The sequence below is a fragment of the Kribbella sp. NPDC004138 genome (assembly GCF_053603655.1).
Genome location: NZ_JBSGFZ010000001.1, coordinates 1 through 112,119 on the forward strand (window position 1 = coordinate 1; position 112,119 = coordinate 112,119).

At 69.2% G+C, this 112,119-nt stretch carries 112 protein-coding genes (1 of these 112 only partly in view); 51 read left to right on the forward strand and 61 right to left on the reverse strand.

What is annotated here, in order from left to right; all coding sequences use genetic code 11:
* Positions 1-177: 177 nt before the first annotated feature.
* A complete protein-coding gene (locus tag ACWEOO_RS00005) occupies positions 178-3,192 on the reverse strand; it encodes an alpha-mannosidase (protein WP_452141034.1) in 3,015 nt (1,004 codons plus the stop codon).
* Between the two features lie 190 nt (positions 3,193-3,382).
* Between ACWEOO_RS00005 and ACWEOO_RS00010 the strand changes: the two genes are divergently transcribed.
* Positions 3,383-4,498, forward strand: a complete 1,116-nt coding sequence (locus ACWEOO_RS00010; protein WP_359940382.1) for a TAXI family TRAP transporter solute-binding subunit — start codon at positions 3,383-3,385, stop codon at positions 4,496-4,498.
* A gap of 39 nt (positions 4,499-4,537) precedes the next feature.
* Here the strand turns inward: ACWEOO_RS00010 and ACWEOO_RS00015 are convergent, their stop codons facing one another.
* Together ACWEOO_RS00015 and ACWEOO_RS00020 are read right to left on the reverse strand one after the other, a co-directional pair.
* Complete coding sequence (locus ACWEOO_RS00015; protein WP_359940379.1) at positions 4,538-5,878, reverse strand: sensor histidine kinase; 1,341 nt, start codon at positions 5,876-5,878, stop codon at positions 4,538-4,540.
* A 36-nt stretch (positions 5,879-5,914) separates the two neighbouring features.
* Complete coding sequence (locus tag ACWEOO_RS00020; RefSeq protein WP_012918592.1) at positions 5,915-6,580, reverse strand: response regulator transcription factor; 666 nt, start codon at positions 6,578-6,580, stop codon at positions 5,915-5,917.
* A 118-nt stretch (positions 6,581-6,698) separates the two neighbouring features.
* Between ACWEOO_RS00020 and ACWEOO_RS00025 the strand changes: the two genes are divergently transcribed.
* Together ACWEOO_RS00025 and ACWEOO_RS00030 are read left to right on the forward strand one after the other, a co-directional pair.
* Entirely contained in the window at positions 6,699-8,720 is a 2,022-nt protein-coding gene (locus ACWEOO_RS00025) for a TRAP transporter permease (RefSeq protein WP_452141035.1), read from the forward strand.
* The gene (locus ACWEOO_RS00030; RefSeq protein WP_452141036.1) at positions 8,720-9,688 is read left to right on the forward strand and encodes a TAXI family TRAP transporter solute-binding subunit; all 969 of its coding nucleotides are present in this window, start codon (positions 8,720-8,722) and stop codon (positions 9,686-9,688) included. Before ACWEOO_RS00025 ends, ACWEOO_RS00030 begins: the two co-directional genes overlap by 1 nt.
* Before the next feature lie 205 nt (positions 9,689-9,893).
* Here the strand turns inward: ACWEOO_RS00030 and ACWEOO_RS00035 are convergent, their stop codons facing one another.
* From ACWEOO_RS00035 to ACWEOO_RS00060, 6 genes are all read right to left on the reverse strand, one after another.
* Positions 9,894-10,547 (reverse strand): hypothetical protein, encoded by a 654-nt coding sequence (locus tag ACWEOO_RS00035; RefSeq protein WP_452141037.1) that lies wholly within the window; start codon positions 10,545-10,547, stop codon positions 9,894-9,896.
* 162 nt (positions 10,548-10,709) lie between these two features.
* Positions 10,710-11,744 carry an L-glyceraldehyde 3-phosphate reductase gene (gene mgrA, locus ACWEOO_RS00040; RefSeq protein WP_452141038.1) on the reverse strand — a complete coding sequence of 345 codons (1,035 nt, stop codon included), beginning with the start codon at positions 11,742-11,744 and terminating at the stop codon, positions 10,710-10,712.
* Between the two features lie 147 nt (positions 11,745-11,891).
* Positions 11,892-12,518 (reverse strand): RNA polymerase sigma factor, encoded by a 627-nt coding sequence (locus ACWEOO_RS00045; protein WP_452141039.1) that lies wholly within the window; start codon positions 12,516-12,518, stop codon positions 11,892-11,894.
* A gap of 240 nt (positions 12,519-12,758) precedes the next feature.
* Positions 12,759-14,192 (reverse strand): cation:proton antiporter, encoded by a 1,434-nt coding sequence (locus ACWEOO_RS00050; protein WP_452141040.1) that lies wholly within the window; start codon positions 14,190-14,192, stop codon positions 12,759-12,761.
* A 46-nt stretch (positions 14,193-14,238) separates the two neighbouring features.
* Positions 14,239-15,582: a lysine N(6)-hydroxylase/L-ornithine N(5)-oxygenase family protein gene (locus ACWEOO_RS00055; RefSeq protein WP_363709991.1), complete on the reverse strand. Its 1,344-nt coding sequence runs from the start codon at positions 15,580-15,582 to the stop codon at positions 14,239-14,241.
* A 24-nt stretch (positions 15,583-15,606) separates the two neighbouring features.
* Entirely contained in the window at positions 15,607-16,890 is a 1,284-nt protein-coding gene (locus ACWEOO_RS00060; protein ID WP_452141041.1) for an ATP-grasp domain-containing protein, read from the reverse strand.
* Between the two features lie 349 nt (positions 16,891-17,239).
* Here ACWEOO_RS00060 and ACWEOO_RS00065 point away from each other — a divergent pair, with 349 nt between their 5' ends.
* Positions 17,240-18,010, forward strand: coding sequence for an AfsR/SARP family transcriptional regulator (locus tag ACWEOO_RS00065; RefSeq protein WP_355695614.1), 771 nt, complete (start codon positions 17,240-17,242; stop codon positions 18,008-18,010).
* 36 nt (positions 18,011-18,046) lie between these two features.
* Here the strand turns inward: ACWEOO_RS00065 and ACWEOO_RS00070 are convergent, their stop codons facing one another.
* Entirely contained in the window at positions 18,047-19,393 is a 1,347-nt protein-coding gene (locus ACWEOO_RS00070; protein WP_452141042.1) for a glutamate synthase-related protein, read from the reverse strand.
* A 36-nt stretch (positions 19,394-19,429) separates the two neighbouring features.
* Between ACWEOO_RS00070 and ACWEOO_RS00075 the strand changes: the two genes are divergently transcribed.
* Complete coding sequence (locus ACWEOO_RS00075; protein ID WP_452141043.1) at positions 19,430-20,446, forward strand: matrixin family metalloprotease; 1,017 nt, start codon at positions 19,430-19,432, stop codon at positions 20,444-20,446.
* Here ACWEOO_RS00075 and ACWEOO_RS00080 read toward each other — a convergent pair.
* From ACWEOO_RS00080 to ddaH, 6 genes are read right to left on the reverse strand one after another with little or no spacing between them, the layout of a single operon-like run.
* On the reverse strand, positions 20,414-21,697 hold the full coding sequence (locus tag ACWEOO_RS00080; RefSeq protein ID WP_452141044.1) for an APC family permease: 1,284 nt from the start codon (positions 21,695-21,697) through the stop codon (positions 20,414-20,416). The genes ACWEOO_RS00075 and ACWEOO_RS00080 overlap by 33 nt on opposite strands.
* Before the next feature lie 28 nt (positions 21,698-21,725).
* Complete coding sequence (locus ACWEOO_RS00085; protein ID WP_359940343.1) at positions 21,726-22,733, reverse strand: asparagine synthetase A; 1,008 nt, start codon at positions 22,731-22,733, stop codon at positions 21,726-21,728.
* Positions 22,678-24,078: a methylaspartate mutase gene (locus ACWEOO_RS00090; RefSeq protein WP_359940340.1), complete on the reverse strand. Its 1,401-nt coding sequence runs from the start codon at positions 24,076-24,078 to the stop codon at positions 22,678-22,680. The genes ACWEOO_RS00085 and ACWEOO_RS00090 overlap by 56 nt, the downstream gene beginning before the upstream one ends.
* Positions 24,075-24,527, reverse strand: coding sequence for a cobalamin B12-binding domain-containing protein (locus tag ACWEOO_RS00095; RefSeq protein WP_359940337.1), 453 nt, complete (start codon positions 24,525-24,527; stop codon positions 24,075-24,077). Before ACWEOO_RS00095 ends, ACWEOO_RS00090 begins: the two co-directional genes overlap by 4 nt.
* A gap of 45 nt (positions 24,528-24,572) precedes the next feature.
* The gene (locus tag ACWEOO_RS00100; protein WP_359940334.1) at positions 24,573-24,914 is read right to left on the reverse strand and encodes a hypothetical protein; all 342 of its coding nucleotides are present in this window, start codon (positions 24,912-24,914) and stop codon (positions 24,573-24,575) included.
* A complete protein-coding gene (gene ddaH, locus ACWEOO_RS00105; RefSeq protein ID WP_452141045.1) occupies positions 24,914-25,792 on the reverse strand; it encodes a dimethylargininase in 879 nt (292 codons plus the stop codon). The genes ACWEOO_RS00100 and ddaH overlap by 1 nt, the downstream gene beginning before the upstream one ends.
* 127 nt (positions 25,793-25,919) lie before the next feature.
* Here ddaH and ACWEOO_RS00110 point away from each other — a divergent pair, with 127 nt between their 5' ends.
* Both ACWEOO_RS00110 and ACWEOO_RS00115 read left to right on the forward strand, forming a co-directional pair.
* Positions 25,920-27,335: a hypothetical protein gene (locus ACWEOO_RS00110; protein ID WP_452141046.1), complete on the forward strand. Its 1,416-nt coding sequence runs from the start codon at positions 25,920-25,922 to the stop codon at positions 27,333-27,335.
* Positions 27,336-27,813: 478 nt separating this feature from the next.
* Positions 27,814-29,487, forward strand: a complete 1,674-nt coding sequence (locus tag ACWEOO_RS00115; RefSeq protein WP_452141047.1) for a DUF222 domain-containing protein — start codon at positions 27,814-27,816, stop codon at positions 29,485-29,487.
* 866 nt (positions 29,488-30,353) lie between these two features.
* Here the strand turns inward: ACWEOO_RS00115 and ACWEOO_RS00120 are convergent.
* Complete coding sequence (locus tag ACWEOO_RS00120; RefSeq protein ID WP_359934399.1) at positions 30,354-31,664, reverse strand: MFS transporter; 1,311 nt, start codon at positions 31,662-31,664, stop codon at positions 30,354-30,356.
* A gap of 232 nt (positions 31,665-31,896) precedes the next feature.
* Here ACWEOO_RS00120 and ACWEOO_RS00125 point away from each other — a divergent pair, with 232 nt between their 5' ends.
* The gene (locus ACWEOO_RS00125; RefSeq protein WP_359934397.1) at positions 31,897-33,141 is read left to right on the forward strand and encodes a cytochrome P450 family protein; all 1,245 of its coding nucleotides are present in this window, start codon (positions 31,897-31,899) and stop codon (positions 33,139-33,141) included.
* A gap of 63 nt (positions 33,142-33,204) precedes the next feature.
* On the opposite strand, the gene ACWEOO_RS00130 is transcribed toward ACWEOO_RS00125, so the two are convergent.
* The 8 genes from ACWEOO_RS00130 to ACWEOO_RS00165 all read right to left on the reverse strand — a co-directional run bounded on the left by ACWEOO_RS00130 (position 33,205) and on the right by ACWEOO_RS00165 (position 43,541).
* Positions 33,205-34,992, reverse strand: coding sequence for an ABC transporter substrate-binding protein (locus tag ACWEOO_RS00130; protein ID WP_452141048.1), 1,788 nt, complete (start codon positions 34,990-34,992; stop codon positions 33,205-33,207).
* 24 nt (positions 34,993-35,016) lie between these two features.
* Positions 35,017-36,282, reverse strand: a complete 1,266-nt coding sequence (locus tag ACWEOO_RS00135; protein WP_452141049.1) for an ATP-grasp domain-containing protein — start codon at positions 36,280-36,282, stop codon at positions 35,017-35,019.
* A gap of 5 nt (positions 36,283-36,287) precedes the next feature.
* Positions 36,288-37,424 carry an NAD(P)/FAD-dependent oxidoreductase gene (locus ACWEOO_RS00140; RefSeq protein WP_452141050.1) on the reverse strand — a complete coding sequence of 379 codons (1,137 nt, stop codon included), beginning with the start codon at positions 37,422-37,424 and terminating at the stop codon, positions 36,288-36,290.
* 5 nt (positions 37,425-37,429) lie between these two features.
* Positions 37,430-39,100 carry a class I tRNA ligase family protein gene (locus ACWEOO_RS00145; RefSeq protein ID WP_452141051.1) on the reverse strand — a complete coding sequence of 557 codons (1,671 nt, stop codon included), beginning with the start codon at positions 39,098-39,100 and terminating at the stop codon, positions 37,430-37,432.
* Entirely contained in the window at positions 39,097-39,564 is a 468-nt protein-coding gene (locus ACWEOO_RS00150; RefSeq protein ID WP_359934387.1) for a cupin domain-containing protein, read from the reverse strand. Before ACWEOO_RS00150 ends, ACWEOO_RS00145 begins: the two co-directional genes overlap by 4 nt.
* A gap of 2 nt (positions 39,565-39,566) precedes the next feature.
* Positions 39,567-41,084, reverse strand: a complete 1,518-nt coding sequence (locus ACWEOO_RS00155; RefSeq protein WP_452141052.1) for a PqqD family protein — start codon at positions 41,082-41,084, stop codon at positions 39,567-39,569.
* A gap of 36 nt (positions 41,085-41,120) precedes the next feature.
* Positions 41,121-42,425, reverse strand: coding sequence for a SidA/IucD/PvdA family monooxygenase (locus tag ACWEOO_RS00160; RefSeq protein WP_452141053.1), 1,305 nt, complete (start codon positions 42,423-42,425; stop codon positions 41,121-41,123).
* 219 nt (positions 42,426-42,644) lie between these two features.
* Positions 42,645-43,541, reverse strand: a complete 897-nt coding sequence (locus ACWEOO_RS00165) for an aminoglycoside phosphotransferase family protein (protein ID WP_452141054.1) — start codon at positions 43,539-43,541, stop codon at positions 42,645-42,647.
* A gap of 85 nt (positions 43,542-43,626) precedes the next feature.
* On the opposite strand from ACWEOO_RS00165, the gene ACWEOO_RS00170 reads away from it, so the two are divergent.
* On the forward strand, positions 43,627-44,265 hold the full coding sequence (locus ACWEOO_RS00170) for a flavin reductase family protein (RefSeq protein ID WP_359934379.1): 639 nt from the start codon (positions 43,627-43,629) through the stop codon (positions 44,263-44,265).
* Between the two features lie 36 nt (positions 44,266-44,301).
* On the opposite strand, the gene ACWEOO_RS00175 is transcribed toward ACWEOO_RS00170, so the two are convergent.
* Positions 44,302-45,267, reverse strand: a complete 966-nt coding sequence (locus ACWEOO_RS00175; protein WP_452141055.1) for a hypothetical protein — start codon at positions 45,265-45,267, stop codon at positions 44,302-44,304.
* A 170-nt stretch (positions 45,268-45,437) separates the two neighbouring features.
* On the opposite strand from ACWEOO_RS00175, the gene ACWEOO_RS00180 reads away from it, so the two are divergent.
* Both ACWEOO_RS00180 and ACWEOO_RS00185 read left to right on the forward strand, forming a co-directional pair.
* Complete coding sequence (locus ACWEOO_RS00180; protein ID WP_363710012.1) at positions 45,438-45,947, forward strand: acyl-CoA thioesterase; 510 nt, start codon at positions 45,438-45,440, stop codon at positions 45,945-45,947.
* Positions 45,944-46,606 (forward strand): ion channel, encoded by a 663-nt coding sequence (locus ACWEOO_RS00185; RefSeq protein ID WP_452141056.1) that lies wholly within the window; start codon positions 45,944-45,946, stop codon positions 46,604-46,606. Before ACWEOO_RS00180 ends, ACWEOO_RS00185 begins: the two co-directional genes overlap by 4 nt.
* Here the strand turns inward: ACWEOO_RS00185 and ACWEOO_RS00190 are convergent.
* Positions 46,603-47,223 (reverse strand): TetR/AcrR family transcriptional regulator, encoded by a 621-nt coding sequence (locus ACWEOO_RS00190; RefSeq protein ID WP_452141057.1) that lies wholly within the window; start codon positions 47,221-47,223, stop codon positions 46,603-46,605. The two genes, ACWEOO_RS00185 and ACWEOO_RS00190, sit on opposite strands and share 4 nt — an antisense overlap.
* A 38-nt stretch (positions 47,224-47,261) precedes the next feature.
* Between ACWEOO_RS00190 and ACWEOO_RS00195 the strand changes: the two genes are divergently transcribed.
* From ACWEOO_RS00195 to ACWEOO_RS00225, 7 genes are all read left to right on the forward strand, one after another.
* Positions 47,262-48,326, forward strand: a complete 1,065-nt coding sequence (locus ACWEOO_RS00195) for a DMT family transporter (RefSeq protein ID WP_452141058.1) — start codon at positions 47,262-47,264, stop codon at positions 48,324-48,326.
* Entirely contained in the window at positions 48,214-48,627 is a 414-nt protein-coding gene (locus ACWEOO_RS00200; protein WP_363710016.1) for a MarR family winged helix-turn-helix transcriptional regulator, read from the forward strand. Before ACWEOO_RS00195 ends, ACWEOO_RS00200 begins: the two co-directional genes overlap by 113 nt.
* A 1-nt stretch (position 48,628) precedes the next feature.
* On the forward strand, positions 48,629-49,873 hold the full coding sequence (locus ACWEOO_RS00205; protein WP_452141059.1) for a glycoside hydrolase family 3 N-terminal domain-containing protein: 1,245 nt from the start codon (positions 48,629-48,631) through the stop codon (positions 49,871-49,873).
* The gene (locus tag ACWEOO_RS00210) at positions 49,870-50,202 is read left to right on the forward strand and encodes a YidH family protein (protein ID WP_355695668.1); all 333 of its coding nucleotides are present in this window, start codon (positions 49,870-49,872) and stop codon (positions 50,200-50,202) included. Before ACWEOO_RS00205 ends, ACWEOO_RS00210 begins: the two co-directional genes overlap by 4 nt.
* Complete coding sequence (locus ACWEOO_RS00215) at positions 50,199-50,507, forward strand: DUF202 domain-containing protein (RefSeq protein ID WP_359934360.1); 309 nt, start codon at positions 50,199-50,201, stop codon at positions 50,505-50,507. The genes ACWEOO_RS00210 and ACWEOO_RS00215 overlap by 4 nt, the downstream gene beginning before the upstream one ends.
* Before the next feature lie 138 nt (positions 50,508-50,645).
* The gene (locus ACWEOO_RS00220; protein WP_131460665.1) at positions 50,646-51,278 is read left to right on the forward strand and encodes a DUF47 domain-containing protein; all 633 of its coding nucleotides are present in this window, start codon (positions 50,646-50,648) and stop codon (positions 51,276-51,278) included.
* 2 nt (positions 51,279-51,280) lie between these two features.
* The gene (locus tag ACWEOO_RS00225) at positions 51,281-52,279 is read left to right on the forward strand and encodes an anion permease (RefSeq protein WP_452141060.1); all 999 of its coding nucleotides are present in this window, start codon (positions 51,281-51,283) and stop codon (positions 52,277-52,279) included.
* 20 nt (positions 52,280-52,299) lie between these two features.
* Here ACWEOO_RS00225 and ACWEOO_RS00230 read toward each other — a convergent pair whose 3' ends face one another.
* Positions 52,300-52,824: a hypothetical protein gene (locus tag ACWEOO_RS00230; protein WP_363710018.1), complete on the reverse strand. Its 525-nt coding sequence runs from the start codon at positions 52,822-52,824 to the stop codon at positions 52,300-52,302.
* A gap of 240 nt (positions 52,825-53,064) precedes the next feature.
* Here ACWEOO_RS00230 and ACWEOO_RS00235 point away from each other — a divergent pair, with 240 nt between their 5' ends.
* Both ACWEOO_RS00235 and ACWEOO_RS00240 read left to right on the forward strand, forming a co-directional pair.
* Positions 53,065-53,253, forward strand: coding sequence for a hypothetical protein (locus ACWEOO_RS00235; RefSeq protein ID WP_452141061.1), 189 nt, complete (start codon positions 53,065-53,067; stop codon positions 53,251-53,253).
* A 48-nt stretch (positions 53,254-53,301) separates the two neighbouring features.
* Complete coding sequence (locus tag ACWEOO_RS00240) at positions 53,302-54,621, forward strand: hypothetical protein (protein WP_452141062.1); 1,320 nt, start codon at positions 53,302-53,304, stop codon at positions 54,619-54,621.
* Between the two features lie 582 nt (positions 54,622-55,203).
* Here the strand turns inward: ACWEOO_RS00240 and ACWEOO_RS00245 are convergent.
* The gene (locus ACWEOO_RS00245; RefSeq protein WP_452141063.1) at positions 55,204-55,950 is read right to left on the reverse strand and encodes a lysophospholipid acyltransferase family protein; all 747 of its coding nucleotides are present in this window, start codon (positions 55,948-55,950) and stop codon (positions 55,204-55,206) included.
* A 153-nt stretch (positions 55,951-56,103) separates the two neighbouring features.
* Between ACWEOO_RS00245 and thiC the strand changes: the two genes are divergently transcribed.
* From thiC to ACWEOO_RS00260, 3 genes are all read left to right on the forward strand, one after another.
* Positions 56,104-57,726, forward strand: coding sequence for a phosphomethylpyrimidine synthase ThiC (thiC, locus tag ACWEOO_RS00250; RefSeq protein ID WP_452141064.1), 1,623 nt, complete (start codon positions 56,104-56,106; stop codon positions 57,724-57,726).
* Positions 57,727-57,867: 141 nt separating this feature from the next.
* Positions 57,868-58,467, forward strand: coding sequence for a transposase (locus tag ACWEOO_RS00255; RefSeq protein ID WP_452141065.1), 600 nt, complete (start codon positions 57,868-57,870; stop codon positions 58,465-58,467).
* Positions 58,464-59,018, forward strand: a complete 555-nt coding sequence (locus tag ACWEOO_RS00260) for a hypothetical protein (RefSeq protein WP_359934345.1) — start codon at positions 58,464-58,466, stop codon at positions 59,016-59,018. Before ACWEOO_RS00255 ends, ACWEOO_RS00260 begins: the two co-directional genes overlap by 4 nt.
* On the opposite strand, the gene ACWEOO_RS00265 is transcribed toward ACWEOO_RS00260, so the two are convergent.
* A complete protein-coding gene (locus tag ACWEOO_RS00265) occupies positions 59,010-59,660 on the reverse strand; it encodes an RDD family protein (RefSeq protein ID WP_452141066.1) in 651 nt (216 codons plus the stop codon). The two genes, ACWEOO_RS00260 and ACWEOO_RS00265, sit on opposite strands and share 9 nt — an antisense overlap.
* An 86-nt stretch (positions 59,661-59,746) precedes the next feature.
* Between ACWEOO_RS00265 and ACWEOO_RS00270 the strand changes: the two genes are divergently transcribed.
* Positions 59,747-60,172, forward strand: coding sequence for a DUF2752 domain-containing protein (locus ACWEOO_RS00270; RefSeq protein ID WP_452141067.1), 426 nt, complete (start codon positions 59,747-59,749; stop codon positions 60,170-60,172).
* 15 nt (positions 60,173-60,187) lie between these two features.
* On the opposite strand, the gene ACWEOO_RS00275 is transcribed toward ACWEOO_RS00270, so the two are convergent.
* From ACWEOO_RS00275 to ACWEOO_RS00315, 9 genes are all read right to left on the reverse strand, one after another.
* Positions 60,188-60,532, reverse strand: coding sequence for a hypothetical protein (locus ACWEOO_RS00275; RefSeq protein WP_359934339.1), 345 nt, complete (start codon positions 60,530-60,532; stop codon positions 60,188-60,190).
* A gap of 166 nt (positions 60,533-60,698) precedes the next feature.
* A complete protein-coding gene (locus tag ACWEOO_RS00280) occupies positions 60,699-61,589 on the reverse strand; it encodes an RDD family protein (RefSeq protein WP_359934337.1) in 891 nt (296 codons plus the stop codon).
* A 183-nt stretch (positions 61,590-61,772) separates the two neighbouring features.
* Positions 61,773-62,549 carry a phosphate ABC transporter ATP-binding protein PstB gene (pstB, locus tag ACWEOO_RS00285; protein WP_452141068.1) on the reverse strand — a complete coding sequence of 259 codons (777 nt, stop codon included), beginning with the start codon at positions 62,547-62,549 and terminating at the stop codon, positions 61,773-61,775.
* Positions 62,550-62,571: 22 nt separating this feature from the next.
* Positions 62,572-63,492, reverse strand: coding sequence for a phosphate ABC transporter permease PstA (gene pstA / locus ACWEOO_RS00290; RefSeq protein ID WP_452141069.1), 921 nt, complete (start codon positions 63,490-63,492; stop codon positions 62,572-62,574).
* Positions 63,489-64,709 carry a phosphate ABC transporter permease subunit PstC gene (gene pstC, locus ACWEOO_RS00295; RefSeq protein WP_359934332.1) on the reverse strand — a complete coding sequence of 407 codons (1,221 nt, stop codon included), beginning with the start codon at positions 64,707-64,709 and terminating at the stop codon, positions 63,489-63,491. The genes pstA and pstC overlap by 4 nt, the downstream gene beginning before the upstream one ends.
* 130 nt (positions 64,710-64,839) lie before the next feature.
* The gene (gene pstS, locus ACWEOO_RS00300) at positions 64,840-65,973 is read right to left on the reverse strand and encodes a phosphate ABC transporter substrate-binding protein PstS (protein ID WP_452141070.1); all 1,134 of its coding nucleotides are present in this window, start codon (positions 65,971-65,973) and stop codon (positions 64,840-64,842) included.
* A gap of 265 nt (positions 65,974-66,238) precedes the next feature.
* Entirely contained in the window at positions 66,239-66,712 is a 474-nt protein-coding gene (locus ACWEOO_RS00305; protein ID WP_452141071.1) for a bifunctional nuclease family protein, read from the reverse strand.
* 142 nt (positions 66,713-66,854) lie between these two features.
* Positions 66,855-67,733 carry an NUDIX hydrolase gene (locus ACWEOO_RS00310; protein WP_452141072.1) on the reverse strand — a complete coding sequence of 293 codons (879 nt, stop codon included), beginning with the start codon at positions 67,731-67,733 and terminating at the stop codon, positions 66,855-66,857.
* 20 nt (positions 67,734-67,753) lie between these two features.
* Positions 67,754-69,841: an RNA degradosome polyphosphate kinase gene (locus ACWEOO_RS00315; RefSeq protein WP_359934411.1), complete on the reverse strand. Its 2,088-nt coding sequence runs from the start codon at positions 69,839-69,841 to the stop codon at positions 67,754-67,756.
* A 167-nt stretch (positions 69,842-70,008) separates the two neighbouring features.
* On the opposite strand from ACWEOO_RS00315, the gene ACWEOO_RS00320 reads away from it, so the two are divergent.
* The 5 genes from ACWEOO_RS00320 to ACWEOO_RS00340 all read left to right on the forward strand — a co-directional run bounded on the left by ACWEOO_RS00320 (position 70,009) and on the right by ACWEOO_RS00340 (position 74,062).
* A complete protein-coding gene (locus ACWEOO_RS00320) occupies positions 70,009-71,034 on the forward strand; it encodes an alpha/beta hydrolase (protein WP_452141073.1) in 1,026 nt (341 codons plus the stop codon).
* Positions 71,035-71,101: 67 nt separating this feature from the next.
* Positions 71,102-71,521 carry a hypothetical protein gene (locus tag ACWEOO_RS00325; protein WP_452141074.1) on the forward strand — a complete coding sequence of 140 codons (420 nt, stop codon included), beginning with the start codon at positions 71,102-71,104 and terminating at the stop codon, positions 71,519-71,521.
* A 2-nt stretch (positions 71,522-71,523) separates the two neighbouring features.
* A complete protein-coding gene (locus tag ACWEOO_RS00330) occupies positions 71,524-72,525 on the forward strand; it encodes a hypothetical protein (RefSeq protein ID WP_452141075.1) in 1,002 nt (333 codons plus the stop codon).
* Between the two features lie 131 nt (positions 72,526-72,656).
* A complete protein-coding gene (locus ACWEOO_RS00335; RefSeq protein WP_452141076.1) occupies positions 72,657-73,073 on the forward strand; it encodes a hypothetical protein in 417 nt (138 codons plus the stop codon).
* A gap of 2 nt (positions 73,074-73,075) precedes the next feature.
* Positions 73,076-74,062 (forward strand): hypothetical protein, encoded by a 987-nt coding sequence (locus ACWEOO_RS00340; protein WP_452141077.1) that lies wholly within the window; start codon positions 73,076-73,078, stop codon positions 74,060-74,062.
* Positions 74,063-74,095: 33 nt separating this feature from the next.
* Here ACWEOO_RS00340 and ACWEOO_RS00345 read toward each other — a convergent pair whose 3' ends face one another.
* From ACWEOO_RS00345 to mshD, 3 genes are all read right to left on the reverse strand, one after another.
* Positions 74,096-75,007: a PKD domain-containing protein gene (locus tag ACWEOO_RS00345; protein WP_452141078.1), complete on the reverse strand. Its 912-nt coding sequence runs from the start codon at positions 75,005-75,007 to the stop codon at positions 74,096-74,098.
* Positions 75,004-75,618, reverse strand: coding sequence for a DUF6318 family protein (locus ACWEOO_RS00350; RefSeq protein ID WP_452141079.1), 615 nt, complete (start codon positions 75,616-75,618; stop codon positions 75,004-75,006). The genes ACWEOO_RS00345 and ACWEOO_RS00350 overlap by 4 nt, the downstream gene beginning before the upstream one ends.
* Before the next feature lie 199 nt (positions 75,619-75,817).
* Positions 75,818-76,729 (reverse strand): mycothiol synthase, encoded by a 912-nt coding sequence (gene mshD, locus ACWEOO_RS00355; protein WP_452141080.1) that lies wholly within the window; start codon positions 76,727-76,729, stop codon positions 75,818-75,820.
* A 137-nt stretch (positions 76,730-76,866) separates the two neighbouring features.
* Between mshD and ACWEOO_RS00360 the strand changes: the two genes are divergently transcribed.
* Both ACWEOO_RS00360 and ACWEOO_RS00365 read left to right on the forward strand, forming a co-directional pair.
* Complete coding sequence (locus ACWEOO_RS00360; protein WP_452141081.1) at positions 76,867-78,681, forward strand: bifunctional metallophosphatase/5'-nucleotidase; 1,815 nt, start codon at positions 76,867-76,869, stop codon at positions 78,679-78,681.
* A 118-nt stretch (positions 78,682-78,799) separates the two neighbouring features.
* Complete coding sequence (locus ACWEOO_RS00365) at positions 78,800-79,108, forward strand: hypothetical protein (RefSeq protein WP_452141082.1); 309 nt, start codon at positions 78,800-78,802, stop codon at positions 79,106-79,108.
* A 7-nt stretch (positions 79,109-79,115) separates the two neighbouring features.
* On the opposite strand, the gene ACWEOO_RS00370 is transcribed toward ACWEOO_RS00365, so the two are convergent.
* On the reverse strand, positions 79,116-79,829 hold the full coding sequence (locus ACWEOO_RS00370; RefSeq protein WP_355695720.1) for a response regulator transcription factor: 714 nt from the start codon (positions 79,827-79,829) through the stop codon (positions 79,116-79,118).
* A gap of 160 nt (positions 79,830-79,989) precedes the next feature.
* On the opposite strand from ACWEOO_RS00370, the gene ACWEOO_RS00375 reads away from it, so the two are divergent.
* Both ACWEOO_RS00375 and ACWEOO_RS00380 read left to right on the forward strand, forming a co-directional pair.
* A complete protein-coding gene (locus ACWEOO_RS00375) occupies positions 79,990-80,229 on the forward strand; it encodes a MoaD/ThiS family protein (RefSeq protein ID WP_355695721.1) in 240 nt (79 codons plus the stop codon).
* A gap of 63 nt (positions 80,230-80,292) precedes the next feature.
* Positions 80,293-81,657 (forward strand): hypothetical protein, encoded by a 1,365-nt coding sequence (locus ACWEOO_RS00380; protein ID WP_452141348.1) that lies wholly within the window; start codon positions 80,293-80,295, stop codon positions 81,655-81,657.
* Here ACWEOO_RS00380 and ACWEOO_RS00385 read toward each other — a convergent pair.
* The 4 genes from ACWEOO_RS00385 to arfB are packed head-to-tail and all read right to left on the reverse strand — an operon-like array spanning position 81,620 to position 83,879.
* On the reverse strand, positions 81,620-82,228 hold the full coding sequence (locus tag ACWEOO_RS00385; RefSeq protein ID WP_452141083.1) for a hypothetical protein: 609 nt from the start codon (positions 82,226-82,228) through the stop codon (positions 81,620-81,622). The two genes, ACWEOO_RS00380 and ACWEOO_RS00385, sit on opposite strands and share 38 nt — an antisense overlap.
* A complete protein-coding gene (locus ACWEOO_RS00390; protein WP_452141084.1) occupies positions 82,225-82,791 on the reverse strand; it encodes a hypothetical protein in 567 nt (188 codons plus the stop codon). The genes ACWEOO_RS00385 and ACWEOO_RS00390 overlap by 4 nt, the downstream gene beginning before the upstream one ends.
* Positions 82,788-83,423: a hypothetical protein gene (locus tag ACWEOO_RS00395; RefSeq protein WP_452141085.1), complete on the reverse strand. Its 636-nt coding sequence runs from the start codon at positions 83,421-83,423 to the stop codon at positions 82,788-82,790. Before ACWEOO_RS00395 ends, ACWEOO_RS00390 begins: the two co-directional genes overlap by 4 nt.
* A 30-nt stretch (positions 83,424-83,453) precedes the next feature.
* Positions 83,454-83,879 carry an alternative ribosome rescue aminoacyl-tRNA hydrolase ArfB gene (gene arfB / locus ACWEOO_RS00400; RefSeq protein WP_452141086.1) on the reverse strand — a complete coding sequence of 142 codons (426 nt, stop codon included), beginning with the start codon at positions 83,877-83,879 and terminating at the stop codon, positions 83,454-83,456.
* Between the two features lie 31 nt (positions 83,880-83,910).
* On the opposite strand from arfB, the gene ACWEOO_RS00405 reads away from it, so the two are divergent.
* The 7 genes from ACWEOO_RS00405 to ACWEOO_RS00435 all read left to right on the forward strand — a co-directional run bounded on the left by ACWEOO_RS00405 (position 83,911) and on the right by ACWEOO_RS00435 (position 89,116).
* Positions 83,911-84,324 (forward strand): HIT family protein, encoded by a 414-nt coding sequence (locus tag ACWEOO_RS00405; RefSeq protein WP_452141087.1) that lies wholly within the window; start codon positions 83,911-83,913, stop codon positions 84,322-84,324.
* A gap of 45 nt (positions 84,325-84,369) precedes the next feature.
* A complete protein-coding gene (locus ACWEOO_RS00410; protein WP_452141088.1) occupies positions 84,370-84,801 on the forward strand; it encodes a thioredoxin family protein in 432 nt (143 codons plus the stop codon).
* Between the two features lie 60 nt (positions 84,802-84,861).
* Complete coding sequence (locus ACWEOO_RS00415) at positions 84,862-85,701, forward strand: RDD family protein (RefSeq protein WP_452141089.1); 840 nt, start codon at positions 84,862-84,864, stop codon at positions 85,699-85,701.
* A gap of 281 nt (positions 85,702-85,982) precedes the next feature.
* On the forward strand, positions 85,983-86,423 hold the full coding sequence (locus tag ACWEOO_RS00420; protein WP_452141090.1) for a DUF4395 domain-containing protein: 441 nt from the start codon (positions 85,983-85,985) through the stop codon (positions 86,421-86,423).
* Positions 86,424-86,438: 15 nt separating this feature from the next.
* Entirely contained in the window at positions 86,439-87,287 is an 849-nt protein-coding gene (locus tag ACWEOO_RS00425; RefSeq protein WP_452141091.1) for a sulfurtransferase, read from the forward strand.
* 3 nt (positions 87,288-87,290) lie between these two features.
* Complete coding sequence (locus tag ACWEOO_RS00430; RefSeq protein WP_363710051.1) at positions 87,291-87,587, forward strand: DUF1416 domain-containing protein; 297 nt, start codon at positions 87,291-87,293, stop codon at positions 87,585-87,587.
* A gap of 302 nt (positions 87,588-87,889) precedes the next feature.
* Entirely contained in the window at positions 87,890-89,116 is a 1,227-nt protein-coding gene (locus ACWEOO_RS00435; protein ID WP_452141092.1) for a choice-of-anchor P family protein, read from the forward strand.
* An 84-nt stretch (positions 89,117-89,200) separates the two neighbouring features.
* Here ACWEOO_RS00435 and dtd read toward each other — a convergent pair whose 3' ends face one another.
* On the reverse strand, positions 89,201-89,626 hold the full coding sequence (gene dtd / locus ACWEOO_RS00440; RefSeq protein WP_452141093.1) for a D-aminoacyl-tRNA deacylase: 426 nt from the start codon (positions 89,624-89,626) through the stop codon (positions 89,201-89,203).
* A gap of 92 nt (positions 89,627-89,718) precedes the next feature.
* On the opposite strand from dtd, the gene ACWEOO_RS00445 reads away from it, so the two are divergent.
* Positions 89,719-90,546, forward strand: a complete 828-nt coding sequence (locus ACWEOO_RS00445; RefSeq protein WP_452141094.1) for a 3-keto-5-aminohexanoate cleavage protein — start codon at positions 89,719-89,721, stop codon at positions 90,544-90,546.
* On the opposite strand, the gene ACWEOO_RS00450 is transcribed toward ACWEOO_RS00445, so the two are convergent.
* Together ACWEOO_RS00450 and ACWEOO_RS00455 are read right to left on the reverse strand one after the other, a co-directional pair.
* Positions 90,486-90,920 carry a hypothetical protein gene (locus ACWEOO_RS00450; protein WP_452141095.1) on the reverse strand — a complete coding sequence of 145 codons (435 nt, stop codon included), beginning with the start codon at positions 90,918-90,920 and terminating at the stop codon, positions 90,486-90,488. The two genes, ACWEOO_RS00445 and ACWEOO_RS00450, sit on opposite strands and share 61 nt — an antisense overlap.
* The gene (locus ACWEOO_RS00455) at positions 90,917-92,056 is read right to left on the reverse strand and encodes a molybdopterin-dependent oxidoreductase (RefSeq protein ID WP_452141096.1); all 1,140 of its coding nucleotides are present in this window, start codon (positions 92,054-92,056) and stop codon (positions 90,917-90,919) included. The genes ACWEOO_RS00450 and ACWEOO_RS00455 overlap by 4 nt, the downstream gene beginning before the upstream one ends.
* A gap of 164 nt (positions 92,057-92,220) precedes the next feature.
* Between ACWEOO_RS00455 and ACWEOO_RS00460 the strand changes: the two genes are divergently transcribed.
* Together ACWEOO_RS00460 and ACWEOO_RS00465 are read left to right on the forward strand one after the other, a co-directional pair.
* Entirely contained in the window at positions 92,221-92,778 is a 558-nt protein-coding gene (locus ACWEOO_RS00460; RefSeq protein ID WP_452141097.1) for a hypothetical protein, read from the forward strand.
* The gene (locus ACWEOO_RS00465) at positions 92,778-94,598 is read left to right on the forward strand and encodes a hypothetical protein (RefSeq protein ID WP_452141098.1); all 1,821 of its coding nucleotides are present in this window, start codon (positions 92,778-92,780) and stop codon (positions 94,596-94,598) included. The genes ACWEOO_RS00460 and ACWEOO_RS00465 overlap by 1 nt, the downstream gene beginning before the upstream one ends.
* 786 nt (positions 94,599-95,384) lie before the next feature.
* Here ACWEOO_RS00465 and ACWEOO_RS00470 read toward each other — a convergent pair.
* A complete protein-coding gene (locus ACWEOO_RS00470; protein WP_452141099.1) occupies positions 95,385-95,747 on the reverse strand; it encodes a DsrE family protein in 363 nt (120 codons plus the stop codon).
* Between the two features lie 202 nt (positions 95,748-95,949).
* Between ACWEOO_RS00470 and ACWEOO_RS00475 the strand changes: the two genes are divergently transcribed.
* Positions 95,950-96,444, forward strand: coding sequence for an FABP family protein (locus tag ACWEOO_RS00475; protein ID WP_359934272.1), 495 nt, complete (start codon positions 95,950-95,952; stop codon positions 96,442-96,444).
* Here the strand turns inward: ACWEOO_RS00475 and ACWEOO_RS00480 are convergent.
* Entirely contained in the window at positions 96,441-97,118 is a 678-nt protein-coding gene (locus ACWEOO_RS00480; RefSeq protein ID WP_452141100.1) for a response regulator, read from the reverse strand. The two genes, ACWEOO_RS00475 and ACWEOO_RS00480, sit on opposite strands and share 4 nt — an antisense overlap.
* Positions 97,111-98,367, reverse strand: a complete 1,257-nt coding sequence (locus tag ACWEOO_RS00485) for a sensor histidine kinase (RefSeq protein ID WP_452141101.1) — start codon at positions 98,365-98,367, stop codon at positions 97,111-97,113. The genes ACWEOO_RS00480 and ACWEOO_RS00485 overlap by 8 nt, the downstream gene beginning before the upstream one ends.
* A gap of 147 nt (positions 98,368-98,514) precedes the next feature.
* On the opposite strand from ACWEOO_RS00485, the gene ACWEOO_RS00490 reads away from it, so the two are divergent.
* The gene (locus ACWEOO_RS00490; protein WP_359934266.1) at positions 98,515-99,888 is read left to right on the forward strand and encodes a cation:dicarboxylate symporter family transporter; all 1,374 of its coding nucleotides are present in this window, start codon (positions 98,515-98,517) and stop codon (positions 99,886-99,888) included.
* Between the two features lie 164 nt (positions 99,889-100,052).
* Here the strand turns inward: ACWEOO_RS00490 and ACWEOO_RS00495 are convergent, their stop codons facing one another.
* Positions 100,053-100,874, reverse strand: a complete 822-nt coding sequence (locus ACWEOO_RS00495; protein ID WP_452141102.1) for an LLM class flavin-dependent oxidoreductase — start codon at positions 100,872-100,874, stop codon at positions 100,053-100,055.
* Positions 100,875-100,983: 109 nt separating this feature from the next.
* On the opposite strand from ACWEOO_RS00495, the gene ygfZ reads away from it, so the two are divergent.
* Together ygfZ and ACWEOO_RS00505 are read left to right on the forward strand one after the other, a co-directional pair.
* Entirely contained in the window at positions 100,984-101,976 is a 993-nt protein-coding gene (gene ygfZ / locus ACWEOO_RS00500; RefSeq protein WP_452141103.1) for a CAF17-like 4Fe-4S cluster assembly/insertion protein YgfZ, read from the forward strand.
* Positions 101,977-102,022: 46 nt separating this feature from the next.
* Positions 102,023-102,979, forward strand: coding sequence for an asparaginase (locus ACWEOO_RS00505; protein ID WP_452141104.1), 957 nt, complete (start codon positions 102,023-102,025; stop codon positions 102,977-102,979).
* A gap of 10 nt (positions 102,980-102,989) precedes the next feature.
* On the opposite strand, the gene ACWEOO_RS00510 is transcribed toward ACWEOO_RS00505, so the two are convergent.
* Positions 102,990-103,625, reverse strand: coding sequence for a TetR/AcrR family transcriptional regulator (locus ACWEOO_RS00510; protein WP_452141105.1), 636 nt, complete (start codon positions 103,623-103,625; stop codon positions 102,990-102,992).
* Between the two features lie 270 nt (positions 103,626-103,895).
* Between ACWEOO_RS00510 and typA the strand changes: the two genes are divergently transcribed.
* The 3 genes from typA (at position 103,896) to ACWEOO_RS00525 (ending at position 108,167) form a co-directional block, all read left to right on the forward strand.
* Positions 103,896-105,758: a translational GTPase TypA gene (gene typA / locus ACWEOO_RS00515; RefSeq protein ID WP_452141106.1), complete on the forward strand. Its 1,863-nt coding sequence runs from the start codon at positions 103,896-103,898 to the stop codon at positions 105,756-105,758.
* A 3-nt stretch (positions 105,759-105,761) separates the two neighbouring features.
* On the forward strand, positions 105,762-107,408 hold the full coding sequence (locus ACWEOO_RS00520) for a glutamate--tRNA ligase (RefSeq protein WP_452141107.1): 1,647 nt from the start codon (positions 105,762-105,764) through the stop codon (positions 107,406-107,408).
* Positions 107,409-107,576: 168 nt separating this feature from the next.
* Complete coding sequence (locus ACWEOO_RS00525) at positions 107,577-108,167, forward strand: L,D-transpeptidase (RefSeq protein ID WP_363710067.1); 591 nt, start codon at positions 107,577-107,579, stop codon at positions 108,165-108,167.
* Between the two features lie 28 nt (positions 108,168-108,195).
* Here the strand turns inward: ACWEOO_RS00525 and ACWEOO_RS00530 are convergent, their stop codons facing one another.
* Positions 108,196-108,711, reverse strand: a complete 516-nt coding sequence (locus ACWEOO_RS00530; protein ID WP_452141108.1) for an O-acetyl-ADP-ribose deacetylase — start codon at positions 108,709-108,711, stop codon at positions 108,196-108,198.
* Positions 108,712-108,714: 3 nt separating this feature from the next.
* Entirely contained in the window at positions 108,715-109,575 is an 861-nt protein-coding gene (locus ACWEOO_RS00535; protein ID WP_452141109.1) for a haloalkane dehalogenase, read from the reverse strand.
* A gap of 91 nt (positions 109,576-109,666) precedes the next feature.
* On the opposite strand from ACWEOO_RS00535, the gene ACWEOO_RS00540 reads away from it, so the two are divergent.
* Positions 109,667-110,458 (forward strand): L,D-transpeptidase family protein, encoded by a 792-nt coding sequence (locus ACWEOO_RS00540; protein ID WP_452141110.1) that lies wholly within the window; start codon positions 109,667-109,669, stop codon positions 110,456-110,458.
* Position 110,459: 1 nt separating this feature from the next.
* On the opposite strand, the gene ACWEOO_RS00545 is transcribed toward ACWEOO_RS00540, so the two are convergent.
* From ACWEOO_RS00545 to ACWEOO_RS00560, 4 genes are all read right to left on the reverse strand, one after another.
* Positions 110,460-110,804, reverse strand: a complete 345-nt coding sequence (locus ACWEOO_RS00545) for a DUF2516 family protein (protein WP_359934244.1) — start codon at positions 110,802-110,804, stop codon at positions 110,460-110,462.
* A gap of 122 nt (positions 110,805-110,926) precedes the next feature.
* Entirely contained in the window at positions 110,927-111,460 is a 534-nt protein-coding gene (locus ACWEOO_RS00550) for a hypothetical protein (protein ID WP_452141111.1), read from the reverse strand.
* 34 nt (positions 111,461-111,494) lie between these two features.
* Positions 111,495-111,878 (reverse strand): helix-turn-helix domain-containing protein, encoded by a 384-nt coding sequence (locus tag ACWEOO_RS00555; RefSeq protein ID WP_355695785.1) that lies wholly within the window; start codon positions 111,876-111,878, stop codon positions 111,495-111,497.
* An 80-nt stretch (positions 111,879-111,958) separates the two neighbouring features.
* A protein-coding gene (locus ACWEOO_RS00560) for an SDR family oxidoreductase (protein ID WP_452141112.1) crosses the window boundary here: on the reverse strand, positions 111,959-112,119 show its 3' portion. 586 nt of this gene lie beyond the right edge of the window; only the last 161 of its 747 coding nucleotides appear in the window; its start codon lies off the right edge, out of view; it ends in the stop codon at positions 111,959-111,961.

Genomic DNA, 112,119 nt, shown 5'->3' on the forward strand with positions numbered 1-112,119 from the left:
TTTCCCGCTCCTTCTGCGGGGTCAACGCGGGGCATCGACCCCCACAAGTAGGGCCAAAACCGGGGGCACCGCGCCGGGCGCCGCTGTGCGGCGCCGGGCGCGGGAGGTAGGAGGTGGAACCTCCTGGGGTGGGGCCGGCCTCCGGGGTGGGGGAGGGGTGGAGGCCGGGGGCCCGGGTCAGGAACGCTTGAAGCGGAGGGTGAGGATCTGGAAGGGGCGGAGTTCGAAGCTGACTCCGTTGTCCTGCAGGTCCCGGTCCGCCAGGTGGCGCTCGAGGAGGTCGACCTCGGTGACGGAGGCCGCCTGGAACGACGGGGTGACCGTCGCCCGCGAGCGGCCGCCGCTCGACTCGTACAGCCGGACGACCACGTCGCCGGACTGGTCGTCGGCCAGCTTGAGCGCCTCGACGATCACGCTGTCGTTGTCGACGGCAACGATCGGCTCGACGCCGGCGGCACCGGTGACCAGGCGCTCCGGCAGGTTGATCCGGTAGCCCTCCTCGATCGCCTCACCGATACCGGCGCCGACCACCAGCGCGTGGTTCACGACGTGCACGCCCTGGTCGGTCTGCGGGTCGGGGAATCGCGGCGCCCGGATCAGTGACGTCCGGATGGTGGTCGTGGTGCCACCGTCCGCGCGCGCGGTCCGGTTGATGTCGTGGCCGTACGTCGAGTCGTTGACCACCGCGACGCCGTACCCGGGCTCGCCGACGTGCACCCAGCGGTGCGCCGCGATCTCGAACTTCGCCGCGTCCCACGAGGTGTTCTGGTGGGTCGGCCGGAAGATGTGCCCGAACTGCGTCTCGGACGCCGAGCGGTCCGCGTGCACGTCGACCGGGTACGCCGCCTTGAGGAACTTCTCGGTCTCGTGCCAGTCCATCTCGGTCTCGATGTCGACCCGCTTGGCGCCCGGCACGACCCGCAGCGTCTGGGTGACGGTGGACCGGCCGAAGGACCTCTTGACGACCACGATCGCCTCGTCGTCGGCGGTGCTGAAGTCGACGCTGTCGACCTCGGTCACGTCCCGGACGTTGTTCTTGTAGAACGAGTCGACGTCCCACGCGTCCCAGTGGTTCGGGGTGTCCACGTGCAGCTGCAGGAGGTTGCCTGCGGTGCCCGGTGCGATGACCTCGCGCTGCGCCTCGACGTCGTACAGCGAGGTGATCAGGCCGCGCTCGTCGATCGTGACCCGGATCAGGCCGTTGTCGATCACGCCGTTCTCGACGGTGACCGCCTGGCCCGCGGCGGTCGCGACGCCCGCGCCGAGGCCGGCGACCCCGTTGCGGCCGTGCGGCGCGGCGTTGAAGACGATCTGCTCCGAACCCTCGCCGGCCAGCGCCTGCTGCGCCCGGGAGATGATCGCGTCCAGCTCGTCGGCGATCTTCGCGTAGGTCCGCTCCGCCTCGCGGTGCACCCACGAGATCGAGGAGCCCGGCAGGATGTCGTGGAACTGGTGCAGCAGCGCGACCTTCCACAGCCGGTCGAGGTCCTCGTACGGGTACGCGTCGAGCTTGCCCGCGACGACCGCCGCGGCGCTCCACAGCTCGGCCTCGCGGAGCAGGTGCTCGGTCCGCCGGTTGCCCTGCTTGGTCTTGGCCTGCGACGTGTACGTCGCCCGGTGGATCTCCAGGTAGAGCTCACCGGACCAGACCGGCGCGTGCTCGCTGTACTCGTCCTCGGCGGCGCTGAAGAACTCCGTCGGCGACTCGATCGTCACCTGCGGCGAGGACTCCAGGTTCGCCACCCGGCGCGCGGTCGCGACGAACTCGCGGGTGGGGCCGCCACCGCCGTCGCCGTACCCGAACGGGACCAGCGAGCGGGTCGCGGCGCCGTTCTCCTGGAAGTTGCGCTGCGCGTGTGCGAGCTCGCGGCCGGACAGGTCGGAGTTGTAGGTGTCGATCGGCGGGAAGTGGGTGAACACCCGCGTCCCGTCCAGGCCCTCCCACCAGAAGGTGTGGTGCGGGAACTTGTTCTCCTTGTTCCAGGAGATCTTCTGGGTCAGGAACCACTTCGAGCCGGACAGCTTCACCAGCTGCGGCAGCGCCGCGGTGTAGCCGAACGAGTCCGGCAGCCAGACCTCCTGGGTGTCGATCCCGTACTCGTCCAGGAAGAACTTCTTGCCGTGCACGAACTGCCGGGCCAGCGCCTCGCTGCCGGGCAGGTTGGTGTCGGACTCGACCCACATGCCGCCCACCGGAACGATGGTGCCCTCGGCGACGGCCTTCTTCAGCCGCTCCCAGACCTCCGGGTAGTTGTCCTTCACCCAGGCGTGCTGCTGGGCCTGCGAGAACGCGAAGACCAGCTCCGGGTACTCCTCGGCCAGGGTGGCAACGTTGGACACCGTCCGGGCCACCTTGCGGCGGGTCTCCCGCAGCGGCCACAGCCACGCGGAGTCGATGTGCGCGTGGCCGACCGCCGACAGTTGGTGCGCGCTGGCGTGCGCGGGCCGGCTCAGGACCTCGGTCAGCTGAGCGCGGGCGTCCGCGGCCGTGCCGGCCACGTCCTCGTAGTCCAGCGCGTCCAGCGAGCGGCTGAGCGCCCGCAGGATCTCCCGGCGGCGCGGGTCCTGCAGGGACAGCTCGCGCTGCAGGCCGTCGAGCGCCTCGAGGTCCAGGATCAGGTCCCACACCTCGGCGTTGAACACGGCCAGGTCGGCGCGGGTGAGCTGATAGATCGGCGTCTCACCGAGCTTGGCGCCGATGTCGACCTTCGCGTAGGCGTTGTCGAGCGGGATCTCCGGGTTCGCGGCGCCTTCGACGTAGAACTCGATCCGGTCGCCGGGCGAGGCCGCCGTACCGTCCGGGCCGAGGATCGACAACGGGGCGTAGGTCTGCCGCGGGTGCAGGCCCTTCAGCGGCCGGCCCGAGGTGGTGTGCACCAGGCCCTCCGCGGAGAAGCCGGGGCCGCCGCTGAAGCCGAGGTCGATGACCGCCTCGATCTCACGGCCGGCCCACTCGGCCGGCACCTGGCCGCTGAACTTGAACCAGGCGGTGCCCCAGGCCGGGCCCCACGGCAGGCCGATCGCGGCCGGCTCGTAGGTCTGGGCGAGCGCCTCGGCGGGTGACACCGGCTCACCGGGTGCGTGCCACACCTCGATGTCCAGCGGGACCGCCGCGCCGTAGATCGCGGGGCGGAGTCGCTCCCGCAGGGCGCGCTTGAGCCGCTCCTCGATGAGTTGACGGTCGTCGTGCACGAAATCAGCCTCCGGGAAAGGATCCTCACGCGGCCGACCAGGCCGCAGATGACAACGCTGTCACACCGACCCCGGCCGCGTCCAGACGCAGTTTGTCTCTCGCTGTGTGGAATCTCTGTGCGTAGCGGTTGGGTTGCGGGCCGCCGCCGCGGCTACCCGCAAGGCCTCATTGTTGTCTAGGTTGTCCTGCATGGATCGCCCCCGCCTGCTGACCCCTGCCCGGCCGACCGGGCTGACCCGCCGCGGTTTCCTCGGTTTCGGCGCCGCCGCGGCCTCCGGACTGCTGCTGCCGGGCTGCTCGCGCGGCCGCGCCGACGAGCCGGCGCCCTCGGAGGCGGGGATCTTCGCGACCGGCAACCTGAACGGCGTCTACAACACGTTCGGGACGGCGCTCAGCGGGCTGGTGAGCGAGGTCACCGGCATGGAACTGAAGCCGATCGTGACCGACGGGTCGGTGGACAACCTGTACCGGGTCTCCGGCCGCAAAGCCGACCTCGGACTGTGTACGTCGGACTCCGCGCTCGCGGCGTACGAGGGCACCGGCGAGTTCAGCACCGGCGCGCTGCGCTTCACCGCGCTGGCCCGCGTGTACGACAACTACGTGCACGTCGTCGTACCGATGGCGTCGAAGGCGAAGAGCCTGGACGACCTGTTCCCGAGCAAGGACAACCCGACGCGGCGGACGGTCGTCGGTGTCGGCCCCAAGAACTCCGGGACCGAGATCGTCGCGAACCTGATCCTGGACAAGGCCCGCGCCGACGTGATCCAGAAGAACCCGACGCTGGACCCGGCCACGGTCGCCGTCACCCGGAAGAACCTCACGCTGGGAGAGATGGTCACCGCGCTGCAGCCCAGGCCCGGTGCCGCCAAAGGGTCGATCGACGCGTTCGTCTGGAGCGGCGGTGTGCCGACCGATCCGATCGTCGCGCTGCAGAAGACCATCGGGTTCCGGCTGCTGGACATCGGCGGCGTCGCGGAGGCGATCGCCCTGAAGGAGTTCGGCGGGTTCATGGTGTCGGCGATCCCGCCCTCGCAGTACGGGCTGGCCCAGTCGGTGCCGACGCTGGCGATCCCGAACTACCTGATCGCGAAGCCGAACCTGTCGGACTCCTGGGCCTGGTGGACGGTCAACACCCTGTTCCGCCGGCAGAACGACCTGATCAAGGGCACGCCGTCGCCCGGAGCCAGCCCGGGCACCGGCGGTCACCCCGAAGCCGGTGCGCTGGACCCGCGCTCCGCGATCGCCACGATGCCGGTGCCGCTGCACCCCGCCGCCGAGCGCTGGTACCGCCAGAACCACATCTGAGTCACCCGGGGCGACCCGGGTGACTCCTCAGGCGTCGTATCAGGCGTCGTAGTCGTCGATCAGCGGGACGCGGACCTCGATGACCAGGCCGCCGCCGATCGGCGGGCGGGCCACGACCCGGCCGCCGACGCGGGCCGCCTCGGAGCGGACGATCGCCAGACCGAGGCCGGTGCCCGGCATCTCGCGGTGGTGCGCGCTGCGCCAGAACCGCTCGCCGACCTTCTTCAGGTCCCGGGAGCCGAGTCCCAGACCGTGGTCGCGGACCGACATCACCACCTCGGTGCCGTCCCGGGTGACCGAGACCTCCACCGGCGGCGCGCCGTACTTCGAGGCGTTGTCGAGCAGGACGTCGAGGATGTCGTCGACCTCGAGCTCCGGGGCGACCCCGCCCGGCACCATCTCGCCGACGATCAGCTCCAGGTCGTCGGCGGAGTACACGGCCTTCCAGCCGACCAGGCGCTCCTTCACCGCCTGGGCCAGGTCCAGCGGCTCTTCGTTGCCCTCGGCATCGCCCGACGGGCGGTCCGAGCCGGCCAGCCGGGACAGCCGCTGGACGATCCGGCCGAGCCGGTCGATGTCGCTGAGCGCGAACCGCGCGGTCGGCGACAGCCGGGACAGGCCCTCGATGTGGATCCGGGCCGACGTCAGTGGCGTCCGCAGCTGGTGCGACGCGTCCGCGACGAACTCACGCTCACGCTGCCGTGCCTGGTGCAGGCTGAGCGCCATCGAGTTGAAGCTGTCGCCCAGCCGGCGGAGCTCCGGTGCGCGTCCGTCGGTCGACACCCGGGTGTCGAGCGCGCCGCGGGTGATCTGGTGGGTGGCGTTGTCGAGGTCCTGCAGCGGCCGCAGCACCCAGCGGGTGATCGGCCGGACGATACCGATGATGATCGCGCCGATGCTGATCAGCAGGCCGCCGAGGAGCAGCAGCAGTCCGCTCTGCACCTGGTCGCGCGCCTTGTCGGTCGGCACCCGCAGGACCGCGGCACCGAGCACACTGCCGTTGTTGACGACCGGGCGGGACACGACCATCTCGCCGGAGCGCCACGGCCACAGCGGCGGCGGCTCGGCCGGCAGCCGGCCCGCCAGCGTGCTGTGCAGGGCAGCCGAGATGTCCTCCTCCTTCACGTCCACACCGGACACCGAGGTGGCCACGACGCGGGAGTCGACGTCGACGACGAAGACCGGGGTGTTGTAGAGCTCCTGGTACCGGACCGCGAGTTCACGCAGGTTCGCGATGTCGCCGGTCTGCAACGGCGACTCGGCCATCGCGGCGAACCAGTCGGCGTCGTTGCTGCGGGACAGGAAGAGCGTGCGCGACGTACTCGTGGCGATGAAGTTCGCCAGCGGGATCACAGCGACGATCGCCAGGGCGACGACCATCGGGACGAGGGACTGCAGTAGTCGACGGCGCAACGGTCAGTCCGAGCCCAGGCGGTAACCGACGCCGCGGATGGTCTGCACCAGTTCGGGCCGGCCGAGCTTGGCGCGCAGGCTGGCGACGTGCACGTCCATGGTGCGCGACGACGCCTCGAACACCGACTGCCAGGCGTACAGCGCGACCTGTTCACGGGGGACCACCCGGCCGTGGTGCGCGGCCAGCACTGCGAGCACGTCGAACTCCTTGCGGGTCAGACTGATGGGCTTGTCGGCCACCTGAACCGTCCGGGCCTCGATGTCCACGGTCAGGTCGCCGACGGTCACCCGGGGGCGGGGCTGCAAGAGGCCGGTACGACGAAGTACAGCATCGATACGGGCCAGCAGCTCGGAAATCGCGAACGGTTTCACCACATAGTCGTCGGCGCCGCTGCGCAGGCCGCGGACCCGGTCGGCGGCTTCGCCGCGCGCCGTCACCGCGATCACCGGCACGTCCGAGACCGTGCGGATCTGCCGGCACACGTTGATACCGTCCCCGTCCGGCAGTCCCAGGTCCAGCAGGACCAGGTCGCCGGGGTCGGCCGCCAGGGCGTCGGCGGCCGTGCGGACGTGCGTGACCATCAGGCCGTAACGCCGCAAGGCGGGTATCAGTGCATTGGCGATATCGAGATCGTCCTCGACCAGCAGAATCCGAACCGCGCCACTCATGCGGTGATCGTAGGCCAGGTCACGGTCTGATGTGTCAGATCTTGGTAAAGACGTAATCACGCGACTCCACCCAGTGTTCGGCAACATTAGCCTTCCGGACACAGGAGGGAACCGCTAGATGACTGTCGGTGTTCACAGCGGGGGTGGCGCGACCGTGCCCTCCGAGGAAGAACTGGCCGAGTACGAGCAGGAACGCCCCGCTCGGCGGCTCCGGCCTGCCCTGGACCTGGTGATTTCGGTCTGGTGCGCAATCGTCAGCGTCGGCGTCCTGGTGCAGGTGTTCGCACCTTTACCACAAGGAACGCAGTTCTACTTGGTGATCTTTCTCGCAGCGGTTCTGCCGATCACGCTGCTGTGTTACCGGGGCTGGAAGGTGCCGGCGGTCATCAATCCGTTCCGGGCCCGCGCCCATGACGACCCCGGCGTGGCCGACTGGGTCCTCGCGCTGGTGGCGCTGGCGGTCTGCGTCTATCCGCTCCTCGACTTCGACGGCTACCTCGAGCGCCGGCAGGCTCCGTCGGCGATGGACGTGGTCGCCGGTGCTGTCTTGCTGGTGCTGCTGCTCGAAGCGTGCCGTCGCACGACCGGCTGGGTGCTCCCGGTGTTCAGCCTGGTCTTCATCGCCTACGCGTACTACGGCGGATACCTTCCTTACACCTGGTCGCTCGCGCACCAAGGCTTCAACTTCGACGCGATCATCGCCCAGTTCACGATGGGTACGGCGGGGTTCTACGGGACCCCGTTGAACGTCGCCGCGTCGTACATCGTGCTCTTCACCATCTACGGCGCGGTGCTCGACTACTCGGGCGCGGGCAAGTTCTTCATCGACCTGTCGTTCGCCGCCTTCCGGCGCAGCCGCACCGCACCTGGCCGCACGGTCACGCTGGCGGGCTTCCTGCTTGGCAGCGTGTCCGGGTCGGGGACGGCGACCGCGGTGTCGCTGGGCACCGTCTCGTGGCCGATCCTGCGCCGGGCCGGCTACCCGCCCGAACCGGCAGGCGGAATGCTCGCCGCGTCCGGGATCGGCGCGATCCTGTCCCCGCCGACCCTCGGTGCGGCCGCGTTCATCATCGCCGAGTTCCTCCAGGTCTCGTACCTGAAGGTCCTCGGGTTCGCCGTGATCCCGACGATCCTGTACTACCTGGGCATCCTGCTCGCGATCGAGATCGACGCCCGCAAGCACGGGACGACGTCGACCGAGGTGTCCGACCGGTCGGCGTGGCGGCTGTTCCTGCGGTTCGGGTACCACTTCCTGTCGTTGTTCGTGATCATCGGGTTCATGGCGGTCGACGTCCCGCCGTTCAAGGCCGTGGTCTACGCGGTGATCGTGCAGTTCGGGTTGTCGTTCCTGGACCGCGAGCACCGGCTGACCGGGCGGCGGTTGTTCAAGGCGCTTGCCCAGGGCACCCGTTCGGTGCTGCCGGTGGCGGCGACCTGTGCGACGGCCGGTGTGATCGTCGCGGTCACGACCCAGACCGGTCTGGGGCTGAACCTCGCGGAGATCATCGTCAACGCGGCCCGCGGGCTGACCGACAACCACACCGTAGTCCTGATCCTGACCGTGGTGCTGTCCGCGTTCGCCGTGCTGATCCTCGGCCTTGCGGTGCCGGTGACCGCGTCGTTCATCATCGCCGCGGTGATCATCTCGCCGGCCCTGGTGAACCTCGGCGTGACGCAGCCCGAGGCATACATGTTCATCTTCTACTACGCGGTCCTGTCCGAGGTGTCGCCGCCGACCGCGCTGGCCGCGGTCGCGACCGCCGCGATCACCGGCGGCAAGGTGATGCCGACGATGTGGCAGGCCTGGAAGTACACGCTGCCGGCGTTCCTGGTGCCGTTCGCGTTCGTGCTCACCGACAACGGCGCGCACCTGCTCGGTCAGGGCTCGTTCGCCGGCATGGTCTGGACCACGCTGGTGTCGATGCTGGCGGTGGCCGCGCTGGCCGTGGTCACCGGCGGCTGGGTGTTCGTGCGGACGACCTGGCTCGAGCGCGCGTTCTGCGTCCCGGCCGCCGCGCTGCTGCTCTATCTCGCGCCCGTAACCATCACCGCCGGAATCTGTTTGCTACTTGTTGCCGGCGTCATCAATCTGGTCCGGCGGCAACGCCAGGCCGCTGCCGAGGAAGGAACCGTTGCCTGATGAGACTCCGATCTGTTGCAGTGGCACTTGTCACCGTGCTGGCGCTGGCCGCCTGCGGGGGCCAGCGCGAACCGTCCGGATCCGGTTCGGAGTCCGGCGGCCGGCTGACGATCGCCACCGGCAACACGACCGGCGTGTACTACCAGCTCGGCGGTGCGCTGGCCTCGGTGATCTCGCAGAAGATGTCCGGCTACCGGGCGACCGCCAGCGAGACCGGCGCCTCGGTGCAGAACATCCAGGGCCTGGTCGGCGGGAACTACGACATCGCGTTCTCGCTCGGCGACTCGGCGGCGGACGCGGTGAACGGCGAGAACAGCTTCAAGACCAAGCAGGACGTGGTCGCGCTGACCCGGCTGTACAACAACTACACGCAGGTCGCCGTCCGCGCCTCGGCGAACATCAACTCGATCGCGGACCTGAAGGGCAAGCGGGTCTCGACCGGGTCGCCGAACTCGGGCACCGAGGTGATCGCGCGCCGGCTGCTCGAGGCGGCGGGGCTCGACCCGGCCAGTGACGTGACCGCGCAGCGGCTCGGCCTGCCGGAGTCGGTGGACGCGATGAAGTCAGGGTCGATCGACGCGCTGGTCTGGTCCGGCGGGTTGCCGACCGGCGGCATCACCGACCTGACCACCAGCATGGGCAAGGGCGTGAAGCTGCTGCCGATCGCGGACCTGCTGCCGAAGATGTTCGACAAGTACGGCGCGGTCTACTCGCAGGCCCCGATCCCGGCGGCGACCTACAAGCAGCCGGCCGACGTGGCGACGATCGTCGTACCGAACGTGCTGCTGGTCCGCAAGGACATGAAGGACGAGCTGGCCGAGCAGCTGACGAAGACGCTGTACGAGAACATGGGCGCCCTGGTCGCGGTGAACGCGGCGGCGAAGGGCATCACGCTGGAGAACGCGACGAAGACCGACCCGGTGCCGCTGCACCCGGGGGCGAAGAAGGCGCTCGACGGACTCAAATAACCAGTCCTGGGTACCGGTAGCTGTTGCGGTACCCAGGCTCACGGACCGTCCTCCCCCGCACACCAGGCGCAGCGGGGGAGGACGCAGGGCCCGGCTCCGCACCTCAGGCGCAGCGGGGACGGGACCCAGCCGGCCCCACAACCAGGCGCAGTGACGGTCGGCAATCGGGCCCGGTCCTGGCGGAGGCATCCGCCGGGGCCGGGCTCTACTCGTGCTCCTCCTCGTGCGGCATCGGTGTGCCGTACAGGTAGTGCGAGAGCGCGGAGTCGCGCTTGGGGTGAGCGTGGTACTTCGTCGGTATGACCCGTCCCTCGGCGCTGTCCCAGGCGGCGTCGGCCATCCGCCACATCCGGTGCGCCAGCCGGCCCGCCGACCCGGTGTGCGGGGAGTACGGGTGCGCCCTCGTCGGGGCGATCTCCTCGGCCTCCAGCAGGTTCTCGGTCAGCCGGTTCACGTCCGGGCCGTCGAGCTGCTCGGAGATCCGGCGGCCGTACGTCGTCTCGATCGTCTCGTGCTCGTCGAGCAGCCGGTCGATCTGCCGCCACAGGTCGTCGTGCTGCAGATCCACGAACCGGCTGTCGCCGTACTGCCGTCCTTTCAGGAAGCGCAGCGAGCGTTCGAGTTCCTTCGCGTTGCCGACGTACCGGGTGACCAGCTCCTCCCCGTCGGAGAGCCGCCGCACGTGCGGGAGGAGCACGTCCTCGGCCGCGGCCAGGTGCTGCGCCGCGATCGCGTAGAACCAGTCGGTCTGGTGCCGGTGCTCGGGGTGCGCGGCGTCCGGGTGGTGAGCCGGCTCGGCCAGCTCCCGGATCCGTGCGTGTTCGTAGGTCAGGGCCAGTTCAAGCGTCGAAGCGGTCATGACAACCACCTCCAGAGGGTCTCCCTCCAGCGTGTGCCCATCCCACCCGAACCGCAACCGCCTCACCCCGCTCCGTGACCCGGCCGTACCCCGGCCGTACCCCGGAACGCGAACGCCCGCCGCGGACAGGTCGCGGCGGGCGTGGGCGGTGCGGAGTACGGCTCAGGCGTCGGAGCTCTTCTTCCACAGGTTGATACCGGCCTCGACGGCGTCGGCGTCGATGGCCTCGAGCTCTTCGGGGCTGAACTTCAGGTTGCGGACGGTGGCCAGGTTGTCCTCGAGCTGGGCGACGCTGGAGGCGCCGATCAGCGCGCTCGTCACCCGGTCGTCGCGCAGCGTCCAGGCGAGCGCGAGCTGGGCGACGGACTGGCCGCGCTGCTGCGCGATCTCGCTCAGCGCACGGACGTGCGTGAGGGTGTCCTCGGTGAGCGAGTCCGGGTTGAGCGACTTGCCCTGCGCCGCGCGGGAGTCGGACGGGATGCCGCCCAGGTACCGGTCGGTGAGCACGCCCTGCGCCAGCGGCGAGAACGCGATCACGCCGACGCCGAGGTCGCCGACCGCGTCCAGCAGGTCCTCCTCGATCCAGCGGTTCAGCATCGAGTACGACGGCTGGTGGATGAGCAGCGGCGTACCGAGCTCGGCCAGGATCCGCGCGGCCTCCCGGGTCCGGTCGGCGGAGTACGACGAGATGCCGGCGTACAGCGCCTTGCCCGAGCGGACCGCCGCGTCGAGCGCGCCCATCGTCTCCTCGAGCGGGGTGTCCGGGTCGAACCGGTGCGAGTAGAAGATGTCGACGTAGTCCAGGCCCATCCGGCTCAGCGACTGGTCGAGCGAGGCGAGCAGGTACTTCCGCGAGCCGCCGCCCTGACCGTACGGCCCCGGCCACATGTCGTAGCCGGCCTTGGTCGAGAGGATCAGCTCGTCGCGGTACGGCCGGAAGTCGCGCGCGAAGTGGGTCCCGAAGTTCGTCTCGGCCGAGCCGTACGGCGGGCCGTAGTTGTTCGCCAGGTCGAAGTGCGTGACGCCGAGGTCGAACGCCCGGCGCAGGATGTCGCGCTGCGTCGCGAACGGCTTGTCGTCGCCGAAGTTGTGCCACAGGCCGAGCGAGATGGCCGGCAGCTGCAGCCCGCTCCGTCCGGTCCGCCGGTAGCTCATCTGGTCGTCGTACCGGCTCTCGGCCGCCACATAATCAGTCACGGAAGCCCAGTCTGCCCCATGTCACGACAAGTGTGAAACCCCTTGTTTTCAAGCAGAAACGGCAGCACTCAAACCCAGAACCCTGTCTTCTGGGCCACGAGCCCCGGTGTCCCCGGTCCGGGGCACCGGAGCTCGCGGCCGCGCCGGTCATCGGGCGGCGGTGGCCAGCTCGGGGGTACGGCGCAGCATCTGCAGGGCCCGCATCCGCATCGGTCCGATGCTTCCGATGGGCAGGTTCAGCGTTTCGGCGATCTCCAGGTACGACGGGCAGCTGTCCGACATCAGCAGCCGGATCAGTCGCTGGTAGCGCCCTGGGAGCCGGGCCAGGGCCCGCTCGGTGGAAGGCTCGTACTCACCGTCGGCCGGGTAGACGTCGACCACGGCCGCCCGCTGGCCGTCGCCGTGCTCGGTGGTCGGATCGGCGTACAGCAGGTACCGCTTGCGGCTGATCGCCACCCGCAGCCCCTCCCGCCGTGCCGTCGCGGCCAGCCACGCGGGAAGGCACTGCGGATCACGGATCTGGCCACCGTGCTGCCACAACCGCAGCCACGTCTGCTGAGCGACGTCGAAGGCGTCGCTGTGACTCAGGCCGACACCGCGCGCAGTGTGCAGCAGCAGCGAGCCGTAGCGGCGCTCCAACTCCTTCCACGCCGACCAGTCCGAGGCGAGTGCGCGGTTCAGGACGTCCTCGATGGTGCTCGAGTGGATGGAATCGGTGTGGTGACGCGTTCCGTTGGCCGGCCGTGCAGTGCTGCGTAGCGAGATCGTCGACACGCTTCACTTCCTTTCGCTGATCCGCGCAGGTGGCGACGGAGCGCGCGTGGGCAGGGGAAGATCGGGCCGGTGCGCGAACGCACCGGCCCGAAAGCCGATGGCATCAGCGGCTTCGGTGAAGCCGTGTTGCGGCAAAACTCCGGACGGCCCTCTGCCTCACCATGCCCCCGTGGTCGTCGTCAGTGCTGCCTTCGGCGCCTATTCGATCACCGGGGCCGTCACGCAGGCGTAGTCAATTCGTCACGGAATCGTGCTTGTCGCGTCACCGTTTGCATATGTGTCGCTCGGCGACTGCTCGGTAACGCTCCGATCGCGCAAAGTCGGGCCCAACCAGCGCAGCAACGGTGCCGCCATCATCGTGGTGATCAGGGCCATCAGCACCATCACCGTGAAGGCGCTGTGGTTGATGATGCCGACGCCGAGCCCGGCAGACAGTACGACGATCTCCGTGATCCCGCGAGCGTTCATCAGGACTCCCAGGCCGGCCGCGGACCGCACCGGCAGCCCGCCGGCCCGGGCCACCGGTACGGCGCCGCCCAGCTTGCCGAGGACCGCGACGGCCAGCAGGACAGCGCCGGCGGCCAGCACCTGCGGCTGCGAGATCGCCGCGTTGACGTTGGTCTGCAGGCCGATCGAGGCGAAGAAGACCGGTACCAGCAGCGCGCGGTTGAGCCCGCCGATCTGCTCGGCCACGGCCGCCACCGGCGGGCTGTCCTTCGGCAGGACCAGACCGGCGAGGAAACCGCCGAAGATCGCGTGGACGCCGATCTGGTCGGTCGCCGCGGCCAGGCCGAGGATCAGGCCGAGCACGAGCAGCACCAGGATGGGCGTAGGCAGGGACCCGGCGAACCGCTGGGCGAGTCGCTGCAGCAGCGGCCGGAGCACCAGCAGGACCGCCGCGCCCAGCAGCAGCGTCAGGCCGAGTGCGAGTAATGCTTCACCGGGCCCGGCCGACCGGATCATCGCCATGGTGACGGCGAGCGCGCACCAGGCGAGCACGTCGGCCGCTGCCGCGCACAGCATGGCCAGCGAGCCGAGGCGGGTGCCCTGCAGTCCGCATTCCTGCACGATCCGGGCCAGGACGGGGAACGCGGTGATGCTGAGCGCCGTACCGATGAAGACGACGAACGGCAGCCGATGGACGCTGGGACCGGCCAGCGTCGAGTAGAGCGGAAGCGCCGCGAGCAGTCCGAGGGCGAACGGGACCGCCATGATCGCGAGACTGGCGGCGGCGATCGCACCGCGGTCGCGGCCGATCCGGTCCCGGCCGAAATCGCTCCCGACGGTGAACATGAAGACAGCCAGCCCGGCCTGCGCCAGCAGACCCAGGTTCGGCCGGACCTCGGCCGGCAGGATGGCGTCGAACAGCCAGGGCGCCAGCGAGCCGATCACCGAGGGGCCGAGCACCAGACCGGCGACGATCTCACCGACAACCGCGGGCTGACCGATCCGCCGGGCCAGCCGGCCGCAGAGGGTCGCCAGTGCGCAGATGACCGCGACCGCCAGCAGCAGCCGCCACATCTGTTGCGCGGCGCTCGGCCCGGCGGCGCCCGGTACGGACGCCGCCGCGGACGTGTGGTCCGGGCGCAGCCAGCCGGCGGCGTAGCCGATGCCGACCAGGGCGGCCGCGCCGGCCACCAGAAGGGCACCGACCGCCGTGGCGCGGCCGGGCATGGGAAACAACGAACTGCCCCGCCGCTGCATCGGGATTGCTCCCCGGTCAGGCCGGGACGGCGCCGTCGGCGGACACCGGGACCGCGGTGAGCCGCTCGGCCGCCGGCCGGTGCACGCCGTTGGTCCGCCGTCCGGCGCGGTGCGCGAGGATGTCCTGCGCGATGTCGCCGGCCCGGTTGCCGAGCACGCTGAGCAGCGAATCGGCGATGCCGTGCGTCGCCTCGTTCACGCCCTGCAGGTAGCAGGCCGCGTCCGACGGCTCGTCGAGCTGCAGGCGGTACTGCCGGTTCACCTCGATCCGGTCGAGCCCGATGGCGTCGCTGAGCCCACGGACCAGCCGCGGCATCTCCCGGACGAACCCGGTCCCGAGGAGCACCAGGTCCCGGCGCAGCTCGCTGACGGTACCGGTCTTGCGGTCGCTCAGCTCCAGCACGACCTCGTCCCCCTCGGTGCGGGCGCCGACGATGTCGGTCATCGGCACCAGCCGCCGCTGGTCGACACCGGCCAGCCGGTCCAGGTACATGCTCGTGTACAACTCTTGCAGAAGATCGCTCTCGACGCCGGAGTAGTTCGTCAGGTGCATCTCTCGCAGGATCTGGTCCCTGCCCTCCGGCCGGGCCTCGAAGAACTTGTCGATGTACGACGGGTAGTAGAGCTCGTTGGTGAACTTGTTCGTGTCGTAGGCGCGCAACCCGATCGAGCGCATCACCCAGCTGACGTCGCTGTTCGGCAGGTCGATCTGCGTCGCCCGGAACATCTCGGCCGCGCTCTGCGCCGCGCCGACCACTGCGACCCGGTGCTGCTTGGTCTTGTCGAGTGCTGCGACCCGCTGGCGGTACTGCGTGCTGTGGATCACGCGGTCGGCCGGCAACTTGGCGAACTCGGCCGGGACGTACGGGTCGCGCCCCGCGCCGATCACCAGATAGCGGCTGGAGATCGTGCTGCCGTCGCCGAGCCGGGTGAGCCATCCGGTCAAGGCGCCGGCCGGGTTCCGCTGCGGTTCGATCGAGACGCAGTCGCAGCCGAGCTGGAGCCGGACCTTCCGCAGCGACTCCGACACCCACCTCAGGTACCCGGAGACCTCGACCCGGTACGGCGTGAAGCTGCCCATGTTGATGAAGTCGTCGAGCCGGCCGACGCTGCGCAGGTAGTTCAGGAAGGTGAACCTGCTGCGCGGGTTCCGAAGCGTCACCAGGTCCTTGGCGAAGGCCACCTGGCTCTTCGTCCAGGGCAGCAGCAGACCGCGCTGCCATTCGACCGTTTGACCGCGTTCGATGAACAGCGAGTTCTCGGCCAGGCCGTCGACACCGAGTTCTTCCAGTGCGACGGCGAGGGCGAGGTTGGCCGGCCCGGCGCCGACGGCGAGCAGTTCGACCTCGTGGTTGGTCATGAGGGCTCCAAATAGGGTCGTGGCTTACCAGGGCCGGCCCGAGTAGTCGGACTCGTTCAGTGCGTCGTACTTCAGTTCGACGAGCTCTGCCGCGGCGGTCAGCCGGTCGGCACAGGTCGCGGGATCGTTCGCGGTGCAGATGACGTACGCGTGCCGCCCGATGTGCGCCCGCGGCGGCAGCCGGACCGTCGCGCCCTCGGCCACCATCGGATGCGCCTCCACCAGGCCGGGCACGGCTCCCGGCTCCGGGACGGAGATCTTCACGACGCGGGCGTCCTCGGGCGGGTAGCAGAACCGGATGCCGACACACGTGCGGTGATCGGCTTCCAGGTACGGGCGGTTGCCGCGCGCCACGTCGACGAGGATCGCGCCGGGGTCGATACCGGTCGCGAGCTTGCCGAGGTACGGGATCAGGTCGCCGCCGAGGCGTCCGTTCACCTCGATCACGACCGGTCCTTTGGAGCTGAACCGGATCTCGGTGTGCGTGATGCCGTACGGCGTGCCGATCGCCTCGTGGGCGGACTGCAGCAGCTTGCGCAGCTCGGGATCGGTCAGCAGCGGGTCCGCGCCGTCGACGATGTGGCCGATCTCCTCGAAGTACGGCGGGGCGCCGAGCTGCTTGTGGGCAACGAAGAACGGCTGGTACTCGCCCGCCACGACCGCTCCGTCGACGCTGATCTCCGGACCGTCGACGAGCTCCTCGATCAACGCCCCGCCGTGGTACTCGGCCGGACCGCTGCGGCTGGAACTGTCCGCTCTTTCGAACGCTTCAACGATTCCGGACGCGTCGTCCACCACCGCGACACCGATGCTCGCGGCCATCCCGCGCGGCTTGACCACGACCGGGTAGCCGATCGTCGCGGCGGCGGTCGCGGCCTCGTCGGCCGTTGTGGCGACCGCGAACTCCGGCTGCGGCAGACCGGCGTCGGTGAGCGCCTGCCGGGTCCGCGCCTTGTCACGACAACCCTGCGCGCCCTCCGCGGTCAGGCCCGGCAGTTTGAGCCGGTCCGCGATCAGCGCGGCCGCGACCACCGACGGCTCGTCGTAGGTGAAGACGCCGCGAACCCCATGAATACGAGCGATCGAGTCGGCGACCGCAAGCAAACGATCGATGTCGAGCGCGAGTCCCGCGCCCTCGAGCGGAAGGACGACTGAGCTGCCGGCGATGTACGGCTGCTGCCAGCCGGCCGGTTCGTCGTCGATCAGCCACAGCGGCCCGCGGGCGGCCGCGCCGCGCATCAGGTACTCGCGGTACGGCTGGAAGCCACTGCTCAACTGCAGCACGACACCTTCGGTGTTGTCGGTCACGCCGTCCTCCCGGGAGCTGTTACTGACGAACGAGAGCGGCTGACCCGTGGTTGGTGATACACCAAGTGCCGTCGTCGGCAGGGGATATCCGTCGTCCTGACGGCTTGCACTCGAGTAATTGACGGCTCAGACTTCACGGAAGGTAGCTCGGCAGCCACGCAAAGAGGAGGCGTCTATGCCTGCACCTGGGAGCCTGCCCGCCCAAGGTTCTCGCTGGGGGAGAGCATTGTCGATCGGTGGCGGTCGTGAGGAATACGCATCCAGTGGGGGAGATCGATAGATGCACGCGCAGCCCGTACCGGCGGATCGTCCGGATCCGGCGAACCCGCCTGATGAAGCCCACCCATCCGTGCGGCTTCGCATGCTCGACGGCTTCTGGGTCGTCGATGGTCAACAGACCTTGTCCATTCCGCTCAGCGCGCGCCGGGTCGTCGCGTTCGTCGCACTCCGCGGACGGTCCAGCCGTGCCGAAGTAGCCGGAACGCTCTGGCCGGAAGTGTCGGACTCCAAGGCGCAGGCCTGTCTGCGGACCGCGTTGTGGCGGCTCCGTCAGCTGAGCGTGCAGCCGTTGGTCACCGGCGACGAGACGCTCCGCGTCGACGAGTCCGTGGACGTCGACGTGAACACGCTGATCACCGCCATTCGCCGGGTGATCAACGACGGCGAATGCGGAGCCGACCAAGGTCTGCTGCCGACGCTCGCGGCGATGGGAGAGCTGCTGCCCGGCTGGTACGACGACTGGGTCCTGCTCGGGCGGGAACGCCTGCGCCAGCTCCAGTTGCACGCGCTCGAGCTGACGGCCCAGCAGCTGACCTGCTCCGGGCGGTACGCCGAGGCGATCGAGGCAGCCATGGCCGCGGTCCGTCTGGAGCCGTTGCGGGAGAGCGCGACCCGGGTGCTGATCGAGGTCCATCTGGCCGAGGACAACGTGGTCGAGGCGATCCGCCGGCTCGAGTTCTTCGAGCGGAGCCTGGCGGCCGAGCTCGGCGTCGAACCCTCGGCGGACCTGGTGAACCTGGTGCGCAGCCGGCAGGTCCGGGCCCGTCCCCGGACCAACGTGGCCGACCTGCCGAGGCTGGACCAGAGCCGGTTCCTCGCGTCCCGAAGGACCTTGGCCTAGGCCAATCGCTTGGATCTGTGGAGCCCCGGCGGACCGTCAGCGATCGGCCGGGCTCCACAGATCCTCGGCGCCGAGTGCCTCCACGTGGTACTTGCCGAGCGCGCTGACGAGGAACTGCAGCTCGAGCGCCAGGCACTCGACGAGGTTGACGAGGCCCTGCTCCGGGTCGGTGTCCACCGCGATGAGCGCGGCCCGGCCCAGGCCGGCCGCGTTCGCGCCGAGGGCCAGGCACTTGGCGACCCGGGCGCCCTCCCACATGCGCCCGGAGACCAGCAGGCACGAGGGATCCGCGTCGTTGCGGTCCTGACCGATCCGCCGCAGGCACTCGCCGAGCGGAAGCCCGACATGGCGAAGGAACGCGCGCGGCGCCCAGCCGGTGCCGGCCTCAGCGCCGTCGACGGAGACCGCGTCCGCGCCGGCTGCCCATGCGACCCGCGCCGCCGCCGACACGTCGCGCGCAGGCGGTAGCTTCACCCAGACCCGGGCCCGCGGGTAGTTGTTGCGCATCAAGCGGATCTGCTGCCGCAGGATCTCCTCGGTGAAGGTTCCCGGGCTGCTGCTGCGCAGGACCTGCTCGCCACCGAACACGGGGTCGATGAGGTACGCGCTCGTCAGGCGCGCGGCGGCTTTCGCGTCGACCAGCGTCATCCCGCCCAGTCCCGGTTTGGCGCCCTGACCGACCTTGAGCTCGAACGCGAGCCGCCCGGATTCCAGCAGCGGAAGGACATTCGGGTCGCTGTACACCAGGTTCCAGACCTCGGCGTCGGCATCCTCTGTGCTCTGCTGGACGACCACACCGCCGTAGGAGTCGAGCGCCTCCTTCTGGTACGCGCGGATCCGGCCGAGCAGTGAACGCTCTGCGTCGGCCTCGAGCCGGCCGTAGCTGTTGACCGGCATCACGTTCTCGCCGATGACCATCGGGATGCCGAGCCGGCCGGCCTGCCGCGCGGCGGCCACCCCGAGGGCTACGCTCGCCGCTTCGGTCGACCCGAACGCCGACACGTACACCGGCACCGTCGACCGGAAGCCGCCGATCGTCGTCTCGAGCCGCACGTCGCGGTACACCGGCTCCCGGGCCAGTTCGACGAGCTGGGCGAGCCGCTGCGGGACGAAGACCGGCGGGACCAGCCGCAGCCGGTCGATGGGGTCGTCGGGCAACGGTGGTTCGGCGGCACCGCTGCCGGCGCCGAACAGCGCCTGCCCGTAGTCGTCGGCGGGTGGGAACGCGTCGGCGGCGCCGGCCTTGGCGCGTTCGCGGATCGCTGCTTCGGGGAACCCATCGGCGTACAGGATGCCCTCCTTCGATCGGTCTCTGACCGGAAGAGGCGGCGGCGGTCCACCGAAAATACGCCGTATCACCGCAGCGCGCGCGGAGTCTCTCACGGATATACGGCGTAGCAGCGCCAAGGGGGGAACATCATGAAGTACACGCGTGCCATCGTGGTGCTCGTGAGCGCGACGCTCGGCGTCGGCTCGGCACCGCCCTTGACCACAACAGCAGCCGTCGCGGCCGATCCGTGCGGCCTGCCGCGAGGCGTCCTGAAACTCGCCGACCTGGCCTCCCGGTCCGCGATCGAGTGCGGTGCCGTCGGCCGGCTCGTCGACGCCGGGAACGGGGTACCGCTCCCGGTTCAGCAGCCGGGGCGCAGCGTCACCCTCGACATGCTGTATCCGGACGGAGCCCGGACCTTCACCCTCGCCACCGACGCCCGCGGCGTGGTGACGACCGGCTCGCACCACCAGGCGAGCAAGTTCCCGGACCTGCCAGGTCCCGGGGCTTGCGAGCGGGACACGTACAGCCTGCGTTCTTACAAGTGGTACAAACCCTGGCTGTTCCGTACGACCAGAGGAACGGCGCTCGCGAACCAGAGCCAGGCCGCCTTCGACGCAGCCGCGCGCAGGGCAACCGCCAACATGACGCAAGGCCGCAACACCTGCGGTTTGCGCGGCGGGATCCACGCGGCCGGCGCATTCGTGGGCCACACCAACGAGCGCGGCAACTTCGTGTACGCCGACGGGCAGACCACCTGCGGCGACTCCGACGGCCGGAACGTGATCGACGCGGGGGATCTGCCCGGCGGCTTCCTCGAAGCGACACTGGCGTGGACGTGCACCTGGGCCGAGACCCGGCACGGCGTCACGATGGCCGTCTCGGCGGACATCAGGATGAACGACACCGACTACAAGTGGACCTACGATCCGGTCAACGACCCCGCCTGCCAGCCGGCGCTGCCGCCCGATCAGGATCGCTGGCGGTACGACGTGGAGTCGGTGCTGACCCACGAGATCGGCCACGTCTACGGACTGGTCAACCTCAGCGCGGCCGAGGACGTCAACCTGACGATGTACCCAGGCGTCCGACGCTGTACCGGCCACATGCGCACCCTCGGCCGCGGCGACGTCCTAGGGCTGCGGGCGCTCTACGGGTCTCGCTGATCGCGTGAGTCGCAGATAGAGCAACGCGCCGATGGTGACCACCAACGGCCAGATCAGGTAGACCCCGGCCATCAGGAGCAGCACCACGACAGCTCCTTGCGCCACGAGCGCGGCGAACCGTGCTCCGCTGCGTCGCGGCAGCAACTTCACCGCTGCCGCGACGCCCACGGCGTACACGGTCACGAAGAGCCCGGTGGTGAGCAGGACAAGGGATTGCGGCTCCAGCCGTGCCACCACCACGATCGCGGCGGTCGTCATCGACATCGCGCTCAGTACGGCGAGGCTGCGTCGGGGAACCTCACCGGCTGAGCTGCCGCGGTCCAGCCAGGCGGGCAGTGCGCCGTCGCGGGCCAGGGCGGCGCCGAGCTTGGCGGCGCCCGCGTAGTACGCGTTCATCGCGCCGAAGGTGAGCAGCAGCGCGGCCACAGCGGCCAGCACCCGGGCGTTGCCGCCGAGGCCGATGGCCAGGAGATCGCCGAGCGGCGCCGCGGTGTCGCCGGCCCGCGGACCCAGGACGGTGACCGTGGCGAAGGCGACGCTGAGGTAGATCACGCCGACGACGATCACCGCGATGGCAGTGGCCCGCGGCACGTCGCGGGCCGGCCGCCGGAACTCCGCGGTCAGGTAGGTAACGGTTTCCCAGCCGACGAAACTCCAGACCAGCAAAGCGGCGGCCGGTCCGATCGCCTGCCAGCCATGCGGTGCGAACGGCTCCAGGTTGGACAGATCGGCGTGCGGCAGCGACAGCGCGACCGCGAGACCCAGGAAGACCGTCAGCAGTCCGGCCAGGGCGATCTGGACGCGTCCCGTCACCTGGATGCCGAAGGCGTTCGCGCCCGGCACGATCACCAGCAGCGCCACCATGGTGGCGACGACGGTGCTCCGTCCGCCGCCCAGCGCCCCTTCGACATAGCCGCCCGCCCACAACGCGGCGGCCGGCCCGCCGACCGGAACGGACAGGTAGAAGCACCAGCCGACGATCGCCGCGGCCCGTTCGCCGAAGGCCAGCCGCGCGTACGTCGCGATCCCGCCCGCATCCGGGTAGCGGGCGCCGAGCGCGGCGAAGGTGGCGGCCAGCGGAGCGGACACGACCGCGAGTCCCAGCCAGGCCAGCAGCGAGGCCGGGCCCGCCACGTCGGCAGCGAGCGCCGGCAGCGCGATGACGCCGGTCGCCAGGACGGCGCCGACGTACAACGCCGTGCCTTGTCCGAGACTGAGCCGGCCCGCCGGTGCCGACGAGGTTTCTGTCATGGGCGATATCTTCGCGGCAACCGGGCGGTCACGGCGAGGCGATCCCCGGCACCTTCGGGAACGCGCTCGCCTGCCAGACCGAATCCAGCCCCGCGACGTACCGGGTGAACCGCTCGAGGCCGAGTCCGAAACCCGCGCTCGGCGGGACGCCGTCCTTGAGCATCTGCAGGTACCACGCGTACTTCGCCGGGTTCTCCGCGGTCTCCCGCATCCGCGCGATGATCGTCGCGTAGTCCTGCTCGCGTTCGCTGCCGCTGCACAGCTCGCCGTACCCCTCCGCCGCGATCAGGTCGAAGTTCCGCAGCATCCCGGGCAGGTCCTTGTTCTCCCGGTCGTAGAAGCCGCGCGACCCCTTCGGGTAGTCGGTGACGAAGAACGGTCGGCTGGCCTTCGCCGACAGCTTCGCCTCGCCTTCCCAGTCGAGCTCGGCGTCCGGGTTCTGGTCGTGCCCCATGGCCTGCAGGTCCGCGACCGCGTCCGCGTGCGTCCGGCGCCGGAACGGCTCGGTGAGCAGCTCGGTGAACTCGGAGGTGTCCCGGCCGAGCGCCTCGAACTCACCGGGCAGGTGCTCCACCGCCTGCTGCACGATGTGGCGAACGAGTTCCTCCGCGACCGTCATCGCGTCGTCCCGGGACGCGTTCGCCATCTCGATGTCGATCTGGTGGAACTCGGCCAGGTGCCTGCTCGTCGATGCGGTCTCGAGCGGTTCCAGCCGGATGTTGGGCGCGATGAAGAAGATCTTGTCGAACGACGTCAGCACGGCCTGCTTGTAGAGGATCGCGCTCGTCATCAGCTTGTAGCGGTGCCCGTAGTAGTCCACGTCGACCTGCTTGGCGCCGCGGGCGCCGGGGTCGGTGACCGGGCCGATGACGGGCGGCAGCAACTCGATGAACCCCTGGGCGCCGAGGTACTGCCGGGCCGCGGTCAGCATCCGGTGCTGGATCTTCAGCACCGACCGGGTGACCGGCGAGGTGAGGTGCTCACGCGGACTGGCGGGCAGCCGGGCTTCGGTCTCCGGGATCCGGGTCTCGGTCATCTCCTGTGCTCCCTGCTGAGGCGCCCGGTAGGGGCGGTGCGGTCGGTGTCGGAAGGTGCGTGGCCGCGGGTGCGGCGCGGTACTCGTGCTCCAGGCTGGCGCTGTCGTAGGTGCGTTCGACGTACGACAACGAGGCCAGCAGCCCCGCCGCCGTCAGGTCTGCCGGGTCGGTCGGGCCGACCGCACCGCGGATCGGCATCGACCCGACGGAGGACCACTGCAACCGCCCCGCGCTGTCGAGGTAGCTGCGGGCCCGGCCGGCGTTGTCCGGGTGCAGGCAGTACGGCACGTCGAGGTAGCCGCGCCGGAACGCGGTGGCCAGCGCAGTTCCGATGTCCGGGCTGAGGTCCAGCACAGCCTCGATCAAGGTGGTCGCCTCGGCGTGGATGCCGGTGTCGGCGGTCTCGCCGGCGATCGTGAGGCAGTGCTCGGCGGCCAGCGCCGCGGTCTCCAGGGCGGCGATGTTCTCCGCGAAGGTGGGAATTCGGTAGCCTTCGGCAACTGTTTTCACGATCAGCCGGCCCGCGCCCGTCCGGACAGCCAGCCGTGCGGCCTCCTCGAGCAGCCGCGAGGCGCCGTCCGGCGTCCTGGGATACACGCCCATGTAGGTGTAGACGACGATGTGCCACTCGATGTCCGGCAGCCACTGGGCGGCCAGCCGGCGCAGGGCCAGCAGCGCCTCGACGTCCTGGTCCGGGTTGGTCTGCTGGGCGTAGCTCAGTGAGACGCTGCGGATCCCGTGCTGACGGAAGAACAAGCACTCGAGCACGCTCAACGCCACCAGCAGGCTGGGCGGGCAGAGCTGGCCCATCATGCAGCCGCCGAAGCTCTCGACGTGCGGTTCGGCTCCGGTGGACCTGACCTCGGCCAGGAGGTCGCAGCTACGGGCCCAGTTCGGGATCGACTCCGACAACGGCATCCGGCTGTACGGCAGGCAGTACGAGACCGGCCCGCCCTCGGTCGCGTGCAGCCCGGCGCGGATCAGCGCGGCCACGATCGGCTCGGGGCAGGGCGAACCGTGCCGGACCTGGACCGGGAAGTCGGGTTCGACGACACCGTCCAGGACTCTGCGAGTGGTGGCCGGGTCGTGCGCGACGATCGGATAGCCGTTGAGTTCGATGCCGCTCGCCAGCGCCGACTGCGCGTTCACGTTGTCACCCATCCGGGTGTAGCTGTCGAGCGTGATCGTCCCGACCGTGGTGGCCGCCGCGCTCTTGGTGGCCAGCAGGCCTGCCCGCATCGCGACCGGATCGCTGACCCCCATCCGCGGCTGCACCACCAGCCGGCCGGACCGGTGGGCGCGGGCGACGAAGTCACCGAACGAGCCGGTGCCCGGGCCGCTCACGAAGCCCGGCCGGTGGTCAGTCGACCGACGTACGACCGGAAGGCGGTCAGTCCGGTGCCGTCCTCGAAGACCGCTCCATACCCCGCAGCCTTCAGCTGGGACCGGCTGCGCTCGCTCCCGGGCCCGGAGATCCCCAGCTTCCCGCCGATCACCATCGGCGTACCGGCCAGCTCCGGGTGATTGCGGACCTGACCGATCAGCCGCAGCCCGTCGTGGAAGCCGTGCCCGTTCACCGTGCTGACGACGATCAGGTCGGGCCGCAGCCGCAGGCATTCCGAGACCATCAGGTCGTCCGGGACGCAGGCGCCGAGGTTGCGGACCTGATGGCCGAGCTCCTCGAGCAGCAACTGCAGGACGACAAGATTCCAGGTGTGCGAGTCCGACGACACGCTGGTCAGTACGACGGACAAGCCGTCGACACTGATCTCCTTCCCCGCGGCGTGATCCATGACGAACAGAGCGGCGATCCGCGCCGGTCTGATACATCCCGGCGATCAGCCCGGGTCGATCTCTTCCAGTTCGGACACACCGGTCGCGGCCTGCGGACCGTACCGCTCCCAGCGCTCGTGCAACCGGATCCGGCCGTCGGGCAGCACTTCGGGCGTGCTCTCGCACCGTCCGACGACGAGTTCGCCGTCGGACAGCACCATGGTGTAGCTGAACTCCAGCGTGTCGTCCGGGCGGCACAGGCCGGTGAGTGCGCCCCGGCGTACCCGGCCGCCGCTGAAGTCCGCCCAGAGCAGGTCGCCGTGCTGGCGGTACGACGCGACCGTCGCCTCGCCGTCCCCGGCCTCGTGGCCGGCCGGGGAGAACTTCCTGCCGTTGTAGTCGATCATCAGCCACCCGCCGGATCGTGGAGCTCCAAGGTGCAGCACTTCACGCCGCCGCCGGCCCGCAGCAGTTCCGAGACGTCCATGCCGATCGGCTCGAAGCCGGCCTCGCGCAACTTCGCGATCAGGTTCGTCGCGCCGGCGGACATCAGCACGTGACGGCCGTCGGACACGGCGTTCAGGCCGAACACACCGGCGTCGTCGGCGTCGGCGATGATCGCGGACGGGAAGAGCTCCCGCAGGATCGCCTGACTGCCCGTCGTGAAGGCGCCCGGGTAGTACATGACCGTGTCCGCGTCCAGCACTGCCAGCGCGGTGTCCAGGTGGTAGTACCGGTCGTCGACGAGGGTCAGGCCGATCACCGGGCGATCGAAGTACTGCTCGCTCTCCAGATGCGCCCGGCGGTCCGTACGGAATCCGCTGCCGGCCAGCAGCCAGCGGCCGGCGGTCAGGTAGTCACCCTCGCCCTCGTTCGCCGTCGCGGCCTGCTGGACCTGCAGACCACGGCTGCGGAACCATTCCAGGTACGACGCCGACTCCGCGTCGCGCTCGGCGTGCCGGAAGCGGGCCACCAGCGCGCGGTCGCCCCAGACGGTGGCGCCGTTCGCGGCGAACACCATGTCCGGCAGCCCCGGCGCCGGGGGGATCAGCTCGACGGTGTGGCCGAGGCCGACGAGCTGGTCGTGGATCCGCTGCCACTGCGCCATCGCGATCGGCTGGTCGGTGGGCTTGGCCGGATTCATCCACGGGTTGATCGAGTAGGTGACGTCGAAGTAGGTCGGCGGGCACATCAGGTACCGGCGGTGGCTGCTTCGCCGGATCACGGCGTTGCGCGGCAGGTCGGCGGTGGCGGTCGCGGTGCCGGCGTCGGAAATGAGGTTCATGCCGACAAGAGCCTGCGGGTGCCGCGATCAGATACCTCCGCGCATCAGTGTATTTCCGGCCGCCGGTGGCTGCCTCTGACCGAGCAGGAGCGCTCTGATTCCGCGTCGACCCCCGGAGGTCCCGATCATGCAGACCGGCTTGAGCCGAGCTGAACTCACAGCACAGTACCTGGACGAGATCAAGCGACGCGGGATCTCCGCCGCCGAACTCGTCAGCACCCAGCCCGAGTCCGTCGGGCTGCAGTCGTTCTACGGCGGGCGCTACCTGCCCCGGCCGGTCTTCCTCGGGGCCGAGGAATGCGAACAGCTGGCGAACGACATCCTGACCATGCACGCCGCGCTGATCAGCCTGCCCGACAAGCTGTACGGCGGCGACCTGGCCGCGTTCGGCCGCGCCGTCGGGCTGACCGAGGTGCAGGTCTCCGCGGTCCTGCGCAGCCGCGGGACGACGGTGACGAAGCAGAGCCGCGCCGACCTGTACATGGACGAGTCCGGCTTCAAGCTGCTCGAGTTCAACATGGGCAGCGCGCTCGGCGGCATCGACCAGTCCGACATGGCGCGGGCCCTGCTCGACCAGCCGGTGCTCGCGGAGTTCGCCCAGACGCACCGTCTCGGCTACATCGACACCATGCGCGAACAGGTGAACAACATGTTCGTCGAATGCGGCTTCGAGTACGGGTCGCGGCCGGTGCTGGCGACCATCGACTGGCCGAGCAGCTACGAGACCCTCGAGCCGTACATGCACCACTTCGCGACGCGGCTGCACGAGATGGGCGTCGACGCCCACGTCGGGCACATCGGCCAGCTGGAGGTCCGCGACGGCGGCGTCTGGCTGGGCGACCTGAAGATCGACATCATCCAGCGGCTGTTCATGCTGCAGGATCTGCTGGAGGACCCGGACGCGCACGCGCTGATGGATCCGATCCTGGACGCCGCCGCCCGCGGTGAGGTCAAGATCTTCACGCCGATGGACTCGGAGATGTTCGCCAGCAAGGCGGCGCTCGCGATGCTGTCCGACGAGGAGAACCGCCAGTACTTCGACCAGGAGACCCTGGTCAGCCTGGACCGGATCCTGCCGTGGACGCGGATGGTGCGCTCCGGCCCAGTGACGCTGGAGGACGGCTCGCAGGTCGAACTGCTCGACTACGTGCTGAGTCACCAGGAGGACCTGGTGCTCAAGCCGACCTCACGCCACAGCGGCGAAGGAGTGCTCCTCGGCTGGCGCGACGACACGAGCGCCGAGCTGTGGGAGGAGCGGGTCCGCGAGGCCCTGGACGAACCGTGGATCGTGCAGCGCCGGATCCGCCCGGTCCCGGAGCTGTTCCCGATGCCCGACGGCGACCCGGTGCCGTGGATCGTCAACTGGGGCGTCTTCACCGTTGTCAACGGGTACGGCGGCGTCTTCACCCGCGCCGCGACCGTCGAGTCCGACCTCGAGGTCATCCGGCTGTTCGCCGGCGCGTCCGCAGGTTGCTGCCTGCACGTCCTGCCCGAGGACTCCGACGTCGAGCCCGGCACGGCCCTCCCGGTCCGCAGAGGCTGACCCACGAACAAACCGGCGCGGCGCCTACTGGGCACCGCGCCGGTTCGTCGTGCTTCGAGCGTTATTCAGAATAGAGAGTGAGAGTTGGCTACGTGGCTGGGTTTGCCGGGCCAGCGACAGTCAGCGCATCAGGGTGCCGAGCATGGGGTCGTAACGGCAGGCATCGGCCACTTCAAGAGACAGGAAGGAAAAGAAGAGTGAGAGTTGGGTGTGTGGCCGGGTTCGGTAGGCCGGTGGAAGTCCGCGCGTAGGACCGGGTCGTCCCTCGCTGGTGGGTTGACGCGGTCTCAGTCCCTGTGGGGCTGGATCGCGAGGAGGTCGGCGAGTTGGTTTCAGGTCCGTGCCGGCCGGGTGACGCGGGCCGAGCGGGTGCAGTCGAGTGGCGCGGGGTGTTTGCTGGTGTGGGCCCCCAAACAGCCCACAAAATAAGGGGATTCCGGCCCGGAAACTGTCGGTGGCGCCGTCTAGAGTCAATGCCATGGAACTTCTAGGCGAACGGCCGGCGTGGTCGATGAGTGGCAGCGAACTGCTGTCCACCCTCGACACGCTGGAAGCCGAGCTCGCTCGCCTGGAGGCGTACCGGTTGAGCGTGGTCGCGGCGATCGAGTCCACCGGGTACGCCGAAGAGCTCGGCGCCCGCGACACCGCCGAGCTACTGCGGTTCCGGTACCGCCTGGACCCCCCGGCCGCCCGCCGCACCCTCCGCCTCGCCCAGACCGCCCCGCACTACCCAGCCGTAGCCACCGCCCTCGAACGCACCGCCTCGCCCGCCTCCGCCACGACCGCCGACATACCCGACAGCGGATCCGGGGACGGCGTACCCGACGACAGCGGATCTGAAGACAGCGGATCCGAGGCCGGTGCTGGCGATGATGGCTGGCTGCTGCGGCCGGCGCAGGCGGCCGCGATCGTGTTCGGACTCGACCGGGTCCGGTCACGGGTCCCGGTGGAGCACCTGGACGCGGCCGCGGAACAGCTGGTCGGGCTGGCCGGCCACCTGTCACCCGGCGAACTACGCACCGCCGCCAAGGAGATCGCCGACCTGCTCGACTCCGACGGCCCCGAACCAGAAGAACTGAAGGCGTACGAACGCGAGTCCCTGACACTCTCGGCTGCCGACAACGGCGTGAAGTTCAAGGGCTTCCTGGCCAACGAGAACGCCGAACTCCTGCGCGCGGTCGTGCACGCCGGTGCCCGCCCGCACAAGACCGTCGACGGCGAACACGACCCCCGCCCCCGCGACAAGCGCCAGGCCGACGCCCTGTCCGGCGCCCTGAGCATCGCCGCCGCCGCGTGGGACACCGCCGGACCCACCGCGCCCACCGGATCTACGGCGGCGCCCATGACCGCCGCGGGCAGCGCGGGCAGTGCGGGCAGCGCGGGCAGTGCGGGCAGTGCGGGCAGTGCGGGCAGTGCGGGCAACGCTGGCAGTGCTGGCGATGCGGGGAGTGCTGGGAGCGGTGGCAAGGATCGTCGAGTGGCCGGGTACGGCGCGAAGGCGACCATCACCGTCACCATCGACCTCGAAGACCTCAAAGCCGCCACCGCCGACGCGATCGGCCACACCGTCTACAGCGGCGGGCTGTCCGCGGCCACGATCCGGCGGCTGGCGTGCGACGCGAACATCATCCCGCTGGTGCTCGGCTCGAACTCCGAACCGCTGGATGTCGGCCGCCGCGTGCGGCTCGTCACCGGGGCGATGCGCCGCGCCCTGGACGCCCGCGACCGCGGCTGTGTGGTGTGTGGAGCCCCGCCGATCATGTGCGACGCCCATCACCTGATTTCCTGGCTCGACGGCGGCGACACCAAGGTCGACAACCTGGCGCTGCTGTGCCGTCGTCACCACGTCGACCTGCACAGGGGCCGCTGGCACATCACCATCCTCGACGGCGTCGTGCACGTCGCCCGCCCCAGCTGGGCCGAACCCGAACCCGGACCCGCCGCGGCGCGACGCACCGCGCCTCCGCGCGCCCGACCACCCAACGGCAGGACGGACCCGCGCGAGTCCGAGCCCACCCAGCCCACCCAGCCCGGAGACGTCGGCCGGCGGGCGGTCGAGGGCGTCGTGGTGGAGACCGCCGCCGACCGCTCGCGGTGGCGGGCCGACGAGGGTGTGCTCCAGCAAGCGGCCGACTTCGCAGCCACCGGCTGAGCCCGGACAACACAACAGCCTCCTACCCGCAGACCTGCGGGCAGGAGGCTGTTGTGCTGCGGCGGGGTCAGGAGACGGTGGAGGTCAGGCAGCACGACGGCCTGCTACTCGTGGGCCTGTGGGTAGGAGGCTGTTGTGCTGTGGCGAGTCAGGAGACGGTGGAGGTCAGGCAGCACGACGGCCTGCTACTCGTGGGCCTGTGGGTAGGAGGCTGTTGTGCTGCGGCGGGGTCAGGAGACGGTGGAGGTCAGGCAGCACGACGGCCTGCTACTCGTGGGCCTGTGGGCGGGAGGCTGTTGTGCTGTGGCGGGTCAGGAGACGGTGGAGGTCAGGCAGCACGACGGCCTGCTACTCGTGGGCCTGTGGGTAGGAGGCTGTTGTGCTGTGGCGAGTCAGGAGACGGTGGAGGCCAGGCAGCACAGCGGCCTTCTACTCGCGGAGCTGTGGGCGGGAGGCTGTTGTGCTGCGGCGGGGTCAGGAGACGGCGGAATCGTTCCAGCCGCCTCCGGCAGCGAATGGTCCGTCTCGTCGCCCACACTGAACCGGTGAGGGGACCTGCCCTCCCGCGGGCGGATCGGCCTCGCGCGTCGTTCTTTACCGGCCGTCCGCGCCCCTGCTCGACGTGCTCACCGAGCGCGAGCACGAGGAGGGAACCGGCCTGCCTGTGGGATGGGCCGGCGTACAGGTCGCGCTGGCAAACCTCCGGCCAACCGCCGAAGCCGGCCACCAAGCTCAACTTCTTGGCCTCTTGCCTGAAGGCCCGTTCGACAAGATGGTGTGGGAGTTGGAATGCCGACCGTCAGCGGACCGCCGAACCGAGCCGGGCACCCAGCTCCCACTCCATCAGCTTGTATGTAGCCCTCCCCTTAGGTCGCCGCTTCCGGGGTGGTGGTGTCCGGCGCGGTCGTGTCGGTCTTGGCTTCAGTTGCGGCCGGCTCCTCGTCCGGGCGGCGCATGCCGATCCGCGCGCAGACCGCGGACAGTACGGCGACGCCGGCCGCCCACAGCCAGAACGTCTGTCCGACGTGGGCCCACAGCCAGACACCGACCGCCGGACCGACCGCGTTGCCCAGGCCGAAGACGCTGAGCATGGCGCCGGAGTAGCGGCCGCGCAGGTGCGGCGGCGCCACCATGCCCGGGTACGCGAACGTGGTCGGTGCGCCGATGATCTCCGACATCGTCCAGATCAGCGTGCCGAGGATCAGCAGCACCGGAACCAGCGCGATCGCGTAGACGCCGTACCCGACCGCGACCAGACCGAACCCGGCGATCGCGGTCAGCCGCAGCGGCCAGGTCTGCACGTACTTGGTCGCCGGCACCTCGCAGACGGCCACCACGATGGCGTTGGCCGAGACGACCAGGCTGTACCACCACAGGCTGCTGCCGTCGTCGACGATCGCCAGCGGAAGCACCGCGATGTACTGGCAGTAGACGATCGTCACGAGGAACACGGCGGCCAGGTAGAAGTCGTACCGCCAGTCGGCGAGCACGGCGCGATACCCCTGCTTCGGTTCCGTGGCCTTGGCGGCGGCAGTGGCGGCGGCCTCCTCCGGTGTGGCCTTCCCGGGCAGGTACCTCCAGGCGATCGCACTGTAGACGACGGCGGCGAACGCTTCGGCCCAGAACAGCAGGTTGTACGAGACCGACACCAGCGCGACGCCGACGATCGGGGTCACCGCGGTGCCCAGGTTGATCGCCAGCCGGTACATCGCCATCGTCATCACCAGCTGGCCAGGCTTGGTGAGCTCGGCCAGCATCGCCTGCGCGGCCGGCCGGTTCAGCATGCTGACGGTGCTGACCGTCAGGATCGCCAGCAGGATGACCCAGTAGACGTTGATGTACAGGATCGAGACGATCAGCGCGGCGGAGCCGAGCATGCTGATCAATGTCGCCGCCCGCGCACTCAACCGGTCGGTGAGCCAGCCGCCGACGAACGACCCCAGCACATGGCCGGCGCCGTAGACGCCGAGGGCGAACCCGGCCTGGCCGGCGCTGAAGCCCTTGTGCGTCATGAACAGCACCAGGAAGATCTGCAGGAACGCGCCCAGCCGGTTGACGAAGACGCCGAACAGCAGTGCCTTCGACGTGATCGACGTCTGGCGCCAGGTCGCGATGGCGCCGAGTCCCTCTCCCGGCTGCCCGGTCGAACTCGGTTCGCGGTCGACTTCTTCGCTCATCAGTTACTCCACCCCTCTGTGCCGGTGACCACGCTGCCCCCGGCGGGCTTGTGCCAGAAGGCATTCGGTCCTGCACGCTACCGCTCGCAGCGCCGTACCGACAGTCCCCAAAAGCAACAAAACAAGGCGTATCAGGGCGGGCCGGCCGACGCCTCTGATGAATGACGGCGACGCGTAGCGGAGCGCACGTGCGCCCCTGTCGACATGCCTTGTTCCCAGGAGGATCTGACCTATGACAACCGAAATGACGGAGGCCCTCCCGCGGATCCCGGACGACTTCATGCAGAGGCCGTACGAGATCCTCGAGCCGTACCGCAAGGCCGGCCGTGTGCACCACGTGGTCTTCCCGCACGGCGCCGACGTCTGGCTCGTCACCCGGTACGCCGACGTACGGACGCTGCTCCAGGACCCCAGGGTGAGCAAGGACGGTACGCGGATGAACGAGATGTTCGCCCGCCACACCGGGACCTACGTCGAGGACGAGAAGCCCGACGTCGGCTTCGACGACGAGCTGTCCCAGCACATGCTGAACAGCGACCCGCCGCGGCACACCCGGCTGCGGGCGCTGGTCAGCAAGGCCTTCACGCTGCGCCGGATGGAGGCGTTCCGGGAGCGGATCGAGGAGCTCGTCGACGACTACCTGACCAAACTCGAGGGCCGCGACGACGTCGACCTGGTCGGCGAGTTCGCCCAGCCGCTGCCGATCGTGATCATCTGCGACGTGCTCGGCATTCCGTTCGAGGACCGTGAGCGGTTCCAGCAGTGGGCGGTCGAGCTGGTCGGCGCCGGCCACCCGGCGGAGGTCGTCGAGAACGCCTCCAAGAACGTCATCGAGTACGGCCGGCACATCATCGAGATGAAGCGCAAGAACCCGGCCGAGGACATGGTCAGCGCGATGATCGAGGGTTCGCCGGAAGGTGACCGGCTGACCGACGACGAGCTCGTCGCGATGATCTTCCTGTACACGGTGGCCGGTCACATCACCTCGCAGCACACGCTGTCGAACGCGATCCTCAGCCTGCTCACGCACCCCGAGGCGATGGCCCGGCTGCGGTCCGACCCGTCGATCATGGGGCACGCGATCGACGAGCTGATGCGGTACGACGGCGGCGTCGGCGTGGCCACCTTCCGGTTCACCGCGGAGGACATCGAGATCGGCGACGTGGTGGTCCCGAAGAACAACATCCTCGCGCTGTCGATCCTGTCGGCGCACCGCGACGACGAGCAGTACGAGAACGCGAACACGCTCGACCTGGACCGCAAGCCGAAGGGCGTCCTCGGATTCGGTCACGGCCCGCACTTCTGCATCGGGCAGCCGCTGGCCAAGATGCAGACGAACATCGCGCTGACCCGGCTGCTGGAACGCTTCCCGGACCTGCGGATGACGGCCGACCCGAGCTTCCTGGAGTGGGAGCCGAGCACCCTCCTGCGCGGCATGCACCACCTGCCGGCGGCAACCATCCCGCCGAAGTCCTGAACCTCGCCGGACATGACACTGCCCCAGCCGATCGGCTGGGGCAGTGTTGTTTGTAGGTACGGTTCACTCCTCGACGTAGTACCAGTCCTCGGGTGTGATCAGGCCGTACGGGTTCACCGGCTCGAGGCCGCGCAGGTTCTTCGCGACCTCGAACATCCGGTTCGGGAAGCCCGGGGACCAGATCGTCGGTACCTGCTCGGCGATGTAGTCCTGGTAGTCGAACATCGCCTGCGGGTCGTCGCTGTGCACGGTGCGGTCGATCAGCTCGTCGGCCTTCGGGTCGCTGTAGTCGCCGAAGTTGCTGCCGCCGCCGGTGCGGAACAACATCTCGCCGGTCAGGTGCCCGTAGAACGACCAGCCGCCGTTCCAGCTGTTGATCTCCCACAGCCGCTTCGCGGGACCGGGGCTGTGGTCCTCGGCCACCATCACCGAGCCGTACACCGGCTCCAGCTTCAGCTCGATTCCGGCCTTCGCCGCATCCTCCTTGAACATCTCCAGCATCCGGGTCAGCGCGACCTTGCCCTCGACGTACCGGATCGTGAACGAGAGCCGGTCGCCGATCTCGACACCCTCACCGGAGCAGCCGGCCACCTCACCGGGCTGGACGCAGCCGGCCGGCAGCGTGCTGGTGTCCCAGCCGTGCGCCTCGAGCAGCCGCCGGGCCGCGTCGACGTCGAACGGCATCGGGTCGTTGCGCTGCTTCGGCGAGACGTGCGGGTTGGCCGGGGAGATCGGCACCGGGCCGTCCATCCGGTACGCGTTGCCGTGGAAGATCTCCCGGATCGCGCGGTCCTGGTCCAGGCACATCTGCAGCGCCTGCCGGACGTAGGCGTGCTTGTAGATCGCCGCGGGAGTGGAGTCGTTGTCGAAGTTGAACGGCATGTAGCGCACCACGAACAGGTCCTGCGCCACCAGGCGGTACGAGTCCGCGAGCGGGTCCTCGCCGTCGTCGGTGAGCCCCATCCCGAACGGCAGGTACCCGATCTGGATCCCGTCCGGCGCGTCCGGTCCCGCCTGCAGGCGCTCGTACATCAGCTCGTCGGTGTCGTTCTGCACTTGCCGGAATTCGTCCAGGTGCGGCTTGTTCGGGCCGGAGTACTTGTCGTTCGGGACGAAGGTGACGACGCCGTCGAGGGTGTAGCTCTTCAGCCGCCACGGGCCGTTGACGACGCTCCACACCGGGCTCTCGGCCCAGCCGCCGCGGAAGTGGTTCGCCTCGATCGTCCAGTCGCCGTTCTGGCTCACCAGGTAGTCGTAGACGGCCGGGATGTCGGCCTTGTCGAACGACGCACGGGCCGGCCCGTCCTCGGTCCGGTCCCAGGCCTTCGGCATCGGCGTGATCAGCGACAGCTGGTTCATCTCCACCCAGGTCTTGGAGTAGACCTCGTCGAAGGTGAAGCGGACCTTGTCCTCGGCGATCTTCTCGTACGACGTGAGGTTGTCGGGGAAGTAGCCGGGGACGTAGTACCCGAGCCGGTCGCCCTTGACCGCCATCATGTTCACCCAGAACATCACGTTGTCGGCGCAGATCGGCTCACCGTTGGACCACTGCCAGGGTTTCAGCGTGACGGTGACGCTCAGCCCGTCCTCGCTCCACTCCGGCGGGTAGGCCAGGCTCAGGTCGGGGTTCACCTCCGGCCTGCCCTCCCGGCCGAGCCAGTACAGCGGGCGGAACATCAGCACCTGGAACTCGTACAGGTTGCGGATGCCGATCCGCTCCCGCGGCGTGAACGGGAAGATGGCCGCGGGCGGGAAGCCCGGGTTGCAGGCCCAGGTGACGGTGCCACCCTTGATCGGCCGGCCGTCCTCGGACGGCTGGTCGGACTGGTGCTCGGTCAGCACAGTGGACATCCAGGTCACCTCTCGTGAGTTGGATCAGGCCGTCAGCTTGGTTGCCGGCGCGGCCAGGCGTACATCGATCTGGCGGGCGAACTCGTACGCCGTGCCGATCGCTTCGTCGAACGTCGCTCCGCTGGTGCAGAGGAAGCCGAGGATGTTGTTGCCGTCGGGCGGCCGCCGGATGACGTCGCCCGGCTGCGCCGTGATCTTGAGGAAGAACACGCGGTCGGACTCCGCGACGTCGGCCGGCACGGTGATCTGCTCGATCACGCCCGCCGCACCGATCAGGCAGGTGCCGGCCAGGTGTACGCCGGTCGGGCGGTAGTGCTGGACCTCGGGCTTCCGGCCGGCGGCGACGGCCATCGTCGCGCGGATCGGGCAGTAGCCGGTGCTGAGCCGGGCGAAGTAGTCCAGCCCGCCACCGCCCGGCCGCACCGCGATCTCCAGCAGGTGCGGCTTGCCGCGGTGGAAGCGGACCTCGGCGTGCATAACGCTGCGCCGCAGCCCTTGCGCGTGCGCGGCCGTCGCCACCACCTCGTGCACGGCGGCCAGCTGATCCTCGTCAAGGGTGGTCGGGGCGCGATGCGCGTCGTCGTCGAAGGTGTTGCCCTCGATCGTGATCCGGTCGACGATCGAGCCCAGGTACACCTCGTCGTCCCAGGCGAGCGCCTCGATCTGCATCTCGCGGCCGTCGAGGAACGACTCGACCAGCAGCCCGTACGGCCCGACGTCGAGGCCCTCGGCCTCCATCCGGAACCACGACATCCCGGCCATGCCCTCGAGCGCCTGCGGGAACCGGGTCCGCATCTCGTCCGGGGTGTCGATCTTGAACACGAAGTTGCTCGCGGCGCCCAACGTGGGCTTCAAGATGACCGGATAGCCGAACTCTTCCGCCGTCGCGAGCGCAGCGTCGAGGTCGGCCGCCAGGCGGAACTTGGGCACCGGCGCACCGCCGAGCTCCTGGGCCTCCCGCATCAGGAGCTTGTTGCGGCTGATCCTGGCCGCGTCGAGACCGACACCGGGCAGCCCGAGCGCCTCCGCCACCGCGGCCACCGTGAGGACGCCGGACTCGGAGAACGTCAGGACGCCGTGGAAGTGTTCGGTGGCGTGCCACTCGCGAGCCGTCGCGATGATGTCGTCGATGTGCCGCGAGCCGGCGATCCGGTAGCGGCCGGCCGGCCAGTAGTCCGGCTCACCGAGTCCGTTGAGCACGAACAAGGTGCCGCCGAACTCCTCGATCTGGCGGTAGCGGGACTGGTAGTAGCCGGCGTTCTGCACGGCCTCCAGGGCGAGCAGTTTCATGGCACCTACTCCTCACCGACCGCGGCGAGCTGCCGCGGCCTGTCGATCGGGTCCAGGCCGACCGGCCGGGGCGGCGCGCCCACCGCACGATCAGCGATCGTCCGTGCGATCTGGGGCGCGAACTTGAAGGACATCCCGCCGCACGCCGCGTACGCCCAGACGCTGCCGCCGCCGTACGACGACAGCAGCGGTCCGCCGCGCGCACGCTCGGCGAGGTAGTAGCCGTCGGTGGCGTCGGTCACCGCGGCCGAATCGAACCCCGGGAGCACGTCGGCGAACACGGTCATCAGGTGTTCCCGCCAGCGGTCGGGAGTGCTCCGGTCGGTCATCTCGCGGGTCGGCCGGCAGGCGCTCGCGGCGCTCAACCGCAGCGGTGCGTCCGCGTGCGGCACCGTCGGCATCAACCAGGCGTCGCGATCCGGGCCGAGGCCGAGCACCGCGGGCAGTCCTACCCACTCCGGTTGCCGGTACGAGAGCACGGTCTGCCGGTACAGCGTGAGCGTCGAGGCGATGACACCCGGCACGAGTTCACGCGACCAGGGACCGGCCGCGATCACGACCCGGTCGGCGGTCGCGGAGGCGCCGTCGGCGAACCGGATCACGCCGCCGCGGCCGCTCCCGGACACCTCGACGACCCGTCGGTGCGGATGCAACCGGACATTCGGCCGGTCGCCCAGCCAGCGGGCCAGCGCGATCAGGGCCCGGTCGGCGAGCACGGCGCCCGCGGTGGCCTCCAGTACGGCGCCGGAACCGGCCGGGAAGCGCACCTGCGGATATCGGCGGGCCAGCTCGTCCGGCGCGAGGCCCCACGCCCGCGCGCCGGCGGCGGTCAGCAGCGCGAGCGATGCCGCCGCCTCCGGCTCCGGCATCGCGGTCAGTGCCCCGGCCGGGTGGTAGAACCGCGCGCCGACCAGTCCCTCGACCTCCATCCAGGCCTCGTGGGACTGGGCGGCCGCGAGCGTCAGCGCCGGTTCGCCGCGATGCAGCGCGCGCACCACCCGGAGCCGATCGTTCGAGGTCGCCGTCGGGGAAGGGATCGGGCCGGCGTCGAACAGGTCCACCTGCTCGACGCCGGCCGCGCGACTGCAGTCGATCGCGGTCAGCAGTCCGATCACGCCGCCGCCGACCACGGTGATCCGCATCGGGATCACCGACCTCCGGCGAGCTCGGCGTCAGCCGTCCCGGCCGCCAGCAACGGCGGCACGAACGGCGTAACCTCGGCGAGCTCGAAGGATCCGGTGACCAGCACCCCGGCGTCTGGCAGTTCGTCGAACGCCCCGGCCTCACCGGCCGCGGCGGCGAGATCGATGAGCAGCGGCGACGCCACCGCGAGCAGGGCCTTCACCTCGCAGAACAGATCGCCCCAGGCCTCCGGCTGCTCGTCCAGGCCAGTGCCGTCGAGCGTCAGCGCATGCCGCCGCAACCGGTCGATATGGACCAGCACCGTGTCCGCCGAACGGTTCAGGTTGAACGTCGGCATCTCGTACCCGAGGTCGAACCGGTCGCGCATGAGCGCGACGCGCTGCCGTGCGGCGGCCGAGACCGGCAGCCGCACGCTGTCGCCGCCGGCGTTCGCGACCGCCTTGGCGAGAACGCCGGCCAGCTGGTTCCACGGGCCGACCAACCGGTCCGCGGCCATCTTGTCGAGGCCTGCCCGGCTGAACGTCGACCGCTGGTACTCCGGTGCGGTGAGCGCCAGGTAGAGCCGGGCGACGTCGCGCGGCACCTCCTCGAGCAGCTCCTCGGGCGTCAGCACATGTCCCTTGCTGGTCGAGAACTTCGAGCTCTCCAGCTCGTAGAACTCGTTGTTGATGATCGACTCCGGCCAGACGTACTTGTCGCCGTGCGCCATCAGCATCGCGATGTGCGGCAGGCAGAAGTAGTACGCGTTGTCGAAGCCGAGGAAGTGCACGATCCGCAGGTTCGTCGTGGGATCCGCAGCCTTGCGCCACAGCTCGCCCGGCACAGTGTCCCGGCCGAGCTTCGCGGCGGCGTACGACGTGGTGAACATGCCGGCCGGGATCAGCTCGAGCCAGGCGTTCAGCACCTGTCCGGGGACCTCCGGGAACTGCGGGTCGATACCCCAGTTCAGCGGGAAGGTGATCGGCACGTCCTGCAGCGGCCGGGACAGCAGCTCGGCGATCATCTGCCGCACGTGCGGCCGCCGGTGCTCTTTGAGGTTCTCGTGGTACGTCGTCAGCTGCTCTCGGTACTCCTCGAGAGGCAGCACCATGATGGTGGCCTCCCGGTAGGTGAGCTTGTCCTCGGGGTTGATCGTCGAGTGCGGGTTGATCAGCTGGTCGAAGTTGTTCGGGTGGCAGCAGGTCTCGCAGAGCCCGCCGCGGCTGGTCGTCAGGCAGACCGGGCAGTCGCCCTCGATCAGGCCCTCGACCATGAACTCGCCGGTCCGCTCCAGGTACGGCAGGCGGACGGTCTTCAGCCGGAACACCCCGGCCGCGTGCAGTGCTTTGAAGTACTGCAGCACGGTCGCCTTGTAGGTCTGGTCGAACGGGCCGAACCCGTCGATCGAGATACCGATCGCGCTCAGCGCCTCCTGGATCTTCGCGGTCGAGCGCTTGCACAGCTCCTCCGGCGTGATGCCTTCCCGGCCCGCCGACGCCACCACGTAGGTCTGGCTGTCGTCGGTCTCGGACGTGAAGATCACGTTGCGGCCGCGGGCCCGCTGGTACCTGGCGTAGACGTCGCCGGCCAGGTACGGACCGGCGATGTGCCCGAGGTGCATCCCGCCGTTCGGCGTCGGGTTCGGGCCGAGGACGAGAACCGGACGGTCGTCGTCGGACGGCAGGGGTCGGGTCATTGGCTGGCTCCTACTCGCTCGGCGGACTCGATGGCCTCGGCGGCCCGGCCGTTCTCGTCGACCTTCGCGGCCGCCTCGACGGCGAACCGCTCGGTGTCCGAGCCGGCGTACTCGGCGAGGAACTTGTGGGACATCTCCGGGTCCCACCAGATGCTGCAGAAGACGAAGTCCTCGTCGCCGGTGTTGTGCACCCGGTGCAGCTGACCGGGTGTGAAGTACGAGACGTCGCCGGCGCGGAACGGCTGCCGTTCGCCGCCGCACTCGACGACGCACTCACCGGAGACGGCGACGAAGATCTCCTGCTCGTGGTGGGTGTGCAGCTTGGAGACCGTTCCAGCCCGGCAGACCGCGTAGCTGACCTCGAAGGGCGCGTTCAGCACCGGCCACGGCTGCAGGCGCTGGGTGTCCACGCCGTACTCGTGCAGCAGGTTGTCGCGATCCAGCCGGGAGATGTGTACGACCATGGCTACCGTCCCGAAATCTGTTCGTAGGTGTCCGGACCGTCCTTGGAGTGCCGGGTCTCGATGACTGCCTTGTGCGGATCGCCGGCCAGGATCAGGTCGATCACCGGCGTCCCGCCGGCGGCGCTCTGCACCGAGCGGCTGTAGAGCACGCGCAACTGGCTCGGTGTGAGGCCGCTGATCCGCTCGAGCTCGGCGTCCAGCGCGAGGTCGTCGCCCGCGCCGGCCAGCAGGCTGTGGATCTCGTCGAGCCGGTCGGACAGGTGCGGGTGCTCGCGCTCCAGGAACCGCTCCAGTCCGGCGCCGTGCCCGGCGAAGGGTGAGTACGTCATGCAGACCAGGTGATCGCCGGTGAGCCCGAAGGTCGTCAGCGCGTACTCCTCGGCGGCCTTCCGCATCCGGGCCGGGGCGTCCGGGCTGTCGTACCGGGCGCGCATCATCTCCACGAGTTGGTCGGGGATGTCCTTCTTGCGCATCAGGCCGAGCGCGAACTCGACGTACTCGGCCAGGCCCTCGTCGTACGACCGCTCGAACACGCGCTCGGCCTTGATCCCGCGCAGGTGCGCCATCAGGGCCGGGTTCGCACAGTCGGACTCGGTGAAGCTGAAGGCCAGGTCGTCGAACTGGAAACCGAGGAAACCGGTCAGCATGTCGAAGTGGTCGCCGGCCCGGTACGCCGTCTCGCCGTAGACCGTGAAGAACTTCAGCCGGTCCGGTACGTCGGTGCTCACCCGGCGCTCGCTGATCGCGTCGTCGGCGTCCGCCCCGTGGATGTCCGCGAAGTACGCCTGCGAGATGTCGTCGAGCTGGCCGAGGATCCGGCCGAACCCGTTCCCGCGCGTCCGCGGCTGTACGGCCGGGCCGGTGCGCAACCGGCGCGCCAGCCGGCCGACCCAGAAGCTGTACTGATGCTGCTCCTGCGGCGAGTCGCCGGTGATCAGCACGTCGGCGCCGTCACCGTAGGCGGCGGCCAGCCCGAACGCGTTGAAGACGCTCAGGTTGCACGAGTTGCAGAACGTCGGCCGCCCGTCGGCGAAGGTCCGGTGACCGGTCATCAGAATGTCCAGCCGGTTGCGCCGTACGACGTGTTCGCGCTGCGGGGAGTCGACGTAGAACTCGCTGATCTCGTCGCCGTCCACCAGCAGCAGCTCGCAGTCCGGGTCGTCGAAGAGTTCCAGTGCGCGGTACTCGCGGTCGATGTTCTCCATCACCGCACGCGGCATACCCGCGTGCCGGTTGGTCGCCACCCGCATCCGGAACGTGCGGCCGTGGACCCGGTCCAGGATCAGCTGCATCGCCCGGACGAAGGCCAGCGTGTACGAGCTGTCCTTGCCGCCGCCGAACGCCACCAGCACCAGGTTCCGCTCCAGCTCGGGCTGATGCGGCAGCTCCGCCAGAAGTTGGCCGCTGCACCGCAACGCTTCGTCCATGACGCCGGGCGGCATGGCTGCACGCAGACCTGTGAACGTCCGGTCCCGGGCCTGTGCCAGGCCGGGCGGACGGTCCAGTTCGAGTGTTGTCATCCGGTTCTCCTCGCGGGCTGGGGCTATTCCCATCCGTTAGAGCCCGGCCGGCCCGTTGGCTGATACAGCCGCCGCCGGGATCCGCTCCCGGTGCGCGACGATGTCCCGGCAGATCTCCTCGGACCGCTGCGCCAGCACACTGAGCAGCGAGTCGGAGATGCCGTGGGTCTCCTCGTTGACACCCTGCAGGTAGCAGGCTGCGCTGCTGCCTTCGCCGCCGGTGCCGTTGAGGTCCAGACGGTACTGCCGGGTGACGTCGACGCGGTCCAGGCCGAGATCGTCGGCCAGGTCCCGCACCAGCCGGGGCATCCGGGTGTCGAACCCGGTGCCGAGGAAGATCACGTCGCGGCGCAGCTCGGTGACGGCTCCGGTCCGCCGGTCGGTGAGCTCCAGCACCAGCTCGTCCTCGGCTTCGTGGGCGGCGGTGATGTCGACCATCGTGATCAGGCGCCGATCGGTGCGCTGCTGGAAGTGGTCCAGGTACAGGTCGGCGTACAGGTGCTCGAGCATCGGAGGAGTGACGACGGAGTAGTTGGTCCGGTACAGCTCACGGAGGATCTGCTCCCGCGCGTGCGGCGGGGCGTCGAAGAACTCGTCGACGAACGACGGGTAGTACATCTCGTTGGTGAACTTGCTGGACTGGTCCGAACTGAGCCCGATGGACCGCATCAGCCACGCGATGTCGCTGTCGGGCAGATCGTCACGCAGCGCCCGGAACATCTCGGCGGCGCTCTGCGAACTGCCCAGCACCGCCACCCGGTACGGCAGGTCGCCGGACAGCTCCGCCACCCGGTGGCGGTACTGCGTGCTGTGGACGACGCGCTCCGGCGGCAGGCCGGCGAGCTCCGGCGGGATGTTCGGTTCACGGCTGCCGCCGTACACCAGGTACCTGCTGGTGATCGTCGTACCGTCGGCGAGGCTGGTGACCCACCCAGTCACCGCGCCGGTGTCGTCGCGCCGCGCGCGCACCCCGAGGCACTCGCACCCCAGCCGGATCTGGACCCCGGTGAGTGATTCCGCCACCCAGCGCAGGTATTCGGTGAACTCGACCCGGTACGGCGTGAAGGTGCTCATGTTCACGAACTCGTCGAGCCGGCCGGTCTCGAACAGATGGTTCAGGAACGAGAACCTGCTGCTCGGATCCCGCTGGGTCACCAGGTCCTTGAGGAACGACACCTGGCTGGTCGCCCACGGCATCAGCATGCCGGACTGCCACTCGATCGCCGGGTTGCGGTCGATCAGCAGCGTATCCGCCGCCAGATCAGGCGCCAGCTCCTCGAGCGCCACCGCCAGCCCGAGATTCGACGGCCCCGCACCGATCGCAAGCAGTTCGACTTCCACAGAGTTGTGTTCTGACATCCGCGCCGCCTTCGTCTCAGATCACCATCACCTCCCTTCGAGAGCCCGACACAGCCGACCGTTGATACACCTCCCTGCCCAACCCCACCCGGACAACCAGCCACAAGCGGCCCGGCACGTGTGCTGGCGACGCCAGGGGCAGCGCGCCAGGCGCGGGTGGGGTGGTGGTGCCTGTTCGGGTGGGGGTGGCAGCTTTGCGGGCTAGGTGAGTCCGGACCAGGGGGCCGGTGGGGTGGTGGTGAAGAAGTGGAGGATGCTGAGCAGGCGGCTGGCGGTTGGGGCGGTCCAGTGGCGTTGGCCGGGCCAGGGGGACGCGGAGAGTTTGGCGATGGCCCAGGACAGGTGGAACCAGAGGACGCCGGCGGCCAGTTCCTCCTCGGACTCTGATGGCTGGGCGTGCCGGAGGTAGTCCGGAAGCAGCACGGCGACCTGCGCGAGGGGCAGCTTGGCGAACTCCATGGCCCGCGGCGCCCACGCCGCGTCGCCCCAGTCGATGAGCGCTCGAAGCTCTCCGTCCGGCCCGGCGAGAAGGTTGTGCGCGGCAACATCTCCGTGAATCAGCACCTTGGGCCGACTCCTGTCGACCCGCTCCGCGAGCCGCATGAACCACCCGCTCAACCAATTAGCCGTCCCCAAATCCACATACCCCCGCTCACCAAGCTCCTCAACCGTCCTCCACGGATCCCCCCACCCCTCCTCACCCAACCCCACCAAGCCCAACCCACCTAGGTGTGGGGCGCGGTGGAGTTGGTGTAGGTGGGCCAGTTGTTCGGCTAGGGCGGTGGGGAGGGTGGTGGGCTCGGTGCCGTGGATGCGTTCCATGACCGCGTACGGCGCGTCGATCAGGTGGTGGGTGGCGTCGTACTCGACGATCGCGGGGGTGAGGACGCCGGCGGAGCGGGCCGCGGGTACGACTTGGGTTTCCTTCAGGAGGTCGGGCTCGAATCCGGGGCGGCACACCCGGAGGAAGAGGTTCTCGCCGAGGACGAATCCTCGGTTGGCCACCCCGCCGGCGACCTCTTTCACCTCGGCGGGGTCGACGCCGTGGCACCGGGCCACGGCGGCTACGCCGGCCAGGATGTCGAGTTGTTCAGCCAATCCACAGCTCCGTCGTCGGCGCGATCCTCCGGCCGGACCCTGTGCGGCCGCCGGCGGCATTCACCGAGTTTGATGTACTGCGGGTGTGCGTGTCGATGTGAATCCGGAGGCCGTCGGACGGCGGGAGTTCTATGCGCTGCTGAACTCGGTGGTCGTCCCGCGGCCGATAGCGTGGGTGTCGAGCCTGTCCGCCGCCGGCGTGCTGAACCTGGCGCCGCATTCGTTCTTCACCGTCTCGTCCGTGCAGCCGCCGATGGTGCAGTTCACCTCGGTCGGCCGGAAGGACAGCCTGAACAACGTCGAGGCGACCCGTGAGTTCGTCGTGAACTTCGCCGCCGAGCACCTCTACGAGCAGGTGAACGCCTCCGGCACGAACTTCCCGCCGGAGGTCTCCGAGTTCGAGGCGATCGGCGTGACCGCCGAGCCGTCCCGGACGGTCGCCGTGCCCCGCGTCGCGGAATCGCCGGTGGCGCTCGAGTGCACCCTGCACACCACCGTCGAGCTCGGCGACTGCACTCTGGTCATCGGCCAGGTCCGCCATCTCGCGATCGACGAAACGATGCTGGACGGCAACCACCCCGACATCCATCGCCTCCGCCCCCTCGCCCGGCTGGGCAAGGACGAGTGGACAACCCTCGGCGAAGTCCGCTCCATCACCCGGATCCGCTACTCCGACTGGCCCGGCCACTTCGAGAAACCGGACGGAGAAAGCCCCGAAGGCTGACGCAGGCACCGCGAGAGCTTGCCATCAGCAACGTCCTCATGACCGGCCACGCGCCGGCGGCGGCTCCCGAGTGGCGAGAAGCTTCGTCAAGGACTCGAGCTCCGGGGACAGGCGGAGCGGGGTGTGGTCGGGGAGTGCGGTGGTGGCGGGGTGCCAGGTGAAGTCGGGGCTCACGAGGTAGACGTCCGGGGACAGCGGGCCGGGGTCGCGGGAGTGGCAGCGGGCGGCGACGTTCAGCAGGACACCGAGGGCGGGGATGACCGTGAGGTCCTCGATCACGTGCAGCAGCAGCGTATCCCGGGCCGGGACGGCGGCCAGGAACCCGTGGGGCGCGTGCTGCAGGTGCAACGACTCGCGGAGAACGGTGTCGAGGACGAGTGCGCGGGAGGCGGCGAAGGCTGTCCCGGTGACGACGGCCAGGCGGAGGTCGTCGTGCTCGACATACTCGACCTCGTCCTGGATGCGGCGGAGGTTGGCGAGGCCGAAGCGCTCGGCGTCGGACCAGGTGAGATCCAGGTCGGCGGGCTCGAGGTACATCGTCACGATGCCGTCGGCCTGCGTGGACGGCACGGAGATCAGACCGGGCAGGAAGTCGGGCCGATCCGCGGTCCAATCGGGCGGTAACGCGTCGCGCGGGACCAGCCGCTGGATCAGCTCGCGCTCGGGGTCGGCCGGTGGCGTCGGTGGGCCTTCGCGGAGTTGCTCCAGGATCTGGCGGAAGTGTTCCTCGATCAGCGCCGGCCAGCTGTGCTCGTCGAAGCGGGACAGGATGCGCGCGAGGTTGCTGAGCCCGAGCACGGGGGTGTCGGCCGAGCGGTCGGCGGGCACGAGCGCGGCGCCGCCCTGGTAGCAAACGGCGACGCCGAGGTCGGCGGCCGTGCGCAGGGCGAGGTGCACGAGCCGATCGGCCTGCCGCCGGGACAACGGCGGCAGCACCGGGTCGGGAGAGCTGGTCTCGGGAAAGTCGTTGCTCTGGGCATGTTCGGTGGTGTCGGTGGGCATCGTCGGACCTCCTTGTCGGCAGAGAAGTCGGCAGAGAAGGTACGAGGATCGGGGCGTGCCGGAGCACGCGAATCCATGCCTGTGGACAAGCCGTCGGGATACTGTGCGGCAGACCCAGACCCAGACCCAGACCCAGCCCCAGACCCAGGTCCAGGAAACAAGGAGTACGCATGTCCAGCAGCCCGTCGTCGCGGCCGACCTCGGAGACGCGGCTGTCGCTGTCGCACCTCACCGCGCAGAACGAGACGAACCTGCTCGGCACCGTGCACGGCGGCGTGATCATGACGCTGGTCGACTCGGTCGCCGGCGTGGTCGCCGCCCGTCACTCCGGTGGTGCCGCGGTCACCGCGTCCATGGACGAGATGGTGTTCCTCGTCCCCGTGCGCGTCGGTGACGTCGTGCACTTCAGCGGGCAGGTGAACTGGACCGGCCGGAGCTCGATGGAGGTCGGCGTCCGGATCACCGCCGACCGCTGGGACGCGGTCGGCCCGCAGGTGCACGTCGCGTCGGCGTACCTGGTGTTCGTGGCCGTGGACGAGGAGGGGAAGCCCCGCGAGGTGCCGCAGGTGGTGCCGGAGACCGACGAGGACCGGCGGCGGTTGCGCGAGGCCGAGATCCGCCGCAGCCACCGGCTGGCCCGCCGCGCCGCGATCATCGCCTCCCGCGAGGAATCCCGATGAGCGTTCTCGCGCACGCCCGGCGGAACCCGTCCGCCGTGCTGCTCGTGGTGCAGTTGCTCGGCGTACTCGTCTACCCGGCGATGGAGGGATCGCGCCCCGGCCGCGTCGCGTTCGAGATCCTCGGCATCGTCGTCCTCGTGCTCGCGGTCTTCTCGGTCCGCGCGACCCCGGGGCTCACCTGGGTCAGCGTCTGCCTGGGCATCCCGGCGGTGGCGCTGTCGCTGCTCGACGCGTTCAACCCGACCGAGCCGGTGGTCGCGATCTCCGGCGCGCTGCACGCGGCCTTCTATTTCTACGCGGCGTACAGCCTGCTCCGCTACATGCTCTCGGACCATGACGTCAGCGTCGACGAGCTCTTCGCGACCGGCGCCACCTTCACCCTGGTGGCCTGGGGCTTCGCCTATCTGTACGTGTTCGTCCAGGTTCTCGTACCGGGCAGCTTCACGGCGGCCGTTGACCCCGCCGACGACCGCACCTGGATGGAGCTGCTCTTGCTGAGCTTCACCACACTGTCCAGCACCGGCCTGAGCGATATCGTCCCGATCACGTCCTGGAGCCGCTCGGTGGTCATGCTCGAACAGCTCGCCGGACTCGGGTACGTCGCGATGGTCGTCTCCCGCCTCGTCGGCCTAACGATCACCAAGCGAAGCAACACCTAGCTGCGCGGCCACCCCGCCAGCAGATCGGCCGCCGCCCGGGCCGCGACCTCCGGCGCCGACGTCATTGCGGCGACCCGGTAGCTGACCAGCGCGCCCTCGTGGAGCAGCAGCAGCCGGTCGGCCAGCTCGCCGGAGTCCGCGCATCCCGCCGCGCGCGCCTGCGCCTCGAACTCGGCCCGCATCCACCGCTTCTGCCCGACGATCACCGGCATCGCCGGATGGTCCGGCGCCGCCAGCTCCACACTCGCGTTGATGAAGCCGCACCCGTTGCGCGAGCCGGCCAGCCAGTCCGTCAGCGCGGCGAACAACGCCAGGATCACCGCCTCGGGCGTGGTCGGGTTCCGCGCGGTCAGCTGTTCGTCCAGGAACTCGTGCCAGGCGCGGTCCCGCCGCTCGAGGTACGCCGCGATCAGCCGGTCCTTCGACCCGAACCGGTCGTACAGCGTCTTCTTCGTCACGTCCGCCGCCGCGGCGATCGCGTCGACCCCGACGGTCCGGATGCCCTGCTCGTAGAACATCGTCGACGCGGCCGCCAGGATCCGCTCGCCGGCCGGCGTCAGCCGGGGCGCCACGGGGATCTCCCTGTCCACGATCAGTCTCACCTGCTGGTCGAGCATACTGACAGTATACCGACCGGTGTGGTTACCGTCTTCTCATGACCACGCAGAAGGTGCTCACGCTGGCCGCCGGCACCGGGTTCGTCGTGTTCTGGAGCTGTGGCTTCATCGGCGCCCGCTGGGGTACGCAGTACACGAACGCGTTCGACCTGCTCGCCTGGCGGTTCCTCGTCGCGGGCGCGATCGCCGCCGCGGTGCTGGCGATCCGGCGGCCGCGCATCTCCCGCCGCGACCTCGTCACCCAGGTGTGGATGGCCTTCCTCACCCAGTTCGTGTACCTCGGACTGATCTTCACCGGCATCGACCACGGCATCACGGCCGGTGTCACCGCACTCATCGGCTCGCTGCAGCCGATCCTGATCGCGACCGTCGCCGGACCACTGCTCGGCGAGCGCGTCAGCAGGCGTCAGTGGCTCGGGCTGCTCCTCGGTCTGGTCGGCGTCGCTCTGGTGGTGGCCGATGACCTCCACGCCGGGCACGGCTCGGCGCTGCTCTTCCTGCTGCCGATCGGCGGCCTGCTCGGCCTGGTCGCAGGCACGTGTCTCGATCGGCTCCGCAAGCCGGCCACGACGTCGCTCGATGCGCTGGCGGTCCAGAGTCTCGTGTCAGCGATCCTCTTCGCCGCCCTGGCCGCGTCGACCGGCCGGATGAGCGTGCCCGCTGCTCCAGGCTTCTACGGTGCGGTGTTCTGGCTGGTGCTGCTGGCAACTGGTGGCGGTTGGGGTTTGTACCTGGTCAACCTCAAGCTGTCGGGCGCAACGCGCATCAGTTCGCTGCTGTACCTGGTGCCGCCGACCACGATGGTGTTCGCGTTCCTGCTGTTCCACGAGACGATCGGCGGACTCGCCGTCGTCGGCATGCTGGTGTGTGCTGCCGCCGTACTGCTGATCCAGCTCGGGCAGCAAGTACGCTGCGGGGATGGTGGAACCCCGGTGGCTGGATCAGCAGGAGAGTCACGCCTGGCGTGCGTACATCGCGGCGCAGCGCGTGGTGAGCAGCCGGATCGAGCAGCAGCTGCAACGCGACGCCGGAATCCCGCACACGTACTACGAGATTCTCGTCCGGCTGTCCGAGGCGCCGGGCAACCGATTGCGGATGAGTGAGCTCGCGGTCGCCACGCTCGGCTCCCGCAGCCGGCTGTCGCACGCGGTCAACCGGCTCGAGCAGAACGGCTGGGTGAAGCGCGAGGGCATCGAGTCCGACCGTCGCGGCCAGGTCGCGATCCTCACCGAGCTCGGCCGGCAGAAGCTGGTGGACACGGCGCCCGGCCATGTCGAGGAGGTGCGCAAGGCGATCTTCGACGCGCTCACGCCCGAGCAGGTCGAGCACCTGTACGACGTCTGCGCGACACTGGCCCGGCATTCCGGCGACACCGTCGACCGTGCGGCGTGGGAGCGGACCTGAGATGAGGCGTCCGGTCGCGCTGATCGCGCTGACTGCCCTCGCTGTGACCGGCTGCGGTGACAGTGGAACCCCGACCGCGGGGCCGAGCACCGTGCCGTCCTCGTCGATCCCGACGACCGCCGAACCGAGCGTGCCGCCCACCACCGCCACGGAGTCGCCCACAGCATCGACGTCCGCGCCGCCCCCGTCGTCGAAGCCGACGACCGCGAACTGCGTCGACCAGAAGCTCAAGGCCCTCACGCTGCGCGAGCAGGCGGCGCAGCTCATCATGACCGGCATCAACGCCGACGGTATGTCGGACGCCCAGGAGGCCGTCGTACAGCAGCAGAAGTCCGGCAGCGTCTTCCTGATCGGCAGCAGCGGCAGCCTTTCGCACACCCGCACAGCGATGGCCGCGGTGACCTCGGCCGCGACGGTGAAGGGCATCCGCCCGCTGATCGCCGCGGACCAGGAGGGCGGCCAGATCCAGCGCCTGAAGGGCCCCGGCTTCGATCGCATCCCGGCCGCGACGGTGCAGGGCAATTGGTCGAGTTCCAAGCTGACCGCGCAGGCCCAGGAGTGGGGCAGCCAGCTCAAGCAGGCCGGCGTCACCGTCGACCTCGCGCCGGTGGCCGACGTCGTACCGAGCTCGCTCAAGTCCAGCAACGCACCGATCGGCCAGCTGGACCGTGAGTACGGCAACACGCCGGCGGAAGCGAGCAGGGGCGTGCGGGCCTTCGTGCAGGGCATGCGGAACGCCGGTGTCGCGACCTCGGTCAAGCACTTCCCCGGGCTCGGACGCGTCCGCGGCAACACCGACTTCTCGGCCGGTGTCGTCGACGACGTCACGGTCCGCGGCGACGCCGACCTGCGGCCGTTCGCGGAAGGGATCAAGGCCGGTGCGTCGATGGTGATGATCTCGACCGTGACGTACACCAAGATCGATCCGAAGAACCGCGCGGTGTTCTCGCCGACCGTCATCCAGGGCATGGTGCGCGGCGATCTCGGCTGGCGCGGTGTCGTGATCACCGACGACGTCGGAGCCGCCGCGGAGGTCGCGTCGGTCCCGGTGGGGGAGCGCGCGACCCGGTTCGTCGCGGCCGGCGGCGACATCGTCATCAACGCCAAGGCCGGGCTGACCGCGACGATGGTGACGGCTCTGGTCAAGAAGGCGGAGGAGGACGAGTCCTTCGCCGCGCAGCTGACAAGTAGCGTGCGTCGTGTGCTGATCCTCAAACAGGACCACGGTCTGGTGACCTGCGGATGACGGAAGAAGAGCCTGACTACCGGTTCACGCTGGCGAACGAGCGCACGTACCTGGCGTACCTGCGGACCTCCCTCGCCTGCTACGCGGGCGGGTTGTCCGCCGTCCAGTTCCTCGACCTCGGTCCGGACCGCTGGCCGGCCCGGATCATCGGCATCGTTCTGGTCCTTGCCGGAATCGTCACGACCGCGGGTGCCTTCCGGCGCTGGCAGCTCAACCTGACCGCGATGCGTCGCGGCGGCGCACTCCCTGTGACCAGGCTGCCGCTGATGCTCGGAGCAACGATCGCCGTGGTCGGACTGATCGGCCTGTTGTTCTCAGTGTGGCGATGAGCACACCCGATCCCGGTCGGCAGCCGGAGCGGACGCTGCTCGCGTGGCGGCGTACGGCGCTCGGACTGATCGCCAACGGCGTCCTGCTGCTTGCCTCCGGCCACGGTTCGTCGGAGGTCCGGACGGGCCTCGGAATCGTCGTTCTCGTGCTGGCGCTGGGCTGCTGGGCCGCGGTGAGCGCCGTCTACCGCCGCTCCGAGGGGGGCGCCGTGCACGCTCTCGGCCATCAGAACATCCTGCGGATCGCGGCCGGCCTGGTCCTCGTCGTCGGGCTTTTCGACCTGTACGCCGTGGTCACACGATGAAACCGCTCAGTTACTGGTCGTATATCGCCCGGCGGCGAGTTCATACCGACGCGGTACGTTGACATGGCGGATGCCACGTCAGCGGTCCGTTCCCCCTAGCATGTTCACGGTTTGTCCCTCGTTCATCCGGAGCTTGAAGTGCCGTTACGTCTGCGTCCGAACGACCCGACGTTCTACGACCTTTTCACCGAGTCTGCCAATCACCTGGTCGAAGGATCCAGGATCCTGGCGGAGCTGCTCGGCAGTACGGCGGGGACCGGGCTCTCCGCGAGTCATCAGATCGCCGCCCAGATGAAGGACGCCGAACACGCGGCCGACGAGACCACCCACTCGATCATCCGCCGGGTGAACTCGACCTTCGTCACGCCGTTCGACCGGGAGGACATCTACCGGCTGGCCTCCGACCTCGACGACGTCATGGACTTCATGGAGGAGGCGGTCGACACCATCCACCTCTTCAACCTGGAGAAGCTGCCCGAGGAGATCGCCGAGCAGATCGAGGTGCTCCAGCGGGCCGCGCAGCTGACCGCCGAGACCATGCCGCGGCTGCGGACCATGAAGGACCTGGCCGAGTACTGGATCGAGATCAACCGGCTGGAGAACACCGGCGACGCGGTCCACCGGCGGCTGATCGCCAAGCTGTTCAGCGGTGAGTACGAGGCGCTGACGGTGATGAAGCTGAAGACCGTGGTCGACCTGCTGGAGGCCGCGATCGACGCCTTCGAGCACGTCGCCAACACGGTCGAGCAGATCGCGGTCAAGGAGAGCTGAGCGTGGAGCTCGCGCTCGTCATCGCCGTCGTCGTCATCGCGCTGTCGTTCGACTACACCAACGGTTTCCACGACGCCGCCAACGCGATCGCGACCTCGGTGTCCACCCGGGCGCTGACGCCGCGGGTGGCGCTGCTGATGGCTGCCGCGTGCAACTTCCTGGGCGCGCTGGCCGGCACCGAGGTGGCCGAGACGGTCGGCAAGGGCATCATCACCGCACCGTCCGGGACCCACGGCCTGGTGGTCGTGATCGCAGCCCTGGTCGGCGCCATCACCTGGAACCTGATCACCTGGTACTTCGGTCTGCCGAGCTCCTCGTCGCATGCGCTGATCGGCGGCCTGGTCGGGGCCGGCCTGGCCTCGGCCAGCACGGTGCTGTGGTCCGGCATCCTCGACAAGGTCGTGATCCCGATGGTGCTGTCGCCGGCCATCGGCTTCACCGGCGCCTTCCTGCTGATGCTCGCGATCCTCTGGCTGTTCCGGCACCGCAACCCGGGCAAGACCACCCGCGGCTTCCGGATGTCGCAGTCGCTGTCCGCCGCCGCGATGGCGCTCGGGCACGGTCTGCAGGACGCGCAGAAGACGATGGGCGTGATCTTCCTCGCGCTGCTCACCACGGGGCACGTGCAGCAGGGCGACGGCATCCCGCTGTGGGTGAAGATCTCGGCCGCGACGGCCATCTCACTCGGCACGTACTCCGGCGGCTGGCGGATCATGCGAACCCTCGGCCGCCGGATCATCCACCTGGACCCGGCCCGCGGGTTCGCCTCCGAATCCATCGCCGCAGGCGTTCTGTACGTGATGGCGATCGGACTGCACGCGCCGGTCTCCACCACCCACACGATCACCTCCGCGGTGATGGGCGCCGGCGCCACCAAGCGCCTGTCCGCCGTCCGCTGGGGCGTCGCCAAGGGCATCGTCACCGCCTGGGTCCTGACCATCCCGGCCGCCGGCATCGTCGCGGCCGCCGTCTACGGTCTGGCCCACCTGATCCTCGAGTAAGGTCCCAGGCCCCCGCGCAGCTAGCGGTTCCAGCGGCGTACGGCCTTGGCCACGTCCTTGGAGCGGATGGAGCCGAGGTTGTACTCCCATGCGGCCAAGAGGCGGTCGCCGAGCACTTCGGCGTCCAGGAACGTGCGCGGCCGTACGGCGACGGCCCAGGTCGCCGCGGCCGCGTGGCCCTGCTGGTGGAGCAGGTGGTCGACGGTCGCCTCGATCCGGGTCGCCTGGTCGCTGTCGAGGTGGTCCGTGGCCCACTGCTGCAGGATCCGCGAGTCGTCGCCCGTCATCCGGGCCAGATAGGTCAGCGGGCCCCGCCAGAAGCCCTTGCGGCCGATGTTGTCCAGCGTCTCGAGTGGGAACCAGCCGTTCTGGCTGCGCCGGCCGTTCACCGCGGACTCGATCTCCCGGGCGCGGTCGGCGGACAGCCCCCGCACCGCCCAGTCGACGAAGAACGCCCCGGCGTCCGGGATGTGCTCGGCCACGTGCGGCGCCGGTGTCAGCGCTCCCGGATCGAACAGATGCAGCTCTTCGGGTGTATCGAACAAAACCTTCCCCGCCCGCTCGTGTCCACGGACCCACCGACGCGGACCCGCTGCACAGGGACCCCCCAGGTTCCTGCTCTGTCAAACGACAGCCCTTCGTACCCTCGTTCCGGCCCGAGGGTCAAGCTCTCGTCCGGTAGCCGGTGCCGTGCTCACGTAAACGTTTGACGCCTGTGCTGTCAGTGCCCGGCGGGTGCATGATGAGAGGTGGGGTGGGCCCGCGGGCCCTGGGGGTGATGTGTCGTGATCAGACTCGAACGACCTGCTGTGCCGGAGGTCCTCCGGTCGACCGTCGCGATGTCCTACACCTGGGAGAACCTGCTGCCGGCTCGTGCGGACCGTATCCGGGCCAAGGGCAACCGGTTCCCGATCGAACGGCCGGATCGCGCGTCGCAGAGACGTTCACCGACGACGACGAGTACGTCGCGATGACGCACCAGGTGATCAAGGCCTACTTCGCACGACTGTTCGGGGGATGACATGACGACCTACGTACCCGCGCCGCCGCGGAGCTGCGACGTACTGATGAAAGGCGGGATCACCAGCGGGGTGATCTATCCGAGCGCGGTCTGCGAACTGGCCCGGCACTACAAGCTGGCGTCCGTCGGGGGATCGTCGGCGGGCGCCATCGCTGCGGCGGCCGCGGCGGCGGCAGAACTGGGCCGCGACGCCGGCGGGTTCGGAAAGCTCGAACGACTGCCCGACGATCTGATGGCCCACCGCCCGGGAGGCGCCTCGTTGCTGTTCCGCCTGTTCCAGCCACAGCGCGGTACGGCGTCGTTGTACAAGGTCTTCACGGCCGGACTCGGCACCTCTGGCAGTGGCCGGGTAGCGCGCATCGTTCGCGCCGCGCTGTCCGCCTTCGCCCTGTGGGCGCTGGCCGGCGCTGTGCCCGGCGTCGTCTTGCTCGTCCTCGGGATCCTCGGTCAGGGCGTGGCGGCCTGGGCCGCGGTGATCGCCGGTGCGCTGCTAGCCGTCGTCGGTGTCGTCGTGGCCGTCACGGCCGGCGTACTCCGGAGCGTCGCGAAGAACGTGCCGGACAACAACTTCGGGCTGTGCAACGGGATGGCGGGCAGGTCCGAGGGCGGGGCGGAGCCGCTGACCCGTTGGCTGCACGGCAAATTGCAGGACTTCGCCGGCCGGGCCGGGGACGCGGATCCGGTCACCTTCGGGCAGCTGAGCGCGGCCGGTGTCGAGCTGCGGATGATGACCACCAACCTGACCCGGCACCAGCCGATGCGGATGCCCTGGCCGGAACGCGAGTACTTCTTCGACCCCGGCGAGTTCAAGGAGCTGTTCCCGGCCGAGGTCGTGGACTGGATGTGCGAGCACCCGCCGCCGTTGTCCCCGCAGCCGGCCAAGCAGTGGGCCGGCGAGTTGCGCCGGTTGCAGGCCGCACCGAAGCGGCCGTTCCCGCTCGCTGCGGATCTGCCGGTGATCGTCGCGACCCGGATGAGCCTCAGCTTCCCGTTCCTGATCTCGGCTGTGCCGCTGTACGCGATCGACTTCACGCACCCGGCGTACAGCAAGGTCAGTGCCGCAGTGGCGGACTGGCGGGACGCGAACCCGCAGGCCGGGCCGGAGCAGGCGCTGCCCGCCGTACCCGCGCCCGACTTCGAGGTCAACTGGTTCTCCGACGGCGGCATCGCGAGCAACCTGCCGGTGCACTTCTTCGACTCGCCGCTGCCGGCCCGGCCGACCTTCGCGGTCGACCTGGCTCTGTTCCCGCCAGGCGTGCCGAAGGACCTGAAGGACCAGGCCGAGAACACGCGGCTGCCGGTCGTCAACCAGGGAGGCTGAACCGGCGCTGGACCCGGTGGGACGGACGTGGGCTCGGCCTGGTCGCGCTGTTCGGCCGGTCGATCCTGGACACCGCGCGCGGCTGGGTGGACGAGGCGCAGCTGGTGATGCCCGGCTACCGCGACCGGATCGTCACGATCTACCACGATCACGACGAAGGCGGCCTGAACCTGACGATGAAGGACACGGTGGTGACCGACCTGGTCGAGCGTGGTGAGGCGGGCGCGAAGAAACTCGTCACCCGCTTCGTCCTCGCCAACGGCTGGGACAACCACCGCTGGATCAGGTTCCGCACTGCCACGGCCGGCCTCGAGACCTGGCTGGCCGGTTTCCGGAACGGGTACGACGATCCGTCGCCGGACGCCCTGCCGTACGCAGACCTCGCCGGCACGCCCGGCACCGCCGTCGTACTCGATCAACGGCACCCAGCGAAAGGCCGTGAACCTCCGAACCGACGCACTCCTGACCCTGGCCTCGAGCTGGCAGGACCCTCCCGCCGACGCTTTCACCCACGGCTCGCCCAGCCCTCACCCGTTCCTGCGCCTGGTGCCCGGCACCCTCTTCGACCGGAGTGGCTGAGGTCTACTTCTTCTTCAGGGCGCGGCGGGCGAGTTCTTCCTGGTCCAGGCGGGCGGCCTCGGCGGGGGTTGGCGCGCTGCCGCCGTACGCGGCGGGCAGCCACCAGGCGCCGGGTGGCTGCTCCGGGTACGTCCGGATCGTCTCGTCGAGCATTCCGGCCATCGTGGAGCGCAGCTGGGCGGTCGCCTCGGTCGGATCGTCGTCGCGGGTCACTGTGATCGGCGCGCCGATGCTGATCGAGATCGGCCGGTGCCGGCTGAAGTCTCGCGGGTGGTCCTTGGTGAACATCCGCTGCGTGCCCCACAGGATCATCGGCAGCACCGGTACGCCGGCCTCCGCGGCCATCCGGACCGCGCCGGACTTGAACTCCTTGAGCTCGAACGACCGGCTGATCGTCGCCTCCGGGAACACACCGACCAGCTCGCCGGCGTTCAGGTAGCGGATCGCCTGCTCGTACGACGCGGCGCCGGCCTCGCGGTCCACCGGGATGTGGTGCATGCCGCGCATCAGCGGGCCGGAGTACCGGTTGCGGAACAGCACCTCCTTGGCCATGAAGCGCACCAGCCGCCTGGCCGGCAGCGCGCCGTACCCGCCGAGGATGAAGTCGACGTAGCTGATGTGGTTCATCGCGATCAGGGCTCCGCCGGTGCGCGGGACGTGCTCGGTCCCGGTGCGGCGGATCTGGAGGTCCAGCACCGTGAACGCGGTCTTCGCGAAGGCGATGACAGGCGGATAGACGAGGTCGCGCATCCCTCGACGTTACATGGTTCGTCTAGGGTGTCCGTGACAACTCGATACCGCGGGAGCTCGCACCGTAGTGGGCTGAGAGGGCGGCTGGCTTGATTCGCCGGCGCCGCCGACCGCCGAACCTGTCCGGGTAATTCCGGCGTAGGGAGCAGCAGCATGGTGAATGTCAGCACGATCCGTCCGGCCGTCACCACGGGCCCGATCTCGGGCTCGGAGAAGATCTATCGCGGCGAGCTCGGGGTACCGGCGCGCCGCGTGCATCTGACGAACGGCGAGCACTTCGACCTCTACGACACGTCCGGTCCGTACACCGACGCGTCCGCCGGGATCGACGTCCAGGCCGGTCTGCCCGCGCTGCGGCGCGACTGGATCGCCGGGCGGGAGCCGCGGACCCAGCTCGGGCACGCGCGGGCCGGTGTGATCACCGAGGAAATGAGGTACGTCGCACTGCGGGAAGGGCTCGACCCGGAGTTCGTCCGGGCGGAGGTGGCGCGCGGGCGGGCGGTGATCCCGGCGAACCGGCGGCACCCGGAGAGCGAGCCGATGATCATCGGGAAGAAGTTCCTGGTGAAGGTGAACGCGAACATCGGCAACTCCGCCGTGAGCAGCTCGATCGAGGAAGAGGTCGATAAGCTGGTCTGGGCGACCCGGTGGGGCGCCGACACGGTGATGGACCTGTCGACCGGCAAGAACATCCACGAGACGCGGGAGTGGATCCTGCGGAACTCGCCCGTCCCGATCGGCACAGTGCCGCTGTACCAGGCGCTGGAGAAGGTCAAGGGCGATCCGGCCGCGCTGTCGTGGGAGGTGTACCGCGACACGGTGATCGAGCAGTGCGAGCAGGGTGTGGACTACATGACCGTGCACGCCGGCGTCCTGCTGCGGTACGTCCCGCTGACCGCGCGGCGGATCACCGGGATCGTGTCGCGCGGCGGGTCGATCATGGCCGCGTGGTGCCTGGCCCACCACCAGGAGTCCTTCCTGTACACGCACTTCGAGGAGCTCTGCGAGATCCTCCGCGAGTACGACGTGACGTTCTCGCTCGGCGACGGGTTGCGGCCGGGATCGATCGCGGACGCCAACGACGAGGCCCAGTTCGCGGAGCTTCGCACGCTGGGCGAGCTGACGAAGGTCGCCTGGGAGCACGACGTCCAGGTCATGATCGAGGGACCGGGGCATGTCCCGATGCACAAGATCGCCGAGAACGTCCGGCTCGAGGAGGAGCTGTGCGGGGAGGCCCCGTTCTACACTCTGGGGCCGCTGGCAACGGATGTGGCGCCGGCGTACGACCACATCACGTCCGCGATCGGCGCGGCGCAGATCGGCTGGCTGGGGACGGCGATGCTCTGCTACGTCACGCCCAAGGAGCACCTGGGGTTGCCGGATCGCGACGACGTCAAGACCGGCGTGATCACGTACAAGATCGCCGCCCACGCGGCCGACCTGGCCAAGGGGCATCCGGGCGCGCAGGCCTGGGACGACACGTTGTCCAAGGCAAGGTTCGAGTTCCGCTGGGAGGACCAGTTCAACCTCTCGCTGGATCCGGACACGGCCCGGTCGTTCCATGACGAGACGTTGCCGGCCGAGCCTGCGAAGACCGCGCACTTCTGCTCGATGTGCGGGCCGAAGTTCTGCTCGATGCGGATCACCGCCGACATCCGTGCGTACGCCGAGGAACGCGGCCTGACGTCGGCCGAGGCGATCGAGGCCGGCTTCGCGGAGATGTCGGAGACCTTCAAGTCCGCCGACCAGAAGCTCTACCTGCCGATCACGGACTGAGTCGGTGCGCCGTCCGGCCCGGCGTGCGCCGCACTCCGGGCCGGATACGGTGAGTGACGGGCTGAAGCGATTCAGGTTTTGCCCTTCACTCTACGTGAATAAGACTGTAGCCTTAACCCGTTCGGAAGGAGGTGCAGGGCGATGGTCTTCGTTCTCACGGTAGATCAGCGCGGCAGCCGAAGCACGAGCGATCTCGTACCCGAGCTACTGAACTCCCTGAACCGCCGGCCGCGGCGGACCGGGCTGCTGCGCAAGTTCGAGCGGACCGCCGGCGACGAGGTGCAGGGCGTGCTGTCCGAGGCCCGCGCGACCATCGACGTGATCGTCGACCTGCTCCGGGCGGACAGTTGGTACGTCGGACTCGGCATCGGCGGGGTCACCGAGCCGTTGCCGCGCAGCACCCGCGCCGGCAGCGGCGAGGCGTACGTGTTCGCGCGCGAGGCGGTGACGCGGGCGAAGTCCAGTCCGCACCACGTGAACGTGGTCGGTGCGGACTCGCGCATGGCCGAGCACGTGGAGACGGTGCTGTGGTTGATGGCGTCCGTCCTGCGGCGCCGGAGCGACCGCGGCTGGGCAGTGGCGGACCTGTTGGGCGAGGGACTGACGAGGCGGGAGATCGGCGTGAAACTCGGAATCAGCCAGTCGGCGGTGACCCAACGCGCCCAGGCTGCGGGATTCGCGGAGGAACAGCGCGGCCGGGTGCTGGCCGCGGACCTGCTGGCCGGCGGGGTCGCTGCGTGACGGCTCTGGTCCTGTCGTTGACCGCTGCCGCACTGGTGCTCGCTGTCCTGGCATGGGTCCCCAAGTCCGGTTCCACTCTCGAGATCGCCCTCAGCGCAGTCATGCTGGCCTGTCTGGTCGCTGTCGGCGTACTGCTGCTCGCCGGGGACGGTGTGGCCGGCTGGGCCGAGCGCTGGTGGAACGTGCTGCTCCTACTGGCCGGAGCGCTGGCAGTGACAGGTGGTGGGCCGCTGACGACCTCTGTCATGGCGCTGGCCGACCGAGGCAACACTCGCGCCCAGTCGACGCAGAAAGCCGGTGAGGTACTGCGGGGCGGCGCATTGATCGGTGCACTCGAGCGAACGGCCATCTACGCGGCGCTGGTGTCCGGCTGGCCGGAAGGCATCGCGATCGTGCTGGCGATCAAGGGACTAGCCAGGTACCCGGAGCTGCGCAGCCCTGATCAGCCCGCGTCCGTGACCCCGCAAGCCGTCGCGGAGCGGTTCATCATCGGCACGTTCTCCAGCGTCCTGTGGGCAGTGACCTGTGCAGGTCTGCTGCGGTCACACTGACGTCTTGATCACGTAGGTGTTGATGACCTTGTCGTGCCAGGTCTGCCGTTGGTCGTCCCACAGCGGCCACAGCACGTTCAGGAAACAGGCGTTGTTGAACAGACCGGCGAGGAAGTCGCGGAGGAAGGACCGGCCGGCGCCGATCGGCTCGCTGGTCGCCGCGTCGATCAGCCGGATGCTCAGAGCCGTCTTGCCCACGCTCTGACCGGTCCGGCCCTGCCGGAAGACGCGGTTCCACAGGCTCAGCGCGATGCTCGCGACGAAGCCGAGGAAGAACAGGATGATCGCCCACCACTGCGGATTGTCCTCCGGGTACGGGTTGTCCTCCCGCGCGGCGACGTTCGCGATCAGCACACCGAACCCGAGCAGCAGCGGCACCATCGAGATCAGACTGTCGAGGAGCGACGCCGCGACCCGTGGACCCCACTCGGCCAGCGGCGGCGTGGGAGCGCCGTACCCGTAGCCGTAGGCACCGTACGGCGGCTGGCCGTAGCCCGGCGCGTACGGCGACTGCCCGTACGGCTGCTGCTGAGGGTGCGGCTGGGGGTACGGGTAGGCCGGCTGCTGCCCGTAGCCTGGCGGCGGGGTCCCGTACGGCTGGTCCTGCGGCCGGTTGTCGTCGGGCGGCGTCGGTGCGCTCATCGGATTCCGTCCCTCGGTCGATCGGGGACACAGTATCGCGGCACCTTCCCGACCTGGCTCGCCTTGGCTGGGGTTACCGTTGGTGGGTGACTTTCGCCGCGACGCTTCGCCGACCCGGGCCGATGAAGCCTGTCGATCGTCGTGTCTGGGGCTTGGCCGGGGTCGGGATCGGCGGCTTCGCACTGGCCGGGATCTACCGGCTGACAGGCCTCGGCGTTCCGTGCCCGCTGCACACGTTGACGGGCCTCGACTGCCCGTTCTGCGGCGCGACCAGAATGGCCGCGGCACTCCTCGAAGGCGACCTGAACGCCGCCTGGCACTTCAACGCCGCCGTCCTCGTGCTCGGCCCACTCATCGGTGTTGCCATCGGCTACGAAGTCCTGGCGTGGTCGCTGGCCCGCACCGGCTGGCTCAGCCTGCCGAGGCCTCGGCTCAGCCCGCGGGCAGTCTCGGTCCTGACGAAGGTTGCTCTGGGCGCCTTGCTGCTCTTCGGCGTCCTGCGGAACTTCTGAACTTCTGAACGCAGCTCAGATCAGGCCGGCGCGATGCCAGCCGGCCTGCACGAAGGGTGGTACGACGAGGTCGATCCGCCGGTTGAAGGCGACGTGGTTCAGCATCACGTCGAACCAGACCGGCCGCGGCACCCGCAGCTTGTACTGCGTGTCCCCGTAGGCGAGCACGGTCCCGTCGTGCTCGGTCCACATCCGGGTCACGGCCGCCAGCCCGAAGACCTGCTGGCCCATGCGGTTCAGCAGCAGGACGCGGTGCCGCGTGAGGACCGCCGTACCGTTGTCGATGGTGCGCCACTGGGCAGCCGACGCGTTGCCGTGGGAGCTCCCGAAGGCCAGCCGGATACCGTCGAACCGTTGCACCTCGCAAGGTTCGACGGCATGTGCATACTCACCGGGCTCCAGGGGCACCGGCGGCGGGAGAGGTTGTAGCTGAACACCCTGGCCCAATGCGTTCCACAGGTTCCACGCATCCCACCAGTCCTGCTCGAACGGATTCAGCACAACCCCTCCCCAGACCGTCTACCGACTAGCGAAGCCCGATCACCAGCGTGTTCGCGGCCTTGTCGTGCCAGCCCTGCACCCGCCCGGAGCTGTCGAACAGCGGCGACAGGTACACCAGCAGCGCGCCGACGTAGCACAGGAACGAGCCGATCATCGGCAGCAGCCAACGCATGAACGCCGGGCCGAAGCCGGGGACCTGGCCGTCGGCCGAGCGGACGACCTTGATGCCCATGACCATCTTGCCGACCGTCTGGCCCTTGAACGCGGTGAGCAGCAGCTCGTACAGCACCGTGATCAGGACCGAGATGCCGAGGAAGGCGAAGAACCCGCCGAGGATGCCGGCGGTCTCGCCGTCGGACACCGTGCCGTCGTTGGTCGCCGCCGCCGTACCGCCGATGAAGAGGAAGTACAGGATACCGACGATCGCATACAGGATGACGCTGTCGATGATGCGCGCGAGTGCACGCGAACCGATGGTCGCCACCTTGACAGTGCCCATGCCCGGGATCTGCACGAGACCGCTCTGGGCCTGGGCGACCTGACCGTAGTCAGGGCCCTGCGGGTAGCCGCCGGGCTGACCGTAGCCAGGCTGCTGACCGTACTGCGGCTGGCCGTAACCGGGCTGACCCGGCTGCTGGGCATACTGCGGCTGGCCGTATCCAGGCTGGCCGCCCTGACCGGGCTGGCCGTAACCGGGCTGCTGACCGCCCTGACCCGGCTGCTGGCCGTACTGCCCCGGAGCACCGTAACCAGGCTGACCCGGCTGGCCCGGAGGCGTCGCACCGGGGTTGCCATACGGGTTCTGCCCTGGGCCTTGGGCGCCCTGTCCATAGGACGGCTGCCCACCGGGCGCGCCCGGTCCCTGGCCCCGGCCGTCCTCCGGTCCGGTGCCCGGGGGTACGTTCTGGTCGCTCACGATGGTCCTTTCGTCACAGTTCACCCGTGTTTACTGGGCAAAGGCTAGCGGTCGAAGGGCCACTCTGGTGGGCACGGCAAGCGCGAAACGCCCGATCTGTGGACAGTTGCACCAATTGACACCAAACACAGCTGCGGACCGGCGAATCGCCGGCCCGCAGCTGTGGATAACTTGCCTGACGGCCTAGCCGAAGCGGCCGGTGATGTAGTCTTCGGTCGCCTTCTCGGACGGGTTGGAGAAGATCTGCTTGGTCGGCGCCATCTCGATCAGCCGGCCGGGTTTTCCGGTCGCGGCCAGATTGAAGAACGCCGTCTGGTCCGAGACCCGGGCCGCCTGCTGCATGTTGTGCGTCACGATGACGACGGTGAAACGGTCCTTGAGCTTCTCGATCAGGTCCTCGATCGCCAGCGTGGAGATCGGGTCCAGGGCCGAGCACGGCTCGTCCATCAGGATCACCTCGGGCTCGACCGCGATCGCCCGGGCGATGCAGAGTCGTTGCTGCTGGCCACCAGACAGGCCCGCGCCGGGCTTGTCGAGGCGGTCCTTCACCTCGGTCCACAGGTTGGCGCCCTGCAAGGACTGCTCGACGACCTCGGTGAGCTTCTTCTTGTCCTTGACGCCGTTGAGCTTCAGGCCGGACGCGACGTTGTCGAAGATCGACATCGTCGGGAACGGGTTCGGCCGCTGGAACACCATGCCGACCACCCGCCGGACCGCGACCGGGTCGACACCGGACCCGTACAGGTCCTGCTGGTCCAGCATCACCTTGCCCTCGACGCGGGCGCCGGGGATCACCTCGTGCATCCGGTTCAAGGTGCGCAGGAACGTGGACTTGCCGCAGCCGGACGGGCCGATGAACGCGGTGACCGAGCGGGGCTCGACCGTCATCGACACGTCCTCCACGGCCTTGAAGTCGCCGTAGTAGACGTTGAGGCCGCTGACCTCGATGCGCTTCGCCATATCGACTCAGAACCTCTCGTGACTATTTCGACTTGATGGTGCTGAACCGGGCGACCAGCCGGGCCAGCAGGTTGAGGACCAGGACCAGCAGGATGAGCGTCAGGGCCGCCGCCCAGACCCGGTCCGCGGCCGGCTGCAGGGCCAACTCGGTGCGGTCCTGGTTGATCATCGTCGGCAGCGCGCCCATGAACCCGTCGAACGGGTTCAGGTTGATGTTCTTCGAGTAGCCGACCAGGATCAGCAGCGGCGCGGTCTCGCCCATCACGCGGGCCAGACCGAGCATCACGCCGGTGACGATGCCGCCGAACGCGGTCGGCACGACCACCTTCAGGATCGTCTTCCACTTCGGTACGCCGAGCGCGTACGACGCCTCGCGCAACTCGTCCGGGACGAGCTTCAGCATCTCCTCGGTGGACCGCAGGACGACCGGCAGCATCAGCAGCACCAGCGACAGCGACACCGCGAAACCGACGCGGTTGAAGCCGAACACGGTGATCCAGACCGCGTAGACGAACAGCGCGGCGACGATCGACGGGACACCGGTGAGGATGTCGATCATGAAGCTGACGACCTTCGCGGCCCGGGTGCCCTTGCCGTACTCGACCAGGTAGACGGCGCCGAGGATCGCGATCGGGACCGCGATCACCGCGGTGATCAGGGCCATGATCAGCGTGCCCATGATCGCGTGGTACGCGCCGCCGCCCTCCCGGCGTACGGTGATGCCGCGCTGCGACTGGCTCCACCAGTCGGCGCTCAGCAACAAGTGGTAGCCCTTGCTGATCACGGTGAAGAGGATCCACAGCAGCGGGATCATCGCGACAACGAAGGCCAGCACGATCAGCACGGTGGCCAGCGTGTTCTTGAACGCGCGGGCGCCCGACTTACCGGTCAGGTCCAGGACCTTACCGTCGTAAGCGGGCTTGTTCTCGGCGATCGCGGTCATGCGGACGCTCCTTCGGCCGCTCCCGCGCGGCGGTTGCGGCGGGGACGCTTGGCGCCCGGGGTGCTGCGGTCGACGATGATCCGGGCCGCGGAGTTGACCAGGAACGTGACCACGAACAGGACCAGGCCGGCCGCGATGTACGCCCCGGTCTTCTCCGGCGAGTCGAACTCGGCGGCGTTGTTGGCGATCTTCGACGCGAACGTCTCGCCGCCGGCGAAGATCGACGAGTTCCACGGGTCGTTGCCGTTGGGCACCGACAGGATGATCAGGACCGCGACGGTTTCACCGAGCGCCCGCCCGAGACCGAGCATCGAGGCGCTGACCACGCCAGAGCGCCCGTACGGCAGGACCGACAGCCGGATCATTTCCCAGCGCGTCGCGCCGAGCGCCAGCGCGCCCTCGCGGTGCGAGATCGGCGTCTGCGCGAAGATCTCCCGGCTGATCGCGGTGACCACCGGCAGGATCATGATCGCCAGCACGACGGACGCGGTGAAGACCACGCCGACGTTGTCGCCCGGCGGCTTGTCGAACAGCGGGATCCAGCCGAGCGCCGTCGAGATGCCGTCGATCACCGGCCGCAGGATCGGGGCGAAGAACAGGATGCCCCACAGGCCATAGACGATCGACGGTACGGCGGCCAGCAGGTCGACCGCGTGCGCCACCGGGGCCGCCAGCCGCTTCGGGGCGTAGTACGTGACGAACAGCGCGACGCCGATCGCGATCGGGACCGCGATGATCATCGCGATGATCGAGCTGACCACGGTGGTGTAGAAGAGCGCGGCGATGCCGAACCGCGGGTCGTCGCCGCCCGGCTCCCAGATCCGCGAGAACAGGAAGTTGCTCTTGTCATCGGCCAGCGCCGGAATCGCCAGCGCCAGCAGGAAGATGCCGACGAACGCGACGATCAGGACCACCAGGCCGCCGGACCCGCGGGCGAGCCCGCCGAACAGCCGGTCGCCGAGGTGCCCGACCGCACCGAGTTCGAGTTTGCCGTCAGGGTCCGGGGCGGTCGCCGTCCCGGCGCGCTCGACTCCGGACTCGGTCATCACCTCGGCGGGCTCCTGCGCCGCCTCGTGGTCGGCGTGTTCGGACGCCAGACCGCCGAACTGCGGGGCCGGGCCGGCGTCTTCCTGGACCAGATCCTCGATCCGGGGTGCTTCTTGATCGGCCGTGCCGTCCGGCCGGTCGGGCGGTGCCGTGCCGTCTGGACTACTCATCGTTGGTGCTCCAAGCGCCTGAGTCGTGATGTGTCACGTCTGGTTCGAAACGAGGCCTGCATGGGTACGAGCCCCGGCCGTCCTCCGATGACTCGGACCGGCCGGGGCTCGCATCAGGACCGCTCCGCGATCAGCTGATCGCCTGGATCGCGGCGTCGACCTTGGTCTGGATCTCGGCCGGCAGCGGCGCGTAGTTCAGCTCGGTCAGCGACGACTGGCCGTCCTTGCTGACGAAGTAGCTCAGGAAGCTCTTCACCAGCGCGGTCTTCTCGGCCGGGAGACCCTTGGTGCAGGCGATCTCGTAGGTGACCAGGATGATCGGGTACGCACCCGGGGCCTTGGTCGCGTAGTCCAGCTTCAGGGCCAGGTCCGACCCGGTGCCGGCCGGCTTCGCGGCGGCCAGCGCCTTGCCGGCGGACTCGGCGGACAGGTCCACCGGGGTGCCGGAACCGTTGTCGATCGAGGCGACGCCCAGCTTGTTGTCGACCGCGTACGACCACTCGACGTAGGTGATCGAGTTCTTCGTGCTCTTCACGCCCTCGGCGACACCGGCCGACTTCTCCTTGCCGGCGCCGGTGCCGGTCCACTTCTTGGCCGGCTCACCGGTCCAGGCGCCGCCACCGGCCGCCTTCAGGTACTTGGTGAAGTTCTCCGTGGTGCCGGACTCGTCGGAGCGGAAGAACACCGAGATCGGTGCCGACGGCAACGAGACGCCCGCGTTCAGCTTGGCGATCGCCGGGTCGTTCCAGGTCTTGATCGAGCCCTGGAAGATCTTCGCCGCGGTCGGGCCGTCGAGGACCAGCTTGGACAGGCCGTCGACGTTGTAGGCGATCGCGATCGGGCCGATCACCATCGGCAGGTTCACCGCCGGGTTGCCCTGGCACCGCTTCGCGGCCTGCGCGGCCTCCGACTCGGCGCCGTCCTTGCCCTCGGTCTTGAGGGCCGAGTCCGAACCCGCGAAGTCGACCTGGCTCGCGTTGAACTGCTTGATACCCGCGCCGGAACCGGTCGGGTTGTAGTTCACCGTGACGTCGGCGCACTTCTCGTTGTACTTGCTGATGACTTCCTCGATGGCGTTCTTCTGCGCCGAGGAACCCTCAGCGTTCAGCGTGCCCTTCGGGCATTCGGCACCGGCCGACGACGACGCGGAATCGGGGGTCGACGAACCCGACGGCTCGGGGTCGCTGCCACAGGCGCTCAGTGCGAGGACGCCGAGGGACGCCACGGCGACGGAGCCGACGCGGAACAGGCGATTGACGGACACGAGAGTGTTGCCCTTCTGCGGGAATCAGACTTCTGAACTTCCACAGACGGTAGGGAGACCAGGTGACCGACCGGTCCGTCGCTGGTGAACGAGCGGTGAACGGTTCCGGTAGCGTGTGCGACGGTTGGCGTGCCGCCAGGCGGCCATCAGGTGAACTGAGTTAAGAGCCGTCACTCTCCGTGGAGATCAACGGCGTACGGCTCACATTCCGGTAACTCTCAGCGCACCGTCAAGGTGAACGATCGACTGCTCGTGGTCCGGACTGTCAGCTGGAGAAGTCCTCCGGCGCGACGCCGTCCAGGAACTGGCGGAAACGCTCCAACTCGGCCTGCTCCTCCTCGGGGGTGGCGACGCCGGCCTCGCGCAGCACCTCCTCGGTGCAGCGGATCGGGGTCCCCAGCCGGACCGCGAGCGCCACCGAGTCACTCGGGCGGGCCGAGACCCGGGCGCCGTTGGCGAGCACGAGCTCGGCATAGAACACAGCATCGCGCAGCTCGACGATCTCGACCGCGTCGATCTGGACGCCGAAGGCCTCGATCAGGTCGCGCATCAGGTCGTGGGTGAGCGGACGCGACGGACGCAGGCCCTGCTCCTCGTACGCGATCGCGGTCGCTTCGACCGAGCCGATCGAGATCGGCAGGTAGCGGTAGCCCTCGGTCTCGCGCAGCATCATCACCGGGGCCCGGTTGGGCGATTCCATCCGGATCCCGATCAGTGTCAGTTCTCGCATCATCGTCATGGTGCGCCCCGAACCTCTCCTCAGACCGGCGCCCGGTGGGGAGCCGGTTCCTCGGGTAGGAACATACCCGTCACCTCCAGTGTCACCCGATAGCCCCTTCGGCTGTGCCTGGATCGTCACCGAGCCGTGTCGCGCCCAACTCTTACGGCGCGCTGAAGCGTTCGTGGATCACAGTGCCGTCCGCCAGCCGGTGCGCGGCCAGGAACGCGCCGGTGGAGAACTTGCCCACTTTCAGGCCCAGTTCCCGCGCGAGTGCGGGCAAAACCGGCCGGTGCGAGCAGATGGCCGTCACCTTGCCCGGTTTCCACACCCGCTCGGACAGACCGTGCATCTCGTCCGGGTCGGTGTTGTACCCGCGCTCGGAGATCTGCGGCCACAGATGGATGTGCCGGTCGATGAGAGCGCCGTACGGCGTGACCGTCGCGACACACCGCTCCGCGTCGCTGCTGATGATCCGGTTCACGCCGAGCGCTGCCAGTACGCCGGTCAGCCGCTGCGCAACCGCCGTACCTGAGGTGGAGAGCGGGCGAAGCGAGTCCTTGTAGTCCCAGTCCTTCCGCTTCAGCGCCTCCGCGTGCCGCACCACGATCACCGTGGCGACGACGGGTACCACCCGGTCCAGCACGTCCAGGATGTCCACGTCGCGCGGGTAGCTCAGCTTCGCGCGGGCCTTGTCCACGGGCAGCCAGCTGATCTGGTCCACCTCGTCGTTCGGCTCGAAGTCACTGTCACTGACCGGCTCGGCGGACCAGTAGTGCACGAGCTTCTGCGCGGTCCCGCCGTTCTTGCGGATCTGGTACCGCTGGACGCCGAGCGGAGGGCCCAGGACGACCTGCAGCCCGGTCTCCTCCTCGATCTCCCGCCGCGCACCGAGCAGTACGTGCTCATGGGCGTTCAGCTTGCCTTTGGGGAGGGACCAGTCGTCGTACCGGGGACGGTGCACCAGCAGCACCTGCCGGGTGCCGCGGCGCTCCCGCCACACGACACCACCCGCGGCGATAACCGTCGCCGGGTTGCTCATGTCTTCACTCTAGGACGCGACTAACTGATTCCGTCGGAGGTCCGGCGCCGGCCACGGGTCGCGATCAGCCGCTCTTGCAGGTCCCGCAGCGGCTCACCGTCCGGCCCGCTCAGCCGGGGCTGCCAGGTGTCGTCGGCCTGCAGCCACCAGGAGCCGGTGCCGTCGTCCAGGGCCTGGTCGAACAGGTCGCCTAGCTCGGTCACGTGGTCCTGCTGCTTCAGCTGCACGAGCACCTCGACGCGGCGGTCCAGGTTGCGGTGCATCAGGTCGGCCGAGCCGATCCAGACCTCCGGCTCGCCGCCGTTCTCGAACAGGAACACGCGGCTGTGCTCGAGGAAGCGGCCGAGGATGCTGCGGACCTGGATGTTCTCCGACAGACCCGGTACGCCGGGACGCAGCGTGCAGATGCCCCGGATCCACAGGTCCACCGGCACACCCGCCTGCGACGCCCGGTACAGCGCGTCGCACAGGGCCTCGTCGACCAGGCTGTTCACCTTGATCCGGATCCGCGCAGGGCGCCCGGCCAGGTGGTGTTGCACCTCGCGGTCGATCCGCTCGACCAGCCCCCGGCGTACCGACTGGGGAGCGACCAGGATCCGCCGGTAGCCGGCGCTGCGGCCGAAGCCGGACAGGTGGTTGAAGAGCAGCGCGACGTCCTCGGTGACCACCTTGTCGCTGGTCAGCAGGCCCAGGTCCTCGTAGAGCCTGGCCGTCTTCGGGTGGTAGTTGCCGGTGCCGATGTGCGCGTAGCGGCGCAGGCCGTCCGGCTCGTCACGGACGACCATCGACAGCTTGCAGTGCGTCTTCAGGCCGATCACGCCGTACACCACGTGGCAGCCCGCGTGCTCCAGCTGACGGGCCCACTTGATGTTCGCCTGCTCGTCGAAGCGCGCCTGGATCTCCACCAGGACCAGCACCTGCTTGCCGGCCTCGGCGGCGTCGATGAGGGCGTCGACGATCGGGGAGTCACCACTGGTCCGGTACAGCGTCTGCTTGATGGCCAGCACGTGCGGGTCCGCGGCGGCCTGCTCGATGAAGCGCTGCACCGACGTGGAGAACGAGTCGTACGGGTGGTGGACGAGCACGTCGCGCTGCTTGAGCGCGTGGAACATGTCCGCCGGGTTGGAGGTCTCCACCTCGGCCAGGTGCGGATGCGTCGACGGCACGAACGCCGGGTACTTCAGCTCGGCACGGTCCAGGCCGGCGATCGTGAACAGGCCCCGCAGGTCCAGCGGGCCGGGGAGCTCGAACACCTCCGCCTCGGTGACGCCCAGCTCGGTCAGCAGCAGCGCCTTGACCTGCGGGTCGATCGACTCCTCGACCTCGAGCCGGACCGGCGGGCCGAACCGGCGGCGCAGCAGCTCCTTCTCGAGCGCGGCCAGCAGGTTCTCCGCGTCGTCCTCCTCGACCTCGAGGTCCTCGTTGCGGGTCACCCGGAAGGTGTGGTGCTGGATCACCTCCATGCCCGGGAACAGCTGGCCGAGGTGGGTCGCGATCACGTCTTCGAGCGGCACGAAGCGGCCCTCGGCGACATTCACGAACCGCGGCAGCAGCGGCGGCACCTTCACCCGGGCGAAGTGCTCCCCGCCGGTGTCGGGGTTCCGGACCACGACGGCGAGATTCAGGCTCAGGCCGGAGATGTACGGGAACGGGTGCGACGGGTCGACCGCCAACGGGGTCAGCACCGGGAACACGCGCTCCCGGAAGAACCGCGTCATGTCCTCGCGCTCGTCCTGCTCCAGCTCGTCCCAGCGCAGGATGTCGATGCCCTGCTCGGTCAGCGCCGGCTGCACCGACTTCCGCCAGGTCTCCGCGTGCCGGTCCATCAGCTCCCGGCTGCGCGCCAGGCTGCGGTCGAGCACCTCGCGGGGGAGCAGGCCGCTGGCCGCCTTCACCGCGACCCCGGCCGCGATGCGGCGCTTCAGGCCCGCCACCCGGACCATGTAGAACTCGTCCAGGTTGCTGGCGAAGATGGCGAGGAACTTGGCCCGCTCGAGCAGCGGGATCCGGTCGTTCTCGGCGAGCTCCAGGACCCGCTGGTTGAACGCCAGCCAGCTCAGCTCCCGGTCGGAGAACCGGTCCACGGGGAGATCACCGGCCGCACTGATGTCGTACGGCGGCTCGACGTCGTACTCCCGGTTGTGGGATGCCAGCAAATCTCCTGCCACGCTGACCAGGATCCCACCCTTTGGTGAACAACGGGTAGCGGTCAGCGCGTTAGTTGCTAGCGTCACACCTTGTGAACCTACGACCGGATTCCGTAGTGCGTGACACGGTGACCGCCATTCAAGCGAACGCTCTGGCCCCGCTGTACGCGCTGCCCGCCGCCGTACGCCGCCGGCTGGCCGGGGCACCGATCCAGATCGACGGGAACACCCTGGACCCGGACCTGCAGCTGCTCGTCCGGGTCGACAACTTGTTGCCACATACAACCAAGACCGACGCCGCGGGCGCGCGTGTCCGGTTCAAGAACCTGTTGAAGCTGGTCCCCGGGACGCCCGTGGATGTACAGCGCGTCACCGAGCTGACCGTGCGTGGAGCCGACGGGCAGCTCGGGGCCCGGCTGTACGTGCCGTTGGCCGCGGACTCCCGCGGCCTGCTGGTGTTCTTCCACGGCGGCGGCTGGGTGGTCGGCGACCTCGACACGCACGACGCGCTCTGCCGGGCGATCGCCGCCGACGCCGGAATCCGCGTCCTGTCCGTCGACTACCGCCGCGCCCCCGAGGCGCCCGCGCCGACCGCCGCCGAGGACGCCATCGCCGCGTTCACCTGGGCCGTCGAGCACGCCGAGGACCTCAACGCCGATCCCGCGCTGATCGCCGTCGGCGGCGACAGCGCCGGCGGCAACCTGGCCGCCGTGGTCGCCCAGCAGACCGTCCGCCGCGGCCTCCCGCAGCCGGCCCTCCAGGTCCTGCTGTACCCGGCACTCGACCTCGTCGCCCGCCGCCCCAGCCGGGACCTCTTCGCCGAAGGCTTCATCCTCACCGAGGACGACATCATCTGGTACCGCGACCACTACACCCCCGACCCCACCGTCCGCCCCGACCCGATCGTCTCCCCCCTCCGCGCCGAAGACCTCACCGGCCTTCCACCCACCTACCTCACCACCGCCGGCTTCGACCCCCTCCGCGACGAAGGCATCGAATACGCCAAGGCCCTCGCATCAGCCGGCAACACCCTCACCCACGCCCACCACCCCACCCTGGCCCACGGCTACGCCAGCCTCCTCACAGTCCCCGGCACCACCCGCAAAGCCCACACCCACCTCACCAACCACCTCCGCGCCGCCCTCTGTGGATAACTTCCACGGCGCCACGCAGCCCGCGACTATCGTGACGATCGGTTGATCTACGGCTCTGGAGGGCTAGATGGCGTTCGACGTTGCGCGGTTCAACTCGGCCTTCTCGGCGGCGCGGTACCAGCAGGAGACCGACCGGGATTTCGACCTGGAGGCCGCTCAGCAGAAGCTTCGCGACCTGATCGCGGACGAGCCGGAGGGTGATGACCGCGACTGGGCGGTGCGGCTGATCGGCAAGCTCGCCGAGCCACGGCCCGCGCCACGTGAATGGAGCGCGCTCTACTACGAAGCCGCCGCGATCCAGGCCGCGGCGTACCCGGGCGAGGGGACGGACGAAGAGAAAGCAGCGGCGATCGCGGACGCACGGCGCAAGATCTGGGCGATCGCCGACCGCGCCTCCCAGGAAGAAGAGGCGCCCATCCGGGCGATGACGCGATCCCTCGAGCACATCGAGAATGAGCTCCGCGAGCCCACCTGGCCCCGAGACTGACCATGAGCCTCGAGCGCCGCATCGACCCCGATTCGGCCTCCTATCACGAAGTCGCACGCCTCTACCGCATCGCGAGATCCCTACGCCCCACGGCGGTCGACCGCTGGAGCGGCGAGCTGTACGCGACGAGCGCGGACACCTGGGGCGGCCTTCATCCCAGGTCCGGCGCCCTCAAGCTCTCCGAACATCGGGTACTGCAGTACCTCACCGGATCGGTGTCGTCCACCCATCCACAACAACAGGCCGAGGCTCTGGCAACCGTCCTGCACGAGGCGATACACGGTGGGATGGAGATCGATGCTCCGACGGAGCCGAACGCCGTACGAAGCGAGCACTCGCTCGGCCTGATCGAAGGATTGGCGGAGGTGCGCACCTTCGCAGACTTCGAAGCGTTCGCGGAGCGAGCTGGCTATCCCGGTCTGACGCTGGACACGCCGCAGTACCCGGGGGCCTATGCCGCAACCCGCGACCTGATGGCGCACGTCACCGGACCGGCCTGCACGAGGGACGATCTGCTCGACGCGGCGAGCGGCGGCCCAGGCGTGATGCACTTCGATCAGTTCGCCCACGCAGTCGTCGCGAACAGGCTGGCCGACGTCCTGCCGAGCTCCGAAGCAGACCATCGAGCCGCCCGGGCCGCGCTCATCGGACCGATGCTCCACGCCCACTGGCCAACGCTCCCAAAATCCTCTGCCGAAACCGGCCAGATGGTCGCCCGGGACATCCGATCCGACCTGGACGCAAAGGTCGACGAACTCCGCCGCCACTACCGCCTGACAGTCCCGCACCACATGGGTGGCGACCAGCCCACTCCGGCTTCTGAGCGCCGGCCGGCGTCATCCGCCGCCCGCCAAGACACCCTCGACGGCCTCCGCTTCCTGGCCTCCCAGCCTTCACCCACAGGCGCCATCACCCACCGCCCCCAACTCGGCCAAGGCACCCGCCACGCCACCCCGACAGTCAATCCCCACACTCGCCCGAGCCACACGCCGCTCCGAGACTGAGGCCGGAGTCCACGAGGACCGGGGATGGCCTCGCGAGCGGGGTCGTAACGCCCTGTGGATAACTTCCGCGAACTCACGGCGCGCGTCGATATCGTGGCGAGCAGTAGACGACGAGCTCTGAAGGGGCCGGAATGGCTTTCGACATCGCGCGATTCAACTCCGAGTTCGCGCAGGCACGCCACGAGCAGAAGACCGATCCGACCTTCGACCTAGCGGCGGCCCAGCGAAAGCTGCGGGCACTGATCGCAGACGAGCCGGACGGTGAAGACCGGACCTTCGCCCTCGGAATGATCGAGGACCTCGCCGAGCCGCCGCCCCCGCCCCGCGAGTACGGCCCGCTCTACCACGAGGCGGGCGCGATCCATGCGGCCGCGTGGATCGCGGAGGGCACAGACGAGGAGAAGGCGGACGTACTGGCGGAGGCCCGGCACAAGATTTGGGCGATCGCCGATCGGGCCCCGGCCGACGAGGCGCCTCATATCCGGGGCATGACGCGGGCGCTGCATCACCTGGAGATCATGCTGCGTGGGCATTGGCCTGAGGACTGACGGTGAGCCTCGGCCAGCGGGTGTCCCCGGACTCGTTCGTCTACCGCGAGGTCGAGCGTCTGTATCGGATCGCGCGCTCGCTGCGGCCGGCGGCAGCCGACCGCTGGAACCGCGAGCTGTACAAGACGAGCCTGGACACGTTGGGCGGTCTTGATCCGAAGACTGGCGTCCTCCGACTGTCCGAGAGTCGAGTGTTGCTGCACCTGACGGGATCTGTCCTCCCTGGTCAGATGGATGACCAGGCCGAGGCATTGGCGACGGTTCTGCACGAGGCGACGCACGGTGCGATGCAGATCAAGGCGCCCGGTGAGCCGAACGCGGTGTGGACCGAGCACTCGCGCGGCGTCATGGAAGGCTTTGCCGAGGTCCGCACGTCCGCCGACTTCGAGCTCTTCGCGAAGCGTGCAGGGTACGGTGCCTTGGCCTTCGGCGATCCGCGCTACCCAGGGGCGTTCGCGGCAACTCGAGAGCTCATGGCCCACATCACCGGACCGGCATACCCGGAGAACGCCTTGATCAACGATGCCTGCCGGGGACCTGGACTGCTGCATTTCGACCAGTTCGCTCATGCCGTCGTGGCCAACCAATTGAATGAACTGACGCACCGCGACCGACCAACCCAACAGGCCGTCCGGGCTCAGCTCATAGAGCCGATGCTGCACAACTACTGGCCGACGCTTCCGGGCGCGTCGGCGGCCACGGGCCAGATGGTCGCCCGCGAGATCCGATCAGCCCTGGACGCAAAGGTCGACGAACTCCGCCGCCACTACCGCCTGACCGGCGGCGACCAGCCCACTCCCGCTTCTGAGCGCCGGCCGGCGTCATCCGCCGCCCGCCGAGACACCCTCGACGGCCTCCGCTTCCTGGCCTCCCAGCCCTCACCCACAGGCGCCATCACCCACCGCCCCCAACTCGGCCAAGGCACCCGCCACGCCACCCCGACAGTCAATCCCCACACTCGCCCGGGCCACTCGCCGCTCCGAAACTGACCCGTCAACCGCGCCACCTGAACCGCGTGAGAGTCAGCGCCCAGGGTCCACGAGGACCGGCACGGCTTCGCGGACAAGGAGCGGCGTGGCGGGCCCGGTCGCGGAGATGGTGCCGGCGACGTACTGCCAACCTGTGTTGGCGACGTTGAAGCGGGCGGCGTAGTTGGTCGTCACGGTGAGGGCGACCGCCCCTCGCCTCATGTACTTGTGCGTGATCTCTTTCGACGGGTAGGGGTTGCCCGGACTGCTCGTCGTCAGGGCCGGGCTTCCGTCCCCGAAATGCCAGGTGTAACTGATCGGCGTTGCCTGGACTGTTACCGGGAAGCCGAGCAACGTCACGGTCGACGTCGACACCTTGCTCTCGTCGGTGTAGACGATGGTGTCGAGATTTACCAAGGTCCGTCCGTCGGGCTGCACCTTTACCGAGAGGCCGGGAAATACCAGGCTCTTCGTCTCGGATCGAACCTCTTCCCAGGTGACGTCTTCCGGTCGCGGTCGCACGATCCGGCGAACTGTGGCCCGCTTGATGGGGTTCTCGATCTCGGGCTTGTCCGGGGGACAGATGTTCGGGGCGTCGACCTTTCCCTGCATCTGTGTCGGTTTACAGCCGGCGTCGTGAATCCGTAGGTCCTGCTTCGCATCCGACGTATTGACTCGTTCTTCTCTAGGAGGCGTTCCGGGCGCAGGCTTCTTGGGATTCTTTCGCTGAGTGCGAGCAGGCGGAGGGTCGCCCAGCCGAGAATTCTGCTCGCGCTGCGTGCCCCTGAGCCGGAGCGTCTCCCGGTCTGTGGTGGCCGCCGTAGTGGGAATCGGCTTGCGGGGATGCGGCGATGGGCTGGCTGCCACTCCCGAACGCGGGGCAATTGCCGCGGCGTGCACCGTGACGGCCGTCAACAGCGCCGGTCCGGCGACCACGGCAACGAGGAGTTTCGCCCCGAGACTCATGATCGGCGCTCCTCGAGTTTTATCTCGAACATGATCCAATTGCCCTTGCTCGGCGACAGAGCGACTTGTTCCGTGTAGCTCGTGGCCTTGCTTGTGACTGGTGCGGCGGACGCTGAGCCCTTCGTCGTGTACGACCCGATCGTGACGGCCGCGGATCCACGGAGATGGCCGCTACTGCCTCGAACCAGTCCACTGACCTCGGACACGCGTTCGAAGTAGTCCCCACTGAGGCCGCCATTGGCGGCGTTCACCTTCGCGGCGAAGTCGGCATATTGCCTGCAGCCCTCGCAACCGGCCTCGCTGGCGGTCAGGAGCGGGCCGCCGTCCCCGGTTTGGGAGGCGTAGTTCATCAGGTCCACGTAATGGCGGACGAACGCTTCGGCCGCCGCAAGCGAAAGACCGTCGGCCTCCGCCGGCCGGGTCGGCGGACCGGTTGGCGTCGGTGTCGCTGCTGTTGACTCGCTGGGGTGCGGGTTGCCGGATGACGACGCGGTCGGCGGGGCCGTGTTAGGTCTGCCGGCCTCTGGGCTTTCCTGGGTGCAGGCGGTGAGGAGTGTGGCGGTGGCTAGGCAGGCCAGGAGTGCGGTTGATGGCCTGTTGCGGTGTGTCACGAGTGTCAGCCCTCCGTAGTCGTCACGATCGTAACGGGCGGTGGGCGGAGGGCTCTATGTCAAAAGGTGCAGGCTGTGGACAACCGGGTTTGGGGCCAGGAGCCGCCCGGCTGGGGGGTAAGAGGCTCGGACGGCTCCTGGTTGCTGGTGGGACGGGGGTGGGCTGGGTTTATGACGCGGAAAGCTTTTGTGATGTCGTTCACAAGGAGCGCGGGGCGTACTGGACGTCCAGGGCGGCGGTGGTGAAGCCGAGCGAGTTGTAGAGGGCTCTTGCCGCGGTGTTGGTGCCGTCTACGTAGAGGACGATCTCGTCGAGGTCGCGGGTCGACTGGAGGTAATGGAGTCCCTGGAGGGTCAGCGCCTTGCCCAGGCCCAGGCCCTGGTGGGTGGGGGAGACTCCTACTACATAGACCTCGCCTACCCCCTCCTCGACCTTGGTCCAGTGGAAGCCGGCTACGTCGCCTGCGGCGTCGACGGCGAGGAAGAAGCCGTTCGGGTCGAACCATGGCTGATGGAGGCGCTCGGTCAGGTCGGCTTCGGTCCAGCTGCCCTGTTCGGGGTGGTCGGCGAAGGCTGCCGCGTTGACGCGCAGCCAGGCGGCGTCGTCCTGTCCGGGAACGAACGTCCGCACGTCGATGCCGTCGGGCCAGACCGGGGTCGGGAGGTCGGCCCTGGTACGGCGGAGGAAGTACAGCTCCCGCGCTACCTCGAGGTCGAGGCGGTGGGCCAGCTCGTCGGCGCCGGGCAGCCGGCCGTGGGCCCAGACGCGGGTACGGCTGCCGCCGTGGTCGAGCAGCATCCGCAGGAGCGCGGCGCCGAAGCCTTGCCGGCGGAAAGGTGGGGCGACGAAGAGTTCGGCCGAGCCGTCGGGGGACAAGGCGCCGTATCCGACGAGGTTGCGGGCGCTCTGCAGGCCGGTGACCTCGATCGTGCCCGGATCGCCTTCGTAGGCGAGGACGTGGACGTCGTCGGGGTGTTCGCCGTCGAGGTGCAGGAGGGTGCGTTCGGAGAGCGGGTTGACGCCGTCGCTGTGTGCTGCGGCGCGAGCGAGTTCCGTGACGGCGGCGGCGGTGGCCGAGGGCAACGGTGAGGGAACGGCTTCGAGAGTCACCTGAATACCGTAAAAGGTCCGGTTCAGTTCATGCCCAGGTCCTGGCGAGGGCGCGTCGTCACCGGTAACTTTCCCGGCACCGCGGAGGATTTCGCGGCATCGCAAACAGCGGTGACCGAGACGACGACGGAGAAGAAATGGCCATCACAGGACGAGGCAGGGCGCGGTGGGGGCGGGCAGTGGGGCTGCTCGCCGCTGGGACGGCCGCGGCGCTCGCCCTGGCTGCGGGGGGATCCGTGAGCCAGGCAGGAGCCGCGACGCAGGACGCTGCGGCGCAGGAGAACGCACAGGCGCAGGCCAAGCCGAAGCCGACGCACAGTCAGATCCAGTTGCTCGCGATCAACGACTTCCACGGCAACCTCGAGCCGCCGTCCGGCTCGAGCGGCAACATCAACGGCACCCCGGCCGGCGGCGCGGTCTACTTGGCGACGCACCTGAAGCAGCTCCGGGCGGCTGCCGCCGCGAAGGGGCAGGACTCGGTGACGGTCGCGGCCGGTGACCTGATCGGCGCGTCGCCGCTGCTGTCGGCGGCGTTCCACGACGAGCCGACGGTCGAAGCGCTGAACGGGATGGGGCTCGCGGCTGCGTCGGTGGGCAACCACGAGTTCGACGAGGGCTGGCACGAGCTGCTCCGGATGCAGACCGGCGGCTGCCTCCCCGACGGTGACGGGCAGAACAACCAGAACTCCTGCCCCGACGCGGCGCACCCGTTCGAGGGCGCGAAGTACAAGTACCTGTCCGCGAACGTGTTCTTCGAGAACACCCGCAAGACCCTGTTCGCGCCGTACACGATCAAGACCTTCAAGGACGGCAAGAAGGTCGGCTTCATCGGTATGACGCTGGAGAACACGCCGAACATCGTGACCAAGTCCGGCGTCGCGGGGCTGACCTTCAAGGACGAGGTCGACACCGCGAACGCGCTGGTCCCGGAGCTGAAGAAGAAGGGCGTGGAGTCGATCGTCGTGCTGCTGCACGAAGGCGGCTTCCCGGCCGACCCGAAGGCGTACGACAGCTGCCCCGGGATCTCCGGCCCGATCGTCGACATCAACGCCGGCCTGGACCCGGAGATCGACGCGATCATCTCCGGCCACACCCACCAGGGCTACAACTGCTCGCTGCCGGACAAGGACAAGAACCCGCGGCTCGTCACCAGCGCGTCGTCGTTCGGCCGGCTGGTCACCGAGGTCCGCCTGAGCATCGACAACGCGACCGGTGACGTCGACCGCCTGAACACCATGGCGAACAACCAGATCGTCACCCGGGACGTCGTGCCGGACACGAAGACCGCGAACCTGATCGCGAAGTACAAGACGCTGGTCGCCCCGATCGAGAACAAGGTGATCGGTCACCTCACCACCGAGTCGGTGGTGCGGACGAACGACGACTCGCTCGAGTCGCCGCTGGGCAACCTGATCGCCGATGCGCAGCTCGCCGACCCGAGCGTCGTGACCGGCGGGAAGACCCCGGTCGCGGCGTTCATGAACCCGGGCGGCATCCGCGCCGACCTGCTCTCGACGAACGGTGAGGTCACCTTCGGGAAGGCGTTCACGGTCCAGCCGTTCAACAACTTCCTGGTGTCAATGGACATGACCGGGACGCAGATCAAGGCTCTGCTGGAGCAGCAGTTCTCCGGGGTGAACGGTCCGGAGGCGCCGAAGTTCAAGGTGCTCCAGGTCGCGGGCATCACCTACACCTGGAACCCGGCCGCACCGGCGGGCTCGAAGGTGGTGGCCGATTCGATCAAGATCGGCGGGCAGCCGCTGGTCGACGCCACGACGTATCGCATCGTCACGAACAACTTCCTCTCCGACGGTGGCGACGGGTTCCCGGCCTTCACCACGGCGACGAACAAGTTCTTCGGCGGGCTGGACATCGACGCGTTCGCCAACTACCTGACCGCGCACGACCCGTACACGCCGGTCGCGACCGACCGCATCTCCGTCGGTTCCTGATCGCAGCCTGCGGCTGAAACGAGGGCCGGTACGTCGCGCCGACCGCGGCGTACCGGCTTTTCGTTCTCGTCAGAGTTGCTGGTACCTTGCGTACTCAGGTACTTACGGAAGGTGAGCGATGGCGCACGTTGCTCCGACCTCGCACCGGCGGGCCACCAGGGCTTCGCATCGCGGGCATCGCAGCGCGGACGGGCCGGTGCAGATCACCAGTTGGCTCGGGTTGACATTCGCGTTCGTAGTTGGCTGGCTTCTGACGCTGCAGTCGCACGTCGGCGTTCACGCGGCCGGGGTCACGTTGCTGGTGATGCTGGTGCCGATCACGATCGGAGTGTTCGTGGCCGCGGTCCGGCAGGGCATCGGGTCCGGGAAGGCGGCGCTCGCCACGGCGGCCGCGCTCGCCTTCACCCTGCTGAAGTTCTTCCTCTGAGGTCCTTTCAGGACCTGGCCTCGGCGGGCTCGCGGGTGGTGGGGGCCGGCGGGACGACGAAGCGGTAGCCGACGTTCCGCACGGTGCCGATCAGCGCCTCGTGCTCGGGGCCGAGCTTGGCGCGCAGGCGCCGCACGTGTACGTCGACGGTGCGCGTGCCTCCGAAGTAGTCGTAGCCCCAAACCTCTTGGAGCAGTTGTTCCCGCGTGAAGACCCGGCCTGGGTGCTGCGCGAGGAACTTGAACAGCTCGAACTCCTTGTACGTGAGGTCGAGCGCGCGGCCGTTGAGCTTCGCCGTGTACGACGCCTCGTCGATCACGACGTCGCCGCTGCGGATCAGCGTGGACTCGGGCTCGTCGTTGCGGGTTGCGGCGAGACGGCCGATGACGAGTCGCAGCCGGGCCTCGATCTCGGCGGGGCCGGCGGTGTCGAGCAGCACGTCGTCCGCGCCCCAGTCGGCGTTGACCGCGGTCAGGCCGCCCTCGGTGACGACCAGGATCAGCGGGACGTCGATACCGGTGGTGCGGATCAGCCGGGAGGCGCTGCGGACGGCGACCAGGTCGCGGCGGGCGTCGAGCAGCACGGCGTCAGCGTCCGGCGCGTCGACCAGCGCGGCGACCTCGGCGGGCAGGATGCGGATCTGGTGGGGGAGCAGGGCGAGCGACGGCAGCACCTCGGTGGAGGCCTGCAGGGCGTTCGTCAGCAGAAGCAACGTGCTCACGCCGTCTCCTTGTGCTGATCGTCGGATCCAGAACCAGCGATCCGGTCCTCGTGCACGTCAGGCCCCGACGGCGTCGTTGCCGGGGGCCTGAGACACACTGGGTCTAACAGCAAGCTGACATAATAGCCGAGACTTAACCGATTAGTGAGGCGCGGACCAGATGCCGGAAGTGACCATCAGGTACTTCGCTGCCGCCCGTTCCGCGGCCGGGGAGTCGACGGCGACCGCCGACGCGGGCTCGATCCGGGACCTGGTGACGACCGTGTCGACCGACCGGCCGGAGCTGGCGCGGGTGCTGTCGATCTGCACCTTCCTCCTCGACGGCGAGCGCGCCGACCCAAGCACGCCGCTCACCGACGGCGCCCTCGTAGACGCACTACCCCCCTTCGCCGGCGGCTGACCGACGCCTGACCGGCGGCGGGCTGGTGAGGACTTGTTGGGAGGTAGATTCTTCGCCGTGGCGATGGAGTCGGGGACGTTGCTCACTACGGTGGGGCGGGCGGGGGTTCTGTTCGGTAAGGCTTGGCCGCGCCTGCTGGCGGTGTTCCTAGTGGCGCAGTTGGCGCACCGGGGCCTGCAATGGGTGGCGGTCGAGGCGGGTGCCAAGGCGCAGGCAGCCGGCATCGCCGTGCTGGCGCTGCTTGTCGTGGTCTCGCTCGCGATGTACGTGACGATGTTCCTGGTCCTGCGCGGCGAGCTCCCGTTCCACCGCCGCGCGGTGGCCGAGGGCGTGCTCGCCCCGGATGGCGTGGAGCCGGGCCGTGAGAATCAGCTGCTCGACGCGATCGCGGCGGCGCTGCTGCCGTTCTTGGCGTTCTACGCGGCGTACAAGTTCCTGCAGACCGAGGCGCTCGACTACGAGTACCAGCTGGCCGTCCACAACGTGAACGAGACGGCGGCGACGGTGCTGACCGGTGGCACGGTGGCGCCGCAGTCCACGGGCCTGCAGTCGCTGTCCACCTGGCTGTTCATCGGCCTCGGCGTCACGGCGTACCTGCTCCGCTTCGTGTTCAAGAAATGGAAGAAGGACAAGGAAGGCCCGGTCCGCAAGCTGTTCGTCACCTACCTGGAGGCGCTGTGGATCTTCGTGGTCATCTACCAGGCGTCCTCGTACATCCCGTCACCGAAGACCTGGCTGAAGGAACGCCAGGTCTGGCAATGGCTGCACGACGGGTACACGTGGGTGCTCGACCACGTGCTGGGCGTCGACCAGGTCCGTGAGGTGTGGGACACCGTCACCGGGTTCGTTGCCGCCGGCATCGCCGACCTCTGGGACGCGGCCGTGCTCCCGCTGATGTGGATCACGATGACCGCGGTGATCTACGGCCGTGTCGTGCAGAAGCTCGACAAGCCACGCTGGCGGTTCGACCGCATCACCCATCGCTGGCAGCAGACGCCGCGGATCGTCCGCGTCGCCGGGAACTCGGTGGTGTCGGACTGGAAGGATCGTTGGACGCCCGTCGTGGAGGCGTTCCGGCTGGTGGTCCGCTCCGGTCTGCGGCCGATGCTCGGGTACTTCCTGGCCTGGGCGGTCGTCACGTTCGCCGCGAGTGGCGTGTGGATCGCCCTGAAGGTGTGGGTCCTCGGGCCGCACACGCTCCAGTTCTGGCAGGTCATCGACGAGCCGCTGAACCTGGTCACCGACGGCCTGAAGATCATGCTGCAGGTCAGCCTGCTCGCCGCGGCGTACGACCGGATGATCGGCGGCCTGGCCGGCTACCTGACCCCGCGGACCCGGGCGGTCCATGAGCAGCCGGCCGGTGACCACGGCGTCACCGACCTCAGCGCGGCTACCTCGGGAATGCCAGGTACTGAGGGAGCTTCGTAGCCCAGGTGATCGTCGGCTGCACGCTGCCGGCGACCGACGACGGTACGACGAACACCGCCACCGTCTCGAAGGGCTTCCCCGCCACCGGCTTCAGGTAGTACGGCGCCGCGGCGCCACGCCAGCTCGATGGCTGGTCGTCGCTGCCGCCCGTGCAGCCGGTCGGACGATCCTGGTAGTCGTCCGCGAGCTGGGTCTCGTCCCAGATCCGGCCGTCGGGCGCGCGGAGGTGCATACGGCATCCGCCGAGCCCGTCGAGCGCGGACAGGTTGTCGACCTGCAGCCGGAAGTACACCCGGATCCGCGTCGTCCCGTCGGGCAGCTCGTCCTGATCGGAACCGGCGCGCGACGGTCGCGGGCTCTCCTCGACGCTCGCGGCGTACCAGGTCGCGCCGTTGTACGACGTACCGCCGGCCGCCACGTCGACGGCGTCGCGGGGCTCGTCGTCGTACCAGGACTTGTAGTCGCTGCGCGTCGTCCACCACCCGGCCAGCGGGATCGCCACCACCAGGGTCGCGAGCGCGACGGTGTTCTTGCGGAACCACCCGCGCCGGGCCCGCCGGGCGCCGGTCACGTGTCGCTCGCAGCGGTCAGGGACACGACGTCCTCCACCGCGGGGGCGTCGTCGCCGAGCGGCACGGTGACCTGCGGCTCGAGGTCGTTCAGCATCGACTTCTCCATCACCAGCAACGTTGCCCCGGGCACCTTGTCGGCCGGCATCTCGATCACGAACGAGCCGCGGACCGGGATGTCCGGCGCGAACTCGGTCCCGGTCAGGTCGAACTGGTCCAGGCCGCTGCGGTTGGCGCCGAGGTACGTGACGCCGTCGGCGGAGCGGATCCGGACGTCGAAGATGTGCATCGGCTCCCGGTTGGCCGTGACGGTGGCGTCGACGACCACGAAGGCGGTCAGCGAGTCGCGGTCCGGCGTCGAGCGCGGGATCCGGAGTTTCTTGCCGGCCCGTACGTCGTCGACGGTCAGGTCGAACCGCGGCGTGTGCACGACCCGCCCGGGGATGCCCTTCACCGCGGTCGGGTCCTGGATGTCCTTCTGCGTCGGCGTGAGCCGGTACAGACCCACGATCGCGACCAGGACGGCGAGCGTGAGGCCGGCGTTCAGGAGTTTCCGCCGGCTCACTTGGTGTTGTCCTTCACCTTGACGGTGCTGTCCGCGACGATCGCGTCCGGCAGCCACTTCTCGTGGTGGTCCAGGATCGACTCGTCCTCGTGCTGGTAGCCCTGCACGGTCAGCTTGACCTCGGTCGGGAGCTGCTTCGCGTTGGGCAGCTTCCAGACGTACGCGACGTCCTCGGCGGCGTCCGGTGTGAGCACCGGGTTCATCGTGGCGTCGCGGAGGTTGGTGGTGCCGAGCGGCGGATCGGTGTCCTTCACGCCGGGGACGCCGATCAGGCGGATCAGGTCCGGCGGAGGCGTGGTGCCGGTGTCGTCGGTCACCTTCAGCTTGGTCACGACGCCGATCAGGGCGCCGCCGTCGTCCGGGGTGAACAGCGGCTTCAGATCCTTCACGGTGACCACCCGCTGGATCGTCACCTCGAACTGGCCGGCGTCGATCGCGGTTCCGGCGTCCACCTGCGGAGTCTCGTCGCCGGCTTTCTTCAGTCCGCCGAAGGCCGCCGAGATCGCCAGCAGGACGGCGCCGGCGCTGAGCCCCCAGGTCCGCAGCGAACGCCCGCGCACCTTGAGGTCCTGGAACTCCGGAAGCTCCTCCGGCTCATGCTGCTCAGATCCCCCGCTCCCCGTTTCCTGCACGGCGGAAGCCTATCCAGCCAAAGGGCCGCGCTAGTCGTTCGGGCGGCCGCGCAGGCGCTTGGTCTCGCCGCGGCGCTTCTTGTCGTCCAGCCGGCGCCGTACGGATGCCTTGCTCGGCTTCGTCGGGCGTCGTTTCCGGGGCGGCGGAGCGATCGCTTCGCGGACCACGACGGCCAGCCGTTCCCGCGCCGCCTCCCGGTTGCGCCACTGCGACTTGTACTCCGACGCGGCGATCGTGAGTACACCGTCAACCAGCCGCGACCCCAGCCGCTCGAGCGCCCGGGCCTTCAGTACGTCGCTCAACGCCGACGTCCCCGCGACGTCGAAGCTGAGCTCGACCCGGCTGTCCGTGGTGTTCACCGACTGCCCGCCCGGTCCGCTCGACCGGGAGAACCGCCACGCCAGCTCGGCCTCGGGGATCACCAACCCGGACCGCACCGTCACTCCGCTCTCCACAGGACCTATTAGACCGGAGGAGAATCGACAGATGGATGCCTGCGTCTTCTGCGGTCTGATCTCCGCCGACTCGGCCCGCTGGATCGCCAAGGAGGACGTGGCGGTCGCGTTCCTCCCGTTGCCGAGTGAGGAGATCGCTCCGGGGCACACGCTGGTCGTGCCCCGGCGTCACACGGGTGCGGGGTTGCTGGACGCCAAGCCGGATGACCTGACTCAGGTGATGGACCTGGCCCAGCGCATCGCGCAGCGGATGGTGGAGAGGCTCGGAGCAACCGGTGTCTGCCTGCTGAACGCCAGCGGACCCGGGTCCGGCCGCAGCGTCGACCACCTGCACCTGCACGTGGTCCCGCGGTACCCAGGTGACGGCGACGACTGCCTGCCGTGGCCGACCGGCCGGTCGAGCCACCGCCTCGCTGTGGACCCGCAGGTGCTTCTCAGCACGTGAAACGGGCAGTTGAATCGTGAACGGCGCGTCGTACCGTGGGTAACTGTGAGCCTGGGCCTGTGGGTACTCGTCGCGGCGGTCGTAGCCGGCGTGACGCTGAGCGTGCTCAAGGCCTGGGTCGACGGGCGCTTTCGCGGGAAGAACGAGGTCGACGTGGAGCGGGTGACGGCTGCGGAGCTGGGTGCGGAGCTGGGCGAGCGGGCGACGCTGCTGCAGTTCTCGTCGGCGTTCTGCGCGCCGTGCCGGGTCACCCGGCGGACACTGGCCGAGGTGGAAGGTATGGTCGACGGCGTGCGCCACGTCGAGCTGGACGCCGAGGCGCACCTCGAACTGGTACGCCGTCTGGACATCTTGCGTACGCCGACCACGCTGGTGCTGGACAGCACCGGAGCGGTGGTGAAGCGCGCCAGCGGGGCTCCCCGGAAGCCTGATGTGATCGCCGCGCTGGCCGTCGCGATCGACCGCCAGCCCAGCTGACCGCGTCCGGTAGTCGCTACCGGATGGCCAATGGACCTGCAGGTAGGCAAGACTCTCCCGGTGAGCTCTCAATCAGCAGGCTGGTACAACGACCCCGAGGACCCGAACCAGGAGCGGTACTGGGACGGCAGCGCCTGGACGGATCAGCGCCGGCCGCAGGAGGGCCCAGCGCCGTACCAGGGCCAGTTCGGTCAGTCGAGGACCGCCGACGCCCCGCAGTACGGTCAGCGCGCTGAGCACGGCCAGGTGTACGGCCAGCAGGCCGAGCCGGCTCCGCAGTACGGCCAGCGAGTCCCGCAGCAGGGCGGTTACCCGGCGTACCCCCAGGCCGACTCGGGCTTCGGGTACCAGGGACAGAGCTCCGGCACCACGCCGGACGGCCAGCTGCTGTCGGGCTGGTGGCGGCGTGTCTTCGCGCTCATCCTCGACTCGATCATCGCCTGGTTCATCGCCTTGCCGCTGACCGGATACTTCTACTACCAGTCCAGCCAGGTGATGACCTCTTGGCTGGAGGACGTGATGGACGCCGCGCGGGCAGGCAGTACGACTCCGGTCGCGATGCCGCCCGAGGTGTTCAAGTACGCCATCCCGGCCTCGGTGATCGGGTATCTGGTCTTCTTCGTGTACGAATACCTGTTCCTCGTCACGAAGGGCCGCACGCCGGGCAAGATGGCGACCGGGATCGCGGTCCGGCTGCGGGACGTCCCGGGCCCGCCGCCGCGCGGCGCCGCGGCGAAGCGCTGCGGTTTCGACCTGGTTCTTTACCTCGCCGGATCGATCCCGGTCTTCGGCATCTTCGCCTCGCTGGCCATCCTGCTCAACTACCTCTGGCCGCTCTGGGACGACAAGAAGCAGGCGCTGCACGACAAGGTCGCCGGCACCAACGTGGTCCGGGTCTGACGCACGGGCCGTCCACGATTTGATCAGTTGTCTCATGTGATGGGACCACGGGTGGTGGGTCCGCCCGGGTTCCGTAGTCTCAATGCGTGGTTTACACGACTTGGCTGACGAAGCGGCGCGCGGTGGACAACTGCCGCGTGCGCTCGTCGCTGTGTCGACGCCGCTGACCAGGCGGCGTCCAGAGCGCTGCGGAACCGGTCGCTGAGCACGGTTCCGCGTACGTCGCCTCCCGCATACCCGGGCGGGTTCCGGCTCGACATCCCTCTCCTCCGGGAGTCGTCATGTCCGAAAAGACAGCCAAGGTGGATCCGCGCGGGCTCCGGTTCGCCGCGGGTGTGACCACCGTCGTCCTGGCGCTGACGCTCGTCCTGAACAACCCCTGGCCGCTCGCGGTGCAGGCCGTGGTGTTCGCGGTGTCGGTCGCCTTCGGCGTCGGCGCGTCGCCGTACGGGCTGCTGTTCAAGCGGCTGGTCCGGCCTCGGCTGGGGCCGCCGAAGGAGCTGGAGGACGCGGCGCCGCCGCGGTTCGCCCAGTTGGTCGGCCTCGTCTTCGCGGTCGTCGGCCTGGTCGGGTTCCTGACCGGCGCCACCGTCCTGGGCGTGGTCGCCACCGGATTCGCCCTGGTCGCCGCGTTCGTGAACGCGGCCGTCGGGCTCTGCCTCGGTTGCGAGGCCTATCTGCTGATCCATCGCATTCGTACGCCAACCACCGCTACCAACTGAGAAGAGGCAGCACACATGAGCAGGGAATCCGCGCTCGTCTCGGCCGACTGGGTCGAGGAGCACAAGTTCGACGACGGCGTTGTCCTGATCGAGGTCGACGAAGACGTCTCGGCGTACGACGCCGGCCACATCGCCGGCGCGATCAAGATCGACTGGCAGGACGACCTGCAGGACCCGGTCCGGCGCGACTTCGTCAGCAAGGAGCAGTTCGAGGCGCTGTTGTCCGACCGTGGTGTCAAGAACGAGGACACGGTCGTGCTGTACGGCGGCAACAACAACTGGTTCGCGGCGTATGCGTACTGGTACTTCAAGCTCTACGGCCACGGTGACGTCCGCCTGCTCGACGGTGGCCGCAAGCGCTGGGAGCTCGACAGCCGTGAGCTGACCGACGAGGTCGTCAAGCGCGAGGCCACCCAGTACACCGCGCAGCCGCAGAACCTGGAGATCCGCGCCTTCCGCGACGAGGTCAAGGACGCCATCGGCGTGAAGAACCTGGTCGACGTGCGCAGCCCCGACGAGTACGCCGGCCGGCTGCTCGCCCCGGCCCACCTGCCGCAGGAGCAGGCGCAGCGTGCGGGCCACATCCCGACCGCGGCCAGCATCCCGTGGAGCAAGGCGGCCAACGACGACGGCACGTTCCGCGCCGACGACGAGCTGAAGCAGCTGTACGCCGACGCCGGCGTGGACTTCGGCAAGGACACCATCGCCTACTGCCGGATCGGCGAGCGCTCGGCGCACACCTGGTTCGTGCTGCACGAGATCCTCGGCCAGGCGAACGTGAAGAACTACGACGGATCCTGGACCGAGTGGGGTTCGCTGGTCGGCGTACCCGTTGCCCTCGGCGACGAGCCCGGAAAGGCGTGACACATGTGCGGAGCTAAGCAGGGCGGCCTCGACCTCAAGGGCGTGGACGTCGACAAGGAAGCCGTGATCCAGGGCCAGGTGCTGCGCGGCGAGGAGCCGGTCGGCGGCGCGTACGTACGGCTGCTGGACGCAGGAGGTGAGTTCACCGCCGAGGTGCCGACCTCGGCGACCGGGCACTTCCGGTTCTTCGCGGCCCCGGGCAGCTGGACGCTGCGCACGCTGGCCCCGAAGGCCGACCCGGTCGACCGTCAGGTGGTCGCGCAGTACGGCGAGGTTGCGGAAGTGGCCGTCACCGTCTGAGCAGTCGTTCGTTACTGAAGGTGCCACCACCACCCGAGGTGGCCCACCCTGAAGTAAGCACCGAGGGGCCCGGACCTTGCGCGTCCGGGCCCTTCGGCATGTCCGGAATCGCTCAGACGACAAGGGGTTTCGGTCATCGCAGCCGAGTTACGGGTGTGGCCGGGAAATCTCGTGGAGCGAGCGGCAAGGTAACGGTTTGGTCTCGGAGCGGGGTCGGCTCGTCACCTACCGCAATCGGCTGAGTTGTGTCTGTGTCCTGACCCGCGCTGCGGGTCACGTCATCACTCAGGGAGGAGGGGTCAATGCGACCCCGCATCGGATACAAGAAGCTCGCTGCCGTCGGAGTTGCGGCGGTTGTCGGCGTGGCTTCTACGATCGCGCTGACCTCGGGTTCCGCGTCCGCCTCGCCGGTTTTCGGCTACAGCGGCTACTCGTACGGGACCGATGTTCAATCCGGGCTGGCGAACAGTGGCCCGCAGGTGATCAGCAAGTTCGGTTGCACCACGGACGCCAACAAGGCTGACAAGAACGACATCGCCGCGGCGAACGTGAACGGGCAGGCGATCGCGCGCTCGGTGAAGACCGACACGCACGGCTTCAACAACGCCAGCGGTACCGGCGTCACCAGCACCGCGGTGGCCGCCGACATCCGCGTCGGCAGCCTGCTCACGCTGACCGGCGTGAAGACCACCACCACGTCGAAGTACTCGAAGGGCCAGCTGTCCTACACCGGCAGCACCACCTTCGCGGGCGTGCGGATCGGCGCGATCTCGGTGCCGTCGCTGCTGAACCCGAAGCCGAACACCAAGGTCGCGGTCCCGGGCCTGGGCTACATCGTTCTGAACCGTGTCGGCGGCGTGAAGACCGCGTCCGGCATCTACTCGTACGCGCAGGCGGTCGTGCTGCACGCGACGGTGAAGAACCAGTACATCCCGCAGGGCGTCGACGTCGCGGTGCTGAAGACCCGCGCGGAGATCTCGAAGCCGGCGACCGCGCTGGTCATCGGTGACGCCTACGGCACCAAGGCCACGGCCGACAAGCTGGTCGTCTCCGACGCCACGTCGCTTCAGACCACCTGCCAGGGCACCGAGGGCAAGACGGTCCGGGTCGCGGTCGGCGAGCTGAACATCCCGAAGGTCGCCTACGTCGGCGGTGTCTACACCACCAAGAACGGCGCCATCGGCGAGGGCAAGTCGTACATCAACTTCACCTCGCACGTCGCGGGCGTGAAGGTCGGCACGCTGTCCATCGGCGCCGTCGAGTCCTCGGCGTCGGCGTGGAAGACCAAGGACGGCAAGGCCGGCGTGAGCTCGTCCTCGACGATCGCCTCGATCAAGGTCGGCGGCAAGACCTACGCGGTCCCGACCGGCGAGAACAAGACGCTGGAGATCCCGGGCATCGCGCGGCTGACCTTCAACCAGGTCATGCGGCAGAAGCGCTACATCTCGGTGAACGCGCTGGTCGTCGAGGTCCAGGGCCTCAACACCAAGGTCGTCGTCGGCCACTCGGCCGCCGGTGTCGTCGGCTGATCTCAGCAGACATGGTCTGAGTCGAACCTCACCGACCCAGAATCCTGGCCCCCGGATCCCGCACGGATCCGGGGGCCGGCTCTGTTATGCGTCCAGGATGAGCGTGACCGGGCCGTCGTTGGTCAGCGTGACCTGCATGTCCGCCCCGAAGACGCCGCGCTCCACCTTGGCGCCGAGGGCTTCCAGTGCGGCGCAGAACGAGTCGTAGAGCGGCTCCGAGACCGGGCCGGGGGCGGCTGCGCTCCAGGAAGGGCGGCGGCCCTTGCGCGTATCGGCGTACAGCGTGAACTGGCTGATGGCCAGGATCGGGGCTTGTTCGTCGGCCGCGGAGCGTTCGTCGTGGAGGATCCGGAGGGTCCAGATCTTGGCGGCCAGCGCGGCGGCCTTCTCGGGGGTGTCGTCATGGGTGACGCCGAGCAGGACCACCAGCCCGGGCCCCTCGATCGCCCCGACCACCTCGCCGTCCACGGTGACCGACGCCCGGCTGACTCGCTGTACTACGGCTCTCATGGCGACATCTTCTCCTGCCGGAGATCGTCCGGTCATCGGACCCTCCGACCGGCAAATATCCGTTTCGAGACCCGATCTGGCAGGATTCGTCCATGGCGTCGACTCTGATCACTGTTGCTCCCACCGGTGCCGAGACCGCGAAGGCGGACTGCCCGGCGTTGCCGACCACGCTCGACGAGCTGGTCGAGACCGCGAAGCGCTGCGAGGCCGCGGGAGCGGCGATGATCCACATCCACATCCGGGACGGCGAGCACCGGCCGACGCTGGATCTCGGCCGGCTGACCGACACCGTCGCCGCCGTCCGTGAGAACACCGCGCTGATCGTCCAGCTGTCCACCGGCGGCGCGGTCACCGATCCGTACGAGGACCGTCTCCGGGTGCTCGACGCCGCCCCGGACTCGTGCTCGCTCACGATGGGCACGGTCAACTTCGACGACGACGTGTTCATGAACCCGTGGCCGTTCGTCACGCAGCTCTTCCAGCTCACCCAGGAGCGGGAGGTCGTCCCGGAGTTCGAGCTGTTCGACCTCGGCCACGTCGCCGCGCTGCACCGGCTGTTGGACAAACACGGCCTGCCGTACGGCGGCCGCGTGCACTGCGACCTGGTGATGGGTGTCCCCGGCGGCATGCCCGGTACGGCGGACGCGCTCGTGGCGGCCGTCAACGCGTTGCCGGGCGCGGTCACGTCCTGGTCCGCCACCGGCATCGGCCGTACGTCGCTGACGGTCGCGCTGGCCGCGCTGTCGAAGGGCGGCAACCTCCGTGTCGGCATGGAGGACACGCTGACGCTGGCGAAGGGGCACCCGGTCACGCACAACGCCGAGCTGGTCGAGCGCGCGGCCGCGCTGGCGACTCTGGCTCAGCGGCCGCCGATGTCACCGGACGAGGCCCGCGACCTCCTGAACATCAAGCAGAGGTAGCCGACCGCGACGATCGTTGCTTCCAGCAATAACCAGTCGCGCAGATAGTCGCGGGGGAGGACGGTCGGATTCGCGCCCGTGCCCTGCCGTAACAGCAACGGCAGGGCGATCAGGCTGGTGATTCCGACGTACAACAAGGTCGTCCGCACCACGCCGACCGTACGGTGCCGCCCTGGCCCCGCGGACCAGCGAGTCACCAGCCAGCCGATTCCGACTGTCAGTGGCACGATCACGAAGTCGTCTGCCACCACGGCTCCGCCCAGCCAGAGCGGCAACCGCACCAGAGCTGGAAGGTCCACGGCCCTGATCAACTCCCAAACACCCCACAGGGCCGTCACCGCGCCGGCAGCCAGGAATCCGATGCGCAACCTCATGTCATGACCTCCAGTGAATGCACCCACTTGGTCTGCAACACCCCGGGCCGATTCGGCGCGATGATCCGCGCCGGAAACCCGTGGTCAAGTGCGAGTTCGGCACCGTTGAGCCGTAACGCCAGCAACGTCAGCGGGTCAGCGGCGAACTCCTCCGGCAGTTCACTGGTCGCATAGAAGCCGCCCTTCTCCATCGACACGACCCGCACTCTCGAGTTCGGCGCGGCACCGGCGGCCGCGAGCAGGTCGCGCATCCGTACGCCCTCCCATCGCGCGCCCTGACTCCAGCCCTCGACGCACGCGATCGGCAGGTCCGAGCGGCTCTGCGGCAGCGCGCGCAGTTCCTCGAGCGTGTAGGACAGTTGCCGTGGGCCCACGATCGTGAACCGCCAGTCCGCGTCGATCCCGGTCACTCCGGCGGCTTCCGCCGTACGGTTCACCGGCAGACCCTGCGGACCGACGTTCGGCTTGCGCGGCGCGAGGACGGCGACGGGGCCGAACGCCGGTGCAGACTGGCCGACCGAGGTGATGCCGACGAGCGTGGCCGCACCGGCGACTGTACGGAACAGGCCGCGGCGGGTCAGGCCGGTCGTTTCGGCGGGCAGTGACTCGGGCGCGGGTTCCGGCGTACGGCGCCAGTTCGCGCGAATCAGCGGGAGCTTCACGGCCAGATGGACGAGGAGCGCGCCGACGATGATCCACGCGAGCGCATAGTGCGTCTGCCGGAACGGGAACGGCCAGGGGTACCACTGCAGCGTGTTGACGAACCCGATGAAGAGTTCAAGTGCCATCGAGGAGACCAGCACCAGGATCGACAGCCGCTCGATCGCCGGACGGATCGCCTTCGGATCGAACTTCGCGAACAGCTTCGGATAGACCGTCCACAGCTTTGCCAGTAGCAGTGGGACGGCGACGATGCCGCTGAGTACGTGCAGGCCCTGCGTCACGCGGTACAGGTTCGCGGGACGGCTGGGGATCGGCAGCCAGCTCGGGGTGTCCTGCAGGAAGTGGCTGTAGAGCCCGGTCAGGAAGCAGACCGCCACGGCGGTCCCGAGCCAGCGGCCGATGACGGTCGCCACCCGCGGATGGTGCAGCGGCGACGCGAACGACTTCTCCGTCGGTGGTGCCGGAAGCTTCATGATTCCACTACAACGCAGCCGGAGCCGTGCTGGCGGCGTTCATCGGTTACTGCTCGCGAACGGCGACGTCGGAACCAGTTATCCACAGGTCTGCGTCTGTACGTCGGCCGGTGGCACCGATCGGGGCATACTCTGGGCAAACTTGACGGAAGGAGAGTGGCGGCGTGAAGACGCAGGAGCGGTCGTCCGACGATGACGAGCGGGCGATGGCGGATCTGGCCGAGGTCGTCGACTGGCGACCGATCTGGGGACCGCCGGCCACGGGGATGGACGCGATCCGTGCCCTGGTCAACCGCGTCACCACCGCCACCGGCTGGCGTCCGTGGGCGCCGGGCAACATCGACCCGGATCGGTACACCTGGGGGCTGGTCACCCAGCGCGAGACGGTGATGCTCGTGCTGCCCGACGCGGTCCTGCCGGAGAGCCCGCAGAGCGGCTGGTCGGCGTACGAGATCGGTGCGTCGGAGCTGGAGCTCGCCGAGGAAGGTCTCGACGCGCACTGGCCGACCCAGCTCGAGCTCGCCCGCCGCTACTGGGGGCCACCGGTATATGTGGGGCCGGGTGACGACCTGCGCATCCCGCCGGAGTGGCGCGGCCGCCGCCGGCACCTGGCGGTCTGGCTCCGGCCGGGCGCCGAGTTCCACCTGTACGCATCCCAGCCGGGACCGGACGACACCGCCGCCGGCTTCGGGTACTCCGTCTATGCCAACGAGGTGGCCTGATGGCTGAGGAAGTCGACGCCGATGACCTGCTCCGGATCATGGTCTCCGAGCTCCGGAAGTTCGTCCGGACCGCTCGGGTCCGCGGGCAGCAGATCTGGCGGTTGCTGACCAAGGGGCAGCGGCGTCGCTCCGCGATCGAGCGCGGGCTCAACCAGGACCGCTGGGGCCCTGACCGCGAGCGCGACGACGCCCGGGACCGGACCGCCGAGCTCGAGCGCGAAGCCGCGCGGGCCGAGCAGCAGGTCGACGATCTCGAGCGGCAGAACCGCGAGCTGGAGGGCGATCTCGAGCGGGAGCGCCAGCAGCAGGACACGGATCTCAACAACGACCGCGACCGGGACGGGATCGACGACCGGGTCGAGAACCGCACCGACCTCGACCGGGACCACCGCGACGACGCGACCGAGCGCCGCGACGAGATCGACCGGGACAACGACGACGCCAACGACCGCGACGGAGACGGCGTCGACGACGGGGTCGAGCGCCGCGAGGACGAGCGGGAGCAGGCCGACGAGGACCGCCGCAGGAGCGAGGAGCAGGACCGCCAGCAGCGCGACCGCGAGGACGGCATCGACCCCGCCACCGCGGCCGGCGCAGCAGCCGGCGCCACGATCGCGGCCGACGAGATCGGCGACCACCTGGACGAAGACCACGCCGAAGACCGCGCCGAGGACCTCGACGCGGAAGCCGACAACGCACTGGACGACCCGTCGACCGAGGCGGACTCCGGCCAGGACACGGACGTCAGCGCGGAGCAGGACGGCGTCAGCCCGTACGTCGCGGAGGAAGGCGCTCTCGATGCGACCGACCGCGCGCAGGAGTCCGACCTCGCGCAGGACGATCAGCAGGAAGACGCGACCCTCGACGCGGACACCGGTCAGGACAGGGACGTCAGCGCGGAGCAGGACGGCGTCAGCCCGTACGTCGCGGAGGAAGGCGCCCTCGATGCGACCGACCGCGCGCAGGAGACCGACCTCGCGCAAGACGATCAGCAGCAAGACGCCACCCTCGACGCGGACACCGGCCAGGACACGGACGTCAGCGCGGAGCAGGACGGCGTCAGCCCGTACGTCGCCGAGGAAACCGGCCGTGAGGGCACCGACCTGAACCAGGACGGGACCGACCTCGAGCAAGACGGCACCGACCTCGACCAGAACGGGACCGACCTCGGGCAGGACGGTCAGCAGCTCACCGGCCAGCAGTTGAACGGCCAGCAGGTCGACGCCCAGCAGGTTGAGGCTCCGCAGGTGGACGGGCAGCAGGTGGACGGGCAGCAGGTGGACGGGCAGCAGTTGAATGGCCAGCAGCTGAACGGGCAGCAGGTGGAGGCTGGGGAGGTCGAGGGGCCGCAGGCTGACACACAGACGCAGCAGGTGCAGGGCCGTGAGCAGGGAGCCGACCAGGTCTCACAGGCGAAGGGCCCCGACACACAGCAGCTCGCGAACGCCTCCCAGTCCGCGGTCGACGAGACCGCCGGCCTCGGCCAGGACGGGCAGGACGGCCAGAGCCCGGGTGGTCAGACCGATGGCCGTCAGACAAGCGAGGTGCAGGGCTCACAGTGGCGCCCGCCGGAGGACCCGGCGATCGCCGAAGCCCGCCAGGCGAACCAGCCGAAGAGCGGCCCAGGCCAGCAACTCCCGCCCGACGAGCGAGCCCAGCTCGACCACATCAGGCAGGACCAGAAGCCCCTCAGCGCCGTCAAGGTCGAAGGCGGCAACGTAGCCACCACCGAGCGCCCCGGCACCCCCGCCGCCCAACGCGACCAAGACCGCACCCGCTCCGACCGAGGCCGAGGCGACGACGGCGGCCGCAGCCGCTAACCCACCCCGCCCGGCGCCCCACCCCAGGCGCGCCGGGCCCACCAGCTGAGCGCCCACGAACGCCAGCCGCCACTTCAGCCATCGCCCCGCGCCTACTACCCCCTACAACCGGCACCGGCGCGGCCACCCGCACACGCCGGCACCTGCGCGCCACCCGCGCCTAGTGCCGCCGTACGCCGGGCCTATGACGAGTGCTGTGCCGCGTGCGTACGCCGTACCTGGCTGACTACCTCGTACCGCCCGTTGGCCTCGGGTGGGGTGGTGGCACGCGGCCACGATGTCCGCTGGCCTTGGTCGGGCGGCGTGTGAGGCGACATGTGTCCCGAGCTGTCCGCCTGCCTCCGCCGTCCGCCTGCTGCCCTCGCCGGGCGCCTGTGGCAGGTGCTCTGTGCTGTGCTGCGAATGGACGCCGTCACCGGCTGACTGGCCCGTACCATCCGTGGCCACTGCGCCGGGTGGTTGGTGGCCTGCGGCCGCGCCGTCTGCCGGGCACGCGCGTCGGTGGGGGCGCGGCCGTGACGTATGCGCCGCCGCGGTGCGCCTGCGCGGCACGGGCGTACACCGGGCCCCGACCCGGGCGCCACGTGCGTACGCCGACCTGAGCCGGCTGCGTGTGTGTGGGGATGCTGGTCGCCCGTGGGCACGTCGGGTGCTGGACGTCTGCCTCACGCGCCCTCACCTCCGCCCGGCCGCCGGGCGCCACGTGCGTACGCCGACCTGAGCCGGCTGCCTGTGTGTCGGGCTGCACGACTACCCCGCCCACGCCCTCACCAAGGCGTGGTGAGGCTAGTAGACGATTGCCTGGGTGTTGTCCGTCAGGATTTCTTCGGTGAAGGCGGGGGCGCCGGCGATTCGGGTGCCGGGGTGTAGGTCGGCTTCGGTGAGGGAGCGGCGTTTGGCGCATTGGGTGCAGACCGTGAGTTGGCCGCCTTCCAGGACTGCGGTCAGGAGGTCGGTGAGGGGCGCGGCGTGGGGGAGTTCGACGGTTTCGGCGCGGCCGGGGACGGCGAACCAGACGGCCTCGCCGGTCAGCCACAGGGAGACTGTGGCGCCGGACGCGACGGCGGTGGCGGCGACGGTGAGGGCCTGGTTGGCGCGTTCGGGTTCCTTGGCGCCTGCGGTCAGTTTGATCACCAGCGTGCGGGGCATCACGCCACCGTAGCCGAGACGGGCGTGCGGGATGTCACGGTGGAGCCGGGCGAGGACCGGCGTACGCATCCTCTAGACTGACCAGCGTGCTGCATGTCGTCTTCACCACGTTGCTGGTTCTGGTCTGTGTGTTCATGGGCTGGTTCTCGGCGTTCGTCGTCTACCGGCTGTACCGCGGCCGCAGTGCGAACTGAGTGATCGCATGCCGTTCGAGATCCCGCAGGACCTGCACCCGGACCTGATCCCGCTCGCGTGGCTGCTCGGCCGCTGGGAGGGCCGCGGGCACGGTGACTACCCGACGATCGAGAAGTTCGAGTTCGGGCAGCAGATCGACTTCACCCACAACGGCAAGCCGTACCTGCATTATGTGAGCCAGACGTTCGTGGTCGGCGAGGACGGCACCAAGGAGCGTCCGCTCGCCGTCGAGACCGGGTTCTGGCGGCCGCAGCCGGACAACAAGGTCGAGGTCATCCTGGCGCACCCGACCGGTATCGCCGAGATCTGGTACGGCGACATCGACGGCGCGAAGATCGAGCTGCAGACCGATGTCGTGGCCCGCACCGTGACCGCGAAGGAAGTCACCGCCGGGCACCGGCTGTACGGTCTCGTCAACGGCGAGCTCCTCTGGGCGTACGACATGGCCGCCGAAGGCCAGGCGCTGCAGCCGCACCTGTGGGCGACGCTCGTCCGCTCCTAACTCTCGGCCACCCAGGAGTACTCGACCTTCGGCCGTCCGCTGCGCCCGTCGTAGCGCTGGGTCCGCAGCGCCTGCCCCTGGTCGGCCAGGTGCTCGAGGTAGCGCCGCGCGGTGATGCGAGAGGTGCCGAGCGAGGTCGCGACCTCTTCGGCGGTCCACCCTTCACGGTTCGCGAGCAGCTGGACGACGCGGTCGAGTACGCCGCCGGCCAGGCCCTTGGGCACGGACGAGACGGTTGCCGGGTGCAACAACCGGTCGACTTCCTCCTGATCCGCGACGACCTCGCCGAGCGCGGCGGCCCGCCGCTGTCTCGCGTACGCCGTCAACCGGTCCCGCAACGTCTCGAACGCGAACGGCTTCAGCACGTACTGCACGACGCCGATCCGCGCCGCCGCCTGCACGGCCGCGACCTCGCGGGCCGCCGTCACCGCGACCACGTCCGTTTGGTTGCCGAGGGCCCGCATTCGGCGGACGATGTCCAGCCCGTGCCCGTCCGGGAGGTGCATGTCGAGCAGTACGACGTCGACGTCGCCGCGCGCGAGCACCTGCAGCGCACGCCCCGCCGTACCGGCGATTCCGACGCAGGTGAACCCGGTCAGCCGTTCGACGTACGTGCGATGGGCCTCCGCGGCGACCGGGTCGTCCTCGACGACGAGGACCCGCAGGTCAGGCACTGGCGCCCACCGCCCGCGGCAATCGCACCCGCACGGTCAGCGCCGGTACGTCGTCCAGCTCGGAATCCGGATCCACCATGAGTGAACCTTGCCACCGCTCGACCGTGCTGCGCACCAGCACGAGCCCCAGCCCGTGGCCCGGCTCGGCCTTGGTCGTCCAGCCGCGCTCGAACATGTGCGCCAGCTCGACCGATCCCAGCTCGGCGGCGGTGTTCGTCACGATCAGGTCGACGGCGTCCGCGGTGGTCGCGGCCCGGAACTCGACTTTCCGCGGCGCCGGGCCGCCGCGCGCGGCCTCGATGGCGTTGTCCAGCAGGTTTCCGACGACGGTCACGACATCCTGCGCCGGCAGCCGGGTGTTCAGCGCCTCCTGCCCGAGATCGAGGGTCAGGACGACGCCGCGCTCCTGGGCCTGCGCCAGCTTTGCCAGCAGCAGCGACGCGAGGACCGGGTCTCCGACCGTGCCGACGACGCGGTCCGTCATCGCCTGGGCGAACTGCAGCTCCGACACCGCGAACTCCCGGGCCCGTTCCGGCTTCCCGATCTCGATCAGGCTGACGACGGTGTGCAGCCGGTTCGACGCCTCGTGGTTCTGTGCCTGCAGGGATTCCGCCAGGCTGCGTACGGCGTCCAGCTCGCCGAGCAACCGCTGTAGCTGGGTGTGGTCCCGCAGCGTGACGATCCGCCCGCGCCCGGACGGCTGCTGGTTCACGACCACGACGCCCCGCGCGCCCAGGTGCAGCTCGTCGTACGCCGTCCGCCCGGTCGCGAGCAGCTCGGCCAACGGAGCGCCGAGGTTGAGCTCCTCCAACGGCGTACCGGGATCGACGGCGCGCAGCCCGAGCAGCGTCAGCGCCTCGTCGTTCGCGAGCTGGACCCGGCCGTGAAGATCCAGCAGGATCAGCCCTTCGCGCGCCGCGTGCAGCACGCCCTCGTAGAAGTCGAGCATCCGTGCCAGCGACTGCGTACCCACGCCGCGGGTGGCTCGCCGGACCCGCCAGGTGACGAGCGCGTTGCCGGCGATCGCGACCCCGAGCATCAGACTGGCGATACCGAGCATCGAACGGAGGTCGAGCCGGGCCAGCTCCCACCAGCCGGGGACGGGGATCCCGCTCGCGGCGTGGTCGCGCAACGCCTGGGCGCGGGAGCGGCTGACCATCACGATCCACACCATCGCGATCAGTACGGTGACCGTGACGGTCTGCAGCCAGAGAACCTGGCGGCGCAACTCCCACGGCCGACGTTTCATGGCGAACAGTCTGCCCCGACTTCACGCGGCGAACGACGCGGCGAACGATATGGGCGAACGATATGAACGAAATGCGCGGTTCTCCTGTGCGTCACGTCACAGTTACTCGAACACCCCTCCGCCAGGCCGATACAGGGAGTCCCGACCATGTCGAGCCCGACCGAACCCCGCCCGACTCCGGTGCGCAACGACCGGACCCATTTCCTCTACATCGCCGTCATCGTCGCCGTCCTGCTCGGCATCGGTGTCGGGTTCCTGTTCCCGGACTTCGCTGTCGAGCTGAAACCGCTCGGCACCGGGTTCGTGAACCTGATCAAGATGCTGATCAGCCCGATCATCTTCTGCACGCTGGTGCTCGGCATCGGCTCGGTCCGCCAGGCCGCCAGTGTCGGCAAGGTCGGCGGGCTCGCCCTCGTCTACTTCCTGGTGATGTCGACGGTCGCGCTCGCGATCGGCCTGCTGGTCGGCAACCTCGTGCAGCCGGGCTCCGGACTGAACCTGACCGACAAGCTCCGCGAGGCCGGCCAGAAGCAGGCCGCCGGGGCGCACGAGACCACGACGGAATTCATCCTCGGGATCATCCCGAAGTCGCTGCTCTCGTCGCTGACCGAGGGCGAGGTCCTGCAGACCGTCCTGGTCGCGCTGCTCGTCGGCTTCGCGCTGCAGGCGATGGGCGCCAAGGGCCAGCCGATCCTGACCGGCATCGGTCACATCCAGCGGCTGGTGTTCAAGATCCTGTCGATGATCATGTGGACCGCGCCGATCGGCGCGTTCGGCGCGATCGCCGCGGTGGTCGGCGCGACCGGCTGGGACGCCCTGGTGAGTCTCGGCAAGATCATGCTGGCCTTCTACATCACCTGTCTGCTGTTCGTGATCGTTGTCCTGGGCACCATTCTCCGGATGGTCACCGGGGTGTCGATCTTCCAGCTGCTGCGCTACCTCGGCCGGGAGTTCCTGCTGATCGTGTCCAGCTCGTCGTCGGAGACCGCACTGCCCCGGCTGATCGGGAAGATGGAACACCTCGGCGTCGACCGGTCCGTGGTCGGTATCACCGTCCCGACCGGCTACTCGTTCAACCTCGACGGGACGGCGATCTACCTGACGATGGCGTCGCTGTTCATCGCGGAGGCGATGGATCAGCCGTTCTCGATCGGTCAGCAGATTTCCCTGCTGTTGTTCATGATCGTCGCGTCGAAGGGCGCTGCCGGCGTCACTGGAGCCGGTCTGGCCACGCTGGCCGGCGGTCTGCAGTCGCACCGCCCGGACCTGGTCGACGGCGTCGGCCTGATCGTCGGCATCGACCGGTTCATGTCCGAGGCCCGGGCGCTGACGAACTTCGCCGGCAACGCGGTCGCGACCGTGCTGGTCGGCCACTGGGTCGGCGAGTTCGACAAGGAACAGGCCCGCCAGGTGTTCGCCGGTGAGGACCCGTTCGACGAGGTCGCCTTCGCCGCCGGCGACACCCACGCCGGCGACGTCCCGCTCACCGCCCCGGTCGGCGACGCGCCGGCCGGTCACTAGCCACCTTCCCACCCCTCCAAGCGCTGCCCGCCGGGCCACAGACCGGCGGGCAGCGCGCTGTCTGCAGCTCGACAGTACGTATGCGTCCACTACTGCCGCTGCCGGCCTGTGCCCCCGCTTGGCGTGACGCGCAGTGGGCCTATACGTACTGTCGAGCTGCAGGCCTACTTGCCGTTCAGCAGCTGGACGACCGGGGCGAGGTCCTCGAGGTACGTCGCGTTGATGCTGATGTACGACGTGCCGAACTCGTCCCGGCGGCGCTGCAGTTCGTCGGCCATCTCCTGCGGCGTACCGCGCAGCATCATCAGCGAGTCGCTCGCCTCCAGCACCTCGGGCTCGACGCCGGCCGCGCGCTTGGTCCACGGCGGCAGCTCGCGGGTCCCGGCGGCGAACAGGTTCATCGCCAGCTCGATGTCGTCCGCCCGCGAACCGGCCAGCTCCCGCAGGTCCCGGACCAGCTGAGCGACCTCCGCGCGCGGCGTCATCGCGTCCTTCGCCAGCGACACGATGTCGGCGCGGGCGGCCGCCAGGGCGAGCGCTCGCGGGCCACCGGCGGCCAGCATGATCGGCGTACGGCGGTCGCCGTCGAGCTGCTGCAGGTGGTCGAGCGTCTGGCGCACCTGATCGCGGCGCTCCTTGGCCGATCCCCACGGCAGGCCGAGCTCGGCCGTCTGCTGCTCGGCGACCGGCCGCCCGGTGCCGATGCCGAACTCGAACCGGCCGTCGGTGAGCACGGTCAGCGTGTGCGCCTCCCACGCGGCGGCCCGCGGCGTACGCAACGGAGCGGCCGCGACGAACGTGCCGACCCGGACGTCCGCGACCGCGGCGGCCATCGCCAGCGACGGGAACGGTGACGGCAACTGCAGCCCGTCGGGCATCAGCACGGTCGAGTACCCGAGGTCCGCCGCCTGCCGAACCGTCTTGATCCACTCCGAACCGGTCGTCGGACTGCCGACCACACCGAACCGGAACTGCTTGTCGTTCATCACCCTGCTCCCTTCGCCTGTCGTACTCACAGCGTCTCCGGGCAGGGGGTCTGTCCACATCCCACGACGGGAGGCGTTCGCCGTACGCCGCTCGACGTACTCTGGTGACATGTCACGCAAGCGCAGCCCCCTACTGGACCGGCCCGGCGCGGTCGAGGCCGACGGACTCGACGCCGGTGTCGCGGCGCACTACGGCTCCGACTTGCGCGAGCAGCGGGCGCTGGTCGCCGGTGAGGCGTTCGTCGACCTGTCGCACCGCGACGTGGTCACGATCACCGGCCCGGACCGGCTCACCTGGCTGCACGCGCTGACCACGCAGTACTTCGAGGGTCTCAAGCCGGGGACGTCGACGACGGCGCTGCTGCTGTCGCCGACGGGCCACGTGGAGCACGTCATGTACGGCGTGGACAACGGCGAGACGTTCTGGTTGCACACGGAGCCGGGCGCGGCGGCTGCGCTGGTGGAATGGCTGCAGAAGATGGTGTTCATGTCGCGCGTCGAGATCACCGATGTGACGGACGACTACGCGATCATCTGGAAGTCAGGCCCTGCTCAAGGTGACCGCCTGACCCGCAGCGGCGAGGACTCGCTCGGCGGTCACGAGGTGTTCCTGCCGCGGGCCGAGCTGGCTGGTCTGGAGGGCCCGGCGGCCGGGGTGTGGGCCTATGAGGCGTTGCGGATCGAGGCGGGCCACCCGCGCTTCGGGCTGGACACCGACGAGCGCGCGATCCCGAACGAGCTGGGTTGGCTCGGCGTCGGCGTACACCTCAACAAGGGCTGCTACCGCGGCCAGGAGACGGTGGCCCGGGTGCACAACCTCGGCCGCCCGCCGCGCCGCCTCGTGCTGCTGCACCTGGACGGTTCGGTCGACCACCTCCCGGCGCATGGGTACGCCGTCAAGGCCGGCGACAAGCAGGTCGGTTTCATCGGCTCCGCCGCCCGTCACCACGAGCTCGGCCCGATCGCCCTCGCCCTGGTCAAGCGCAACGTGGACCCCGAGGCCGTGCTGGAGATCGTCGCCGAGGACCAGCCCACGGTGACCGCCACACAGGAGCTCCTGGTCGACCCCGAGGCCGGCCTGCACGTCCGCTCGCGTTTGTGAGGGGAATCATTCGCAACACGGCGTTTTGCACCTGTACAGTTCAGCCGTGACCGAACCTGTGCTCCTGGCCGACGTCGTCCGCAGCGACTTCGTCGAAGGCCACCACCGCGGCTCCGTCGTGGTGACCAACCCCGACGGCACCGTCGACTGGGCCGTCGGCGTCGTGGACCAGCCGATGTTCCCGCGCTCGTCCAACAAGCCGATGCAGGCCCTCGGCATGCTCCGCCGCGGTCTGCCGCTGACCGACGAGCTGCTCGCGCTCGCGGGCGCGTCGCACTCCGGTGAGCAGTTCCACCTGGATGGTGTCCGGAAGATCCTCGCGGAGGCCGGGCTCGAGGAGTCGGCGTTGCGGACGCCGGTCGCGTACCCGCTGGACGACGACACCCGGGACGCCTGGGTGCGCGGCGGTCACGGCAAGGAGCGGATCGTGATGAACTGCTCCGGCAAGCACGCCGCGATGCTGCTGACCAGCAAGCTCAACGGCTGGTCGCTCGAGGACTACCGCTCGCCGGATCACCCCCTGCAGAAGGAGATCCGGACCGCGATCGAGGACACCGCGGGCGAGCAGGTCTCGCACGTCGCGGTGGACGGTTGCGGTGCACCGATCTTCGCGCTGACGCTGGCCGGCCTGGCGCGGTCCTTCGGACGCTTCGCCGGCGCGGCCGCGGACACGCCCGAAGGCCGGATCGCCGACGCGTTCCGGGCGTACCCGGAGTACGCCAGCGGGAGTACGCGTGACGAGGCCGAGCTGATGCGGGCCGTCAACGGCCTGTTCTGCAAGGCCGGTGCGGAGGGCGTGTACGCCGTCGGTCTCGCGGACGGTACCGGGATCGCGCTGAAGCTCGAGGACGGTACGCCGCGCGCCCGCAAGGTCGTGATGGCGGCGACCCTCCAGCGTCTCGGCATCACCAACGAGACGATCGAGAACCACCTGCACTTCGACCTCACCGGCGGCGACGCAGTGGTCGGCGCGGTCCGGCCGCACGCCCCGACTTTCGCCTGACCCGCCGGGGCTATTTGGCGCGCAGGCGGTCGACCGGGGGTGACGTGATCGGCAGCGGTACGGCGGGGGCGGGCAGGTCGTACCCGGCGTACAGGCGGCGGCGCATGTCCTCGAGCGGGAAGGTCTCGCGGTAGATCGCGAGCTTGACGGTCACGCCCTCCAAGGTTGCTCTGAGCAACATCTCCTCGATCGCCGGGTCGGCGGCGTCGCGGGCCGCGAAGACGTCGCGGATGGCATCCTCGACCAGGGACAGCCGATCGGACTTGGCCTGCTCGACGCGGGCGAAGACGTCGTGGGTGCTGGGCTGCATCATCAGCGTGATCGCCAGCCGCTGGATCGGCAGTGTGGTCGCGGCGGCCATCAGCGCGCCGTCGATGATGCCGGCCAGACGTTCATCAGGAGTTCCCTGGATGGACAACAGGCCGGCGATGCCGTCCAGCCAGCGGTCCAGGAGCTCGGCGGCCAGTTGTTCCTTGGTGGCGAAGTAGTACGACACCAGGCCGCGGGAGACGCCCGCGGCGGTCGTGACGTCGGAGATCGACGCGGCCTCGTAGCCCTTCGCGGCGAAAGTTTCCAGGGCCGCGGCCAGGATCCGTTCGCGGGAGCGTTCCCGCAGTTCCTGATTGACGGTGGCCGATCGCGGCACGAATTCCTCTTCCGAAGGTCGAAGCCTGAAGCGCCGGGCAACCCCTCATTCACGTGCCCGGCGCCCCGGGCTGACCCCCCGTTGTTGCGGCCCCTCCCCAGGCGCCGCTTATAGACTGGACGTCCAGTCAACGAATGTAAAGGGCTTGCCCGATTCGTGGGACACGATCTGTGACGGGTAGGATGTGAGGGCTGCGCCCTGTGTCGAGTGGCACGTGAAACCAGCCGTAGCCACCGCCTAACACCCATCGATGACTTGGAGCGCTCCTTCATGCCTGTCCGTAACGACCTGCGCAACGTCGCGATCGTGGCCCACGTCGACCACGGGAAGACCACCCTCGTCGACGCGATGCTGTGGCAGTCCGGCGCCTTCGGAGCCCACCAGCACGTGGACGAGCGGGCGATGGACTCCGGTGACCTGGAGCGTGAGAAGGGCATCACGATCCTCGCCAAGAACACCGCCGTCCGGCACAAGATGGCCAACGGCGAGCAGATGACGATCAACATCATCGACACCCCCGGCCACGCCGACTTCGGCGGCGAGGTCGAGCGCGGCCTGTCGATGGTGGACGCGATCGTGCTGCTCGTGGACGCCTCCGAGGGCCCGCTGCCGCAGACCCGCTTCGTGCTCCGCAAGGCGCTGGCCCGGCAGATGCCGGTGATCCTGGTGGTCAACAAGGTCGACCGACCGGACGCCCGGATCGCCGAGGTCGTCGACGAGACGTACGAGCTGTTCCTCGACCTGCTCGACCACGACGCCGACCAGTCCGCCCTGGACTTCCCGGTCGTCTACGCCTCGGCCCGGGCCGGCCGCGCCTCGCTGAACCAGCCCGCCGACGGCGGGATGCCGGATTCGGAGGACCTCGAGCCGCTGTTCGAGACGATCCTGAACAACGTCCCGGCCCCGGAGTACACCGAGGACGCGCCGCTGCAGGCACACGTGACGAACCTGGACGCCTCGCCGTTCCTCGGCCGGCTCGCGCTGGTCCGCGTGCACGAAGGCACGCTGAAGAAGGGCTCCCAGGTGGCCTGGTGCCGCCACGACGGCTCGATCCAGAAGGTCAAGATCACCGAACTGCTGGTCACCGAGGCGCTCGAGCGCGTCCCGGGCGACTCGGCCGGCCCGGGTGACATCGTCGCGATCGCCGGCATTCCGGAGATCATGATCGGCGACACCCTGACCGACCCGGACAACCCGAAGCCGCTGCCGCTGATCACCGTGGACGAGCCGGCCATCTCGATGACGATCGGCACCAACACCTCGCCGCTGGCCGGCCGGGTCAAGGGCACCAAGGTGACCGCGCGGCTGGTCAAGGACCGGCTCGACCGCGAGTTGGTCGGCAACGTGTCGCTGAAGGTGCTGCCGACCGAGCGTCCGGACGCCTGGGAAGTGCAGGGTCGTGGTGAGCTCGCGCTGGCCATCCTGGTCGAGCAGATGCGCCGCGAGGGCTACGAGCTGACCGTCGGCAAGCCGCAGGTGGTCACCCGCGAGATCGACGGCAAGCGGCACGAGCCGGTCGAGCGGCTGACGATCGACTGCCCGGAGGAGTACCTCGGCACGGTCACCCAGCTGCTCGCGGTCCGGAAGGGCCGGATGGAGCAGATGACCAACCACGGCACCGGCTGGGTCCGGATGGAGTTCCTGGTCCCGGCCCGCGGGCTGATCGGGTTCCGCACCGAGTTCCTCACCGACACCCGCGGTACCGGCATCGCGCACCACGTCTTCGAGGGGTACGAGCCGTGGTTCGGTGAGCTGCGCACGCGGCCGTCCGGTTCGCTCGTGTCCGACCGGGCCGGCGCGGCCACGTCGTACGCGATGATCAACCTGCAGGAGCGCGGCACCATGTTCGTGGAGCCGGCCACCGAGGTGTACGAGGGCATGATCGTCGGCGAGAACTCGCGCTCCGACGACATGGACGTGAACATCACCAAGGAAAAGAAGATGACGAACGTCCGCTCGAACGCGGACGAGTTCGAGAAGCTGGTGCCGGCCCGGAAGCTGTCGCTCGAGCAGTCGCTGGAGTTCTGCCGCGAGGACGAGTGCGTCGAGGTCACGCCGGACGCGATCCGGATGCGCAAGGTCGCCCTCACCCAGATCGAGCGCGCGAAGCTCGGTCGCAAGACGAAGAGCTGAGAGATGCTGGATCGTGCTGTGATCGACGGGCTGTTCCCGACCGACCTTCCGGAGTCGCAGCACTGGGAGGACCGGTATCCCCTCCGGCAGCTGCCGGAGGGGGCCAAGGTCACCCGCCTCGGCCCCTCGCCGACCGGTTTCATCCACATCGGCGGCGTCTACGTCGGCATGATCGACCGGGACATCTCGTCGAACACCGGCGGGGTGTACCTGGTCCGCGTCGAGGACACCGACCAGTCCCGTGAGGTCGAGGGTGCGCTCGAGCAGTTCGCGCGTGCCTTCGAGTACTTCGGCATCAGCTCCGACGAGGACCGCGACCACGGCTCGTACGGGCCGTACCTGCAGTCGCAGCGCGAGCAGATCTACCTGACGTACGTGCGGCATCTGCTCCGCCAGGGCAAGGCGTACCTGTGCTTCGCCACCAAGGACGAGCTGGCCGACATCACCGCCCGCCAGCAGGCCTCGAAGGTCCCGACCGGGTACTACGGCAAGTGGGCGATCTGGCGCGACGCGGACCCGTCCGACGTCGCGGCCAAGCTCGCCGAAGGTGCGCCGTACGTCGTGCGCTTCCGGGCACCTGAAGGCGAGACGCGGACCAGCTTCGTGGACGCGATCCGCGGCCGGCTCGAGCACGAGGCGAACCGCAACGACGCGGTGATCCTGAAAGCCTCGGACCTGTCGCCGCGGCTGCCGACGTACCACTTCGCGCACGCGGTCGACGACCACCTGATGCGGGTGAATCTGGTGATTCGCGGCGACGAGTGGATCTCCTCGGTGCCGCTGCACCAGCAGCTGTTCGCGGCGCTCGAGTTCGACCCGATCACGTATGCGCACATCGCGCCGCTGATGAAGCAGATCCCGGGCGGCAAGCGGAAGCTGTCGAAGCGCAAGGACCCCGAGGCCGGGGTGGACTTCTACATCGGCGCGGGCTACCCGGCCGACGCGGTGCTGTACTACCTGCGTGGCTTGGCCAACGGCCGGCTCGCCGAGATGCCGCTGGCCGAGGCGCTGTCGACGCCGATCGACCTGGGCCAGTGCGGTGTCGCCGGTCCGCTCGTGGACCTGGTGAAGCTGGAGGACATCAGCGCCGACCACATCGCGACGCTGAGCGGGCCCCAGATCCTCGAGGCAGTCCGGGCCTGGGCGGTGGAGTACGACGCGGACCTCGTTCCCGTGCTGGACAACGAGAAGGAGCTGGCGTTGCGGGCGCTGGCGGTCGAGCGGGACGGGGTCGACAACCCGCGCAAGGACCTGCGCAAGTGGTCGGACTTCCGCCCGGCGTACGGCTTCTTCTTCCCCGAGCTGTTCGTCCCGGTCGACGGGCCGTCCGACGAACGGCTGGTTCCGCTCGGGGTGGCCGCGGACGTGGTGACCGCGTTCGCCACGGACCTGGTGGAGAACTACGAGCATCTGGACGACCCGCAGGAGTGGTTCGACCAGATCCGTACCCTCGCCGGCAAGCACCGGTTCGCGCCGAACGCCAAGGAATACAAGAAGGATCCGGACGCGTACGTGGGCTCGATCCGCGAGGCCTCGCAGCTCGTCCGGGTCGCGATCACCGGTGCCACCCGAAGCCCCGACCTGCACGCGACCGCGCAGGCGCTGGGCGCCCCGGAGGTCCTGCGCCGGCTGCGGGCGCTGGCCTCCTAGAACACGAACTGGAAACGGTCGCCGACGGAGCGCGCACACGGCTCCGTCGGTGTGATACTCATTTCTCGGTCAGTGGCGGGGAAGAAAGTTTTGATTCGTTACCAACCAGACGTGAAGTAGCGACGTCTGTCTTGTGGAAGCACTCTTTGGGGGAAGGACAAGGGAAACATGGGCATTCTGCGTAAGTTCGGCGCAACCCTGACGGCCGCCGCGTTCGTGGGCGTCGGCGCACTGTCGGCGACCACTACGGCTGAGGCCGCGCCGCAGGTCGCGACGTCGGCGCAGAAATCGACGACGGCTCCGGCTCCGGTCGGTCTGCCGCCGAGGGCCGCGGCCGCGACGGCGAAGGCGACCTCGACCAGCAAGCTCATCGCGAAGTACCGCATCGACAGCCGCTGCATCACCAAGGGGCGGGTGCTGTGCATCAACAAGAAGACCCGCAAGCTGGTCTACATGGTGAACGGCAAGCCGGTGCAGGTGCTGGACGTGCGGTTCGGCTCCAGCAAGACCCCGACGCGGAACGGCGTGTTCCGCGTCTACCGCAAGTCGAAGAACCACGTCTCGTCGCTGTACCACACCAAGATGCCGTACGCGATGTTCTTCAGCGGCGGCCAGGCGGTGCACTACTCGTCGGACTTCAAGGCTCGCGGCTACAACGGCGCCTCGCACGGCTGTGCGAACGTCCGTGACAAGAAGAAGATCGCCTGGATCTTCGCCCGGGTGAAGGTCGGCGACCGGGTGGTCGTCTACAGCAAGTGAGATCGGCGTACCGACAGCGGCCGGGGAGCTAGTCCCCGGCCGCTGTCGCGTTCTGGAAGGCCTTGTAGAGCCGCGGTTCCACCAGGCAGAAGGTGGCCTTGACGACGCTGCTCGGCGTCCGGCGCACCGTCTGTACGGCGATGTCGGCCGCCGACTGTGCCGGCCAGCCGTAGATCCCGGCCGAGACCGCGGGCAGCGCCATCGTCCGCACCCCGAGCTCGTCCGCGATCCGCAGTGCGTTGCGGTAGCAGGACTCGAGCAGCGCGGGATCCCGTTGGCCGGCGGTGTAGTTCGGCCCGACGACATGGATCACGTACGACGCCGGCAGCGCACCGGCTGTGGTCCAGACCGCCGTACCGGTCGGCGTGCCGTTCGGGTACCGCTCGATGAGCTCGTCGAGGATCTCGCGGCCGCCGGCCCGGTGGATCGCGCCGTCGACGCCACCGCCGCCGCGCAGAGCGTGGTGAGCGGCGTTCACGATCGCGTCCGCGGGCACCGTGGTGATGTCGGCGGTGCTCAGCACGATCTCCATGGGCAGCTCCATCCTTCACACGGTGGGGATCCAGTCGAGGAGCGCGGCGGAGATCTCCGTCGCCGAGTCCTCGGGCAGGAAGTGCAGTCCGGCGACCGTCACCTCCCGTTGGTTCGGCCAACGGCGGCACTGCTCGCGCAGCGGTCCGTTCAGCAGGGCACCCGGATCGGCGTTCACGAACAGCTTCGGTACCCGCGACGTGCCCATCCACTCGGCATTCGCCGCGACGATGTCGTGGACGTCGCCCGGGACGCCGTCGATCGGAATCTCCCGGGACCAGGTCAGCATCGGACGTCGGCTCTCCCCGGGCTCGACGTACGGCGCTCGGTACTGCGCCAGTTCGTCGCCGGTCAGCTCGCGCAGCGTGCCGCTCGGCAACACTGTCTCGACGAAGATGTTGTCCGTCAGCACGAGCTGCTCACCCTCCGGGCTCCGGAGTCTGCGGAACAGCTCCGGAGCGGGAGCGTTCGGGCTGTCCCAGGTGACCGGTGCGACGAGCGTCTCGAGGTAGGCGATCCCGCGAACGGCGTGCGGGTGACGCCGGGCCCAATCGACCGCGAGCACGCCGCCCCAGTCGTGGCCGACCAGGATCACGTCGTCCGTCAGCCCGAGTGCCTCGAGGAACGCGTCGACGTAGCGCCGATGGTCGACGAACCGGTATCGCAGGCTCGCGTCCGCGTCCGACGGGCCTGATCCGCCCATCCCCACCAGGTCCGGCGCGATACAGCGGGCGATCGCGGAGACCGGGCCGAGAACGTTCCGCCACAGGTACGACGACGTCGGGTTGCCGTGCAGGAACACCACCGGACGCCCGCTGCCGGCCGAGCGGTAGGCGATCGGCGTGCCCAGGTTCACAGTGTCGACAACGGTCTCCATGCGGTCATCCTCCAGGTACGCTGGGCCAACCGAAATGGCTGTGAGGACGTCCTACAAGTGTAGGAACGGGGCTACCGGAGGGGTTTGTCCGATGCGTGGGCTCATGATTCGCAAGGTGCTGAGCGGGCTGGTCGTCGCGGGCACGATTGCTGCACTCCTGAGTTCCGGAACCAGCGCGACCGCGGCCCCGCAGGACCTGAAGACGGTGCCGTTCGAGGTCAGCGGCGAGCTGCCGATCTACCCGAAGGCGCTGTGGAAGAACGGCTCCTCCGGCGTGAACGTGCGCAAGGTCGAGGCGCGGCTGGTGCAGCTCAAGGTGCTCGAGAAGCGCTACCTGGACAACGAGTTCGGCACCATGACCCGGTCCGCGGTGAAGAAGTTCCAGAAGGCGCACGGGATCCCGGCGCTCGGGTACGTCGACCAGAACACGTGGGACCAGCTCGTCAAGCTCACCCACGAGCCGACGCAGACCGAGCTGTACCCGCCGGTGCCGGTGGTGAACGGCAAGACGCTCGACGCGCGCTGCGCGACCGGGGTGGCGCTCTGCATCGACAAGACCAGCCGCAAGCTGCGGTACGTCGTGGACGGCGTGGTCAAGATGCAGCTGGACGTCCGGTTCGGCGCCGTGAAGACCGCGACCCGCGAGGGCAGCTTCACGGTCGGCTGGAAGAGCCGCAACCACGTCTCGAAGCTGTACGACTCGAAGATGCCGTACGCGATGTTCTTCAGCGGCGGCCAGGCCGTGCACTACTCGTCAGACTTCGCGGCCCGCGGCTACAACGGCGCGTCGCACGGCTGCGTCAACGTCCGCGACCTCGCCAAGATCAAGATCCTCTTCGACGAGGTCCACGTCGGCGACAAGGTCATCGTCTACCGCTCGTAGGTCAGAGCGGGCGGGGGCCCCGGCGGCGGCGGAGCGCGCCCCAGCCGCCGCGGCCTCGGCCGGTGGCGGCGCGAAGGGCGGGGCGGGCGTCGACGAGGTAGACGGCCGAGGCGACGATGCCGATCAGGCCGAAGAAGCTCAGCCAGCCCTGGAACACCTGGCTGAGGGTGAACACGGTCAGGATCAGCACCCAACCGGGCTTGGTGAGTTTGTCGGCGGCGATGAAGACCGCCCGGGGCCGGAAGACGGCGTCGGCGAGCGCGACCAGCTTGATCGCAAGCAGCACCCACCAGATGACCGACAGCGGATCGTCGAACCCGGGGATCAGGCTCTGGAAGGTGATCATGCTACGAGCCTAACCGACAGACCGGGCGGCCCACCGCTGCTCAGGCGCAGCTGTGGACCGCCCGGTCCCAGGATTCACCGCGAAGTGGGCGAATCGTCACTGTCTGTGGTGAGGCGAGACCTTCAGTCGCCGACCTTGTCGGCCGCGGACTGGGCGGCCTTGGTGGCGGCCTTCGCGGTCTTGCGGGCGCTGGTCGCGGTCGCCTTCACGGTCCGGGTCGCGGACTGAGCGGTCTTCCGGGTGGTGGTCCGGGTGGCCTTGGCCTTGCTCGCGGTGGTCTTGGCAGAGGTGACCAGGTCCTCGGTCGCCTTCTGGTGGCGGATCCGCTCGACCAGGTCCTTGCCGCGGCCGGCCAGGTCCTCGTAGGTCTCCTCGGCCTGGCCGAGGACGACGGTGAAACCGGCCTGCGCGGTCTTCGGCAGCTCGCGCAGCTTGGCCGGGGCGGTGCGCGCGTCGGCGACGATCGCCTCGAACCGCTTGGTCAGCTCGCCCTGCGCCTTGGTCAGCTCCTTGGTGAGCTCGGCCTGCAGGGTCTTCTGGTCCAGCTTGGCGAACCGGGCGGTCACGTCCTCGCCGACGGCGCGGACCTTCTCGACCGCGAGGTCGCCGGCGCCGGCGATCGCGTAGAACGGGGTAACAGGCGTACGGGTAGCCATCAGGCTTCTCCTCGGGATATCAGCAGGTACGGGGTCATTCGGCAGGGGTGTTCTCGCGGACGAACGACGTGTAGACGTCCAGCAGCACACGCTTCTGCCGTTCGTTCAACGCCGGGTCGAGCAGGACGGCGTCGACCACACCGGAGGACTGCTTGCCCTCCTGGCTCTCGTCCGGATCGAGGATGCCGGCCCGCACATACAGGGTCTCCGCGGAGATCCGCAGCGCCTTCGCGAGCTGCTGCAGCACGTCGGCCGACGGTTTCCGCAGGCCGCGCTCGATCTGGCTGAGGTACGGGTTCGACACTCCGGCCAGGTCGGACAACTGCCGCAGCGACAACTGCGCCTGCCGCCGCTGCTCGGCGAGGTACTCCCCGAGGGAGCCCACCGCCCCAGCTGCCCGATCACTCAACTTGGCCATGTCCCCAGTGTGCTAGCAGGGTGCTTGCAATTGCAAGCACCCTGCCCGTGAGACGGCTCACGTGAACCGTTTACTGCTTCTTACTGCTCCCGGAAGACCTTGTGCTGGGCGGCCTGGGCGCGCGGGCGGACCGTGATGCGGTCGATGTTCACGTGCGCCGGGCGGGTGGCGATCCAGGCGACGATGTCGGCGACGTCCTCCGACGTCAGCGGCTCGCGGACACCGGCGTACACGGCGTCGG

Excerpts from the sequence above, each read along its gene's own strand:
- ACWEOO_RS00010 (WP_359940382.1), top strand. The coding sequence starts at position 3,383 with ATGGATCGCCCCCGCCTGCTGACCCCTGCCCGGCCGACCGGGCTGACC.
- ACWEOO_RS00015 (WP_359940379.1), bottom strand. The coding sequence starts at position 5,878 with ATGGTCGTCGCCCTGGCGATCGTCGCTGTGATCCCGCTGGCGAACTTC.
- ACWEOO_RS00020 (WP_012918592.1), bottom strand. The coding sequence starts at position 6,580 with ATGAGTGGCGCGGTTCGGATTCTGCTGGTCGAGGACGATCTCGATATC.
- ACWEOO_RS00025 (WP_452141035.1), top strand. The coding sequence starts at position 6,699 with ATGACTGTCGGTGTTCACAGCGGGGGTGGCGCGACCGTGCCCTCCGAG.
- ACWEOO_RS00030 (WP_452141036.1), top strand. The coding sequence starts at position 8,720 with ATGAGACTCCGATCTGTTGCAGTGGCACTTGTCACCGTGCTGGCGCTG.
- ACWEOO_RS00035 (WP_452141037.1), bottom strand. The coding sequence starts at position 10,547 with ATGACCGCTTCGACGCTTGAACTGGCCCTGACCTACGAACACGCACGG.
- ACWEOO_RS00050 (WP_452141040.1), bottom strand. The coding sequence starts at position 14,192 with ATGCCCGGCCGCGCCACGGCGGTCGGTGCCCTTCTGGTGGCCGGCGCG.
- ACWEOO_RS00055 (WP_363709991.1), bottom strand. The coding sequence starts at position 15,582 with ATGACCAACCACGAGGTCGAACTGCTCGCCGTCGGCGCCGGGCCGGCC.
- ACWEOO_RS00075 (WP_452141043.1), top strand. The coding sequence starts at position 19,430 with ATGAAGTACACGCGTGCCATCGTGGTGCTCGTGAGCGCGACGCTCGGC.
- ACWEOO_RS00080 (WP_452141044.1), bottom strand. The coding sequence starts at position 21,697 with ATGACAGAAACCTCGTCGGCACCGGCGGGCCGGCTCAGTCTCGGACAA.
- ACWEOO_RS00085 (WP_359940343.1), bottom strand. The coding sequence starts at position 22,733 with ATGACCGAGACCCGGATCCCGGAGACCGAAGCCCGGCTGCCCGCCAGT.
- ACWEOO_RS00095 (WP_359940337.1), bottom strand. The coding sequence starts at position 24,527 with ATGGATCACGCCGCGGGGAAGGAGATCAGTGTCGACGGCTTGTCCGTC.
- ACWEOO_RS00100 (WP_359940334.1), bottom strand. The coding sequence starts at position 24,914 with ATGATCGACTACAACGGCAGGAAGTTCTCCCCGGCCGGCCACGAGGCC.
- ddaH (WP_452141045.1), bottom strand. The coding sequence starts at position 25,792 with ATGAACCTCATTTCCGACGCCGGCACCGCGACCGCCACCGCCGACCTG.
- ACWEOO_RS00110 (WP_452141046.1), top strand. The coding sequence starts at position 25,920 with ATGCAGACCGGCTTGAGCCGAGCTGAACTCACAGCACAGTACCTGGAC.
- ACWEOO_RS00115 (WP_452141047.1), top strand. The coding sequence starts at position 27,814 with ATGGAACTTCTAGGCGAACGGCCGGCGTGGTCGATGAGTGGCAGCGAA.
- ACWEOO_RS00120 (WP_359934399.1), bottom strand. The coding sequence starts at position 31,664 with ATGAGCGAAGAAGTCGACCGCGAACCGAGTTCGACCGGGCAGCCGGGA.
- ACWEOO_RS00125 (WP_359934397.1), top strand. The coding sequence starts at position 31,897 with ATGACAACCGAAATGACGGAGGCCCTCCCGCGGATCCCGGACGACTTC.
- ACWEOO_RS00130 (WP_452141048.1), bottom strand. The coding sequence starts at position 34,992 with ATGTCCACTGTGCTGACCGAGCACCAGTCCGACCAGCCGTCCGAGGAC.
- ACWEOO_RS00135 (WP_452141049.1), bottom strand. The coding sequence starts at position 36,282 with ATGAAACTGCTCGCCCTGGAGGCCGTGCAGAACGCCGGCTACTACCAG.
- ACWEOO_RS00140 (WP_452141050.1), bottom strand. The coding sequence starts at position 37,424 with ATGCGGATCACCGTGGTCGGCGGCGGCGTGATCGGACTGCTGACCGCG.
- ACWEOO_RS00145 (WP_452141051.1), bottom strand. The coding sequence starts at position 39,100 with ATGACCCGACCCCTGCCGTCCGACGACGACCGTCCGGTTCTCGTCCTC.
- ACWEOO_RS00150 (WP_359934387.1), bottom strand. The coding sequence starts at position 39,564 with ATGGTCGTACACATCTCCCGGCTGGATCGCGACAACCTGCTGCACGAG.
- ACWEOO_RS00155 (WP_452141052.1), bottom strand. The coding sequence starts at position 41,084 with ATGACAACACTCGAACTGGACCGTCCGCCCGGCCTGGCACAGGCCCGG.
- ACWEOO_RS00175 (WP_452141055.1), bottom strand. The coding sequence starts at position 45,267 with ATGCCCACCGACACCACCGAACATGCCCAGAGCAACGACTTTCCCGAG.
- ACWEOO_RS00180 (WP_363710012.1), top strand. The coding sequence starts at position 45,438 with ATGTCCAGCAGCCCGTCGTCGCGGCCGACCTCGGAGACGCGGCTGTCG.
- ACWEOO_RS00185 (WP_452141056.1), top strand. The coding sequence starts at position 45,944 with ATGAGCGTTCTCGCGCACGCCCGGCGGAACCCGTCCGCCGTGCTGCTC.
- ACWEOO_RS00190 (WP_452141057.1), bottom strand. The coding sequence starts at position 47,223 with ATGCTCGACCAGCAGGTGAGACTGATCGTGGACAGGGAGATCCCCGTG.
- ACWEOO_RS00195 (WP_452141058.1), top strand. The coding sequence starts at position 47,262 with ATGACCACGCAGAAGGTGCTCACGCTGGCCGCCGGCACCGGGTTCGTC.
- ACWEOO_RS00205 (WP_452141059.1), top strand. The coding sequence starts at position 48,629 with ATGAGGCGTCCGGTCGCGCTGATCGCGCTGACTGCCCTCGCTGTGACC.
- ACWEOO_RS00210 (WP_355695668.1), top strand. The coding sequence starts at position 49,870 with ATGACGGAAGAAGAGCCTGACTACCGGTTCACGCTGGCGAACGAGCGC.
- ACWEOO_RS00215 (WP_359934360.1), top strand. The coding sequence starts at position 50,199 with ATGAGCACACCCGATCCCGGTCGGCAGCCGGAGCGGACGCTGCTCGCG.
- ACWEOO_RS00240 (WP_452141062.1), top strand. The coding sequence starts at position 53,302 with ATGACGACCTACGTACCCGCGCCGCCGCGGAGCTGCGACGTACTGATG.
- ACWEOO_RS00245 (WP_452141063.1), bottom strand. The coding sequence starts at position 55,950 with ATGCGCGACCTCGTCTATCCGCCTGTCATCGCCTTCGCGAAGACCGCG.
- thiC (WP_452141064.1), top strand. The coding sequence starts at position 56,104 with ATGGTGAATGTCAGCACGATCCGTCCGGCCGTCACCACGGGCCCGATC.
- ACWEOO_RS00255 (WP_452141065.1), top strand. The coding sequence starts at position 57,868 with ATGGTCTTCGTTCTCACGGTAGATCAGCGCGGCAGCCGAAGCACGAGC.
- ACWEOO_RS00265 (WP_452141066.1), bottom strand. The coding sequence starts at position 59,660 with ATGAGCGCACCGACGCCGCCCGACGACAACCGGCCGCAGGACCAGCCG.
- pstB (WP_452141068.1), bottom strand. The coding sequence starts at position 62,549 with ATGGCGAAGCGCATCGAGGTCAGCGGCCTCAACGTCTACTACGGCGAC.
- pstA (WP_452141069.1), bottom strand. The coding sequence starts at position 63,492 with ATGACCGCGATCGCCGAGAACAAGCCCGCTTACGACGGTAAGGTCCTG.
- pstC (WP_359934332.1), bottom strand. The coding sequence starts at position 64,709 with ATGAGTAGTCCAGACGGCACGGCACCGCCCGACCGGCCGGACGGCACG.
- ACWEOO_RS00305 (WP_452141071.1), bottom strand. The coding sequence starts at position 66,712 with ATGACGATGATGCGAGAACTGACACTGATCGGGATCCGGATGGAATCG.
- ACWEOO_RS00310 (WP_452141072.1), bottom strand. The coding sequence starts at position 67,733 with ATGAGCAACCCGGCGACGGTTATCGCCGCGGGTGGTGTCGTGTGGCGG.
- ACWEOO_RS00325 (WP_452141074.1), top strand. The coding sequence starts at position 71,102 with ATGGCGTTCGACGTTGCGCGGTTCAACTCGGCCTTCTCGGCGGCGCGG.
- ACWEOO_RS00330 (WP_452141075.1), top strand. The coding sequence starts at position 71,524 with ATGAGCCTCGAGCGCCGCATCGACCCCGATTCGGCCTCCTATCACGAA.
- ACWEOO_RS00335 (WP_452141076.1), top strand. The coding sequence starts at position 72,657 with ATGGCTTTCGACATCGCGCGATTCAACTCCGAGTTCGCGCAGGCACGC.
- ACWEOO_RS00345 (WP_452141078.1), bottom strand. The coding sequence starts at position 75,007 with ATGAGTCTCGGGGCGAAACTCCTCGTTGCCGTGGTCGCCGGACCGGCG.
- ACWEOO_RS00360 (WP_452141081.1), top strand. The coding sequence starts at position 76,867 with ATGGCCATCACAGGACGAGGCAGGGCGCGGTGGGGGCGGGCAGTGGGG.
- ACWEOO_RS00365 (WP_452141082.1), top strand. The coding sequence starts at position 78,800 with ATGGCGCACGTTGCTCCGACCTCGCACCGGCGGGCCACCAGGGCTTCG.
- ACWEOO_RS00375 (WP_355695721.1), top strand. The coding sequence starts at position 79,990 with ATGCCGGAAGTGACCATCAGGTACTTCGCTGCCGCCCGTTCCGCGGCC.
- ACWEOO_RS00380 (WP_452141348.1), top strand. The coding sequence starts at position 80,293 with ATGGAGTCGGGGACGTTGCTCACTACGGTGGGGCGGGCGGGGGTTCTG.
- ACWEOO_RS00405 (WP_452141087.1), top strand. The coding sequence starts at position 83,911 with ATGGATGCCTGCGTCTTCTGCGGTCTGATCTCCGCCGACTCGGCCCGC.
- ACWEOO_RS00420 (WP_452141090.1), top strand. The coding sequence starts at position 85,983 with ATGTCCGAAAAGACAGCCAAGGTGGATCCGCGCGGGCTCCGGTTCGCC.
- ACWEOO_RS00425 (WP_452141091.1), top strand. The coding sequence starts at position 86,439 with ATGAGCAGGGAATCCGCGCTCGTCTCGGCCGACTGGGTCGAGGAGCAC.
- ACWEOO_RS00430 (WP_363710051.1), top strand. The coding sequence starts at position 87,291 with ATGTGCGGAGCTAAGCAGGGCGGCCTCGACCTCAAGGGCGTGGACGTC.
- ACWEOO_RS00435 (WP_452141092.1), top strand. The coding sequence starts at position 87,890 with ATGCGACCCCGCATCGGATACAAGAAGCTCGCTGCCGTCGGAGTTGCG.
- dtd (WP_452141093.1), bottom strand. The coding sequence starts at position 89,626 with ATGAGAGCCGTAGTACAGCGAGTCAGCCGGGCGTCGGTCACCGTGGAC.
- ACWEOO_RS00445 (WP_452141094.1), top strand. The coding sequence starts at position 89,719 with ATGGCGTCGACTCTGATCACTGTTGCTCCCACCGGTGCCGAGACCGCG.
- ACWEOO_RS00450 (WP_452141095.1), bottom strand. The coding sequence starts at position 90,920 with ATGAGGTTGCGCATCGGATTCCTGGCTGCCGGCGCGGTGACGGCCCTG.
- ACWEOO_RS00455 (WP_452141096.1), bottom strand. The coding sequence starts at position 92,056 with ATGAAGCTTCCGGCACCACCGACGGAGAAGTCGTTCGCGTCGCCGCTG.
- ACWEOO_RS00465 (WP_452141098.1), top strand. The coding sequence starts at position 92,778 with ATGGCTGAGGAAGTCGACGCCGATGACCTGCTCCGGATCATGGTCTCC.
- ACWEOO_RS00470 (WP_452141099.1), bottom strand. The coding sequence starts at position 95,747 with ATGCCCCGCACGCTGGTGATCAAACTGACCGCAGGCGCCAAGGAACCC.
- ACWEOO_RS00475 (WP_359934272.1), top strand. The coding sequence starts at position 95,950 with ATGCCGTTCGAGATCCCGCAGGACCTGCACCCGGACCTGATCCCGCTC.
- ACWEOO_RS00485 (WP_452141101.1), bottom strand. The coding sequence starts at position 98,367 with ATGAAACGTCGGCCGTGGGAGTTGCGCCGCCAGGTTCTCTGGCTGCAG.
- ACWEOO_RS00490 (WP_359934266.1), top strand. The coding sequence starts at position 98,515 with ATGTCGAGCCCGACCGAACCCCGCCCGACTCCGGTGCGCAACGACCGG.
- ACWEOO_RS00495 (WP_452141102.1), bottom strand. The coding sequence starts at position 100,874 with ATGAACGACAAGCAGTTCCGGTTCGGTGTGGTCGGCAGTCCGACGACC.
- ygfZ (WP_452141103.1), top strand. The coding sequence starts at position 100,984 with ATGTCACGCAAGCGCAGCCCCCTACTGGACCGGCCCGGCGCGGTCGAG.
- typA (WP_452141106.1), top strand. The coding sequence starts at position 103,896 with ATGCCTGTCCGTAACGACCTGCGCAACGTCGCGATCGTGGCCCACGTC.
- ACWEOO_RS00520 (WP_452141107.1), top strand. The coding sequence starts at position 105,762 with ATGCTGGATCGTGCTGTGATCGACGGGCTGTTCCCGACCGACCTTCCG.
- ACWEOO_RS00525 (WP_363710067.1), top strand. The coding sequence starts at position 107,577 with ATGGGCATTCTGCGTAAGTTCGGCGCAACCCTGACGGCCGCCGCGTTC.
- ACWEOO_RS00530 (WP_452141108.1), bottom strand. The coding sequence starts at position 108,711 with ATGGAGCTGCCCATGGAGATCGTGCTGAGCACCGCCGACATCACCACG.
- ACWEOO_RS00535 (WP_452141109.1), bottom strand. The coding sequence starts at position 109,575 with ATGGAGACCGTTGTCGACACTGTGAACCTGGGCACGCCGATCGCCTAC.
- ACWEOO_RS00540 (WP_452141110.1), top strand. The coding sequence starts at position 109,667 with ATGCGTGGGCTCATGATTCGCAAGGTGCTGAGCGGGCTGGTCGTCGCG.
- ACWEOO_RS00545 (WP_359934244.1), bottom strand. The coding sequence starts at position 110,804 with ATGATCACCTTCCAGAGCCTGATCCCCGGGTTCGACGATCCGCTGTCG.
- ACWEOO_RS00550 (WP_452141111.1), bottom strand. The coding sequence starts at position 111,460 with ATGGCTACCCGTACGCCTGTTACCCCGTTCTACGCGATCGCCGGCGCC.
- ACWEOO_RS00555 (WP_355695785.1), bottom strand. The coding sequence starts at position 111,878 with ATGGCCAAGTTGAGTGATCGGGCAGCTGGGGCGGTGGGCTCCCTCGGG.